This is a genomic window from Burkholderia sp. SJZ089 (assembly GCF_007828315.1).
GTDB lineage: Bacteria > Pseudomonadota > Gammaproteobacteria > Burkholderiales > Burkholderiaceae > Burkholderia > Burkholderia gladioli.
This window is the reverse complement of sequence record NZ_VIUM01000006.1, coordinates 1-112725: the sequence shown is the minus strand read 5'-3', so window position 1 is coordinate 112725 and position 112725 is coordinate 1. Positions and strand designations below refer to the sequence as shown.

Here is a 112725-nt window from a genome sequence, read left to right as displayed (position 1 = left end):
TTGGATCCCGTCGCGTCGCAAATGTGTCATTTTTAGGCAATACGATGCGTTTTGTTGCAATCGACCGAAACTCGCGATGACCGCCTCCCGCTCCGCCCTTCCCTCCCATGCCCGCGTCGTGATCATCGGCGGCGGGATCATCGGCTGCTCCACGGCCTACCACCTGGCGCGCGCCGGCATCACCGACGTGGTGCTGCTCGAACAGGGCCAGCTCTCCTGCGGCACCACCTGGCACGCCGCCGGCCTGGTCGGCCAGTTGCGCACGCAGCGCAGCCTGACCCAGCTGGTGCGCTATTCGACCGAACTCTATGCCTCGCTGGAAGCCGAGACAGGGCTGGCCACCGGCTGGAAGCGCTGCGGTTCGCTGTCGGTGGCGCGCACCGCCGAGCGACTCACCCAGCTCAAGCGCAGCGCCGCCACGGCGCGCGCCTACGGCGTGGAATGCGAGCTGATCGACGCGCAAGCGGCCGGCGAGCTGTGGCCCGCGATGCGCAGCGACGATCTCGCCGGCGCGGTCTGGCTGCCCGGCGACGGCAAGGCCAATCCGACCGACCTCACGCAGTCGCTGGCGCGCGGCGCCCGCCAGCGCGGCGTGCGCATCGTCGAGGGCGTGCGCGTCACCGAACTGCTGAGCGAGCGCACCGGCACGCGCCGCCGCGCGAGCGGCGTGAGTTGGCGCGACAAGGATGGCCAGGGCGGCACGCTGGCCGCCGAGATCGTGGTCAACTGCGCGGGCCAGTGGGCCAAGGGCCTGGGCAGGCTGGCCGGGGTCACGGTGCCGCTGCACTCGGCCGAGCACTACTACATCGTGACGGGCCGGATTCCCGGCGTGCATCCCGAGCTGCCGGTGATGCGCGACCCCGACGGCTACATCTACTTCAAGGAGGAAGTGGGCGGCCTGGTGATGGGCGGCTTCGAGCCCGACGCGAAACCCTGGGGCATGGACGGCATCCCCGAGGACTTCGAATTCCAGCTGCTGCCCGACGACTGGGACCAGTTCGAGATCCTGATGCGCAACGCGCTGCATCGCGTGCCCGAGCTGGAGACGGCCGAGGTCCGGCAGTTCTACAACGGCCCCGAATCGTTCACGCCCGACAATCACTTCATCCTCGGCGAGGCGCCCGAGCTGGCGAACTTCTTCGTCGGCGCCGGCTTCAACTCGATGGGGATCGCCTCGGCGGGCGGCGCGGGCCGCGCGCTGGCGGAATGGATCGTCGGCGGCGAGCCGGGCATGGACCTGTGGTCGGTCGACATCCGCCGCTTCGCGCGGCTGCACGGCAACGACGCCTGGCTGCACGACCGCGTCAAGGAAACGCTGGGGCTGCACTACGCGATGCCCTGGCCGAACCGCGAGCTCGACAGCGCGCGCGGCGTGCGGCGCTCGCCGATCCATGCGCGGCTGGAGGCGGCCGGCGCCTGCTTCGGCAGCCGCATGGGCTGGGAGATCGCCAACGTGTTCGCGCCGCCGGGCCAGGCGCCGCGCATCGACTACCGCTTCGGCCGGCAGAACTGGCACGACTGGAGCGCGGCCGAGCATCGCGCCGCGCGCGAGGGCGTGGCGCTGTTCGATCGCAGCGCGCAAGCCAAGCTGCTGGTGAAGGGGCGCGACGCCGAACGCGCGCTGCAATCGCTGGCGGCCGCCGACCTGGCGGTGGCGCCCGGCACCGTGCTGCGCGCGGCCATCCTCAACGCGCGCGGCGGCTACGAATCGGATCCGGACGTCGCGCGCCTGGCCGACGACCAATTCCTGCTCGTCACGGGCGTCGCGCAGGTCACGCGCGACCTCGACCTGCTGGAGCGGCATCTCGATGCCACCGGGCTGCACGGCGTCGCCGTCGACGTGACGGGCCAGTACGCGCTGTTCTCGCTGCTCGGGCCGCGCTCGCGCGCGCTGCTGCAAAGCGTGTCGAAGGCCGCGCTCGACGCGGTGGCCTTCCCGCTCGGCACGATGCGCGAGATCGACCTGGGCCATGCCACGGTGCGCGCGCTGCATCACCCGATCGTCGGCGAGCCGGGCTGGGACCTGCTGGTGCCGGTCGAATCGGCGCTGCCGGTGTTCGACACGCTGCAGGCGGCCGGCGCCGCCTTCGGCCTGGCCTGCGCGGGCGAGTACGCGCTCGAATCGCTGCGCATCGAGAACGGCCGCGCGAGCTGGGGCCGCGAACTGTCGCCGGGGCTCGATCCCTTCGAGGCGGGTCTAGCCGGGCTCTGCAAGCATGCCGCGCCGGGCGCCTTCCCGGGCGCGGCCGCGCTCGCGACCAAGGCGGGGCAGCCCTGCGCGCGGCGGGTGGTGGCGCTCAGTGTCGACGGCCGCCCCGACGTGACGCTATGGGGCGGCGAAGGGATCCTGCGCGACGGCCGCCCGGTCGGCACCCTCAGCTCGGCCGCCTTCGGCCACACGCTCGGCGCGCCGGTCGCGCTGGGCGTGGTCGCCTGCGATCCAGGGCAGCCCGACCCGAGCCTGGGCCGCTACGAAATCGAGCTGGCCGGCGAGCGGCTAGCGGCGAGCCCGCACCAGTTTCCCCCGACTGACACGAATTTCCTGGAAAAGCGAAAATAGCCCGGCTTTCAGGCGATTTTTATTTTGTTTTCTGCGTCGCAAACGTTATCGTCATTCACGCGAATGACACCATTTGCTCGCTATTCTCGCCACCATATCCGCGGCGCAAGGGCACGCCGCGGTGGTAGCGTTTTCCAGCGGCCGTACTGGCACGGCCGTCCCTCCCCGCCGCACAGGAAGAAACAAATGACGACGAAGCATCGCCGTGACTTTCTGCGTCTGGCCGCCGGCACCGCCGGCGCCGCCGCGCTCAGCGTATTTCCCCCCGTGATTCGCAACGCGCTCGCGATCCCCGCGAACCGCCGCACCGGCACCATCCGCGATATCGAACACATCGTGATCCTGATGCAGGAGAACCGTTCGTTCGACCATTACTTCGGCACGCTGCGCGGCGTGCGCGGCTTCGGCGATCCGCGCCCGCTGGCGCTGGCCAGCGGCAAGTCGGTGTTCCACCAGCCGGCCGGCACGGGCGAGCTGCTGCCCTTCCACCCGAGCGCCGCGAACCTCGGCATGCAGTTCATCCAGGATCTGCCGCACGGCTGGCAGGACATGCACGCGGCCTGGAACCACGGCCGCTACGACCAGTGGGTGCCCAACAAGGGCACCACCTCGATGGCCTACATGCAGCGCGGCGACATCCCGTTCCACTACGCGCTGGCCGACGCCTTCACGATCTGCGACGCCTACCACTGCTCGATCCCCAGCTCGACCGACCCGAACCGCTACTACATGTGGACCGGCTACGTCGGCAACGACGGCCAGGGCGGCGGCCCGGTGCTCGGCAACGAGGAAGCGGGCTACGGCTGGACCACCTATCCGGAAGTGCTGGAGAAGGCCGGCGTGTCGTGGAAGATCTACCAGGACATCGGCGAAGGCCTGAACGCGGCGGGCTCGTGGGGCTGGACCAGCGACAACCCCTACATCGGCAACTACGGCGACAACTCGCTGCTCTACTTCAACCAGTACCGCAACGCGCAGCCGGGCAACCCGCTGTACGACAAGGCCCGCACCGGCACCGACATCAGCGCGGGCGGCACGCTGTTCGACGTGCTGAAGGCGGATGTGGCGAACGGCACGCTGCCGCAGGTATCGTGGATCTGCTCGCCGGAAGCCTATTCGGAGCACCCGAACTGGCCGGCCAACTACGGCGCCTGGTACGTCGAGCAGGTGCTTGCCACGCTGACCTCGAACCCGGAGGTCTGGAGCAAGACTGCGCTGTTCGTCACCTACGACGAGAACGACGGCTTCTTCGACCACGTGCCGCCGCCGTTCGCGCCGCAATCGCGCGACAACGGCCTGTCGACGGTGGCGACCACCAACGAGGTGTTCCCCGGCGACGCCACCCACGTGGCCGGCGCCTACGGACTCGGGCCGCGCGTGCCGATGATCGTGGTCTCGCCCTGGACCAAGGGCGGCTGGCTGTGCTCGCAGACCTTCGATCACACCTCGCTGCTGCAGTTCATCGAGGCGCGTTTCGGCGAGCAGTACGACATCCCGGCCTCGAACGTGTCGCCGTGGCGTCGCACCGTGTGCGGCAACCTGACCAGCGCCTTCGATTTCCGCGATCCGGACGCGCGCCTGCCGCAACTGCCGGACACCAGCGGCTACGCGCCGCCCGATCGCAACACGCACCCGAGCTACACGCCGATCCCGCCGAGCACGCAGGCGGTGCCGAAGCAGGAGTCGGGGCTGCGTCCGGCGCGCGCCCTGCCCTACGAGCTGTTCGTCTTCGGTCGCGTCGACTCCACCACCGGCAAGTTCAAGCTGTGGTTCGCCAACACCGGCCGCGCCGGCGCGGCGTTCCAGGTGCAGGCCGCCAATCGCACCGACGGCCCCTGGGCCTACACGGTCGATGCCTATCGTCGCTTGTCGGACAGTTGGAGCACGGCCGCCACGCTCGGCCTCTACGACCTCTCGGTGCACGGCCCGAACGGCTTCTTCTGCCAGTTCCGCGGCACCACCTCGGCCGGCGAGGGGCGCACGCCGAACCCGGAAGCGCTGTACGGCTACGACGTGATCAACGGCAACCTCACGCTGCGCCTGTCGAACCGCGGCCGCACGGCGGTGCGCCTGACCGTGTCGAACGGCTATGGCGGACACACGCGCACCTACGAGCTGTTCCCGGGCCAGCGCATCGACGACTACTGGGACCTGCGCGGCAGCCACGGCTGGTACGACCTGACGGTCAGCGACTGCACCTCGGCGGGTTTCCTGCGCCGCTTCGCCGGCCACGTCGAGACCGGCCGCCCGAGCACCAGCGATCCGGCGATCGCCACGCTGTAAACGGCGACGGCGAGCGTCGCGTGATGCGACGCTCGCCGTCTGCCGGGTCTCTCGCGCCGCCGCGGCGATCGTGCTGCCGATCGAGCGCCGCGAACGTCGCCACGCTGCCCCGCCGGCCCATCGATGGCCGCCGGGGCGGCGGCTTTTCCGCGATCCTTACCGGGTGATCTTCGGCTCGCCCATCGGCTCGCCGACCACGAAGGCGCCGCCCTGGTAGCGCTGCGCCGGATCGTCGAGATTGCGGTCCGGGCCGCTGGCGGGGAACAGGTGCTCGAACGGCGCCGAGCTGTCCTGCGGGCGGAAGCCGAGGAATTGCGCCTTGCCGTTGTCGATCCACTTGGTGCGGTTGTCCGACACGCCGTAGACGATCGCATGGCCGACGCGGTTGGTCATCAGCGAGCAGCGCACCAGCTCGATGAAGTCGCGGAAACTCAGGAAGGTCACCAGCATGCGCGGGTTCTTCGGCACGTCGAACGAGGAGCCGATCCGCAGGCAGACTGTTTCCAGCCCGAAGCGGTCGTAGTAATAGCGCGACAGCGATTCGCCGAAGCACTTGGTGACGCCGTAGAGCGAGTCGGGGCGCATCGGCGAATCGATGTCGACCACCTCGGTGACGGGATGGAAACCGACCACGTGGTTCGAGCTGGCATACACCACGCGACGCACGCCGAACTGGTGGGCGGCGGCGTAGAGGTTGTAGACGCCGCGGATATTGGCTTCGATCAGCGCATCGAAGGGCGCGTCGACCGAGATGCCGCCGAGGTGGATGATCGCGTCGACGCCCTCGACCAGCGCGTTGACGGCCGCGCGATCGGCCAGGTCCGCCACCACCGCTTCCTCGTGCGGAGCCGCGTCGCCAAGCGGGGTGATGTCGCTGACGCGGACGATGTCGGCCCAGTCGCCGAGCGCGGCGCGCAGCTGGCGACCGAGATTGCCTGCCGCGCCGGTCAGCAGCAGGCGGCGGAACGGCTTGGCGGTCGTGGAAGTCGGCGAAGTCACGGCGGGATCCTCTCTGAAGGTCGGTGTCGATACGGTGGCAAGGCGGGCCGCGGACGCAGCCGAACGCCAGAACCGCGATCTTATACGATGACTGACGTTTTGGACACTGAGCGAGAACCCGTAGCCGGGACCGCGGCCGGCAATGGCCGCCCGCGATTCACCTCAGCAGCGGCTTGCGAGCGGCGCCGTGACGGCCAGGGCGCCGCCAGCCGGCTCACTCGTGGCCGTCGCGGCCGGCTTCCGCCGCTTCGTGCGCGCGTCGCAGGCGCTCGCGGCTGTTGGTCAGGTGGGTGCGCATCGCCGCGCGCGCCGCTTCCGGATCGCGTCGCGCGATCGCCTCGAAGATCGCCTCGTGCTCGTGGTTCAGACGTCCGACGTAGCGCTCCAGGTCGTCGCCGGCGAAGCGCGCCGAATTCACCCGCGCGCGCGGGATGATCGAGGTGCCGAGCTGGGTCATGATGTCGACGAAATAGCGGTTGCCGGTGGCTTGCGCGATCTGCAGGTGGAAGTGGAAATCGAGCTGGGCGGTGTCGCGCCCGCTCGAGGCGCTCTGCGCGATCGCGTCGAGCGCGCGGCGCAGCGCGACGAGATCGGCCTCGTTGGCGCGCTGGGCAGCCAGGCTGGCGCATTCGCTCTCCAGGCTGATGCGCAGCTCGAGCACGGCGAGCACGTCGCGCAGCGTAGTGATGGTGGCCGGGTCGATGCCGAGCGCGCGGCGGCGCTCCGGCGCCAGCACGAAGCTGCCGATGCCGTGGCGCGTCTCGATCAGGCCGCTGGCCTGCATCCGCGAGATCGCCTCGCGCACCACGGTGCGGCTCACGCCCTGGCTGGCCATCACCTCGGTCTCGGTCGGCAGCTTGTCGCCGGGCCGCAGGGTGCCGTTCTCGATCTGCGACGTCAGTGCGTCGACGACGTCTTGCGCGAGGCTGCGAGCGCGGCGACGCGGGGGCACGGGAAGCGCGGGCACGGACATGGGGCCTGTATCCTTAAAATGATGATCCGATCGTGAGCGGATGAGGTCGAATTGGCGCGGCCATTATACTGCCTCGCTAGTCGTCCGATGACTGATGTTTCCCCCAATCCTTTGTCGACGGGGATCTGGCGGGATCGCGCTGCACGCGGTCGGATGTCGAATCATCGCACTTCTGGAGCGGCCCATACAAGCCAGTCTCGGGAACGTGCCGTGCTCACTCCTGGGCTTGAACCACGGCGTGGCGGAGGCGAAAACAACGCCGCCGCGCAGCCCGAACGGAAAGCCCGTCGAAAGGATCGTCGACCTGCCCCGTCGCGGATCAGCCCGCGAACACGCCGCGCGCCATGCCGGCCGCCGCGAACACGATGACGATGATCAACGCAGCCTGCGCGTGGCAGATCCGCGAATAGCCATGGGCACGCGAAACGTCGGGCATGCCGCCGCGTGCCACCGCGCCGCGCCAGCGGATCAGCGCCAGCATCGGCCGGATCTCCAGCAGCAGGATGATCACCAGGGCCGTCATCTTCAGGTGGAACAGGGGCGCATGCAGATAGTAGGCGCTGCCCTTCTCGAAACCGCCGAAGGCGCGCATCAGGCCCGTGACGATCAGCACCAGGGCCGTCAGCCCCCAGCCCGTATCGGCCCGGAACAGCGCGCGCAGGTCGGCGACCTGCGGCGAGTCGGTCGCCGCGATGCGCTTGAAGGCACGATTGCGCGTGGCGATCGCGGCCAGGGCCAGGCCGAATGCGCTGAGATGGATCGCGGCCAGCAGCCAGTGGGTGATCATGCTCGTCTCCTCGGGGCCGGCGCGAACGCGTTCAGACGAACTGCCTGAGCGTGGCATCCAGCGCGCGGGCGGCCGCCCGATCGCCTTCGGTGGCGAGCGGCGCGCGCATCACGCTCTTGCGGTTGTGGCCGACCGCCGCCGGCGAATTCCACAGCAGCTCGACCTTGGGCCGCGAGAACGGCCGGCCGCGCGGGATATCGCCGGCCAGCGGCACGCCGGGGCGGCCATAGGCGGGCTGGGAGTTGGGCGGCGTCGCGGCAGTGTCGGCGGTAGGGGCCGAGGCGGAAACGTCGGTCGAAGCGGTATTGGTCGGAAGATCGGGCTGCGCCGAGGCGGTCTCGATGGTTGCGGCCGGCGCGGAGGTTTCGACATCGGCGGGCTTGTCGATCGGCAGCGCCTGCTCCGTCGTGGAAGAATCGATCGCGGGCGCGGCGGCGGCTTGCGGTGCGATAGCGCCCGGCTCCAGCGGCAGGGCAGTCGAAACCGTGGCCTGGGCTGCCGTTGCGGGCGGCGCGGCGGATTCCGCCCGTGCCCCGCCCTCGCTCATCGGCGACTCGGCCGGAAGCACCGCCTCGGCTGCCATCGCCGAATCAGCCACCGGCACGGCGGTACTGACCACCGCACCACGATCGCTTGCCCCCGCCGGCATGCCCGGCACGAATGGCTCGGCCGCGCCCGCCGGGGCCGGCACGAAGGCCGCCGCCGCCGGCAGCATCGTGCCGCGCGGCCAGCGCACCGCCAGCTCGCGCGCGTCGTACTGGCCGACCTTGCGGCTCTCCATCCAGACCACCACGGTGCGCGTCAGCACGTCGATCGAGATCGCGTAGCGGCCGATGGCGAAACGGCGCGCGGCGATATTGGTACGCCACAGCGGCTGCGGCCGGCAGATCCAGACCACCGCCGCATACAGCAGCGGGGCCGCGACCAGCCAGCCGTTGCTGGCCACCACGGCATGCATGCCGCGCCGCCAGCCGGCGAACCAGATGAAGGCGCCGACCGACCAGGCGGCGAACAGGAAACCGAGCAGGGCGAACAGGCGCAAGGCCTGGCGCAGCCATTGCGGCAGCGGATGGGCGGGCCGCTCGGCGCGCGCGACGGCGCCGGGCAGGGTCAGCAGCAGGAACAGGAATACCAGGTTGACGCAGGCCCAGGGCGAGGATGCCATGGTCGAGACCGTCGACCAGTCCATCTGGGCCATCGCGTGCAGCCAGCGAACGAGCAGCACGAGACCGATCGCGCGCAACGCGAAGATGACGCCGGCACCGGGGGCCGGACTTGCGCGCGTGGTTTTCGTTCTCGCCAAAACAACTCTCCTGTCGATCTGCCTGCGGGTGCCGGATTTTACGGCACGGCCATTATAGGGGCATGACCTGCCCGCTCACGCGGAAACCCCGCGGCTCGACGGCGTTTCGCCGGGTCGCGCGGCGCGGATACAACACCGCCCGCACCAGTGCGGGCGGGGTGCCCCGCTCGGCGCCGGCGTGGCACGAAGGCAGGCACCGGGCGAGCCTGGCGCCCGCTCCCGCCGCCGTGCGCGGGCCGCCCAAAAACACGACGCCCCGCAGGGCAAACCCTGCGGGGCGTCGAGACCGGCGTCGAAAAGCGCGCTTAGTTGGCGTTGACTTCGCGCAGCACCGTGCGACGGCTCTGGCGCAGCAGCTCTTCGTAGACCTTGATGTAGTTGGCGGCCATCACCTTCGACGAGAAGCGCGACTCGAACGCGCCGCGAACCTTCTCGCGCGGCAGCGTGTCCAGTCGCTTGACGGCGGCCACCGCCGAGATCTCGTCCTCGACCACGAAGCCCGACACGCCGTTGTCGATCACTTCCGGCACCGAACCGCGATTGAATGCGATCACCGGCGTGCCGCAGGCCATCGCCTCGATCATCACCAGGCCGAAGGGCTCCGGCCAGTCGATCGGGAACAGCAGCGCGTGCGCGTTGCCGAGGAACTCGGCCTTCTGCGATTCGTTGATCTCGCCGATGTACTCGACGTGCGGCAGCGCGAACAGCGGCTTGATCTTCTCTTCGTAATAGGCGCGGTCGGCCTTGTCCAGCTTGGCCGCGATCTTGATCGGCAGGCCGGCTTGCTCGGCGATGCGGATGGCCGTGTCGACGCGCTTTTCCGGCGAGATGCGACCCAGGAAGGCCAGGTAGCTCGGCTTGGCGTCCTTCGGCGGCGTCAGCAGGTTTTCCGGCAGGCCGTGATAGACGGTCGGCTGCCAGTTCGCCTGCGGCAGCGGGATGCGCTGGTTGTCCGAGATCGACACCACCGGCACGGTGTTGAAGGTATTGAAGATCGGCTGCAGTTCCGGCAGGTCCAGGCGGCCGTGCATGGTCGTGACATGCGGCACCGGCTGGCGCGAGAACAGCGAGAACGGGTAGTAGTCGATGTGGAAATGCAGCACGTCGAACTCGTCGGCGCGGCGGCGCACTTCTTCCAGCAGCAGCATGTGGGGCGCCATCACGTCGCGGATGGTCGGATCCAGGCGCAGCGCCTGCGGCCAGAAGGCTTCGAGCTTCGCCGAGGTCTGCGAATCGCCGCTCGCGAACAGCGTCACGTCATGGCCCATCTCGACCAGTGCCTCGGTCAGGTAGGACACCACGCGTTCGGTGCCGCCGTAGAGCTTGGGGGGAACCGCCTCGTGCAACGGAGCGATTTGAGCGATTCGCATCTGGGAAACTCCTAAAAAATCAGACTAAGTGGGCCGTAAGCCCTGCCGTCCGGCGAGCCGGACATGGTTCAAAAAGTGGGAAGACCCACCACCGGCTCGCGGCATCGAGGCACCATCGGCTGACGGCGCACTTGCATTCAACGGATCTCGACGTACTGCGTTGACAGCGTCCCGTAAAAATTCCTGCGTGATCCGGAACCGCTGCCGGCCCGCCCTGTAAAAATGACTCAGGGTTAGCCCGAGGCGCATTATCGGACCGAAAGCTGGGTCCGGCGCGGAACATTTCAAAGAATTTACCTTGTTACAAAGGCGCAACATTTTGCAACCCTTGGATTTTCAAGGCGGAATTAGAGTAGGACCATCACGGGCGGCGCTGCGGCACCATTAGGGTCGGCGTCGCCTTTCGTTTTGCCGACTGGCCGACGTCCGCGCAAGCCGCGCGGAAAGAGTGCGAGCCGCCGGATTTTATCCCAAAATGCAGCGCGGACTGCAGATCGGATGCGATCCGGTGCGGCACAAACGTCGGGCTTGTTTACAATGCCGGCTTTCGTCCGCATCGCGGACCATCGCGGCGCGCGACGCACCCACGCCCCGCTCAACCTCCGTTCGACCACACGCACACATTTTGGAAGCTCTCACACCTGCCCAGCGCAACGCCCACAACGCGAAGCTCTCGAGCTATGCGAGCCGTCCCCTTGCGTTTCTGTTCCGTTATATCCGCAAGCATCCCGTCGCCCACCTGATCGTGCTGGCCAGCGTGCTGGCCGCGGTCGGCTGCGCGCTCGGCTCGCAATACGCGATCAAGCACCTGATCGACGTGCTGGCCGGCGGCCGCCATCATCCGGGCCCGCTGTGGGGCGCGTTCGCGCTGCTGGTCGGCCTGATCGCGGCCGACAACCTGCTCTGGCGCGTCGGCGGCTGGTTCGCCGCGCATACCTTCGTGGCGGTCACCGGCGACCTGCGCCGCGACCTGTTCCAGTACCTGAGCGGCCACTCGCCCACCTACTACGCGGAGAAACAGCCGGGCACGCTCGCCAGCCGCATCACCGCCACCTCGAACGCGGTCTACACGTCCGAGAACACCATGGCCTGGAACGTGCTGCCGCCGTGCATCGCGGTGATGGGCGCGATCGTGATGATCATCGTGGTCAACCCGCTGATGGCGCTGGGCCTGTTCACCGCCTCGGCGATCCTGGCCGTGGTGCTGTTCAAGCTGGCCGGACGCGGCTCGGCACGCCACCACACGTTCGCCACCAAGGCCGCGGCGGTGGACGGCGAGCTGGTCGACGTGATCGGCAACATGGCCCTGGTGCGCGCCTTCGGCATGACGCTGCGCGAGCAGAAGCGCTTCGGCCAGACCGTCAAGGCCGAGATGGACGCGCGCCAGCAGAGCCTGCTCTACCTGGAGAAGCTGCGCCTGCTGCACGCGGTGATCACCGCCATGCTGTCGGCCGGCCTGCTGGGCTGGGCGCTGCTGCTCTGGGACCAGGGCAAGGCCACTTCCGGCGACATCGTGCTGGTCAGCTCGCTCGGCTTCACCATCCTGCACGGCACGCGCGACCTGGCGGTGGCACTGGTGGACGTGACCCAGCACATCGCGCGTCTGGCCGAGGCGGTGCAGACCATCCTCGAGCCGCACGGCATGCCGGACCGCTCGGATGCCGTCGAGCTGAAGTCGCGCGGCGGGCGTGTCGAATTCGACCGCGTCACCTTCGCCTACCCGCATCGCCGCCCGATCCTCGACCACTTCGACCTGCGCATCGAGGCCGGCCAGCGGGTCGGCCTGATCGGCAAGTCGGGCGCCGGCAAGTCGACCGTGCTGGCGCTGCTGCAGCGCTTCTACGACGTGCAGGACGGCGCGATCAAGATCGACGGCCAGGACATCGCCGCGATCACCCAGGACAGCCTGCGCCAGCAGATCGCCCTGGTGCCGCAGGACATCTCGCTGCTGCACCGCTCGATCTACGAGAACATCGCCTACGGCCGCCCCGAGGCGAGCCGCGAGCAGGTGCTGGCCGCGGCGCGCGACGCGCGCTGCAGCGAGTTCATCGAGGCCATGCCGGATGGTTACGACACCGTGGTCGGCGACCGCGGCGTGAAGCTCTCGGGCGGCCAGCGCCAACGCATCGCGATCGCGCGCGCGATCCTCAAGGACGCGCCGATCCTGCTGCTCGACGAAGCCACCTCGGCGCTCGACAGCGCCTCCGAGGAAGCGATCCAGGCCGCGCTCGACCGGTTGATGGTGGGCCGCACCGTGATCGCCATCGCGCACCGGCTCTCGACGCTGCGCAACTTCGACCGGATCATCGCGATGAGCACCGGCAAGGTGATCGACGACGGCTCGCCCGAGGAACTGCGCAACCGCCCGGGCCTCTATCGCGACCTGCTCGCCAAGCAGCACGGCCGCGACCTGATCGACGACGACGGCGACGACGAATCGCGCAGCGACGAGCGCGTGGCCTGAGCGGCCCTGCCCCTCGCCCCCAAAGAAAAACCGCCGGCTGGACCGGCGGTTTTTTCATGTCTGCCCGAGGCTCGCGGCAACGCGGGCCGATGTTTCAGTGCGCGCCGCCGCCCGCCTGCTGGAGATCGCGCAGGAAGTTGTCGCGCCACACCGAGACATTGTTCTCGCGCAGTTGCGCGATCATGTCCTCGTAGCGCGCGCGCCGCTCGGCCACCGGCATCGACAGCGCGCGGGCCAGCGCCTCGGCCATCCCGTCGATGTCCATCGGATTGACGATCAGCGCGCCGGTCAGCTCGCGCGCGGCGCCGGCGAAGCGCGACAGCACCAGCACGCCCGGATCCTCGGGATCCTGCGCCGACACGTATTCCTTGGCGACCAGGTTCATGCCGTCGCGCAGCGGCGTGACGAACCCGACCCGCGCGAGCCGGTACAGCGCGGCCAGCAGCGGACGCTCGTATTGCCGATGGATGTAGAGGATCGGCGCCCAGTCGAGTTCGGCGTAGCGGCCGTTGATGCGCCCCGACTCGCCCTCGAGCTGCAGGCGGATGTCCTGGTAGGCGCGCAGGTCGGCGCGCGTGGACGGCGCGATCTGCAGGAACGACACGCGGTTGCGATAGGCAGCCTCGTGTTCGAGCAGCTTCTCGAAGGCCCGGAAGCGCTCGACCAGCCCCTTCGAATAATCGAGCCGGTCGACGCTCATCACCAGTTGGCGGCCATGCAGCGAGGTGGCCAGCGTGCGCACCGCGCGGCCGTTGGCGCCGGCCTGCGCGAGCGAGGCGATCTCGTCGGGATAGATGCCGATCGGATAGGCATGCGCGCGCAGCCGGCGGCCGAAGGCCTCGATGGTGGCCGGGCCGCCGCCCTCGCGCCGCGCCGTGCCGCCCGCCTCGGCGTCGATGTAGTCGCAGAAGGCGCGCAGGTCGGGATCGGTCTGGAAGCCGAGCAGGTCGTAGGAACACAGCGCCTCGACCAGCTCGCGGTGCGGCGGCACGTTGACCAGCACCTGCGCGGCGGGAAACGGGATGTGCAGGAAGAAGCCGATGCGGTTCTTCACGCCGGCCGCGCGCAGGGCCTGCGCGAACGGGATCAGGTGGTAGTCGTGGACCCAGATCACGTCGTCGTCGCGCAGCAGCGGCACCAGTTGCTGCGCGAGCCAGACGTTGACGCGCGCGTAACCCTCGAATTCGTGGCGGTCGTACTGGATCAGGTCGGTGCGGTAGTGGAAGGCCGGCCACAGCGTGGCGTTCGAGAAGCCGCGGTAATACTGGTCGTAGTCGCGGCGCGCCAGGCCGATGGTGGCAAAGGTGACGGGCCCGCGCTCCTCGACGCGGATCTGCGGCGCACCCGAGGCCACCACCTCCCCGCTCCAGCCGAACCACATGCCGCCGGTTTCCTTCAGCGCGTCGTAGACGCCGATCGCGAGACCACCCGCCGCCGGTTCGCCCTCGGAAATCGGCGCGACCCGATTCGATACGATGATCAGTCGGCTCATGCCTGCGCGCGCCCCGCCGCGATCCATTGCGCGATCCGCGCGCGCATCGCCTCGACCGAATCGAGGCGCGTCTTCGCCGAGGTATCGCCGGCGCCGATCTTGATCGACAGCCCGCCCGCCGCGTCGACCACCGCGAACCCCTTCTCGTCGGTCAGGTCGTCGCCGGCGAACACCGGGCGGCGCCCCGCGAAGGGCGGCTCGCCGAGGAAGGCGGTGATCGCGCGCCCCTTGTCGACGCCCTTGGGCTTGATCTCGAACACCATCTTGCCGGGCTGCAGCACATAGGCATCGGGATACTCGGCCACCAGCCGCTCGGCCGCCTCGCGCGCCACGCCCTCGCGTTCGGGCGCATTGCGGAAATGCAGCGCGACGGCCGCGCCCTTGATCTCGAGCAGGGTGCCGGGATTGCGCTCGACCACCGCGGCCAGTTCGCGCTCGATGCGCAGCAGGCGTTCGTCGTTGAAGCCGACGCGCATCGTGTCGCCGTTGGCGTCGCGCCGTTCCGCGCCGTGCAGGCCCGCCACCGGCAGGTCGGCCAGGCCGAGGAAGCTGTCGATGCTGTCGATGCCGCGTCCCGAGACGATCGCCACCGCGCCGCGCGCGAGCGCGCGCAGCTCACCGAGCATGGCGGGCAGCGAATCGGGGACGTGGATGCCGTCGGGGGTGGGCGCGAGATCGACCAGCGTGCCGTCGAAGTCGAAGAAAAAGGCGGTGTCGGTCAGGGAGAGGGAAGCCGGGACAGGTTGCATCGGTTCTCTGATGAGGGTGGCGGCTGGCGGCAATCTTGCCGAAAGAATGTGCGCATCTTACCGCGCCCGCGCGGCCGAGCGCAAAAGGCGCCGGCCGGCTGCGCGTGCGTGGATAAAGGTTCGCATGGATGCGGACGATGCGGCCGGCATGGTTTTGTCGGCCAATCGCAAGCCCGCCGCGCGCGCGGCTATCGCCGGCATGCGGCGGTGCACATCCCTCGTATGAGGAATTGCGCTACAGTCGGCGCGTTCAGGTGCGGCCGCGGGATTGCCGGATCCGCCGCCGCGACACCGGATCGAACGCCATGCCGACGAGCCGATCGATGCCCTTCCCGCTCTCCTTCCCCTTGCCCGCCGCCGCGCGCCGCGCCTGGCCCCGGCCGCGCCTCACCGCGCCGCCAAGGCCGCTCGGCCGCCTGGCGAACCTGCTGGCCGCCGGCGCGGCCGTCCTCGCGCTGGCCGGCTGCGCGCCGCGTGGCGGTCCCTACACGCTGACCGACGTGAGCGGCCACCTGCCCGACCTGGCCTTCTCGCTGACCGGCGAGGACGGCCGGCCGATCGACGCCGCGGCGTTCCGCGGGCGCCTCGTGCTGGTCTATTTCGGCTACACGCATTGCCCCGACGTCTGCCCCGAGACCATGGCACGGCTGATGCAGGTGCTGGCCCGGCTCGGCCCCGAGGCCAGCCGGGTGCGCATCCTGTTCGTCTCGGTCGACCCGGCCCGCGATACGCCGACGCTGATGCGCGCCTATGTCAGCGCCTTCGATGCCGAGCACGCGATTGGCCTGACCGGCAGCCAGGGCGAGATCGAATCGCTGGCCAAGCGCTATCGCGTCGCCTACCAGATGGAGCAGCGCGATGCGAGCGGCGGCTACGAGGTCACCCACAGTTCGGCCGTCTATGTGTTCGACGCCGGCGGCCATGCCCGGCTGCTCGCCACCGAGCAGGACCGGCCCGAGGCGATCGCGGCCGACCTGCGCCGGCTGATCGAGGCCGGGCCCGCCTGAGCCCGCCGCCGCGCCCCCCTTCATTCGCCGATATCCGACCATGAACCCGCTCTACTGGCTCGATCCCTGGGAACCCTCGCCGACCGTGGTGATCGCGATCCTGGCCGCCGCCGTGCTGTTCCTGCGCGGTGCCCGCAAGGCGCGCGTCACGCCGCTGCGGCGCCTGTCGTTCTGGTTCGGGCTCGGCGCGCTCTACGTGGCGCTGCATACGCGGCTCGACTACTACTTCGAGCACGAATTCTTCATGCATCGCGCCCAGCACCTGGTGCTGCATCACCTGGGGCCCTTCTTCATCGCGCTGTCCTATCCCGGCGCGGCGCTACGCGCCGGCATCCCGTTCGCCTGGCGGCGGCGCTGGCTGCGCCCCCTGCTCGCCGCCGCGCCGACGCGCCTGGCGCTGCGCGTGCTGTTCCACCCGGTGGTGGCGGTGCTGCTGTTCGTCGGGCTGATCTATTTCTGGCTGCTCTCGCCGATCCACTTCGTCGCGATGCTCGACTGGCGGCTCTATCGCGTCATGAACTGGAGCATGGTGATCGACGGGCTGCTGTTCTGGTGGCTGGTGCTCGACCCGCGCCCCGCGCCGCCGGCGCGTCTCGCGCCGGGGCGCCGGATCCTGGTCGCGATCGCCGCGATCCCGCCGCAGATCCTGCTCGGCGCGCTGATCTTCTTCGCCTCGCACGAGCTCTATCCGATCTACTCGATCTGCGGGCGCGCCTTCACCTGGCTGAGCCCGATGCGCGACCAGCAGATCGGCGGGCTGCTGCTGTGGATTCCCGGTTCAATGATGAGCGTGATCGGCGCGCTGGTCGCGTTGCGTCACTGGATGCGGCTGTCGGCGCGCGGCCGACTGCGCGAGCGGGAACGGCCCGGGCCGCGGCGCGCGGCCTCGCCGGCCGATGTCGCGGCGCGCCAGGCCGCGCGGGGGGAAGGTGCGGGGAATTAAGCCGAGCGCATCCAGATGTGCGGGATGCCGTCGTCGTCGTGGACCTCGGAGCTCGGCGAGAAGCCGAAGGCACCGTAGTACTTCTGCAGGTGCGCCTGCGCATGCAGGCTGATCGGCGTACCCGGCCACTGGGCGCGGATCCGTTCGAGCGCCTGGGCCAGCAGCGCGTTGCCCAGGCCGATGCCGCGAAACGGCGCGGTGGTCAGCACGCGGCCGATGCGGATATCGGGCGAGCCGGCATCGGGCAGCAGCACGCGCAGATATCCGGCGAGCCGGCCATCGGCGTGATGCGCGCCGAGATGCCAGGCAGCCTGGTCGGCATCGTCGATGTCCTTGTAGATGCATTGCTGCTCGACCACGAACACGGCGCAGCGCGCCTCCAGGATCGCGTAGAGATCGCGCGCGGACAGCGCCTCGAAGGCGCGCCAGCGCCAGTCGAGTTCGGCGAGGGAAACCGGCGAGGACGCCGCAGAGGTGGAGGCAGAACCGGAGGCGGTGGAAGGCGTGACAGACATGCGGCGGGCCCGAATCAAACGCGCGCCCGGGCGGGCGCGCTCAATCCGGACATTATGCCCGCCGCGCGGCTGCCTGGGCAGGCCGCGCGGCGGGACCGGGCTCAGGCGGGCATGCCGCCGAAACGGCCGCTGTTGAAGTCGTCCACGGCCTGGCGGATCTCGTCCTCGCTGTTCATCACGAACGGGCCATAACCGACCACCGGCTCGTCGATCGGCTCGCCGCTGAGCACCAGCAGGGTGGCGTCGTTGTTCGCCTCGATCTCGACGCCGCTGCCCTCGCGCGCCAGGTGCACGACCTGCGCCTCGCGCGCCACCTCCTTGCCGTTCACCAGCACCGTGCCGTGCAGCACCGCCAGGGCCAGCGTGCGGCCTTCGGCGATCTCGAAGCGCGCCTGGCCGCCCGCCGCGAGGCGCACGTCCCACACGTCGATCGGCGTGAAGGTGCGCGCCGGGCCGCGATGGCCGTCGAACTCGCCCGCGATCACGCGCACCCGGCCGGCGCCATCCGGCAGCGGCACCGAGGGAATCTCGGCATCGCGCAGCGTCTGGTAGCCGGGCTCGGCGAGCTTGTCCTTGGCGGGCAGGTTCACCCACAGCTGGACCATCTCCAGCGCGCCGCCGCGCCGCGCGAACGCATCCGAGTGGAATTCCTCGTGCAGGATCCCGCTCGCGGCCGTCATCCACTGCACGTCGCCGGGGCCGATATGGCCGCCCGCGCCGGTCGAGTCGCGATGGTCGACCTCGCCGTCGTAGACGATCGTCACGGTCTCGAAGCCGCGATGCGGATGCTGGCCCACCCCGCGCCGCTGCGTGGTCGGCTCGAAACGGGCCGGACCGGCATAGTCGAGCAGCAAGAAGGGGCTCAGGTGCGAGCCGGTGCTGTGATAGCTGAACAGCGAGCGGACCGGGAAGCCGTCCCCGACCCAGTGGGAACGCGGTGCGCTGTAGGTGCCGACGATCTGCTTCATCTCGATTCTCCTGATCTGCTTGCCCGAACCGAAACGTCCGGGGCGACAGGAAGTAGCATAGTTGCGCAACGATAACGGCGGTAGTGTGTGAAAATTACACTCAGCGTTCTATCTGGTGAACGATAATGCGGGATCTGAACGACCTTTATTTCTTCGTGCAGGTGGTGGACCACGGCGGTTTCGCGCCGGCCGGGCGCGCCCTGAACCTGCCGAAATCGCGCCTGAGCCGGCGCGTCGCCGAGCTCGAGGAGCGGCTCGGGATGCGGTTGATCCAGCGCTCGACGCGCCGCTTCGCGCTGACCGAGATCGGCGCCACCTATTACGCGCACTGCCGCGCGATGCTGGTGGAGGCCGACGCGGCCGACGAGGCGGTCGCGCTGCTGCATGCCGAGCCGCGCGGGATCGTGCGCGTGACCTGCCCGATCGCCTTGCTCGACGCCGAGGTCGGCCAGATGCTGGCGGCCTTCATGGCGCAATGCCCGCATGTCGAGATCCACCTGGAGGAAACCAACCGGCGCGTGGACGTGGTCGGCGAAGGCGTCGACGTGGCGCTGCGCGTCAGGCCGCCGCCGCTCGAGGACAGCGACCTGGTGCTGCGACCGCTGGCCGAGCGCGGCCAGTGCCTGGTCGCGAGCCCCTCGCTGCTGGCCGGCCACGCGGCGCCGCGCGTGCCGGCCGACCTGGCCGCGCTGTCGAGCCTCGCGCTCGGCGCGCCGCAGGACGACCATGTCTGGAACCTGCGCGGCCCGGCGGGTGCCAAGGCGGTGATCCCGCATCGGCCGCGCCTGGTCACGCGCGGCATGTTCGCGCTGCGCGCGGCCGCGATCGCGGGGGTCGGCGTGGTGCAGTTGCCGACCATGATGGTCCGGGAGGCGATCGAGCGCGGCGCATTGCAGGTGGTGCTGGCCGACTGGGCGCCGCGCCGCGAGGTCGTGCATGCCGTGTATGCCTCGCGCCGGGGGCTGATGCCGGCGGTCCGCGCCCTGCTCGATTTTCTCGCGGCGCGCTTCGCCGAGCGAGAGGACGATTGAGGCTCGCGCCGCCCGGCCATGGCCGTTCCGGCCATTGAGACCGTTCGGACGACCGGATCGAGCACCGCGCGCCGATTTCTTTTAGACTGCCGGGACTCCTCGCGGCCCGCGCCGCTTCTTCGATTCCAGTGCAAGCGATCATGTTCGAATTCTCCACCTCTCCGGCCGCCACCAAATCCGAGCTTTACGAGACGCTGGTCGCGCAAGCGCGCTCGCTGATCGAATCGGAAACCGACCTGGTCGCCAACGCGGCGAATTTCTCCTCGCTCGTCTATCACTCGCTCGAAGCCCTGAACTGGGCCGGGTTCTACCTGTTCGACGGCACCGAGCTGGTGGTCGGCCCGTTCCAGGGCAAGCCGGCCTGCGTGCGGATTCCGCTCGGCAAGGGCGTGTGCGGCACGGCCGCCCGGACGCGCGAGACCCAGGTGGTGCGCGACGTGCACGAATTCCCGGGCCATATCGCCTGCGATTCGGCCTCGCAATCGGAAATCGTGGTGCCGCTGGTGGCGGACGACGGCGCGCTGATCGGCGTGTGGGACGTCGACAGCCCCGAACTCGCGCGCTTCGACGACGAGGACCGGCGCGGCATGGAAGCGCTCTGCCGCGTGTTCGTCGAGTTGGCCTGGGCGCGACGCGCGACACGCTGAATCGAGGGCCGGTTCGCCGGCCCTGGCTCCCTGCCGCCCCGAACAGCCCCGTCCACGACGGGGCTGTTTCGTTTCCGCCTTCCCTTCCCCGGCGCGATTTCCTCATATCAGAATGCCGCCCCGCTCGATCGACGCGACCGTTTTTCGTTGACGCGCCACAATATCCGCCCGCGCCGTTCGTCTTCAGGCGCATGGACTCGCCAACGAACCCGGACCCGATGACCGACCGAGACCGCGACATGAGCGCGACGATCTCGCGCGAACGCACCAAGCTCGGAAATTTCATCCGGCGCCGGGTGCGCGACCCGAGCGACGCCGAGGACATCCTGCAGGATGTCTTCCACGACTTCGTGCAGGCCTACCGGCTGCCCGCGCCGATCGAGCAGGCCAGCGCCTGGCTGTTCCGCGCCGCGCGCAACCGCATCATCGACCGCTTCCGCAAGAAGAAGGAACAGCCGCTGGCCGAGCTCGTCGACCAGGGCGAGGACGGCGACGACTATCGGCTCGACCTCGCCCTGCCCGCCCACGACGCCGGCCCGGAAGCGCTGTATGCGCGCGGCGTGGTGCTCAAGGCCCTGCAGCAAGCGCTCGACGAATTGCCGGCCAACCAGCGCGAGGTGTTCATCGCGCACGAACTCGAAGGACTCAGCTTCAAGGCCATGGCCGCCGACAGCGGCGTGGCCGTCAACACCTTGCTGGCGCGCAAGCGCTACGCGGTCCTGCATCTGCGCGCGCGGCTGCAGGCCACCTATGACGAACTCGATATCTAGGAGTGGAAGGATGAATTGTCGAATCAGATGGATTGCCAAGGCGGTGTTCGCGCTGGTGGCGATCGTCGTGCTCGGCTGGGCCGTGATGATGTTGTGGAACTGGGTGATGCCGGCGCTGTTCGTCGGCGCGCGCAGCATCGACCTTGCACATGCGCTCGGCCTGCTGGTGCTGAGCCGCATCCTGTTCGGCGGCTTTCGCGGCCATGGCGGCTGGCATCGCCGGCGCCACTGGCGCAAATGGGAAGCCATGACCCCCGAGGAACGCGAGCGCTTCCGCTCGGCCTGGCATGCGCGCCGCAGCCCGCGCGCGAACGAGGGAGAGTGAGCATGCGCGATACCTCGAAGGTCGTCTGCAAACAGGAGCCGGGCGTGATCGTGCCGGTGGTCGACCTGCGCCGCTGCGAGGGCAAGGGCGATTGCCTGGATGTCTGCCCCGAGGACGTGTTCGAGATCCGGCGCATCGACGAGGCCGATTATCGCGGGCTCGGCATGCTGAATCGCTTCAAGCTGCGCGTGCACGGCATGAAGGTGGCCTATACGCCCAATGCCGATGCCTGCCGCGCCTGCGGACGCTGCGTGGAGGCCTGCCCGGAACACGCGATCAAGCTGGCCCGGGCGCGCTGAGCGCCGGCTGCCCGGCGGCGTGCTATTTCGATACGAGGGATGGAGATGACGACATCGAGCCATGTGCTGCTGCAACGCCTGCACGAACAGAATCGCGCCGAGTTGATCGGCCGTGCCCGCGCCCGGTTTCTCGGCGACAGCGCCACGTTCCTGGATCTCGTCAGCCAGTACGAGGCGCTGGCGCCGCGGCTGAAGGGGCAGTTCCTCAGCGATCACGGTTTGTCGGGCGAGGACGACAGCGAGCGCTCGCGTGGCACCAGCCTGTCGCTGGCGATTTCCGCCGAACTGGGCAGCCTGCTGCGGAATCTGGTGCTCTCGCACCGGCCGATGCGGATCCTCGAGCTCGGCAGTTCCTACGGCGTGTCGACGCTGTATTTCGCCGATGCGCTGCGCACGCTCGGGCGCGGCACCGTGATCGCGACCGAGCGCGACGCGATGAAGTGCGCGCGCCTGCGCGATCATCTCGCGGCGGCCGAGGTCGAGCGATATGTCGAGTTGCGGGAGGGCGACGCGTTCGAGACCCTTGAACAGCTCGACGGCCCGTTCGACATCGTGTTCATCGACGTCTGGGCCGATCTCTATCTGCGCCTGTTCCAGCGCATCGAACCGCTGCTGCGGCCCGGCTCGATCGTGCTGGCCGACAATATGTACACGGCCGGCGAGGCGGTGCAGCCGTTCAAGCGCTATCTCGATGCGCATCCGCGCATCTCGAGCACCACGCTCGATTTCGAGTCGGGGCTGGAGTTCGCGGTGGTAACGGGGTGATGCGGCGCGGAGAAGGTGCCCGGGTTAAATGTCGATGAAGCGTGGCAGCAGATCCATGGAAATGAGCCGCACCTCGATATCGTGCGCCGCCACCAGGTGCGCTTCGTTGTCGATCGAGAACGGCTCGTCCTCGATGCTGACGATGATCGTGCCAAGGCGTCGCCCGCCATCGGCCGAGACGACCGGGATCAGTTCCCGTGCCTCCGGAATCTGTTGCGCGGTCAGTTCGACGGGGAGGTACAGCATCCAGCCCACGCCGGGACGATCGTCAAACGCCTGTTGTGCTTCGTAGTCGTCGGGCGCCGCAGTAATCGCCACCGCTGCAAACTCCTGCGCGCTCCGAGCCACGATGCTCGCGACGATGTTTTTTCGATCGAGAAATGCGCCCCGGGCATCGACCGAAACGGTGTCGGGGAAGGTGCCGCCGCACGCCATGATCTCGATCGACGCACCAAGGCCCTCGCGCCTGCCGTCCAACCATATTCCGATACTCGACACATCTTTTCCACGATACTCATCCTCCAGCTCCGCAAGCCTCGTCCGGTTGACGCCAGAGTCAACCGCGTAGACGGCACGTGCCTGGGCCTCTTCGAGCGTGTAACCCTTCATGCGCCAGTTAGGGCGTGCAAGCAATGGCTCGGCCATGGACATCACATCGATGATCGCCCCGATCCGGACGAATATCCCTGAGAAATCCGTCGGAGCGATTCCTCCACTCTTGATGATGCAATCAATTTTCATGGCGGCATGATCACGGAAAGTATTCGGATTCGATTCTCAAAAACGTAGGTGCCGAGCCATCTTTTTATACGTCAACCGCCCCTGGAAATAGTATCGAAGTCGAGTCGGCGGATTGTCGTTCACCACCTTTGAGCGGTTGATAGCCGACTCGATCATCGGCGCCCATCCCTGGAAGAAGTCCTGCGCCCGGGGAATCGACCCGTCCAGGAATTGATCATAGTTCCCCTTCGCCTCCTGCAGCAGGCACTCCCCCGGCCTGAAACCATCGTAGTCGTTCCCCAGCCACTTCCACTCGTCGCTCCAGCGGCAGGCTTCCGTGTCGAAGGCGAAGCCGGTCACTCGTGCCTGATATTCATAGGCCGGCCAATTCACACCGTGATTATTTCGGACCTTCGTGCCGCTCGTCGCGGGTGGACACGGTTTGCAGGATTCCCGAGAGTCGACGACCGTCCTAGACGCGGCTTGTGCATCGTCCTTCGTTCGCACCGTACTCCCCCCGATACTAGCCACGCCTGCCGCCACCGAACCGCCCAACAAGGCGCCGCCAATAGCCGACAAGACCGGGCCGGCCTCCACCGCTGCCGCTGCCAGCAAGGGGATCAGTGGAAGCGCCATGCGGGACTCCTTTCAGACTATCCGGATGTTTGGATCGCCAGGTGATTTCCTGGACGTAGACGTGGAAGCGCTCGTCGGCGCTTCGACCTGGCTTGGACAGCCAGGCCCGCGTTGCAGGTTTGTCGTAAAAGCCATCACGTGAATACGCCTCGATCACCAGAAACCGGACGAGATGTTCGCTGTCTTGAATGCCGAGTGTCCGGGCTGCTCGATACGCATGCCGAAGACGGCTATCGAGATCGATGTCCCGCTCCAAGGCAGGATCGTCCCTGGTCAGGTCTCGACGCACGCCATCGACGAAGTTGCGGGCTTCGCCTTCGGCCAGTGCCGATAGATGTGCCGGCGTGAGCTCAAGCGGCATGAGGATGCGCCCTGGACAACTTCCCGTCGATCTCGATCAACCAGTCGAACGTCGGGGAGAAGAACATCGTCCCTTCGCTCGAACCGAGCGCCGGCGCGAGATATCGCATGACGCGGGCGTCGTAGTAGCGGAGCATGGCGTGTCTGCCGTCAGGCAAGGTCGCGTCCAGGCGCTGGCGAAGCTCCGATGCAAGCTGTCGCACCTGATATGCGCTGACGATCCAGCTGACGCCATATTCGCTCCGCGCGAGCCTTGCCAACGCGGCTTGCGTATCGCTGTCGATCCGTTCGCAGTCGAACATCCACGGGCCGGCATCCGCAAGTGATGCATCAGGCGTTGCATCGAGCAAGGCCATGGTCGATTCCCCGGTGCGATTCGGGAATGCGCCTGACACTTCGGAATACAGCAGGCCGTCGGCGAGCCCGAAAAGACGTACCGGCAAACGCGCGCGCGCTCGCCATGCCTCGAAAACGATCCGAATGCTCACGGTCGATCACTGCCGCACGATCATCGACGCGGCACACCTGGCGGCGACAAGCATGCAGGAGAGGCAGATACCGCTGGAAGGCTGGGCAAGCTCGGGATCGAGCGCCCGTTGAAGGCCCGGTGAAGTGAAACCCATGCGGCGCAGTTGGTTCGACTCGAACGATTGAAACATCGAGCATTGCGACGCGACCATCGTCGGGCGCGGATCACATCCGCATGCGACCTCATCGCCTTCCAGCGCTGCCTGGCGGCCCATCAAGTCATCCGCCCAGCGCGGCCCCGCGGCGACGATGATGCCGGTCTGGCGGCACGCCGGGCAGCTGACCCCGGCGCCCACATAGGTCAGTTCGATACCGTCGCAAGTCATGGACGCAATGCCGTCGACAACCCTCCCGCCGCTGGTCGAACAATCGCCCACCCGAAGATAGTTTCGCTTCATTTGCTGGCCCCTCGGTTGCTGAGGATCCGATTAATAACCGAGGAAGAATGGAGCGTCGAGCGACACAAGGTTACGGGTGCCCGTTGTGGAGACGTGGCCGATTGCCCCTCTCGAAAAAGACCAGCGCGATCGGGCCGCGCGAATCAGGCGCGTCATCCCGACGCGGACGCTTCCTGCTGGTACTGGGTCCGATGGAGCCGCGCATAACGGCCCCCGGCCTGCAACAACACCGCATGACTGCCCTGCTCGACGATGCGCCCAGCTTCGAGCACCAGGATCCGGTCGGCACGTTCGATGGTCGAGAGCCGATGCGCGATCACGATCGTCGCGCGCCCTGCCATCAAGCGCTCGAGCGCGTCCTGCACAAGGCGCTCCGACTCGGAATCGAGCGCCGATGTGGCCTCGTCGAGAATCAGCACCGCCGCATCCTTGTAGATGGCCCGGGCAATCGCGAGGCGCTGTCGCTGGCCACCCGACAGGCGCATGCCGTCGCCGCCGATCATCGCGTCGAGTCCGTCTGGCATGGCCGCCACCGTGTCGGCCAGATTGGCGGCACGCAGCGCCGCCCAGACCCTCTCGGGATCGGGCGTGCTGCCATAGGCGACATTGGCCGCGATGCTGTCGTTGAACAGCACCACGTCCTGGCTCACCATCGCGATCTGGCCACGCAGATCGTGCATGTCCAGCTCCGTGATCGGCACGCCGTCGAGCAGTATCGCGCCGCCGGTCGGATCGAAGAAGCGCGGCAGCAGGTTGGCCAGCGTCGTCTTGCCGCCGCCGGAAGGTCCAACCAGCGCCACCATGTCGCCAGGCCGGATCGTGAAGGAGATGCGCTCCAGCGTCGGCCGCGCCGCGCCTTCGTAGGCGAACGACACCTCGCGATACTCGATCTCGCCACGCGCCTTCTCGATCCGGCGGCCGCCCTGGATCGCCTCGGGAGGTTCGTCGATCAGCCGGAAGATCAGTTCGGCCGCGGTCATCCCGCGTTGCAGCGGCTGGTTGACCGACATGAGCTGCTTGAGCGGCGAGATCGCCAGCAGGGTCGCCAGGATGTAGGTCATGAAATCGTTGCCGTTGCCGTGCCCGTGCAAGGCCTGGTAGATCGAGATGGCGATCACCACGGCGATCGCGATCGACGCCAGCAGTTGCGTCAGCGACTGGGCCAGGCCGCCCGAGGCGATGCCGCGGATCGCATACCCCTTGAGACGGCGGCTCATGGCCATGAAGCGATCGATTTCATACTGCTCGCCGCCATGGATCTTGACCACCTTGTAGCCGGACACGATCTCCTCGACGACGTAGGACAAGTCGTTCGTCATCGCCTGCTGTTCGCGGTTCAGGCGGCGCATGCGCCGGTTGATCTGGCCGGCCAGCCAGCCAATGCCGGGCAGCACCACCGCGATCACCAGCGTCAGGCGCCAGTTGAGATAGAACAGGTAGGCGAGGTAGCCGATCACGGTCAGCGCGCCCTGGACCGAGGTGACGAGCGCGCTGGTCACGATCAGCAGCACCTGGTTGGCTTCGGACACCACGGCATTGATGATCGTGCTGGCGGTCTCCCGCTGGAAGAACGGCGCGCCAGCGCGCACCACTCGCTCGATCATGGCCTCGCGAATCCGGATCACCACGTTGTTCGATACATAGCCGAGCAGGTAGCTGGAGGAGAACTGCGCGACCCCGCGCAGGCAGGCCAGCCCAAGGAAGGTAAGCGAAATGCTCCACCAGGCGGATTGCGGTGCGTGCGGGCTGAATCCCTCGTCGAGCAAGCGCCGCAGGAAAGCGGGCACATAGGCCTCGGTCGCCGCCACCAGGGCCGTGGCGAGGAAGCCAAGTCCGGTGATCCCCGCTACCGGACGCACATAAGGCCATAACCGTTGAAACGCGTTTCTTGCCGAGAGACTCATGATGACCTTGTCGATGCCGCGCAATCCGCGCCTGCCAGGCGGCATCGCGCGACGGGGCGTGCCCCTGCCGTGAACGGGCGCGTATTTTAGTACGGCGACTCGCGCGTCAAGGCGCCGGCTACAGGGCTGCAAGGGAGAAACAAGGACGGAAAAACGAAAAGCCCCGCGAAAGCGGGGCTTTTTCTGGAGGCGCGAGCCGGAGTCGAACCGGCCTACACGGCTTTGCAGGCCGCTGCATAACCGCTTTGCTATCGCGCCATAAGCGGACTGACGACCGTCGCGATACCGATGCAACGACCGCAGATTTTTATCTGGCGAACCCGGCAAGCCGGAAAATTCGCCAAACAAAAAGGGAAGCCTGGCTTCCCCTTGTTTTGGAGCGGGAGACGAGTCTCGAACTCGCGACCTCAACCTTGGCAAGGTTGCGCTCTACCAACTGAGCTACTCCCGCATGTCCTGCAAAATCCAGCCCTTGCCGAACCACTACTGCTTCAACAAAACGCTGCTTGAATCTGGAGCGGGAGACGAGTCTCGAACTCGCGACCTCAACCTTGGCAAGGTTGCGCTCTACCAACTGAGCTACTCCCGCGTTTTGCTTCCTGCTGCCATCGCCACATTACTTGCTGGCATCTCCGCGCTTCTGCTTCGTTAGCTGCTGCGTTCGTTTCAGTGCAGCGGAGAAATGAGATTATGTAGAAGCTGTTTCAGTGTGTCAAGCGTTTTTCGCACCCTTTTTCTCGACACCTGCAAATCTCACATCGCACCGCCTCGCTCGCGGATCTGCGGCCAGGCCAGCTTCATGTAGTACAGCATCGACCAGATCGTCAGCACCGTCGCAAGGTAGATGAGCCAGAGCCCCCACACGCGGGTGTCGATCGCGATACCGCCCCCAATCGGCAGCGCGCCATAGTACAGCAACATCGGGATCGCGACCATCTGGCAGGCGGTCTTGAACTTGCCGAGCGAATTCACCGCCACGCTCTTCGAGGCGCCGATCTGCGCCATCCATTCGCGCAGCGCCGAAATCGCGATCTCGCGACCGATGATCACCAGGGCAATCGCCGCGTCGATGCGCGCGAGCTGCACCAGGATCAGCAGCGCGGCCGTCACCATCAGCTTGTCCGCCACCGGGTCGAGGAAGGCGCCGAACGCCGAGGTCTGGTTCCACTTGCGCGCCAGGAAGCCGTCGAACCAATCGGTCAGCGCGGCCAGCACGAATACCAGCGCGGCCGCGAGGTTGCGGTGCTCGACGCTCATCATCACGTCCGGCAGGTAGAACAGGCCGACGACGAGCGGAATCAGCACGATTCGCACCCAAGTCAGGAAAATCGGGAAATTGAACGGCATGACGGGCTGGACGTGTAAAGGATGTGCAATTGTGCCGCGCCGCCCGGCCTGCCACAAGCCGAGCGGAATCCGCGGCCCGAAGGCCCCGCGCCGCCTCAGTGCAACTGGCGGTAGATCTGCTCGGCCAGCGCGTGCGAGATGCCCTCCACGCTGGCCAGCTCCTCCACGCTCGCGGCCACCACGCCGCGCAAGCCGCCGAAGCGCGCCAGCAGGCGCTGGCGCCGCTTCGCGCCAACCCCTTCGAGCTCCTCCAGCCGCGAGGTCTGGCGCGTCTTGGCACGCTTGGCGCGCATCCCGGTGATGGCGAAGCGATGTGCCTCGTCGCGAATCTGCGCGACCAGCATCAGGGCCGCGCTTTCCTTGCCGAGCTCGAGCGTGGGGCGGCCGTCGACGAACACCAGCGTCTCCAGGCCGACCTTGCGCCCCTCGCCCTTGGCCACGCCCACCAGCATCGACACGTCGAGCCCGAGTTCGGTGAACACCTGGCGCGCCACCTCCACCTGCCCCTTGCCGCCGTCGATCAACACGATGTTCGGCAGCAGCGCGGCGGTGGCGCTGGCGCGCGTCGCGTCGCCGTCGATGCCGGCGGCCGCATCGGCGGCTGCCGTCTCTGCCGCCTGCTCGACCATCTTCTCGTAGCGGCGCGTGAGCACCTGGCGCATCGCCGCGTAGTCGTCGCCGGGCGTGATGCCGGTGATGTTGTAGCGGCGATACTCGCCCGACTGCATCTTGTGGTGATGGAACACCACGCAGGAAGCCTGCGTCGCCTCGCCCATGGTGTGGCTGATATCGAAACACTCGATGCGCAACTGGGCCAGGTCCTCGGCCTCGAAACCGAGCACCTCGGCCAGCGCGCGCGTGCGCGCCTGCTGCGAACCCTGCTCGGACAACAGCCGCGCCAGCGCGAGCCGCGCATTCTGCTCGGCCATCGACAGCCAGGCGCGCTTCTGGCCTTGCGGCTGGCGCAGCACCGCCACCTTGTGCCCGGCCTGCTCGACCAGCAGGTCGATCAGCTCGCGATTGGCCGGCGCGTGGCTGACCACCAGCACGGGCGGCACGCGATTGCCGAGATAGTGCTGGGCGATGAAGGCCTCGAGCACCTCGGTCTCGATCGAGATGCCGGCCGAATCGGCTTCCGTTTCCGCTCCCGTTGCTTCGGCTGCCTCGGTCAATTCATCGGCCGGAACAGCGGCATCGTCATCGGCCGCCAAGGGCGCCGGCACCTCGACGGACGGCGCCGCGCCCGCCGCATCGGCTTCGGGCGCGGCCGCTTGCGCATCGACATCGCCGGGCAGGGTGCCGACCGCCGCCGCCAGATCCTCGACGATCGCCGCCTCCTCGCCGCCGGGCTCGCCGGCGCCTTCCGCCACCTCGTCGCGCCCCGCCGCCAGCGCGATCGCGCTGTCGGCATGCGCCGGGAAATAGGCCTTGTCGCCGAGATGCCGGCCGCCGCGCACCATCGCCAGGTTCACGCAGACACGCCCGCCATGCGCCACCACGGCCAGGATGTCGACGTCGCTCTCGCTGCCGACCTCGATGGCCTGCTGGTGCAGCACGGTCGACAGCGAGCTCATCTGGTTGCGCACCGCCGCGGCCTGCTCGAACTTCAGCTCGGCCGCGAAGGCGTGCATCTTCTGCTCGAGCTCCTTCATCACTTCGTTCTGCCGACCGAGCAGGAAGCGCGAGGCGTTCGAGACGTCGCGCGCGTAATCCTCCGCCTCGATCGCGCCGACGCAGGGCGCCGTGCAGCGGCCGATCTGGTGCAACAGGCAGGGCCGCGTGCGATTGTTGAACACCGAATCCTCGCAGGTGCGCAACTGGAACACGCGCTGCAGGATCTGGATACTCTCGCGCACCGCCCAGGCGCTCGGGAACGGCCCGAAATACTGGTTCTTGCGATCGACGGCACCGCGGTAATAGGCCATGCGCGGAAACGCATGGCCGGTCAGCTTCAGGTAGGGATAGGACTTGTCGTCGCGAAACAGGATGTTGTAGCGCGGCGCCAGGGCCTTGATGAGGTTGTTCTCGAGCAGCAGCGCCTCGGCTTCCGAGCGCGTCACGGTGGTCTCGATCTTGCGGATGCGCGTGACCATCATCGCGATGCGCGGCGACAACTGGGTCTTGTTGAAGTAGCTCGAGACGCGCTTCTTCAGGTTGCGCGCCTTGCCGACGTAGAGCACCGCGCCACCGGCGTCGTAGTAGCGATAGACGCCTGGCAGGTGCGGCAATTGCGCGAGGATCGGCTTCGGCTCGAACGGCACATCGGCCGGGGCGGGCACGGGCGGCGATTCGGACTGGCTGGGCGAGGAGGACGGGTCGGACTGATCGGGGGCTGTCATGCGTGATCCGGGCGCCGTGGCGCGCGAACAGGTCATTTAGAATCGCCAGTTTAGAGCATTCGCCCCGGTTTCTTCGATGCCCCCGATCCCTGACGCTGCCGCCCTTCCCGAGCCGATCGCCTGCGATATCTTCTGCACCGTGGTCGACAACTTCGGCGACATCGGCGTGTGCTGGCGCCTGGCCACCCAGCTCGCGCGCGAGCACGGCTGGCAGTTGCGCCTGATCGTCGACGACCTGCATACCTTCGCGCGCCTGGCGCCGGCGGTCGATCCCGCCGCCAGGCGCCAGCATGTCGAGGGCATCGCCATCGAACACTGGGGCGAGCCCGTCCATGCCGGCGACACGCTGGCGATCGCCGACGTGGTGATCGAGGCCTTCGGCTGCGAGCTGCCGGCCGAGTACGTGGCCGCGATGGCGCGCCGCGAACGCGCGCCTGTCTGGATCAACCTCGAATACCTGAGCGCCGAGGACTGGGTCGCCGATTTCCACCAGCGCCCCTCGCCGCATCCGCGCCACGCCTTGCTGAAGAGCTTCTTCTTCCCCGGGCTCGGCCCCGGCACCGGCGGCGTGCTCAAGGAAGCCGGCCTGGATGCGCGCCGCGAGGCCTTCGAGACCTCGACCGAGGCGCGCGAGGCCTGGTGGCGGCGCGCCACCGGCGCTCCGGCGCCGACGCGCGAGGCCTGCGTGATCTCGCTGTTCGCCTACGAGAATCCCGCCTTGGGTCCGCTGCTGGAACAATGGCGCGACGGCGAACTGCCGATCGTGCTGCTGGTGCCGGAGGGCCGGATCTGCCCGGAAATCGCCGCCTTCTTCGGCCTGGAGCGCTTCGGCGCCGGCAGCCGGGCCACGGCGGGCAGGCTCAGCGCCCACGGCCTGGCCTTCGTCGCCCAGCCCGACTACGACGCCCTGCTCTGGGCCAGCGACCTGAACTTCGTGCGCGGCGAGGATTCCTTCGTGCGCGCGCAATGGGCGCGCAAGCCATTTGTCTGGCATATCTATCCACAGGGCGACGACGCGCACCTGCCCAAGCTCGACGCCGCGCTCGCCCATCTCGCCGCCGGCCTGCCCGAGCCCGCGCGCGAGGCCGCCGCGCGCTTCTGGCACGCCTGGAACGGCGCGGGCACGCCGGATTGGGCCGATTTCATCGTCCATCGCGCCGCCTTCGAGGCGCGCGCCGGCGCCTGGGCGGAAGAACTGGCGGCGGTCGGCGATCTCGCTGGAAATCTGGCGGAATTCACAAAAACTCAGTTAAAATAAGCGGTTATCCAACGGCGGACCACGCAAGCGCGTTCCAGCCCCGGCGCCTCGGGCTACCCGGGCCGGATCGGTCAAGCCCGGGCCCCACCGCCCTCGCTTGCGTTGTCGGCCGTTGCGCAACGTCAGGACAAATTTTTTGCACAGGACAGTTTTGATATGAAAACCGCACAGGAACTCCGCGTAGGCAACGTCGTGATGGTCGGCAGTGACGCGTGGGTCGTCGCGAAGGCCGAATACAACAAGTCGGGCCGCAATTCCGCCGTCGTCAAGATGAAGCTGAAGAACCTGCTGACCAACGCAGGCCAGGAATCGGTCTACAAGGCAGACGACAAGTTCGACGTGGTGGTGCTCGACCGCAAGGAAGTGACCTACTCGTACTTCGCCGATCCGATGTACGTGTTCATGGACGCCGACTACAATCAGTACGAAGTCGAAGCGGAAATGATGGGCGACGCGCTGAACTACCTCGAAGACGGCATGGCTTGCGAAGTCGTGTTCTACAACGAGAAGGCCATCTCGGTCGACCTGCCGACCGTCATCGTGCGCGAGATCACCTACACGGAACCGGCCGTCAAGGGCGACACCTCGTCGGGCAAGGTGCTGAAGAACGCCAAGATCGCCACCGGCTACGAGCTGCAAGTGCCGCTCTTTTGCAACACCGGCGACAAGATCGAAATCGACACGCGCACCAACGAATACCGCAGCCGCGCATAAGTTCGCGCAAACGGCTTGGAAAAGCGCCCTTCGGGGCGCTTTTTCTTTTCCGGAGACAGATTATTGCGCCAAAGCCGCGATGCACAAAAGCCGATGCGTCGTCATACAGAAAAGGCATCAATTTGTATCTTCGGTAACTCTTTTGCTTTCAACCGCAAATACCGTACGCTAGCGGCGCCGAGGGACATAAAATTCCGACTCTAATCGAACAATAGGGCGCACACGCCCGTCACGTACGGCCGGCCCTTTGAACATTCCGCACACCATGCCACACGCCCTCATAGTCGAAGACGATCCCAACAGCTTGTCCGGCCTGACGGCGCTGCTCGCCGCGGACGGCTTCACGGTCGACACGGCCACCTCGCTCGCCGAGGCCCGCGCCGCGCTGGCGCGGACCATCCCCGACGTGGTGCTGGTCGACCTGAACCTGCCGGACGGCAGCGGCTTCGACCTGCTCCAGCACCTGCCCCAGCCGCAGCAGCCGAACGGCGGCCTGCCGGTGATCGTGCTGACCGGCAATGCCACGGTCGAGAGCGCGATCGAGGGGCTGCGGCATGGCATCTGGGATTACCTGCTCAAGCCCGTCAACATCCCGCGGCTGCGCAGCCTGCTGGCGCGGATCCCGCGCCCCTACGAGCTGATCGAGGAAGTGCAGTCGCTGCGCACCACGCTGCGCCGGCTCGGCCGCTTCGGCCCCCTGATCGGCCGCAGCGACGCGATCCAGCACACCTACGACATGATCGAGCGCAATGCGCGCAGCGAGGCCGCGGTGCTGCTGTGGGGCGAGGCCGGCACCGGCAAGGAAGCCGCCGCTCGCGCGCTGCACGACCTGAGCCGTCGCCGCAAGGGCCCGTTCATCAAGTTCGACTGTCGCGCCGCGCTGCAACTGCCGCGCGTGCTCGAACTCGGCAGCATCGTGATCGAGAGCATGCTGTTCGGCCGCGAACGCGGCACCTACGGCGGCGCCGAGCGGCGCGAGCCGGGCCTGTTCGAGCAGGCCAGCGGCGGCACCCTGCTGCTCAAGGACATCACCTCGCTGCCGCTGTCGATCCAGGAAGCGCTGCTGCGCGCGCTCGACTCGCAGTCCTTCATGCGCATCGGCGGCTCGGCCGAGATCGCGACCGACTTCCGGCTGATCGCGACCTCGCGCCGCCCGGCCCGCGAGGCGCTCGACAACGGCACGCTGCGCGAGGACCTGTGGCTGCGTCTGGACGCCGCCTCGATCGCGCTGCCGCCGCTGCGCGAACGCGACGACGACATGCTGCAGATCGCCGAATCCTTCGTCGACGATCTCAACCGCGAAGCGCGCCAGGCCGGCCTGGGCGCGGTCGACAAGCGCATCGCGCCCGACTTCGTGCGCGAATGCCTGGCCTACGAATGGCCCGGCAACGTGCGCGAGCTGCGCGAACGCGTGCGGCTGGCCTACGAGGCCTCGGGCGATTTCATCGAGACGCTGCGCGCCAACGACGGCGTGTTCGTGCCGGGCGCCGCACTCAACGGCAGCAGCGTGCAGGTGCGCGTCGGCACACCGCTGTCGGACGTCGAGGACCTGCTGATCCGCGCCACGCTCGACGCGGTCGGCGGCACGCGGCACCGCGCGGCCGCCCTGCTCGGCATCAGCCCGAAGACGCTCTATAACAAGCTGCAGCGCATGAAGATGAATTGAGTGAGCCGGGCGGGGACACTGCTCCGTGCCGCTGGTTAACGACAAAGGCCGCGCCCAGCGCGGCCTTTGTCGTTGATGACGCGAGGCGAGACCAATCAGCCGAGCGTCTCGCGCAGCAGGGCCGAGGCACGCTGGTACTCGGGCCGGCGCATCAGCTTGTCCCAGCTGGCGGGCTTGCCGCGCGGGCGCAGGCGGCGGATACGGCGCGCCGACTCGGCCGACACCTCCGCCTGCATCTCGTCGAGCACCTTCTCGGCCTGCTCGGGCTGGTTGCAGACCAACACCATGTCGCAGCCGGCCTCGAGCGCCGCATCGGCGGCCTGCGCGAGCGTGCCGCCGGCGCGCGCCGCCTCCATCGAGAGATCATCGCTGAACACGGCGCCGGTGAAGCCAAGCCGCTCGCGCAGCACGCGCTGCAGCCAGATCGACGAGAAACCGGCCGGGCGCGCATCGACCTGCGTGTAGATCACATGCGCCGGGATCACCGCCGACAACGACAGGCCGAGCCAGTCATAAGGCGCCGCGTCGAGCTTGAGGATCTGCTCGAGCGGGCGGTCGTCGGTCGGCAGCGCGACGTGGGAATCGGCCTCGGCGAAACCGTGGCCGGGGAAATGCTTGCCGCAGTTCGCCATGCCGGCCAGCGCGAGCCCGTGGTTGAGGCTCTTGGCCAGCAGCGTGACCACCCGCGGGTCGCGATGGAAGGCGCGATCGCCGATCACCTTCGAGCGGCCGTAGTCGAGATCGAGCACCGGCGTGAAGCTCAGGTCGATGCCGCAGGCGCGCAACTCGGCGGCCAGCACATAGCCCACCGCGGTGGCGAGCTTGGTGGCGTGCAGCACGTCCTTGTCCCACAGCTCGCCCAGGCGCCGCATCGCCGGCAGCACCGTGAAGCCGTCGGTGCGAAAGCGCTGCACGCGGCCGCCTTCGTGGTCGACCGCGATCAGGATGTCCTCGCGCACCGCGCGGATCGCGTCGGTCAGCGCGCAGAGCTGGGCGCGGTTCTCGAAGTGGCGCGCGAACAGGATCACGCCGCCCGTGCGCGGATGCGCGAGGCGGCGCGCGTCGTCGCGCGTGAGCGTGGTGCCCACCACATCGAGCATGACGGGGCCGGGAGTCGGTTTCATCGAATCGGGTCCGTGGAAAAAGGAAGTTCAGTTGCGGGCGGCGACGGCGGCAGGCGCGCCGTCGTCAGGCACCTCGGCGACCACGAAGGACACCGCGTAGTCGCGTTCGTCGCTGACCGTCACGCGGGCAGTGATGCGCCGCTCGGCCAGCCACGCGGCGAGTTCGCCGGAAGCCAGCACATAGGGTTGGCCGCTTGCTTCGTTGAGGGTCTGCAGGGCGCGCCAGGTCATCGGCCAGCGCATGCCGAGGCCGATCGCCTTCGAGAACGCCTCCTTCGCCGAGAAACGCGTGGCGAGGAAGGCGATGCCGCGCGCCTCGGAGCGCCTGCGGCGCGCCGCGAACACGCGCAGCTCGTCGGGGCCGAGCACCTTCTCGGCGAAGCGGCCGCCGGTGCGTTCGAGCACCGCCGCGATCCGGCTCACCTGGACGATGTCGGTGCCGATGCCGTAGATGGCCATGAGCGCGGCGCGGGCTCAGCGGCCGCCGTGACGCGCGGCCACGCGCGCGGCGACCATGATCGCCTTCATCTCGCGCACCGCGTTGTCCCAGCCGGTGAAGATCGACTGCGCGACGATCGCGTGGCCGATGTTCAGCTCGACGATGCCGTCGATCGCGGCGATCGCCTGCACGTTGGTGTAATGCAGGCCGTGACCCGCGTTGACCTTCAGGCCCAGCGCGACGCCGGCGTCCACGCCGGCCACCACGCGCTCGAATTCGCGCTGCTGGCCGGCCGCGTCGTGCGCTTCCGCGTAGGCGCCGGTATGCAGCTCGATCACCGGCGCGCCGGCCTCGTGCGCGGCACGGATCTGCTCGGCATCGGGATCGATGAACAGCGACACGCGCACGCCCGCCTCGGCGAGCTGCCGGCAGGCGGCACGCACGCTCTCGAAATGGCCGGCCACGTCGAGGCCGCCCTCGGTGGTCAGCTCCTCGCGCTTCTCGGGCACCAGGCAGGCGTCGTGCGGCCGGACCTCGCAGGTGATGTCGAGCATCTCCTGGGTGATCGCGCATTCGAGGTTCATGCGCGTGGTGAGCAGCGGGCGCAGCGCGCGCACGTCGGCGTCGCGAATGTGCCGGCGATCCTCGCGCAGGTGCAGCGTGATCGCGTCGGCGCCGGCCTGCTCGGCGGCCAGCGCGGCGCGGATCGGGTCGGGATAGGCGGTGCCGCGCACGTTGCGCAGCGTCGCGACGTGATCGATGTTGACGCCGAGATCGATGACGGTCGGCGCGGTCAGGAAGAAGCTCATAGGTTTTGCAGGTCGATCAGGATCTGGCGCGTGGCGAGCGGCGTGCCGCCCAGATAGGTGTTGAGCAGGAAGCGCATCAGCGTCTTGCTTTGCGCGACGGTCTGGGCACGATGGTAATCGTCCTCCTCCATGTCGAGCAATGTCTGGCCCGCGACCACCGGCCAGTGGGCCGGCAATTCGTCGCTGGCCTCGCGCACGCCTCGCTCGGGGTCGAACACGTAGCGCCCCTCGGGCTGCACCGCGCGGCGCGCCGTGGTGCGGTTCAGCGCGCGCGCATAACCGGTCTCGCGCAGCAGCACGCGCTCGAACGAGCGCAGCACCTGCACGGCCGGCTCGTCGTGCGCGAGCCGCGCCAGCGTCACGAGGTAATGCTGGAACAGCGGCGGGAACGGATCCTCGCGCGCGCAGAACTTCACCAGCAATTCGTTGACGTAGAAGCCGCAGAGCAGCGCGTCGCCGCCCAGCGGCAGCATGCCGCCGACCCACTCGGCGCCGGTCAGGGTGCGCATCTCGGACTTGCCGGACCAGGACAGCGAGAGCGGCTGGAAGGTCTGCAGCACGCCGCGCAGCGCCGAGTGCGGGCGCTTGGCGCCCTTCGCGACCAGCGCGACGCGGCCGTGGTCGCGCGTCAGCACGTCGATGATCAGGCTGGTTTCGCGATAGGGATAGCTGTGCAGCACGAAGCCGGGCTGCTCGGAGACGCGGAAGTCGGAAGCGCGCGCGGAAGGACGGCGCGGCTTGCGCGCCGGCGCCGGCTCGGCGGCCGGGGCGGGAGCAGCGGAAGCGGCCGGCGCGGAGGAAGCCGCCGACGCTAACGGCGGCGCCGGATCGACGACGGACACGGGAAGCTCGTCGGCGCCGTGCGTGTCCTCATTCGTACCCATAGGCACGGAGCCCTGCTTCGTTGTCGGCCCAGCCGCTCTTCACCTTGATGAAGGTTTCGAGATAGACCGGTCCATCGAACAGCTTCTCCATGTCGAGCCGCGCCTCGGTGCTGATCTGCTTGAGCTTGGCGCCCTTCTTGCCGATCACCATCGCCTTGTGCGAATCGCGCTCGACCAGGATGGTGGCGAACACGCGCGTCAGGCGCCCTTCCTCCTCGAACTTGTCGATGATCACGGTGCTGGTGTACGGCAGCTCGTCGCCGGTCCAGCGGAACACCTTCTCGCGCAGGATCTCGGCGGCGAGGAAGCGCGAGCTGCGATCGGTCAGGTCGTCCTCGCCGTAGATCGGCTCGCCTTCCGGCAGGTAGGGCTTGACCGTCTCCATCAGGCGGCTGATGTCGTCGACATGCTTGGCCGACAGGGGCACCACCTCGGCGAACTCGCGCAGCTCGCCCATCTGCTTCAGGAACGGGAACAGCGAGCTCTTGTCGGTGATCCGGTCGAGCTTGTTGAGGATCAGCAGGGTCGGCACGCTCTTCGGGATCAGGTCGAGCACCTTCTGGTCGTCGGGACCGAAGCGGCCCGCCTCGATCACGAACAGGATCGCGTCGACCGAAGTCAGCGTCGAGGTGACGGTGCGATTCAGCGAGCGGTTCAGCGCGGTGCTGTGACGGGTCTGGAAACCGGGCGTGTCGACGAAGATGTACTGCGCGTCGGGCAGCGTGTGGATGCCGGTGATGCGGTGGCGCGTGGTCTGCGCCTTGCGCGAGGTGATGCTGATCTTCTGGCCGACCAGCGCGTTCATCAGCGTCGACTTGCCGACGTTGGGCCGGCCGACGATGGCGATCATGCCGCAACGGAAACCGGCGGGAGTGGCGGGTGCGTTCATATCAGGCTGCTGCAATTCGGGGCGGGCCGCACGACGCGGCTCGCGGATGGATCAGGGATTCAATGGCCGGCATCGGCCACGCGCAGGGGCACGGCGGCGAGATCGGCGTCCGGCTCGCCGGACAGCGTCGCTGCGGTGTCGCGTGCACGCAACGTCCGATCCGGGGCGCCGGCGCCGCGCGAGGCGGCTTCGGGCTTGTCGGAGGCCGGCGCGGGCTTGTCGCCGGCAGGTTTTTCCGTGGATTTCTCGGCGGGCTTGTCAGCAGGCTTGTCGGCGGGTTTGTCGCTGGCGACCAGCTTCTCGGCCACGGCCGGCGCCGGCTTGTCGGCAGGTCTTACCGCACGTTCCGCGCGCTCGCCCTTGTCGGCGCCAGCTTCGGCATGCGCGCCGGCACGGATCACGGCCACCGGCGCGCCGCGCTCGGCAGCCGTTTCGGCCGGTGCCTTGGCGGCCTCGCCCGGCGCGGCGCTCGCCGCGGCAGCGGCGCGCTCCTTGCGTTCCGGCGTCGAGCGCAGGTCCAGCGCTTCCTGCACGCCCTTCACGCCCGGCACGATCTCCGGCTCGGCCTTGGAGGCCCGCGCGCTCTTCGAGCGCTTCGGCTTGGCGGCCGCCATCGGCCGCGCCATCACCTCGTCCAGCGCCTTCTTCGCGGCGGCCTGCTCGGCCGCGCGGCGGCTCGCGCCCGAACCCGACACCTTGATATCGAGCTTGGGTACCGTGCACTCGACCTCGAACTGCTGGTTGTGCGCTGCACCATGCGTGGCCACCACGGTATAGGTGGGCAGCGCGATCTTGTGGCCCTGCAGATACTCCTGCAGCAGCGTCTTGGCGTCCTTGCCCAGCGTGCGCGGATCGATGTGGTCGAGGATCGGGATATAGAGGCGCTTGATCACCCCCTGGGCGGCTTCGAAGCCGCCATCGAGGAAGACCGCCCCGATGATGGCTTCGAACGCGTCCGCGAGGATCGACGGGCGGCGGAAGCCGCCGCTGCGCAGCTCGCCCTCGCCGAGCCGCAGGCCTTCGGAGATATTGAGGGCCTGAGCGATCTCGTACAGCGACTGCTGCTTGACGAGATTGGCCCGCACGCGCGACAGGTCGCCTTCGTCCAGCTTGCTGAAGCGCTGGAACAAAAGGGCAGCCACCGCGCAATTGAGAACGGAATCGCCGAGAAACTCGAGCCGTTCGTTATGCGTGGCGCTGTGGCTACGATGGGTCAAAGCCTGACGCAGCAATTCCGCATTGCGAAATTCGTAGCGCAGCCGGCTTTCCAACTGGGACTGAGGCATGTGCAGGAGTATAACGCGGGCGCCGGTGCCGTCGAGTGACGGATGCCGGGCACGAAAAGGCGTGTGGCAGCGGTGTTACCGCCGGTTCTTGAAGTGATTTGCCAGCATTGCGCCCGGCCGTGGTGCAATGCTGGCGAGGATGGCGACGTTCAGTGGAACAAGCCGATGCGCTTGAGATCGCTGAAGTTCATCCAGATGAAGAAGGCGCGGCCGACCAGGTCCTTGTCGGGCACGAAGCCCCAGTAGCGGCTGTCCGCGCTGTTGTCGCGGTTGTCGCCCATCATGAAGTAGTGGCCCGGCGGCACCTTGCAGGTCACGCCGTGCTCGTTGTACTCGCAGTTGCTCTTGTAGGGGAAGTCGTCGGCGCCCATCACGAAGGGCGGCACGGCCGGGTTGTTGAGGATCGCGTTCTTGCGGCCGTCGATGCTCTCCTCGTACTGCTTCGCGTAGTTCATGCGCTCTTCGTCGAAGTAGTCGGCCAGCGGCGTTTCCGGCACGGGCTGGCCGTTGATGGTCAGCTTCTTGTCGTAGTACTGGACGGTGTCGCCGGGCAGGCCGATCACGCGCTTGATGTAGTCGACCGACTCATCCTTCGGATAGCGGAACACCACCACGTCGCCACGCTCCAGCGGCCGGCCGGCGGTGATCTTCTGGTTGGTGATCGGCAGGCGCAGGCCGTAGTCGAACTTGTTGACGAGGATGAAGTCGCCCACCAGCAGGGTGGGCACCATCGAGCCCGAGGGGATCTTGAACGGCTCGACCACGAAGGAACGCACCACGAACACCGCCAGGATCACCGGGAAGAAGCTCGCCGTGTACTCGAGCCACCACGGCTGGCGCAGCTTATCGTCGCGCAGCTTGGCGCGCGTCTCGGCGGCGTTCTCGTCGGCGAAGCGCTCGCCGACGCGCGCCTGCTGGCGGTCGAATTCGGCGGCGGCCTCGTCGGCGGCCTTGCGACGGCCCGGCAGGAACACCAGCTTGTCCAGCACCCACGCGATACCCGTCAAGACGACGAGCACAAAAAGAATCAATGCGAAATTCATAAAAGGATCAGTCCTGTTATTTGTCTTCGACGCGCAAGATCGCGAGGAACGCCTCCTGCGGGATCTCGACCGAACCCACCTGCTTCATGCGCTTCTTGCCGGCCTTCTGCTTTTCGAGCAGCTTCTTCTTTCGCGAGATGTCGCCGCCATAGCACTTGGCCAGCACGTTCTTGCGCAGCGCCTTGATGTTCTCGCGCGCCACGATGTTCGCACCGATCGCGGCCTGGATCGCCACGTCGTACATCTGGCGCGGGATGATCTCGCGCATCTTGGCCGCCACCTCGCGGCCGCGATACTGCGACTGCGAACGGTGCACGATGATCGACAGCGCATCGACCTTGTCGCCGTTGATCAGCATGTCGACCTTGACCACGTCCGAGGCGCGGTACTCCTTGAACTCGTAGTCCATCGAGGCATAACCGCGCGACACCGACTTCAGGCGATCGAAGAAGTCGAGCACGATTTCCGCCATCGGGATTTCGTAGGTCAGTTGAACCTGGCGGCCGTGGTACTGCATGTTGATCTGCGAGCCGCGTTTCTGCTCGCACAGCGTGATGACCGAGCCGACGTAGTCCTGCGGCATGTAGAGGTTGACCGTGACGATCGGCTCGCGGACTTCCTCGATGCGGCCCGGATCCGGCATCTTGGCCGGGTTCTCGACCACGAGGGTTTCGCCGTTGCTCTGCACCACCTGGTAGACCACGGTGGGTGCCGTGGTGATCAGGTCCATGTCGAACTCGCGCTCGAGACGCTCCTGCACGATCTCCATGTGCAGCAGGCCCAGGAAGCCGCAGCGGAAGCCGAAGCCAAGCGCCTGCGAGACTTCCGGCTCGTACTGCAGCGCGGCGTCGTTGAGCTTGAGCTTCTCGAGCGATTCGCGCAGCGCGTCGTACTGGTTCGCCTCGACCGGATAGAGGCCGGCGAACACCTGCGGCTTCACTTCCTTGAAGCCCGGCAGCGGCTCGGGCGCGGCCTTGGCCGCGTGCGTGACGGTGTCGCCCACCTTGGCGGCCGTCAGCTCCTTGATGCCGGCGATGATAAAACCCACCTGGCCGGCCGACAGCGATTCGAGATTGCGCGACTTCGGCGTGAACACGCCGATATGCTCGACCGGGTACTGCGCGCCGGTCGCCATCAGCTTGATCTTTTCCTTGGGACGCAGGGTGCCGTTGACGATGCGCACCAGCATCACCACGCCGACGTAGCTGTCGAACCAGGAATCGATGATGAGCGCCTGCAGCGGCGCGTCGACATCGCCCTTGGGCGCCGGCACCTTGGCGATCAGCGACTCCAGCACGTCCTCGACACCGAGGCCGGTCTTGGCGCTGCAGCGCGTCGCGTCGGTCGCGTCGATGCCGATCACGTCCTCGATTTCCTCGATCGCGTTTTCGGGGTTGGCTGCGGGCAGGTCGATCTTGTTCAGGACCGGCACCACCTCGACGCCGAGCTCGATCGCCATGTAGCAGTTCGCGACCGTCTGCGCCTCGACGCCCTGGCTGGCGTCGACCACCAGCAGCGCGCCCTCGCAGGCCGACAGCGAACGGCTGACTTCATAGGAAAAGTCGACGTGCCCCGGGGTATCGATCAGGTTCAGGTTGTAGAGCTTGCCGTCGCGCGCGCGGTACGACAGCGCGGCGGTCTGCGCCTTGATCGTGATGCCGCGCTCGCGCTCGAGATCCATCGAGTCGAGCACCTGGGCTTCCATCTCGCGGTCGGTCAAACCGCCGCATACCTGGATGATGCGATCCGCGAGCGTCGACTTGCCGTGGTCGATGTGCGCGATGATCGAGAAATTACGAATATGATCCATTCAGTGCCGATCAAGCGAAAAAGGCGCGCTCGACGACTGCGGAGCACGCCTTGTGTAAGTCGGTGAAAAAACAGCCTATTTTAGCCGAAAAGGCCTGGCCGGGGCGGCATTTTGGCTGGCCGGCCGCGCCGACGGCACGAAACCTGCTGGGCCGGCCGTGACGGCGTTGCTTTCCAGGCCCCGGCGCCCGGGGCCCGATCGGCCCGTGCCCAGCCGGCATCAAGCGTCCGAGCCGGCCGGCCGCCGCGACAGCGCGGCGCGCACCGCGCCTTCGTCGAAACGATGCCGGCATACTTCCACGCCATCCAGCAGCAGCACCGGCACGTCCTCGTCGTAACGCGCGACCAGCGCCGGATCGGTGTCGATGTCGATCACCGTCACCGGCAGACGGAACTCGGCCGCGACGGGCGCCAGCGCGACCTGCATCTCGTCGCACAGATGGCACCAGCCGCGGCCGTAGAGCGTGAAGGCCACGCGCGCCCTACTTCTGGGCCGCGCGCGGGCGCAGCGGGATGAACTGCGTGTTGTCGCCGCGCCGCACCAGCACCGCGACCATCTTCTGCGGGTCCAGCTTCGAGGTGACCTCGACGAATTGCTTGGCGCTGGTGATGTCGGTATCGCCGACGCGCACCACGATGTCGTCGCGCTTGAGGCCCGCGCGCGCGGCCGGGCCGTCGGCGGCGTCGACATGCACGCCGTTGGGTACCTTGGCCGCCTTCAACTGCTCGGCCGTCAGGTCGCTCACGGTCAGCCCCAGCGCATTGCTCTGGCGCGGCTTGGCCGGCTGGCTCGGCTTGCCGCCGTCGGCGCGGGCATTGCCCTTCTCGGCCGGCACCTCGGCGATCGTGATCGGCAGGTCGCGCGCCGCGCCCTTGCGCCAGATCGTAATGGTGGCCTTGCTGCCCGGCTTGGTGTCGCCCACCATGCGCGGCAAGTCGGTGGCCTCGTCCACGTCGCGGCCGTTGAACTTCAGGATGATGTCGCCCGGCTGCACGCCGGCCTTGTCCGCCGGCCCGCCCGCCTCGACGCTGCTGACCAGCGCGCCTTCCGCGCGCGGCAGCCCGATCGAGTCGGCGACGTCCTTGGTGACCTCGCCGATCGCCACCGCGATGCGCCCGCGCGTGACCTTGCCGCTGGCCTTGAGCTGCTCGGCCACGCGCATCGCCTCGTCGATCGGGATCGCGAACGAGATGCCCATGAAACCGCCGGTGCGGCTGTAGATCTGCGAATTGATGCCGATCACCTCGCCGTTCATGTTGATCAGCGGGCCACCGGAGTTGCCGGGGTTGACCGCCACATCGGTCTGGATGAACGGCAGGTAGTCGCCGGTGTTGCGCCCCTTGGCGCTGACGATGCCGGCCGTGACGGTGTTGTCGAGCCCGAACGGCGAGCCGATCGCGACCACCCACTCGCCCACCCGCACCTTGTTCGAATCGCCGATCGCCACGGTCGGCAGGTTGGTGGCGTTGATCTTGACGATCGCGATGTCGGTGCGCTCGTCGATACCGATCAGCCTGGCCTTGAACTCGCGCTTGTCGGTCAGCGTCACGTAGATCGTGTCGGCATCGTCGACCACGTGCGCATTGGTCATCACGTAGCCGTCCTGGGACAGGATGAAGCCCGAGCCGACGCCGCGGTTCTGTTCCGTGTCGGGCACATCGGGCTGCGCGTTCTTGGGCGCGCCCGGCGCCTGCGGCAGCGGGATGCCGAAGAAGCGGCGGAAGAATTCCGACATGTCGCCGTCGTCCGGGCCTTGCGGGAAGACGCCGCGCGGATCGGCCGGCACCGTCGCCGTGGTGCGGATGTTGACCACCGCCGGGCCGGCCTTCTCGACCAGGTCGGCGAAGTCGGGCAACGCGGCGCGAGCCGCCGGCGCCGAGGGCGGCGCCACGGGCACCGAGGCGGCGGCCGGCGCGGAGGCGCCCGGCACGATCGAAGCGGGTTGCGCGGCGAGCGACGCGAGCGGCAGGCAGGCCGTCAGCGCCACCGCGGCCATCCAGGTAGGCAGCGTGGTGGTGGTCATGTCGAGGAACCGGAGCTTACTTCGAAGGCTTGTATTCTATGGCAGCCGCGAACTGCTGCAAGGTGGCCGGCGGTACTTCGCCGAGCAGGGTGATCCAGAAATCGCCGCGGCGCTTCACCAGCACGTGGGTGGCGCCGGTGCTGCCCGCCCCTTCCTTGCGCGAGCCCTTCTCGACCGGCTCGAGGAACACCGAGACGGTGGCCAGCCCGTCGGTGAAGACGGCCTGGTCGACGGCGATCGGCGGCTCTCCCGGATCGCGCGCGGCCATCGGGCGGCGCACCTCGCGAATCTTGCGGAAGCCCGCCACGCTCGGCCCCAGCTTCCAGCCCTGCGCCTCGATGTCGACGCTCGCCACCGGCGGACGCACCACCGTGCAGTCGGCGGGATTGCGTACGCCATTGGCGATGGTGGTCTTCAGGTTGGGGTTCGCCGTGCCGATCTGCAACTGCGAGAAGGCAACCTGCTCGAGCACGTGATCGTCGGCATCGAGCGTCTGCGTGCGCAGCAGCAAGCCGGTCCTGGCATCGGTCCAGAGCTTGTAGGCGTAGCGGTAGCCATCCTTCGGCACCAGCTCGACCACTTGCGCGTCGATGCCGGCCACCCGGTCCTGCCCGAGCGGCTTGGCATCATAGACCGACAGCACCTGCTCGCCGCTCGCGCCGAGCAGCGACGGGAAGGCATCGCGGTTCTGGCGCCGCTCGACCACGCAGAGATGCCGCTCCGGCACCAGCGTGACGAGGTCGTCGTTGTGGCGCAGCAGCGTGCGAGGCTTGCCGTCGAGGCTCTCGATCTGTTCGAATTCGCCGCCCTTGGCGGCGATGTGGGTGATCCGCGAGGACTGCACGTAGGTGCCGCGCTGGAACACGAAAGTGCCGTCGTAGCTTTGCTGCTGGGCGGCCTGCTGGATCCGGTCGAGCCAGGCGGCCGCGGCCTGCGGGCCGGCGGCCGGATCGACCGGCTGCTGCGCGATCGCGCGCGATTGAACGGAAATCAGAGCGGCCGCGCAGAGCACAAGCGCAGGTAGCCGCGTCCAGCCGGAGGTGGCGCGATTCAACAGCAGTGTCCGCATCGAGTTTATTGGCCTTGCGTCGCGACGGCAGTGCGAATGAGCGGCATCGAGCCCGACACCACGGGCTGCTGCGCGAATTGCTGGTGAGCTTCGAGGTATTGATCGAGGCTCGCGTCGCGGATGATGTTGAGATCCTGGTGGGACGAGGCGGCCACGCGCTGCAGGTCCTGCGGCGCGACCGAGGCGACCTGCACCGGCGAGACGCCGGGCTGGCCGGCCGTGCCCTGCAGTTGCGGGACCACGATCCAGGTCAGGGTGGCCGCCGCGGCGGCCACCGCCAGTGCCGGCACGAAGCGGCGGCGCAGCGCGCGCTTGAGCGGCGAAGCCGGGCTGTTCGCCGCGACGGTGATCGCGGCCGGGGCGATCAGGTGGGGCTCGGCCGCGAAGGCGGCGGAAAACCGGGCCGTGAAGGCATGGCTGACGGTCGGTTCGATCGCGAGTTCATCGGAACGCAGCACGTCGCCGATCGCGTGAAATTCGGACCAGGCACGCCGTTCCGTGTCGCCGAAACCGGCCAGGATCTGAGCGAACGGCAGGCCGTCAGGCGACTCGCCGTCGATCAATGCGGACAGACGCTCGCGTTGCGAGCTCGGTTGCGATTGCGTAGAGACCGACCCCATGATGCTCCCCATCTTCGATACCCCGTCGTGACACACGACTCTATCTGTAACTGGACCCCGTGCCGTTTCCGCACACCGGCCAGGCTCACCAGCGCCTGCCTTCCGGCGTGTCCAGAAGCGGACGCAACTTGTTGGCAATCGCCTCGCGGGCCCGGAAAATACGGGAACGGACGGTGCCGATCGGGCAATCCATCATTTCCGCGATTTCCTCGTAGCTCAGACCCTCGATTTCCCGCAGTGTGATGGCCGTGCGCAACTCCTCGGGCAACAGCGCCATCGCCGCGTTCACCGTTTCGGCGATCTGCTTGCTCATCAACATCGACTCGGGCGTGTTGATATCCCTTAGTTGGTCCGCGTCGGAGAAAGTTTCAGCCTCTTCGGCATCCGCTTCAGTCGAGGTCGGCGCGCGGCGCCCCTGGGTCGCAAGGTAGTTCTTCGCCGTATTCACGGCAATCCGGTACAACCACGTGTAGAAGGCCGATTCGCCGCGAAACTGCGGCAGCGCGCGGTAGGCCTTGATGAAGGCGTCCTGGGCCACGTCCTCGACCTCGGCGGGATCCCGCACGAGGCGCGAGATCAGCCGGATGATCTTGCGGTGGTATTTGGAGACCAGGAGTTCGAACGCTGCCTTGTCGCCTTTCTGTACGCGCTCGACCAGGGCCTGATCGATTTCTTTTTCACTCACCTGACAAATCCGTTAACTAGGGATGCAACGCGGAGCGCCATTGTAGCAACGCCCTGCGACCTGCCGCGAAACCGCGCGGCGCGCGCCCTCAGCCTCGTCCGGCCCGCCCCGGGCGCCTGCCGAGCACCGACAGGGCGCGGAACGCCGCCATGTCGAGCGCATCGGCCGGTACCAGCAGCGCCACCGGGGCGCCGCGCTCGCGAGCGATCGCCAGCACCAGCAGCCGGTCCGCCCAATGCGTGCAGCGGACCACGGCACCGTGCGCCACCCGCCGGCCCGCGTGATCGTAGGCGGCGAGCGTGCCGGTGGCCGGCTCGATGCGCAGCGCGGCCGGGATCCGGCGCGCGCAGGTTTCACGCGCGACCGACACGAGACTCGCGGCGGTCAGCAACCCGACGAACACCGCTCCGATCTTCCCGGCGAACTGGCCGTCGGCCAGTTGCAGCGCGGTACCGCCGGCCGCCGCCGCGCATAGCGCGACGAAGGCCGCCAGCACGACGCGCAGCGTCGCCGAGGCACGCAGCGCGACAGGCTGCGTGCCGGAGGAAGATAGGAGGGAGGGACCCGTCAAGCGATCCCGCTTCAGGCGCGCTTGAAAACCAGCGTGCCGTTAGTCCCGCCAAAGCCGAAGGAGTTCTTCAGCGCGACGTCGATCTTCATGTCCCGCGCTTCGTTCGCGCAGTAATCGAGATCACATTCGGGGTCCTGATTGAAGATGTTGATGGTCGGCGGCGAGACCTGGTTGTGCACGGCCAGCACCGTGAACACCGACTCGAGGCCGCCCGCGCCACCGAGCAGGTGACCCGTCATAGACTTGGTCGAGTTGACCACCATCTGCTTGGCGCGATCGCCGAAGGCGCGCTTGATGCCGATCGTCTCGGCCAGGTCGCCGAGCGGCGTCGAGGTGCCGTGCGCGTTCAGGTAGTTGACCTCGTCGGGATTGACACCGGCGTTGCGCAGCGCGGCCAGCATGCAGCGGCGCGCACCGTCGCCATCCTCGACCGGGGCGGTCATGTGGTAGGCGTCGGCGCTCATGCCGTAGCCGGACACTTCGGCGTAGATCTTCGCGCCGCGCGCCTTGGCATGCTCGTATTCCTCGAGCACCATCACGCCGGCGCCCTCGCCCAGCACGAAACCGTCCCGGTCCTTGTCCCACGGACGGCTGGCGGTGGCCGGGTCGTCGTTGCGCTGCGACAGCGCGCGCGCGGCCGCGAAACCGCCGATGCCCAGCGGCGAGACGGTCGCCTCGGCGCCGCCCGCGATCATCATGTCGGCATCGCCGTATTCGATCAGACGCGAGGCCTCGCCGATGCAGTGCAGGCCGGTGGTGCAGGCCGTCACGATCGCGAGGTTCGGGCCCTTCAGGCCGAACTTGATCGACAGGTGACCGGAGATCATGTTGATGATCGAAGCCGGCACGAAGAACGGCGAAATGCGGCGCGGGCCGCGGTTCAGCAGCTCGGTCTGCGTGACCTCGATCATCGGCAGGCCACCGATGCCGGAGCCGACGATCACGCCAAAGCGCTCCGCGTTCTCCTCGGTGACCTCGATGCCCGAATCCTTCATGGCCTGCATGCCCGCAGCGATGCCGTAATGGATGAAGGTATCCATGTGGCGCGCTTCCTTCGCGGGCAGATATTCCTCGACATTGAAGCCCTTCACCTCGCCCGCGAAGCGGGTCGAATAGTTCGTTGCGTCGAACTTGGTGATGTTGGCGATGCCGGATCGACCGGCGACCAGATTGGCCCAACCGTCGGCAACATTATTGCCAACAGGCGAAATCAGCCCAAGGCCTGTAACGACAACTCGACGGCGGCTCACGGTACCCTCTTTTCCATTGGATGACAAAAACAAAAGCCACAGGGGCCGCAGGTACCAGCCCTGCGAGCCCTGTGGCTGTTAGCGCGGCCGGCAACGAGGCCGGCGGCGAGATCTGGCGCCCACGCAGCGTTCCGAAAAACGTTGCTGACGGCGTGCCGGGTCTTAGGCCTTGACGTTCGCGCGAGCGTAGTCGATCGCTTGCTGAACGGTCGTGATCTTCTCGGCCTCTTCGTCCGGGATTTCCATGCCGAACTCGTCTTCGAGCGCCATGACCAGCTCGACCGTGTCGAGCGAGTCGGCGCCGAGGTCGTTCACGAACGAGGCTTCGTTCTTGATTTCGCCTTCGGCGACGCCCAGTTGCTCGGCGACGATCTTCTTGACACGTTGTTCGATGTTGTCCATTACCCCTCCGAGGGAAAGTTCAGATTTACAAGTGCGCGCATTTTATCAGGTTTGATGCCGCCAAAAATGCGCGCCGGCGTTGCGGTTCGAGAGGCGCTCGAGGCGCCTCCATCCGACGTACGGCGCGGATGGTAAACGAATTCCGTTACGACATGTACATGCCGCCGTTCACATGCAGCGTCGTGCCAGTGATATACCCGGCAAGCGGCGAGGCGAGGAACGCGACGGCGTGAGCGATATCGTCGGTGCTGCCGAGGCGCCCGAGCGGAATCTGGGTTTTCAGCGCGGCCTGTTGTTCCTCGGGCAGCGACTTGGTCATGTCGGTGTCGATGAAGCCGGGGGCCACGCAGTTGACGGTGATGCCGCGGCTGCCGATCTCGCGCGCCAGCGCGCGGGTGAGGCCCGCCACGCCTGCCTTGGCGGCCGCGTAGTTGGCCTGGCCCGGATTGCCGAGCGAGCCGACCACCGAGGTGATGTTGATGATGCGCCCGCCGCGGGCCTTCATCATCGGGCGCAGCACGCCGCGCGAGAGACGGAACACCGACTTCAGGTTGGTGTCGATCACCGCGTCCCAGTCGTCGTCCTTCATGCGCATCGCGAGCTGATCCTGCGTGATGCCGGCGTTATTGACGAGGATGTCGAGACGGCCGAATTCCTTGACGGTCGAATCGATCAGCGCCTCGGCCGAGGCCGCGTCGTTGACGTCGAGCACCGCGCCGCGGCCGGCCAGGCCGGCTTCGGCCAGCGCCGCGCCGATGCCCTGGGCACCCACCTCGCTGGTCGCCGTGCCGATCACCGTGGCGCCCTGGCGCGCGAGTTCGAGCGCGATCGCCCGGCCGATGCCGCGCGAGGCGCCGGTCACGATCGCCACCTGTTTGTCGAGAGTCTTGTCCATGTTGGTCCGTGAGTCGGATGAATCGTGGCTCGCCGCGGCGCCGAGGCACCGCGCGGCCGCTCAGGCCGTGACGAGCTTGAGCACGTCGTCGAGCGTGGCCGGGTCGTACACGGCCGCGCCCGCCAGTTCGCCGTCGATGCGCTTGGTCAGGCCGGTGAGCACCTTGCCCGGGCCGCATTCGACCAGTTGCGTGACGCCGGTGCCGGCGATATGACGCACGCATTCGACCCAGCGCACCGGGCCGGCGGCCTGGCGAACCAGCGCGTCCTTGATCGCGGCGGGGTCCGACACGACCGCCACGTCGATGTTGTTGACCACCGGGATGCGCGGCGCGTCGATCGTGACCGTCGCCAGGTAGTCGCGCAGTTGATCGGAAGCCGGCTTGAGCAGAGAGGAATGGAACGGCGCCGACACCGGCAGCGGCAGCGCGCGCTTGGCACCCTTCGCTTTGGCGATCTCGCAGGCCTTCTCGACCGCGGCCTTGGCGCCGGCGATCACCACCTGCGCGGGCGCATTGAAGTTGACCGCCTCGACCACGCCGGCCGCCGCGGCTTCCGCGCAGACCGCGCGCACCGTGTCGTCGTCCAGGCCGAGGATCGCGGCCATGCCGCCCTCGCCGACCGGCACCGCGTTCTGCATCGCCTGGGCGCGGAATCGCACCAGCGGCACCGCATCGCGGAAGGCCAGCGCGCCGGCTGCCACCAGCGCCGTGTATTCGCCCAGGCTGTGGCCCGCGACGATCGACGGCGCCGGGCCGCCCGCCTCTTGCCAGGCGCGATAGCAGGCATAGGCGGCGGTCAGCATCACCGGCTGCGTGTTGGTGGTCAGGTTGAGTTCTTCGCCCGGACCCTCGGCGATCAGCTTGCCGAGATCCTGGCCCAGTGCATCGGACGCCTCCTGCACGGTCTCGCGCACCACGGCGAGCTCGGCGAATGCGTTGAGCATGCCGACCGCCTGCGAACCCTGCCCGGGGAAAACAAATGCGAATTTCATCTCGTCCTCTTGTGAAACGTTCAGACGGCGCGCCGATCGGGCGCGCCTGTCGGCAAGGCGCGGCCGCTCAGAAGCGGAATACCGCCGCACCCCACGTGAAGCCGCCGCCGACGCCTTCGATCAGCACGGTCTGGCCGCGCTGGATGCGGCCATCGCGCACCGCCACGTCGAGCGCGAGCGGGATCGAGGCGGCCGAGGTGTTGCCGTGCTCGCCGACGGTGACGACCATGCGCTCCTGCGGCAGCCCGAGCTTGCGGCAGGTGCTGGTCATGATACGGATATTGGCCTGGTGCGGAATCAGCCAATCGACCTGGTCGGCCGCGAGGCCGGCCTTCTCCAGCGCCTCGACAGCGACCTTCTCCAGCACGTTCACGGCGAGCTTGAACACCGCCTGGCCGTCCATGTGCAGGAAGGCGCTGCCCGCGATCACGCCGCCGTTGACATTGCCCGGCGTGCAGAGGATGTGCGAGTAGCTGCCGTCGGCATGCAGCGCGCTGCCCAGGATGCCGGGCGCCTCGGAGGCCGACAGCACCACCGCGCCGGCGCCGTCGCCGAACAGCACGCAAGTGGTCCGATCCTTGAAATCGAGGATGCGCGAGAAGGTTTCCGCCCCGATCACCAGCGCGTTGCGATGCTGGCCGCTGCGGATGAAGCTGTCGGCCGTGGCGATCGCGTAGGCGAAGCCCGAGCAGACCGCCTGCACGTCGAACGCGGCGCCGCCGTTGCGGATGCCGAGCTTATTCTGCAGCAGGCAGGCAGTGCTGGGGAAAACGAAATCAGGGGTGGACGTGGCGACAATGATCAGATCGATCGACTGCGGATCGATGTCGGCCGCCTCGATGGCGCGCTGCGCGGCGATCAGCGCGAGATCGCTGGTGGTCACGTCGGGATCGGCGAAATGGCGCGCATGGATGCCGGTGCGCGCCACGATCCATTCGTCGCTGGTTTCGATGCCGTCCTTCGCGAGACGCTCGGCGAGCGCCTGGTTCGTGACTCGGTTGGGCGGCAGGTAGCTGCCCGTGCCGAGCACGCGGGAATAGAGAGTCGATTGGGCCATTTAAGCTTTAGAGGATAAAGCGGCGGAAGGCTCGGCCTGCTGGCCTGCAGACGGACCTGCCTGACCGGCACCGCCCGCGTCGTGACCGCTTTCGCCAAGCGGCATCGCGTTTTCCGCCATGGCCCGGGAAAGGCGCTCCAGCACGCCATTTTTGACCGCATCATACCCGCGTTTGATAGCCCACTCAAACGCGTAGGCATCGGCCGAACCGTGGCTCTTGATCACCAGGCTGCGCAGGCCCAGCAAGGCCGCGCCGTTGTACTGGCGGTGATCGACGCGACGCTTGAAGCGCAGCAGCACCGGCAGCGCGAGCACGGCCATCAGCTTGCTCATCAGCGAGCGGCTGAACTCTTCCTTGATGATGTTGGCGAGCATCTGCGCCAGGCCTTCCGAGGTCTTGAGCGCGACATTGCCGACAAAGCCGTCGCAGACGATCACGTCCACGGTGCCCTTGTAGATGTCGTCGCCTTCGACGTTGCCGCGGAAGTTGAGCGTGCTGGCGCGCAGCAGCTCGCCGGCGCGCTTGATTGTTTCATTGCCCTTGATCATCTCCTCGCCGATGTTGAGCAGGCCGATCGTCGGACGATCCTTGCCCTCCAGGGCCGCGACCAGCGCATGCCCCATTTCGGCGAACTGCAGCAGATGCTGAGGCTCGCAATCGACGTTGGCGCCGAGGTCGAGCATCATCGTGTAGCCAGTCGGATTCGGCAGCGCGAACGCGATCGCCGGCCGCTCGATGCCGGGCAGCGTCTTGAGCACGTAGCGCGACACGGCCATCAGGGCGCCGGTGTTGCCGGCCGAGACGCAGGCCTGCGCCTCGCCGTCCTTGACGTGGTTCAGCGCGACGCGCATCGAGGAATCTTTCTTCCGGCGCAGCGCGACCTCGACGGAATCGTCCATCGCGACGACTTCCGTGGCCGGAACAATCGACAACGAGGGATCGTCGAGCGCCTTGAGTTTCTTGAGCTGGGCGCGGATCGCGGTATCGATGCCGACCAGCATCAGGTGCGCATCGGGATGCGCACGCACAAACTTGACTGCCGCGGGAACGGTCACGGACGGGCCGTGGTCGCCTCCCATGCAATCGATCGTGAGCTTTACTGTCATGGAGTGCGACGAATTTCAGGCACAAAAAAGCGGCAGTTGAATGCCGCCTTCTTGTTGAGCCAGGAAAGTGTCAAGCGAACCGGTCGTCACGCTGGATGAGCCCGAAAGCATGCGGGCGAGCGCGACGAAACGTGCTTAGTCGTTCTTCGTCTTGACGACTTTCTTGCCGCGATAGTAGCCGTTCGGGCTGATGTGGTGACGCATATGCACTTCACCCGTGCTCGGCTCGACGGCCAGCGGGGTGGTCGTCAGGAAATCGTGCGAACGGTGCATGCCGCGCTTGGACGGCGACTTCTTGTTTTGCTGAACTGCCATGACTAACTCCTAAAAATTTTCCGGATTCTAACACAGCCCGATCCGGCGCCATCCTACCCGGGCACTGCCGCCCGACGCCTTCCCGTGCTCCAACCTACCTCAGTGTTTCTTGTCGCCGTCCCGCTTGAGCGCCTCGAGCGCCGCGAACGGGTTGGGGCGCGCTTCGCCGCTTGCTTCACCGCCCGCCTCGTCGCCGGCCGACTCCTCGGCTTCATCGAAGGCCTCGGCATCGGCGGCGGGACCACTGACCCCCGATGTCAGGCTTTCGTGGACCGAGGGACAGACCTCGTGCTTCGGTACCAGCGGCAGCGAGAGCAACAACTCCTCTTCGATCAAGTCGACGAGATCGAACTGGCGCGAGCCCACGATCACATCGACTTCATCGTTCTCGTCGAGGGGAATCGCTTCCGCTTCCTCCTCGGTCGCGACGATCCGATACACCATGTCGATATCGAAGGCCTGCTGGTACGGCGTCATGCAGCGCTGGCATTCGAGCCACGCGGCGCCGTGCAGCGCGAGCCGCAGATACGGCTGCTGACCTTCGCTCCCGTCATCCTGCAATTCGGACTGGGTCGACCCTTCCGCCTGCCACGTGAACGTCGCGTCGCGATCTGGCGCGTCGGCCGGCACTTCGTTTAACATGCGCGGCAGTTGCGAGAGCCGCACCGCGCCTGCCGATTGCCGGGCACTGCGGGCGAATTCGAACAGGTCGACCAGATGCGGATCCAGCGATACCGCAGGTTTGCCAGAAGAAGGATTCATGTGCGCTCCTGCGTGTGATTCAGCACCCGGTTCCACTACCCGGCATTACCCGGTTTTCGCCGCGCCGGCCGCCAGTACCGGGCCGTCGAGCCCCGTGCGCCGGGATGAAGCCCCGGCCTGCCGGCCTTCAAGGGTCTTGCGGGCCTTTCGACGAACCATCGGCGTCGCTGCCGATGAAAAGCGCAAAACTATATCCGTTTTATCTTTTCGAGTCAATTACTTAACCGGCGGCGTCGCGCCGAGCCGCGACGCCCCTCCCGACATCCCGCCATGACCACGTTTTCCCGTCCGCCCAGGCTGATCCTGGCGTCCAGTTCCCGCTATCGGCGCGAGTTGCTCGAGCGCCTGCGGCTCGCCTTCGAGGTCGTCACGCCCGATCTCGACGAAACCCCGCTGGCCGGCGAATCGCCGGCCGACACCGCGCTGCGCCTGGCCGCAGCGAAGGCGCGCGCGGTCGCGGCCCGGTTCGAAGCCCCCGAGGGCGCCGTGGTGATCGGCTCCGACCAGGTCGCGACCTTCGACGGCCGCCAGGTCGGCAAGCCCGGCACCCACCAGCGCGCGCTCGAGCAGTTGCAGGCGATGCGCGGCCGCGAGGTCGAATTCCACAGCGCGCTGTGCGTCTACGACAGCCGCAGCGACCTTGCCCAGGTCGAGGACGTGGTCACGCGCGTGCGGTTCCGCTCCCTGTCCGACGCCGACCTGGAAGCCTACCTGCGCGCCGAAACGCCTTACGACGTGGCCGGCAGCGCGAAGTCCGAGGGGCTCGGCATCGCCCTGCTGGAGGCGATCGACTCGAACGATCCGACCGCGCTGGTCGGCCTGCCGCTGATCGCGCTCACCCGCATGCTGGCCGAGGCCGGCATCTCGCCGTTCGCCACGGAGGCACGCGCATGAAGGCCGGCACGCTCTACCTGATCCCCAATACGCTCGGCGAGGGCGAGGCCGCCATGCTGGCGGCCGTGCTGCCGGCCGCCGTGCAGGCCCGCGCCGCCTCGCTCGGCTACTACATCGGCGAAAACGCCAAGACCACGCGCGCCTTCCTGAAGAAGGTCGGCACCGAACGGCCGATCCAGGAGATCGAGATCCGCGAGCTGAACGTGAAGACGCCGTCGGGCGAGATCGACCGACTGCTGGCGCCGATCCTGGCCGGCGCCGACGGCGGACTGGTATCCGAGGCGGGCTGCCCGGCGGTGGCCGATCCGGGCGCCCTGCTGGTGCGCCGCGCCCACGAGCGCGGCGTGAAGGTGGTGCCGCTGGTGGGCCCGAGCTCGATCCTGCTGGCGCTGATGGCCTCCGGCCTGAACGGCCAGACCTTCGCCTTCCACGGCTACCTGCCGGTGGACCCGGCGGCCCGCGCCAAGCGCCTGCGTGAGCTGGAGCAGCAGTCGCGCAAGGCCCGCGAGACGGAAATCTTCATCGAGACGCCGTATCGCAACCAGGCCATGCTGGAGACGCTGGTGGCGACCTGCGCGCCGTCCACGCTGATCTGCGTGGCGGCCGACCTGACGCTCGAGACCGAGACCATCCTCAGTCGCAGCGCGGCCGACTGGAAAAAGGCGCCGGCGCCGAACCTGCAGAAGCGCCCGGCGATCTTCCTGTTGCTGGCCAACTGAGGCCGGCAACGCGGACCAGGGAGGGAAATGAAAAACGGGGCGCCGCTGGCGCCCCGCTCGCTCAGTGCAGCCTGACCCCGTTTTCCGACAAGGCCGACTTCACCGCGCCGCCGCCGATTGCCGCGCCGAAGCGCCGCGCCACGCGGTTGCTGAGGCTTTCCTTGACCGTGTAGTCGACGATGTCGGGCGCCTTCAGCACGTCGCGCGCCACCGTGTCGGTGGTGCCGAAACCGTCGGCCAGCCCCAGCTCGACGCTCTTCGCGCCGGTCCAGAACAGCCCCGAGAAGATCTCCGGCGACTCGTGCAGGCGCTTGCCGCGGCCGTCCTTGACGGCCTGGATGAACTGCGCGTGGATCTCGTCGAGCATGGCCTGCGCGTGCTCGTCCATCTTCGGCGTTTCCGGCGAGAAGGGATCGAAGAAACCCTTGTTCTCGCCCGAGGTATGCAGCCGACGCTGGACGCCGAGCTTGTCCATCAGCCCGGTGAAGCCGAAACCGTCCATCAGCACGCCGATCGAACCGACGATGCTGGCCTGGTTCACGTAGATCTTGTCGGCCGCCGAGGCGATGTAGTAGCCACCCGAGGCACACATGTCGCTGACCACCACGTAGAGCGGCTTGGACGGGTACTTCTTGCGCAGCCGGCGGATCTCGTCGTAGACGATACCGGCCTGCACCGGGCTGCCGCCCGGGCTGTTGATGCGCAGCACCACGCCCACCGTGCCGGAATCCTCGAAGGCATCGTCGAGCGCGGAGTTGATGTCCTCGGCATTGGCATTGGTGCCGGCCGCGATCTCGCCGTCGATCGTCACCAGCGCCGTGTGGCGGCTGCTCGAGAGCTTGCCGTCGCCGGAGAAATCGAAGATCGCGAACACCAGCACCACGAACACGATCAGCCAGAGGAAGCGGAAGGCGATCCGCCAGCGGCGCGCGGCGCGCTGCTCGACGATCGCCGCCATCGCGATCCGCTCGAGCGCGGCGCGCTCCCAGTTGGGTTCGCGGCCGGCTTGCGGCGCGGCCGGCGGGTTCGACTCGCGCTCGGCGCCGGTTGAATCGGGAGAAGTCGGTTGGTCGGACATGCGAAGGCCAGTGAGGAGGAGGAGAAACGGATCAGGCCGCCTGCGGGACCAGGTCCGCGTCGGGCAGCCAGTAGACGGCGCGGCCGTCCGGCGTGTCGCGCTCGTCCACCTCGACGGCGCGCAGGCGCGCGCCGCGGCACGGGCCGCCGACGCACTTGCCGGTATCGGGCGCGTAGATCGCGCCGTGCGTCGCGCACATCAGGTAGAGGCCGGAGGATTCGAAGAACTGGCCCTCGTTCCAGTCCAGTTCCATCGGCACGTGGGCGCAACGGTTCAGGTAGCCGTAGGCACGGCCGTCGTAGCGCACGAAGAACACCACCACATCCTCGCCGCGCAGCCTGGCCGCGCGGCGGATGCCGGCGCCGCCGTCGACCAGCGCCTCGGCGGCGCAGACGAACACCGGCTCGCTCATGCGTGCTCGCGCAGCCAGCCGGCCAGCGCCTCCACGTCGGCGGCGATGTAGCGCGGCTCCAGCGTGGCCAGCGATTCGGACGAATGCGCGCCGTAGGCCACGCCCACGCCGGCCGCGCCGGCGCTGGCCGCCATCTGCAGGTCGTGGGTGGTGTCGCCGATCATCACGGTGCGCGCCAGATTCTGCCCCAGTTCGCGGCTCAGCTCGTGGAGCATGGCCGGATGCGGCTTGGAGAAGGTTTCGTCGGCGCAGCGCGTGCCGTCGAAAAAGCGCGTCAGCTTGGTTTCGTCGAGCGCGCGATTCAGGCCGACGCGCCCCTTGCCGGTAGCCACCGCCAGCAGGTAGCCGGTATCGCGCAGCTCCTCGAGCATCTCGCGCACGCCGGCGAACAGCTCGATCAGTTGGTCTTTCACCAGGTAATGGAAGCGGTAGCGCTCGGCGAGCTTGGCGTAGTCGGCGGGATCGAGCGAGGGCGCGGCGATCGCCAGCGCGTCGCGCAAGCCCAGGCCGATCACGTAGCGCGAGGCCTCGTCGGAGGGCGTGGGCAGGCCGAGGTCGCGGCAGGCCGCCTGGATGCTGCGCGCGATGTGCGCGGTCGAATCCATCAGCGTGCCGTCCCAGTCGAAAACGATCAGGTCAAATTGCTGTCGGGCCATGCGGTTCACGCGCCGGACGCGCGCAGTTCGTTGAGTTGATCGAGGAAGCGCCGGCATTCGTCGGGCAGCGGCGCGTCGAACTGCAGCGTCTCGCCCGACAGCGGATGCGCGAGCTTCAGGCGATACGCGTGCAGGAACATCCGTTTCAGCGACGGGCGCGCGTTCGCGCGGGCCAGCGCCTTGTTCAGGGCGAAATCGCCGTACTTCGCGTCACCGACGATCGGCAGCCCGAGATGTGCCAAGTGTACGCGTATCTGATGGGTCCGACCCGTTTTGAGTTCCGCTTCCAGGAATGCGTAGTCGCTCCAGCGGTCGATCAGGTTGAAGACGGTATGCGAGGGCAGCCCGTCGTCCTGGACCCGCACACGGCGCTCGCCGTCGGGGGTCGAGTACTTGAACAGCGGCACCTTGACGGCGCGCCGGCGGCCCCAGTCGGCGGCCCACTCGCCATGCACGGCGGCGTAGTAGCGCTTGTCCATCCGGTTGTCGCGGATCTGCTCGTGCAGCCCGACCAGGGCCGAGCGCTTCTTGGCGATCATCAGGATGCCCGAGGTCTCGCGGTCGAGGCGGTGCACCAGTTCCAGGAAGCGCGCCTCGGGCCGGGCCTCGCGCAATTGCTCGATGACGCCGAACGACACTCCGCTGCCGCCGTGCACGGCCACGCCGGCGGGCTTGTTGATGACCAGCATCGCCTCGTCCTCGAACACCACCGCGAATTCGGCGGCCGGCACCGGCACGGACTCGCGCGAGGAATCCGCGGCGGCGATCCGGATCGGCGGGATGCGCACCACGTCGCCATAGGCGAGCCGGTACTGGGCATCGATCCGCCCCTTGTTCACACGGACTTCGCCGCTGCGCAGGATGCGATAGATGTGACTTTTTGGCACGCCCTTGCAGACGCGCAGGAGGAAATTGTCGATGCGTTGACCGGCGGCTTCCTCGCCGACCTCGACCATGGAAACCTGACCGCTTGCGACCGTTTTCTGAGAAATTTTGCCTAACTCATTCATACTGAATATAATTTTGCCCAGCATACCGCTGCGGGCGGCCGGATCGGCCAGGTTCGGGCGGATTGCATGAGGCGCAAGCGCAAACCGCTATTTTACTTGCGCCGGGGGGCTGCTGCTCACCCCTGCACAAAAGAGAGGCAGCAAGTTGCACGCACGGCACTCGCGCCGGCAAGGATCGCGCCCACAGGCGGATTCGGTCGGCGGCATGCCGCGGTAACGGAAAGTTGGACAAAAAGAATTCAATTGGCAGCGGCGGTACGGCACGAGGTGTGCCGCCCACGCTGTCGGTTGCGAATATGACGGCGTGCGCCCGGCACGGTTTCGCGAAACGTGCGAAGCCGGAGGCGACGTCAAACCAAGGTAGAACACCCCAGGCGGGAAAGTCGGGCTGGATTCGATACTCCCCGCTGCGGCCAGGCCGCAGCACATGCCACTCAGCGACGTCGCGCGCATCCTGCGCCGCGCGCTGCGGCATTGCCCGGTAACAGGCTTAGCGCGCCGCACGGCGCGCGGAGTGAACCATCCGTGCTTTGAAGCCGCGTTCGCAGGTGCCCATGGCAGCCGGCCGGTCGTATCGGTCCGCGCCTCTTCAGGCAATTCTCCCGCCAGCCTTCCCGCTCCAGCGTGCTTGTGACAACACAACAAGGCGCGGCCTGCCTTCGTCCGCGTTCCGCCTGACAAGCGGGACGCGCCGCCGGTAGGGCCGCCTGGAGTCGTTCAATGAAACGCATGCTGTTCAATGCGACACAGCAGGAAGAACTGCGTGTCGCCATCGTCGATGGGCAGAAACTCATCGACATCGATATCGAAACCGCCGGCCGCGAACAGCGCAAAGGCAATATCTACAAGGGCGTGGTCACCCGCATCGAGCCCTCGCTCGAAGCCTGCTTCGTCAACTACGGCGAAGACCGCCACGGCTTCCTGCCGTTCAAGGAAGTCGCCCGCCAATACTTCCGCGACGGCGTCGACATGCGCTCCGCGCGCATCCAGGATGCGCTGCGCGAGGGCCAGGAACTGATCGTCCAGGTCGAGAAGGAAGAGCGCGGCAACAAGGGCGCCGCCCTGACCACCTTCATCTCGCTGGCCGGCCGCTACCTGGTGCTGATGCCGAACAACCCGCGCGGCGGCGGCGTGTCGCGCCGTATCGAGGGCGACGAGCGCCAGGAACTGCGCGAGACCATGGCGCAGCTCGAGATCCCGGAAGGCATGAGCATGATCGCCCGCACTGCGGGCATCGGCCGCAGCGCCGAGGAACTCCAGTGGGACCTGAACTACCTGCTGCAGCTCTGGCACGCCATCGAGGCCGCCTCGAAGAGCGGCCACAACGGCCAGCCGATGCTGATCTACCTGGAATCGAGCCTGGTGATCCGCGCGATCCGGGACTATTTCCAGCCCGACATCGGCGAAATCCTCATCGACACCACCGAGATCCACGATCAGGCGCGAGCCTTCATGGACATCGTGATGCCCGACAATGTCGGCAAGGTGAAGCGCTACCACGACGACGTTCCCCTGTTCTCGCGTTTCCAGATCGAGCACCAGATCGAGACGGCCTACTCGCGCACGGTGCCGCTGCCCTCGGGCGGCGCGATCGTGATCGATCACACCGAGGCGCTGGTCGCGATCGACGTGAACTCGGCGCGCGCCACCAAGGGCGCCGACATCGAGGAAACCGCCACCCGCACCAACCTGGAAGCCGCCGACGAGGTGGCGCGCCAGTTGCGCCTGCGCGACCTGGGCGGCCTGATCGTGATCGATTTCATCGACATGGAATCGGCCAAGAGCCAGCGCGAGGTCGAGCAGCGCCTGAAGGACGCGCTCAAGCATGACCGCGCCCGCGTGCAGATGGGCAAGATCTCGCGCTTCGGCCTGATGGAGCTGTCGCGCCAGCGCCTGCGCCCGGCCCTCTCCGAAGGCAGCCACGTGACCTGCCCGCGCTGCAACGGCACCGGCCACATCCGCGATACGGAATCCTCGGCGCTGCAGGTGCTGCGGATCATCCAGGAAGAGGCGATGAAGGAGAACACCGCGGCGATCCATTGCCAGGTGCCGGTCGAAGTCACCGCATTCCTGCTGAACGAAAAGCGCCAGGAAATCAACAAGATCGAGTCGCGCTTCAAGGTCGGCATCGTGCTGATCCCGAACAAGCACCTCGATACGCCGCATTACAAGCTCGAGCGCCTGCGTCACGACGACGCCCGTCTCGACGATCCGCGCGCCTCCTGGAAGATGGCCGAGGAAGCCGCCCGCGAGCTCGAATCGGAAACCGGTTACAGCAAGCGCGCCGCCGACGCGAAGCCGAAGCAGGAGGCAGCCGTCAAGGGCATCACGCCGGCCAGCCCGGCACCGAGCGCGGCACCGCCGCGCGAGGCGGCACCCGCCCCGGTGGCCGCACCGGCTCCGGTGGCCGCGGCGCCTGCCGCCGGTGGCCTGTTCGGCTGGCTCAAGCGCCTGCTCGGCGGTGCGCCGGCCACGCCGGCTCCAGCGCCGGAACCGGTCAAGGAAGCCGCCTCGACGGCCCGCCCGGCCCGTGGCGAGAAGTCCGAGCGCGGTGAGCGCGGCGGCGATCGCAATCGCAACAACGGCAATCGCCGCGGCGGCCAGCAGGCCGGCGCGCGCGACGCGCAAGCCGCCGTCGCCGGCGCTCGCCAGCCGCAGCCGCCGCGTGGCGAGCGCGAAGGCAAGGAAGCGCGGGAGCCGCGTGAGAACCGCGAAGGACGTGGCAACCGCGAACCGCGCGAGGCACGCGAGGGTCGCGAAGGCCGCGAACTTCGGGAAGCCCGCGAGCCGCGCGAGAACCGCGAAGGCCGCGAGCCGCGCGAACGCGACAACCGCGAGCCGCGGGAAGCGCGGGAAGCGCGGGAAGGCCGCGAGGCACGTGAAGGTCGCGAGCCGCGCGAGCGCGCCGTGACGGCAGAAGGCACGGTGGAAGCGCCGCGCCAGGAACGTCGCGAACGCGGCGAGCGCGGTGAACGCCGCAAGGCCGTGCCGCACGCCGCCACGCTGGAAACCGTCAATCGTGGTGAAAACCATGCCGAAACGGCCGAGGACGCCGAACTGCTGGCGCCGGGCGCCGAGCAGGCCGGCACCGACGCGGAAGCCGGTGCGCGTGACGGCGAGGAACGCCGCCGTCGCCGCCGCGGCCGTCGTGGTGGCCGTCGCGATCGCGAGGAAGGCGCCGGCACCACGCCGGAAGGCGTGGAAGGTGCGGAAGGCGTCGACCATGAGGCCGCCGCAACGGCCGATCATGGCGCGGACGCCCCGGTCGTGGCAGCCGTCGCCACGGTGACCGCCGCTACCGCCGCGGTGGCCGTCGAAGCGGTCGCCGCGCATGCCGAGGCGTCGACGCAAGCCGTCGCCCCGAGCGCAGCGGAAACGGCGCCGGAAGCTCCGGCCGCCGAAGCGGCACCGGCAGCCCCGGTCGCCACGCCGGTGGTCGAGCCCGTGGCCCATGTCGCCCCGGCAGCCGAACCGGTCGTGATCGCCACGCCGGCTCCGGTCGAAGCGCCGCAGGCCGCCGAATCGGCACCGGTGGCAAGCGAACCGGCTCCGGTCGAAGCCGCCCCGGCAGTCGAGCCCGTGGCGTATGCCGCGCCGGTCCAGGTCGAGGCCAGCCCGGCCGAAGCCGAACCGGTGCCGATCCAGGAAGCCGCACCGGCGGTCGAACCCGCGCCGGCAGTCGAGCCGGCACCGGTCGCCGAAACGGCGCCTGCCGCCGCGGTGGAACCGGCCCCGGCTCCGGTCGTCGAACCCGCGCCGGTCGCGGTGGAAGCGACTCCGGCCGCGACCGCCGAGCCGCAAGCGGCAGTCGAGCCCGAGCAGGCCAAGCCGGTCCCGGTGCCGCAGGCACTGGCCGCAGCCCCGGCTCCGGCTGCGGCCGGCGTCGAAGCCGCACTCGATGCAGCCGGCCTGATCTGGGTGAACACGGATGCCGACAAGCTCCGCGCCGCCCAGGAAGCCGCCGCCCGGGTCGTGCCGCAGGCACGTGCCCCGCGTGAGCGCAAGGCCCTGCCGCCGGTCGATTCGACGCCGATGCAACAGGTCGAAACCCGCTCGCAGCACTGAGCGAGCGTCTCGCGCCAGGCAGCACCGGGCTTCGTCCCGCGCCGAAACCCGCCCTCCCGAGGGCGGGTTTTTTCATGGCGCGGGCTTTCCGGCACCCCATCCCTGCCGGTGGCGGCCGGTACAGCCTCGGCCGACCCTCCCGCACAGTGCGCGTCTGTGCTCTTTTTCTACGGGTTTCCGTGCGCCGGCCCGATCGGCGTCTTGTCGTTAAAATAGACGCCTGTCCGTCCCCATGAACCCGAACCGCCCCGCCATGTCCCGACGCATCATCCCGGTCACCGATGTCAGCGGCATCCCGGACCTGTCCGGCGCCCTGCTCGCGCCGAGCGGCACGCTGCGCGATACCTTCTCGCGCCCGCTGCGGGACCTGCGCATCTCGGTCACCGACCGCTGCAACTTCCGCTGCGTCTACTGCATGCCGCGCGAGGTATTCGACAAGGACTATCCGTTCCTGCCCCACAGCGCGCTGCTCTCGCTCGAGGAGCTCGAGCGCACGGCGCGCATCTTCGTCGCGCATGGCGTCGAGAAGATCCGCATCACCGGCGGCGAGCCGCTGCTGCGCAAGAACCTGGAATTCCTGATCGAGCGGCTGGCGCGGATGGAAACCGTCAACGGCCGCCCGCTCGACCTGACCCTGACCACCAACGGCTCGCTGCTGGCGCGCAAGGCGCGCAGCCTGCGCGATGCCGGCCTGACGCGCGTCACGGTCAGCCTCGACGCGCTCGACGACACCCTGTTCCGCCGCATGAACGATGCCGATTTCGCCAGCGCCGACGTGCTGGAAGGCATCTTCGCCGCGCAGGACGCCGGGCTCGCGCCGCTCAAGGTCAACATGGTGGTCAAGCGCGGCACCAACGACGCCGAGATCGTGCCGATGGCGCGCCGCTTCCGGAACACCGGCGTGGTGCTGCGCTTCATCGAATACATGGATGTCGGCACCTCGAACGGCTGGAACATGACCGACGTGCTGCCCTCGGCCGAGGTGCTGGCGCGAATCGACGCGCAGTTCCCGCTGCTGCCGCTCGAGGCCCACGCGCCGGGCGAGACCGCGCAGCGCTGGGCCTATGCCGACGGCGGCGGCGAGATCGGCCTGATTTCGAGCGTGACGCGCGCGTTCTGCGGCGAATGCACGCGCGCGCGCCTGTCGACCGAGGGCAAGCTCTACCTGTGCCTGTTCGGCAACCAGGGGCACGACCTGCGCGCCCTGCTGCGCAACGGCGCCTCCGACGCGCAGATCGCCAGCGCCGTGGCGCGGATCTGGCAGGCCCGCGACGACCGCTATTCGCAACTGCGCGGCACCGCGCAGGCCGAGGCGCAAGCCGCCGACGGCGCGCGCCGGGTCGAGATGTCCTACATCGGCGGCTGAGCCTCGCGCCGCTTCCACGCTCGAAAGCCCGCTCCCTTGAACCTCCCCGATCACGCCACGCCGCCCGCGCACGCGAGGCTGACCGGCCTGCTGCTGGCCGGCGGCCAGGGCTCGCGAATGGGCGGCGTCGACAAGGGCCTGCAGCCGCTGCACGGCGAGCCGCTCGCGCTGCACGTGCTGCGCCGGCTCGCGCCGCAGGTCGGCGCGATGGTGATCAGCGCGAACCGCCATCTCGATCGCTACGCCGAGCTCGGCCAGCCCTATCGCGCCCAGGTGGTGGCCGACGCCCGGCCCGGCTTCGAGGGCCCGCTGGCCGGGCTGCTGGCCGGCCTGCGCGCGGCACCCACGCCGCTGGTGCTGAGTTCGCCCTGCGACACGCCATTCCTGGCAGCGGATCTCGCCGAGCGCCTCCAGGCCGCGCGCGAGGCGCAGGCCGCCGAGATCGCGGTGGCGGTATCGGTCGACGCGCAGGGCCAGCGCCATCCACAGCCGACCTTCGCCCTGGTGCCTCGCGCCCTGGCCGAGGATCTGGAGGCCGCGCTGGCCGCCGGCGAACGGCGCGTGCGCGCGTGGTACGCACGCCACAAGACCGTCGAAGTGCCATTTCATGACGAGCGCGCGTTTTACAATGCCAATTCTTTGCAGGAATTGACCCGCCTAGAACGGGACTGAGGCCGGCGCGGCCAGACCGCCCGCCGCCCATCGCCGCCCAGGCCTTGCGCCGATGCGGCAGCCGTCGCACCGGCGCGACTCCGATCCGCCTAGCGGCGCCTCTTCAGCCATGACCACGCACTCGTCGCCAGCCCAAATCCATCCCGAAATCCTGTCCGTCGACGCCGCCCGCGCGCTCGCGCTGCGCGAACTCGTGCCGGTGACGGAAACGGAAACGGTCGCGCTCGGCGAGGCGCTCGGCCGCGTGCTGGCCGAGGCGGTCGCCTCGCCGCTCGACGTGCCGGCCTACGACAATTCGGCGATGGACGGTTATGCCTTCGACGGCGCCGCGCTGGCCGCCGCGAACGAGGGAGAACTGAGCCTGGCGGTGGCCGGCATCGCCCTGGCAGGTCATCCGCATCCGGGCGGCACGCCGGCCGGTGCCTGCGTGCGCATCATGACCGGTGCGCCGATGCCGCTCGGCTGCGACACGGTGATCCCGCAGGAACGCGTGAAGGTGATCCCGCGGGAACACACGAGCGACACGCTGGTGAAATTCGAGGCGCAAGCCGTCGCGCCAGGCGCCAATTGCCGCCGTGCCGGCGAGGATCTGGCGCGCGGCGCGACCGTGCTCGAGGCCGGCCGCGTCGTGCGGCCCGCCGATCTCGGCCTGCTGGCCTCGCTCGGCATCGGCCAGGTGACGGTGCGCCGCCGCTTGCGCGTGGCCTGCCTGTCGACCGGCGACGAACTGCGCGCGCCGGGCGAGCCGCTCGGCGCGGGCGGCCGCTACGACAGCAACCGCGCGACGCTGTTCGGCATGCTGGCGACGCTCGGCGTCGAGGCGATCGACGGCGGCATCGTGCGCGACGATCCGGCCGCGCTGGAAGCCGCGCTAAGCGAGGCGGCCGCGCGCGCCGACGTGGTGATCACCTCGGGCGGCGTCTCGGTCGGCGATGCCGACTTCACGCGCGCGCTGCTCGGCCGGCTCGGCCGCATCAGCTTCGCGAGCCTGGCGATGCGCCCGGGACGCCCGCTGGCCTGCGGGCACCTGGCGCCGGCCGCGCCGGGCACGCGCGCGGCGCTGTTCTTCGGCCTGCCCGGCAATCCGGTGGCGGTCGCGGCCACTTTCCAGGTGATCGTGCGCGACGCCTTGCTGACACTGATGGGCGCGCGCCCCGAACCGGCGCCGCGCTACCCGGCGCGCACCCTCGCGGCGATCGACACGCGCGCGGGCCGCACCGATTTCCTGCGCGGGATCGCCTCGCGCGACGCCGACGGCAACTGGCAGGTGAGCCCGGCGGACTCACAGAGCTCGGCATCGCTGAAGGGCCTCAGCGACGCGAACTGCTTCATCGTGATCGGCGCAGAGCTGGCCCGCGTCGAGGCCGGCGCGAGCGTGGAGATCCTCCCGTTCGCCGGCGCACTCTGAGATTCACCACTATCAGCACTTACGGGGCAACTCGATTATGAAAAAGCAAATTTCCTCGATCGCGGCAGGGCAGACGGCCAAGGCGCTGATCCTCGTCTACCTGACCTTCAGCGTGCCGATCGTGCTGCTGGGGATCGTGGTCGCCTTCGTGCGTTTCGGCTCGGTCGAGCTGAGCACCATCTTCAGCGCCCTGCTGCTGAACGCGATCCTCGGCTTCGTGCTGCTGTGGATCGCCTGCCACGCCTACAACTGGGTTGCCTCGCGCTTCGGCGGCATCGAGATCGTGCTGTCGGACGTGCAGGAGGAGGCATGAACTTCGAGATCCGCGACGCGCAGCCCGACGACGTCGCCGATCTCGTCGCGCTCACGCGCGAGCTGGCCCAGTTCGAATCGCTCACGCACCTGTTCGTCGCCACCGAGGCCGATCTCGCCGACGCGCTGTTCGGCCGGAACCCGGCGGCCGGCGCGCTGGTCGCGACGCTCGACAACGAGGTGGTGGGCTACGCGCTCTACTTCCAGAACTACTCGACCTTCGTCGGCAAGCGCGGCCTCTATCTGGAGGATCTCTACGTCAAGCCGGCCTGCCGCGGCACCGGCCTCGGCACGCGGCTGCTGCGCGCGGTGGCGGCGCTCGCGGTCGAGCGCAAGTGCGGCCGTTTCGAGTGGACCGTGCTCGACTGGAACCGCCAGGCGATCGATTTCTACGAACGGATGGGCGCCACCGTGCTGTCCGACTGGCGCGTGGTGCGCGTCACGGGCGAGGCGCTCGATGCGCTCGCCCAGCCGGCGCCCGGCGACGAATAAGCCGCGCCGGGTGCGCCGTCCCTGGGCGGGCGGCTTCCCGGCGACGACACCTCAGGCCTCGTCGGGATCGGCCTCGCCCGAGGCCGCGCCGAGCAGCCCCGCGGCCTGATCGCCGGGCAGCGCCTCGACATCCTTGAGCTTGCGATTCATCACCCGCGTGCGCTGCTCGGCCGATTCGATCGAGCGCGTGACGGTCTCCAGTTGCGCCTTGGTGCGTGCCAGCACCTCGCCGAACTTGCCGAACTCGGTCTTCACCGCGCCCAGCACCTGCCACACCTCGCTCGAACGCCGCTCGATGGCGAGCGTGCGGAAACCCATCTGCAGGCTGTTGAGCAGGGCCGTCAGCGTGGTCGGCCCCGCCACCGTGACGCGATAGTCGCGCTGCAGCTGGTCGGTCAGCCCGGGTCGCCGCAGGATCTCGGCATACAGGCCCTCGGTCGGCAGGAACAGCAAGGCGAAATCGGTGGTGTGCGGCGGCGACACGTATTTCTCCGCGATGCTCTTCGCCTCCGCGCGGATGCGCAGCTCCAGCGCGCGCGCCGCCTCCTCCACCGCCGCCACGTCGGCACGCTCCTGCGCATCGATCAGGCGCTCGTAGTCCTCGCGCGGGAATTTCGCGTCGACCGGCAGCCAGACCGGCTGCGCATCGTGCTCGCGGCCCGGCAGCCGGATCGCGAACTCGACGCGCTCGCTGCGCCGCGGCACCGTGGCGACGTTCTTCGCGTATTGATCCGGCGTCAGCATCTGTTCGAGCAGGGCCTCGAGCTGGACCTCGCCCCAGGTGCCGCGCGTCTTCACATTGGTCAGCACCTTCTTCAGGTCGCCCACGCCGGCGGCCAGCGTCTGCATCTCGCCGAGCCCGCGATGGACCTGCTCGAGCCGTTCGGAAACCAGCCGGAACGATTCGCCGAGCCGCTGCTCGAGCGTGGCATGCAGCTTCTCGTCGACGGTGCGGCGCATCTCCTCGAGCTTCACGGCATTGTTGGCCTCGATCTCCTTGAGGCGCTGCTCGAGCGTGGCGCGCACCTCGCCCAGCCGCCGGTCGTTGGCCTCGCTCAGTTGCGCGAGCTGCTGGTTCAGCAGCGTGCCGAAATGGCGAAGCGAGGTGCCCTGCTCGTCGCGCGCGAGCTGCGCCTGCTGTTGCAGGCCCTCGCGCACCGCCTCGAACTGCTGCGTGTTCGCGGCGACCAGCTTGGCGAGCTGCTGCGCGAAGCCGTCGATCTGCTGGTTCTGCACGGTGGCCACGCTCGTCATCTGCGCGGCCAGGGTCTGCTGCAACTGGGCGAAGCTGCCCGACAATTCGCCGCGCGAGGCCCGCGCGCCGTCGGCGAGCTCGCCGCGCAGCGCGCGCTCGAGCCGCTCCATCGCATGCGCCTGGGCATCCTGCACGTCGTCGAGCCGCTCGCCGAGCCAGCCCTCGCCCTCGGCGCCGCGGCCCGCGCCGCGCCAGATCACCAGCAGCGCGACCACCAGCGCCACCGCCAGTACCACCAGCGCGCCCAGCAGAAGCGGCATCGTCATGCGCGCGCCTTGCCGATCACGTCGGGGTTGATCGGATTGGGCGGACGTCCGGCGCGCGGCCCGACGCCGAGCGCCGCGATCAGGTTGTCGGCCGCGAGGTTCGCCATCGCGCGGCGGGTTGCCTCGGTGGCGCTGGCGATATGCGGCGTGAGCACCACGTTGGGCACCGCCAGCAGCGCCGGATGCACGCTCGGCTCGCCCTCGAACACGTCGAGGCCGGCCGCCGCGATACGCCGCTCGCGCAGCGCCTCGGCCAGCGCCGCATCGTCGACGATGCCGCCGCGCGCGATATTGGTCAGCGTCGCGCTCGGCTTCATCAGCGCGAGTTCGGCCGCGCCGATGGTGTGATGGTTGTCCTTCGTGTAGGGCAGCACCAGCACCACGTGATCGGCCTGCCGCAGCAGCGCCTCCTTGCCCAGGTACTCGGCGTTCAGCTCGGCCTCGATGTCGGGCGCGACGCGCGAGCGGTTGTGATAGACCACCCGCATGTTGAAGCCGCGCGCGCGCCGCGCCAGCGCCTGGCCGATGCGGCCCATGCCGATCACGCCGAGCGTGGCGCCGTGGATGTCGCCGCCGAGGAAGCTGTCGAACGACCATTTGCGCCACTGGCCGGCCCGCAGCCAGTGCTCGGATTCGGCGATGCGCCGCGCGGTCGCCATCATCAGCGCCCAGCCGAAATCGGCGGTGGTCTCGTTGAGCACGTCCGGCGTATTGGTGCCGAGCACGTTCGCCGCATTGAAGGCGGCCATATCGAAGTTGTTGTAGCCGACCGCCATGTTGGCCACCACCCGCAGCTTCGGCGCAGCCGCCAGCGTGGCCGCGCCGATCGGGTCGCCCGCGGTCAGCGCGCCGTCCTTGTCGGCCAGGCGCGCCGTCAGCGCCTCGGGCGCGAGCGCGTCGCCGTCGTTCCAGTCCACCTCGAAATGCTGTTCGAGCCGCTCGATCACGTCCGGAAAGATCGAACGCGCCACCAGGATTTTCTGCATTGCCTGCCTCCGTCAAGCGCGCGCGACCGGCGCGCTACCTGTATTGAAACCCTTCCCGACACCCTCGCTCAGCCGGCGAAGAACAGCCACGTCGCCAGCGCGAACACCGGCACCAGGATGCCGAACGACCAGCCCAGATAGGCGAAGAAGCTCGGCATGCGGATCCCGCGCGATTCGGCGATCGCCTTCACCATGAAGTTCGGCGCGTTGCCGATATAGCTGTTCGCGCCCATGAACACCGCGCCGGCCGAGATCGCCGCGAGCGCGGCCGCGCCGCTCGTCATCAGGGTCGGCGCGTCGCCGCCGGCGAGGTTGAAGAATACGAGGTAGGTCGGCGCGTTGTCGAGGAAGGACGACAGCAGCCCGGTGGCCCAGAACAGCATCGGCACCACCGGCTCGCCGTTGTCCGCCGTGACCAGGTGGACGATCGGCGCGAAAGCGCCGTCGGCACCCGCGCGCAGGATCACGATCACCGGCGCGATGGTCACGAAGATGCCGGCGAACAGCTTGGCGACCTCCTCGATCGGCGCCCAGTCGAAGGCATTGCCCTCGCGCGCCGAGCGCGGCGTGATCGCCAGCGAGAGCAGCGCGAGCGCGGCCAGGGCCAGGTCGCGCACGGCGTTCTGCAGGGCCACCTCGGTGCCGAACACGTCGAAGCGGATGCCGGGTTTCCAGATGCCGCTCATCAGCACCAGCGCGACGATCGCGCCGAGCAGCGCGAAGTTGCGCTTGCCGTCGATGCGAATCGGCTCGGCCGCGGCGGTCAGTGCCGGGTCGCGCGGCAGCGTGACGGCACCGCCGCCGTCGCGGCGAAAGCGCCAGGCGTCCAGCGCGTAGAACAGCGCCAGCAGCACGCCGCAGACGAACAGCGTGGGCAGCGCGAGATGCACCGTGGTCCAGAAAAAATCGACGCCGTTCAGGAAACCGAGAAACAGCGGCGGATCGCCGAGCGGCGAGAGCGCGCCGCCCGCGTTCGCGACCAGGAAGATGAAGAACACCACCACGTGCACCACGCGCGGCCGTGCCGCGTTGGCGCGCAGCAGCGGCCGGATCAGCAGCATCGCCGCGCCGGTGGTGCCCATCAGGCTCGCCAGCACGGTGCCCAGCGCGAGCAGCGCGGTGTTGCGCGCCGGCGAGGCGCGCAGCTCGCCATGCACGCAGATGCCGCCCGCCACGGTGTAGAGCGCGGCCAGCAGCACGATGAAGGGGATGTATTCCTCGAGCAGCGCATGGACCAGGGTGGCGCCGGCGGTGGCCGCGCCGAACACGGCCGCGAACGGCAGCAGGAACAGCAGCGCCCAGGCCGCCGCGATCTTGCCGTAGTGGTGATGCCAGAACGAGGCCGCCACCAGCGGGAACAGCGCGATCGACAGCAGCATTCCGGCGAACGGCAGGCCCCAGAGCGCGGACAAGGTGGCGCCGTCGAGCGTGGCCGCCGAGGCCGGCGCGGACGCCGCCGTCAGCAGCAGCATGAACAGCGCGAGCCACGGCGCGACGCGGCGCGGTGCGCCCCGGACGGCGAAGGAATCAGGTCGGTGGAAAGTCATCGGATCGGGAAGGCGCCCACTCGCTGCCGCCAGCGGCAGGTTCGAGGCACCGGGAAAGGAATGGGAAACGCGCGCGGCAAGCCTCATGCGCCGCGCACGATGATCGCGTGCACGCGATACGGGCCATGCGCGCCGAGGACGATGGTCTGCTCGATATCGCCGGTGCGCGACGGCCCCGACACGATATTGACCGCACGCGGCAGCTCGCCACGTTCGGCGCGGATCAGCGCGAAGGCATCCTCGTGACCGGCGACGATGCGCGAGGCCGGTACCACCACGAGATGGGTTTCCGGCAGCAGCGCCGCGGAGGCATAGGTATCCGGGCCCGACAGCAGCACCAGCGAGCCGGTCTCGGCGCTCGCGCAGAAGCAGCCGGTAATGCCGACCAGGTCGCCCTCGACGGGCTTGCGCAAGTCGACCTCGAGGCCGGCCGAGGCCCAGTCGATATCGGCCAGGGTGCGCCAGGCGATCGCCCGCGCGGCCAGCGAGCGCGCCTGCAGGTAGCGCGCCGCGGCGGCCGGTACCTCGGCGAGCGTGTCGACGGCCTCGACCGTGGTCGACATCCGCTCGGCTTCCTCGGTGAAGCGCGCGAGCAATCCGGCAGCATCGTCCGGCATCGGCGGGCGCGGGCCGGCCGGATGACGCGCGAGGTAGTCGGCGGCCTGCTCGCGCTCGAGCGCGTCGGGCTCGGCCGGGCGTCCCTGGGCGGCGCGGATGCGCGCGAAGATGTTGCGGCGGGCGGCCGACGTGTCCATGGGCGATCCTCGTGAGCGTGGCGGTGGCAAGGGCCAATTATAGCGGCGCCCTGTCGCGCCGAATCATGCCGGGCCGCCCGGCCCGGCATCGCCCGACCTGCCGCGCGCCTACTTGCCGGCCTCTTCCTCGGCCGGCTGGGCGATCCCGAACACCTGGCGCAGATAGGCCAGGTAGGCCTTGTCGTCGCACATGCTCTTGCCCGGCGAATCGGACAGCTTGGCGACCGGCTGGCCGTTGCAGCGGACCATCTTGATGACGATCTGCAGCGGCCGGTAGCCGAGGTCGTTGGTCAGGTTGGTGCCGACGCCGAAGGCGAGCCGGCAGCGATCGCGGAACCGCTCGTAGAGCTGCAGCACCTTCGGGATGTCGAGCGCGTCCGAGAACACCAGCACCTTGGTGCGCGGGTCGCAGCGGTTCGCCTCGTAGTGGCTCAGCATGCGCTCGCCCCATTCGAAGGGGTCGCCCGAATCGTGGCGCGCGCCGTCGAACAGCTTGCAGAAGTACATGTCGAAGTCGCGCAGGAAGGCGTCCATGCCGTAGACGTCAGACAGCGCGATGCCGAGGTCGCCGCGATATTCCTTGGCCCACATCTCCAGGCCGTAGATCTGCGAATCGCGCAGCCGCGGGCCGAGCGCCTGGCAGGCCTGCAGGTACTCGTGCGCCATGGTGCCGAGCGGCGTGATGCCGTGCTTCATCGCGTAATAGACGTTGCTGGTGCCGGCGAACTGTGCACCCAGCCCGTCGCGCAGCGTCAGCGCCACCTCCTCGTGCCAGACCTTCGAGAAGCGGCGGCGCGTGCCGTAGTCGGCGATCTTGCAGTCGGCGAACTCGGGCTTCGCGCCGAGCAGTTTCATCTTCTCGCGCAGCCGCTCGCGGCCCTCGCCGTAGTCGGGCTCGCTCTGCGTGTTGCGGAAATAGACCTCGTTGACGATCGCCAGCACCGGGATCTCGAACAGGATCGTATGCAGCCAGGGGCCGCGGATCGCGATGTCGATCTCGCCGTTGCCCTTGGGCGAGGGCGAGATCTCGATGTACTTCTCGTTGAGATGGAACAGCGCCAGGAATTCGACGAAGTCGCCCTTGATGAAGCGCATCTGGCGCAGGTAGTCGAGTTCGGCCTCGGTGAAGCGCAGATGGCACAGGCCACGCACCTCGTCGCGGATCTCGTCGATATAGGGAACCAGGTCGACGCCGGGAGTCCGGCAGCGGAACCGGTATTCCACGTTGGCGGCCGGGAAGTGATGCAGCACCACCTGCATCATCGTGAACTTGTACAGGTCGGTGTCGAGCAGCGAAGTAATGATCATGATTCGGTGCCGCCGGGGGCAGCTTCAGCAAAATCGCGGGATCGGACGAGACCGAGCCGGCTACCTGCGTCGGCGCGCCGCCCCGTCTGCCTGCCGCATGTTACCCGAATGCGGGACCGACCATGCTCGCCGCCGCCTGCCATCCCGGGCCTCGGGGACGTGTCGCGTCATCGACATAAACTAATCACGAAACAATATAAGACCGGCCGCGGGCTGCTGGATGCGGGTTTTCCTCATCAGTTACAATGCCGCATTTGGCGCAAAGCCTACCCCACACAGATAATCGCCAAGCAGGAGCGTTTTGAATGACTCACGTTGTGACCGAAGGCTGCATCAAGTGCAAGTACACCGATTGCGTCGATGTGTGCCCGGTGGATTGCTTCCGTGAAGGTCCCAATTTTCTCGCGATCGACCCGGACGAATGCATCGACTGCGCCGTGTGCGTGGCCGAGTGCCCGACCAATGCGATCTACGCCGAGGAAGACGTTCCCGGCGACCAGCAGCAATTCACGCCGCTCAATGCCGAGTTGGCCAAGCTGTGGCCGTCGATCACCAAGACCAAGCCCGCTCCCGGCGACGCCGACGAATGGAAGGACGTGCAGGACAAGCTGCACCTGCTCGAGCGCTGATCGCACCCGGCGGGCCCGCTGCTGCCGGCTCGCCGTTTCCGCAGAAAATTCGCGCAAAGGCTTGACACCCTCGTCATAGCCCCATAGAATCTCGTTTCTCTGCTGTTTGTTCCCCGATAGCTCAGTCGGTAGAGCGCCGGACTGTTAATCCGTAGGTCCCTGGTTCGAGCCCAGGTCGGGGAGCCAAGAATGCTGGCACGTCGTTCGAGGCGCGTCGGCAACGAACAAACGCAGTACCGATTTATTCCCCGATAGCTCAGTCGGTAGAGCGCCGGACTGTTAATCCGTAGGTCCCTGGTTCGAGCCCAGGTCGGGGAGCCAGACAGCGAAAGGCCCGTCATGCGACGGGCCTTTTTGCTTTTCGGCGCCGGCTCACTTCCCCCCTCGTCGCAACCTCACCCTCCCCGCGCGATTCAGCCCCCGGCGCCCGAATCGCGAGGCACGATTGGCCCATGCCGGCCGTGCTAGAGTCGTCTTCCTCGCTCCTGCCCTGGCCATCGCCCATGAATCGTCTCGCCCTTGCCGTCGCCGCCTGCCTGGCCGCACCGCTGCTTCCCGTGTCCGCGCACGCCGAGGAAGTCGCCAGCGTCAACACCAACTTCCGCCTGACCGGGTCCGATCGCGTGGTGGTCGAAGCCTACGATGACCCGCTGGTACAGGGCGTGACCTGCTATGTCTCGCGCGCCCGCACCGGCGGCATCAAGGGCAACCTGGGCCTGGCCGAGGATCCGACCGAGGCCTCGATCGCCTGCCGACAGGTGGGCACGATCAGCTTCACGCAGCCGCTCAAGCAGCAGACCGACGTGTTCAGCGAGCGCCTGTCCTTCGTGTTCAAGACCCTGCACGTGGTGCGGGTGGTCGACAAGAAGCGCAATACCCTGGTCTACCTGACCTACAGCGACCGGATCGCCACCGGCAGCGCGAAGAACAGCGTCACGGCCGTGCCGGTGCCCGCAGGCACGCCGATCCCGCTCAAGTAAGGCCGCGCGCCCGATCCTCACGCCCGCCTCGCGATGCGCTCCGCCCGCCTCCCCGACGCCGCCCGCTACTGGCGCACGCCCCTGCTGCCGGATGCCGATCTCGTCACGGCCAGCTACCGCGAGCACCGCTTCGCGCCGCACTGGCACGAGGCCTACACCGTGCCGGTGATCGAGAGCGGCGCCGAGCGTTATGCCTATCGCGGCGGCCGGCGCCTGGCCGATACCGGCAGCGTGCCGATCATCAATCCCGGCGAGGTGCACACCGGCTCGCGCGCGACCGAGGACGGCTGGCGCTATCGCGTCTCCTACGTGCCGGTCGCGTTCCTGCACGCGCTGGCCGACGAGATCGCCGGCTCGCCGCAGCCCGAGCCCTGGTTTCCCGACGACGCGATCCACGACGCCGACTGCGCGCGGCGCCTGGTGATCGCGCACCGGCTGCTCGAGGCCGGCGGCGTCGCCGTCGAAGCTCACGACCATGACGGCGAACCGGCCATCACCGCGCCGCCGCTCGCGCTCGGCGGCGCCGATCCGCTGGCCGCCGAAACGGCCCTGCTCGACGCGCTCTCGACCCTGCTGGTACGCCATGCGCTGAGCCGGCCCCGCGCCGGTGCGCCGGCCGCGGACGAACCGCGCGTGGCACGCATGCGCGAGCGGCTCGCCGCCGACCTGCTGGGCCCAGCCACGCTCGCCGAGGTGGCGCAGGCAGCCGGCCTGTCGCCGTTCCACGCGGCGCGCCTGTTCACGCGCTGCACCGGCATGGCGCCGCATGCCTGGCGCAACCAGCTACGGTTGCAGCGCGCACTCGCGCCGCTGCGCGCGGGTGTGGCCGTCGCGCAGGTCGCGGCCGCCAGCGGCTTCGTCGACCAGAGCCATTTCACGCGCCACTTCAAGCGGATGTTCGGCGTGCCGCCGGGCCGCTGGCAGGGCGAGCGCAGCTAGCCGGGGCCGGGGCTCCGCCCTTTCGTCGCGCAAGAACGTACAAGACCCGCCTGCGGCGCCCCGTTATGCTCGGCGCTCCAGGAGGATTTCCCGTTGAACCCGTCCCATCCCAGCCCGCTCGATTCCCCCGCCACGCGGCGCCCGCTGCGCGAATTCGCCGATGGCGCGCGCGACACCTTTCCGATGATGGTCGGCGCCGCGCCCTTCGGCGTGATCTTCGGCACGCTCGTGACGGCCGGGCCGCTGGCCTGGTGGCATGGCGAGCTGATGTCGCTGGTGGTGTTCGCCGGCTCCGCGCAGTTCATCGCGGCCGGCTTGCTGGCGGGCGGCGCCGGCGCGCTGGTGGTGATCGCCACCACCCTGGTGGTGAACCTGCGCCACCTGCTCTATTCGGCCACGCTCGCGCCCTATGTCGCCCATCTGCCGCTACGCTGGCGCGCCACGCTCGGCGCGCTGATGACCGACGAGGTGTTCGCGGTGGCCTACGCGCGCTACCGCCACACGCGCCCCGGCGAACTCGGCCCGCATTACTTCTTCGGCTCGGGCCTGGCGATGTACCTGAACTGGCAGGCCTGGACCCTGGTCGGATTGCTGTTCGGCGCGGCCTTCCCGGGCCTGCAGGCGCTCGGGCTCGATTTCGCGATGGCCGCGACCTTCATCGCGATCGTGGTGCCGCAGTTGGCCGCCTTGCGCTACCTGGCCGCAGCCGTCACCGCCGGCGTGGTGGCCCAGCTCTGCCATGCGCTGCCCTACAAGCTCGGCCTGCTGGCCGCCGTGGTGGCCGGCGTGGCGGTGGGCGTCGCGCTCTCGCTGCACGACCACGGACGTGCGCGTCGCCGCGTGGAGGCCGCCTCGTGAACTACCTGCTGATCCTGCTCGGCATGGCCGCCGTCACCTACGCGATCCGCACCACGCTGTTCCTGTTCGGCGAACGGCTGGTGTTTCCGCCGCTGGTGCGCACCGCGCTCGGCTTCGTGCCGGTCACGGTGCTGACCGCGATCGTGGTGCCGATGACCGTCGCGCCGCACGGCGGCGGCCTGGAACTCTCGCTGCGCAATCCGCAGCTGGTCGGCGGCGTCGCCGCCGTGATCGTCTCGGCCGCCACGCGCCGGCCCTTGCTGACGATCGCGGTCGGGCTCGCGGTGTTCTTCGCCTGGCAGGGGCTGGTGATCCCCCGCTGGCTGCCGGCCTGAGCGTGCCGCGCCGTCGCCTGCCCCGCCAGCTGGCGCGGCCTCAAGTTTCCCCGCCCGCTGCCGATATAGGAGGAAAACCCTCCTGGCGCCGATCGCGACGCAGCCGGGGCAGCCGCACGCGCGAACGCCCCGCCGGCACGAACGGCGCATGCCGGCGCCCACTCGGCGCCGGCAGCCACCGCGTACCGAGAGATTCATGGGCCACATCACGCTGTCGATCAAGGACGACACCATTGCGTCGCTACGCAAGGACTTCGACGCGTTCGTGCGTGTCTCGCTGAAACTCGATCCGCAGTTCGCGACCCCGTCCTTCGAGGACTTCCTGCGCGCCAAGCTGCTCGACAACATGGTGCCGCTGACCGAGCACGCCGTGCAGCGCATGCTGCAGGGCGGCCAGTACGCCTGGGCCAAGCGCACGCTGGACAAGGAATTCCCGAACGTCGTCGAGATCCTGATGCGCCAGGCCGAAACCTTCGGCTTCGGCTTCGCCTCGCGCAGCGAATGGACCCCCGAAGAACTGGCCAAGGCCTGCCACGACTGGGCCGCCGCGATCGTCTCGGAGGCCCAGGGCGACGCCGCCCTGGTCGACCCGCTCGCAGGCCAGATCAAGTCGGCGGTGCACGACATCCAGACCCTCGAGGAGCGCATGCAGACGCCCGCCTGGCGGCTCGCGGAATCGCTGCGCCAGCGCGTCTACGAGGCCAAGCTGGCCTGCGAGACGAGCGTGGGCAGCACCGCGCGCGAGAAGCTCGGCGAGCTGCGCGGCCTGCTGCGGCTCGGGCTCGCGCATGGATCGTTCCAGAAGCAGGAAGCCCAGCAGATCATGGAATACCTGCGGCTGCTCAAGCCGGAGATCTTCGTCGAGGAGCCCTACGACGTGTTCTCGCGGCTGGCCGCCTGGCTGCGCGGCATCTTCATGGTGGCCACACCGCCGAAGGCGCCGGCCACGCAGAATCCGCCGCGCCAGCCGCAGCAGCGGCCATAGACGAGAGCGGGCGCGCGGCGCCCGTAGCCACGACAACGGGCCGGAACCCGTTCCAGACGGCTCCCGGCCCGCGCCGCGCAAGCGGCCTCATCGGCCGGACTTACTGCCCGCCCGAGCCCGGGCTGCCGTTGCCGGCCGGCGACATGCCGTTGGTATTGCCGTTCACGGCGTCGCCCGCCTTCGAATTGGCACCGTGCGCGGAACTGTTGGCGCGCGTCTTCGAGTGCGACTTCGTCGAGTGATGCATGCCGGTGCTGCCCTTGCCGCTCATGCCGCTCATGCCGTTGGTCGAGCCGTTACCCGGCGCGGTCGGCGCCGCGTCGGTACCGCCCGTCTGGCCGCCGGAATTGGCGCCTTGCGAGCCGCCACCCATTCCACCACCGCCCGCCGCACCGCCGCCGGCACCACCAGCGGCCGCGCCACCGCCGCCCCCCGCTCCGCCGGCCGCGCCACCGCCGCCGGCCTGGGCCATCGCGGAAGTCGCCGCGAACACGGTGGTCGTCACCAGTGCGGCACCCATCAGCATCTTGCGAATCCTGGACATGAGATTTCTCCTCGGGGAAAGTGTTCGACGCGGCTTCGAACCCGGCCGCGCCGCCTTGCCGCGACATGCGGCAGGCTTCAGGAAAGACCGGCCCTCACGACAGCCGGTTCGCCGCGAGCCCCGACTGTTACCCACCGTTTCATTTGCTTGCGGCTCGTCCACATCTGCTTACAGTGGCGGGCGCGAAAGCGGAAACGGCAGGTCGCGCCGGGGTTTGCGCGATCCGTATGACGCAGCGAACGTGCCCGTCGCGCGCGCACCGCCGCGCAAGGCGCTCGCCGCCGCCGGCGCGCTGGCTTATGATGCGAGCCTTGCTTTTTTACATGGGCGCGTCATCGGCGCCCCGAACGATGCCCAACCTCGATTTCACCCTGACCGGCGATTACGTCGAACTGCACAACCTGCTCAAGATCACCGGCGTGGCCGACAGCGGCGGCTCCGCCAAGGTGCTGGTCGCCTCGGGCGCGGTGCGCGTGGACGGCGCCGTCGAGCTGCGCAAGACCTGCAAGATCCGCGCGGGCCAGGTGGTGCTGTTCCAGGACACGCGCATCGCCGTGCACGGCGCCTAGGCCCCGCGCGCGAAGCCACGCCGCCGCCAAGCCCCCACGCGCGACGCGCCCTCTGGCGCCGATTCGACAGTCGCGCAGGAAAAACGTAAGCTGCTCGCTTCACTACAACAACAGAGCGCGGGCACGTACCCGCGGTCCGCCCATGTCGCTTCCCGGCTTCTCGCGCGCGGCCAGCGCGCCGCCCTCCTTCTCTCGCCACGCCGCCGACACCGCCCGTCTCGCCGCGCCGCTCGCGATCGCGCAGCTCTCGCAGATGGCGATGAGCGTCACCGACACGGTGCTGCTCGGCTCGCTCGGCCCCGACTCGCTCGCCGCCGGCGGGCTCGGCGCGACGCTGTTCTTCGTGGTGGTCACGGTGCTGCAGGGCGTGCTGACCTCGGTGAGCGTCAGCGTCGCGCATGCGCGCGGCGCGCAGGCCGACGAGCGCATCCCGCACATCTACTGGACCGGCGTCGCGCTGGCCCTGCTGCTGGCGCTGCCGGCGATCCTGGTGCTGCTGTTCGTCGAGCCGCTGCTGCTGATGTTCCACGAACCCGCCGAACTGGCCCGCCATATCGGCGAATACTGCCGGGTGCTGTGCCTGGCCGCGCCGGGCAGCCTGATCGGGGTGGGCCTGATGCGCTCCTTCCTGCCGGCGATCGGCGCCGCGCGCCGGCTGCTGTGGGTCTCGATCGCGGGCGTGGGCGTCAACGCGGTGCTCAACTACGGGCTGATCCACGGCGCCTTCGGCCTGCCGCGGCTCGGTTTCCTCGGCTCGGCGGTGGCCACCACCATCACCATCTGGCTCACCGCGATCGCGCTGGTGCTGCTGCTGCACGGCCGCCCGGCGTTCCGTCACTTCGTGGCCGCCTCGCGGCCCAAGCTGCCGATGATGGGCGAGCTGGTCGGCATCGGCTGGCCGGTCGCCATCACCTACGGGGTCGAATCGACGCTGTTCCTGGCCACCGGCCTGACCATCGGCGTGCTCGGCGAATCCTCGCTGGCGGCGCACCAGATCGCGCTGAACGTGGCCTCGGTCGCCTTCATGGTGCCGCTGGCGATCGGCCAGGCCGCCAACGTGCGGGTCGGCTACTGGATGGGCGCCGGCCAGCCGCTGGCGGCGCGTCACGCGGGGTTCGCCGCGATCGGGCTGGGCGTGGCCTTCATGTCGCTGTCGGGGCTGCTGCTGATCGTTGCGCCGCATGCGATCGTCGGCCTCTACCTGCACCTGGACGACCCGAAGAACGCCGGCACCATCGCGCTGGCCACCAGCCTGCTCGGCATCGCGGCGATCTTCCAGATCGTCGACGGCATGCAGACGGTGGGCTCGGGCTGCCTGCGCGGCCTGAAGGACACGCGCGTGCCGATGATCGTCGCCACGCTCGGCTACTGGGGCGTCGGCTTCCCGGTCGGCTACTGGTTCGCGTTCCACGTCGGGCTGGGCGCGCGCGGGCTCTGGTGGGGGCTCGCCGCGGGCCTGGCCAGCGTGGCCGTGCTGATGACCTGGCGTTTCCACAAGAAGACCCGGGCCGTGATCGACGCGCATCACCGCACCGCCCGCTGAGGCGAACCACCGGCGGGCGCGCCCGGCATTGCCCTGCCTTCTTCCCGCCGCGCCGCCAGCCGACGTAAAATCGCGCGCGGCGCTATGCTTGTCGCCTCTGGACGCCGTCGACAGAACGGCGCCCGTCCCTACCTACGCTTTCGTGCCGCGCCCGATGCGCGCGGCGTGGCTGTTTTCTTGTGACGGAGTCAAAGATGAGCGAAGCAGTACGGATGGAACGCGACACCTTCGGTGAGATCGCGGTGCCGGACGCCCGCCTGTGGGGCGCGCAGACGCAGCGATCGCTGCAGAACTTCAAGATCTCGACGGAAAAGCAGTCGCCCGAGCTGATCCACGCGCTCGCGCTGATCAAGCGCGCGGCCGCCACGGTCAACCGCGAGCTCGGCGTACTGGCCGAGGACAAGGCCAACGCGATCGTCGCGGCCGCCGACGAGATCATCGCCGGGCGCCATCCCGAGGAGTTCCCGCTGGCGGTCTGGCAGACGGGTTCGGGCACGCAGACCAACATGAACCTCAACGAGGTGATCGCGAACCGCGCCAGCGAGCTGCTCGGCGGCGTGCGCGGCGAGTCGCGCAAGGTCCACCCGAACGACGACGTGAACCGCGGCCAATCCTCGAACGACGTGTTCCCGACCGCGATGCACATCGCTGCCGCGTTCGCCATCCATACCCAGTTGCTGCCCGCGCTGAAGCGCCTGCGCAGCACGCTCGACGAGAAGTCGAAGGCCTTCGCCGGGATCGTCAAGATCGGCCGCACCCACCTGCAGGACGCCACGCCGCTCACGCTCGGCCAGGAGTTCTCGGGCTACGTGGCCCAGCTCGACCAGGGCATCCGCCATCTCGAATCGACCCTGCCGCACCTGTACGAGCTGGCGCAGGGCGGCACCGCGGTGGGCACCGGCCTGAACGCGCATCCGAAGTTCGCGGTGGCGGTGGCCGACGAGATCGGCCGGCTCACCAAGCTGCCCTTCGTGAGCGCGCCCAACAAGTTCGAGGTGATGGCCGCGGCCGACGCGCTGGTGTTCGCGCACGGCGGGCTGAAGACGGTCGCCGCCAGCCTGATGAAGATCGCCAACGACGTGCGCTGGCTGGCCAGCGGCCCGCGCTGCGGCCTGGGCGAGCTGTCGATCCCCGAGAACGAGCCGGGCAGCTCGATCATGCCGGGCAAGGTCAACCCGACGCAGTCGGAAGCCGTCACGATGCTGTGCTGCCAGGTGTTCGGCAACGACGTGGCCGTCAACTTCGGCGGCGCGAGCGGCAACTTCGAGCTGAACGTGTTCCGCCCGATGATCGCGCACAACGTGCTGCAGTCGGTGCGCCTGCTGGCCGACGGCGCGCTGAGCTTCAACGATCACTGCGCGGTCGGCATCGAGCCGAATCATTCGCGCATCGACACGCTGCTCAACGAATCGCTGATGCTGGTGACGGCGCTCAATCCGCATATCGGCTACGACAAGGCCGCGCAGATCGCCAAGAAGGCGCACAAGGAAGGCACCACGCTGAAGGCCTCGGCGCTCGCGCTGGGCTACGTCACCGACGCGCAGTTCGACGAATGGGTGAAGCCCGCCGAGATGATCGGCAAGCAATAAGCGCATGGGCCGGCGCCGCCGGCCCTCGATGCCAACGACAAGGCCGGCAGGACGTCTCTCGCGTCCTGCCGGCCTCGTTCATCATGGCTGGCGCCGGCAGGCAGCCGGCGCGCGGCTCAGACCACGCCCTTGGCCACCTCTTCCGGCTTCAGCTCGACGATCTTGTCGAGCGCCTCGCGCACGTCCAGCGCGTATTGCTGCAGGCGCTTGTCCTCGTCCGTGACGGGCACCAGCGGCGGCACCGGCAGCGGGTTGCCGTTCTCGTCGACGGCCACGAACACCACCATGCAGTCGGTGGTCTGGCGCAGCACGCCGCCCTTCGGGTCGCCCGCGTGCACGGTCACGTGGATGTGCATGCTGGTGCGGCCGGTGGCCACCACCCGCGCCTTCAGCTCGACCAGGTTGCCGACCAGGATCGGCCGCTTGAAGCGGATATTGCCGACGCTGACGGTCACGCAGTAGCGGCTCGACCAGATCGCCGCGCAGGCGTAGGCGGTCTCGTCGATCCATTTCATCAGCGCACCGCCGTGGACCTTGCCGCCAAAATTCACCGAGGTCGGCTCGGCGAGGAAACGGAACACGGTCTCGGTGCGATCGAGGGGCGCGGTGGGCGTGGGGTTCGACATCTTGGCTCCGTTTCGGGCGGTATCGTGTGGGTGAGGCCGATTATACGGTTCGCCATCGCGATCCTGCGTCGCTGCCGCCCCGGGCTCAGTTATGGACCGTGATGCCCTGGTCGAGCGTGCCGTACATCTCGATGCTGCCCTGGCCGCCGCCGGCCGATCCCGCGCTGCCGTTCGCGCAGCCGGCGCACAGGCAGGCCGCCGCGAACACGGCCAGCAGCAGTTTGCTCAATTCCCGCATGATCGCCCGTCCTCGAAATCCGATCCGCGCATTCTACGCGGCGCGGCACCGGGCACGCGGCCGCGCGATCGACAGCCCCGCATTCGATACTTCGCGCTGCCCTGAACCATCGAATGCAGGCGGCGCCTACACTAGCCTGACCCGTTTCCCACCGAGGCCCGACCATGATCGCCACCGACCCGCACTTTCCCGGCTTGAGCCGGCTCGGCGCCCTGCTCGCCGATCCGGGCCGCGCGGCCATGCTGTGGGCGCTGATGGACGGCAGCGCGCGCCCGGCCGGCGAGCTGACGCTGCTGGCCGGGCTCTCGCCCTCGGCCGGCAGCGCACACCTGGCGCGCCTGACCGACGGCGGCCTGCTCTCGCTCGAGGTGCGCGGGCGGCATCGCTATTACCGGATCGCCTCGCCCGAGGTGGCCGCCTCGATCGAGACGCTCGCCAACCTCGCGCAGGCCACCGCGCCGCTGCGGCCGGTGCCGGCCGTGGCGCGCACCGTGCCGCTCGAGATGCGCCATGCGCGCACCTGCTACGACCACATGGCGGGCGAGCTGGCGGTGCTCGTCTACGACCGCATGCGCGAGCGCGGCTGGCTGGCCGCCGCCGATGGCGAGGCCGACGGCCCGCACGACCTGGTGGTCACGCCGCTGGGCGCCGACGAGCTGGCGAACCGCTGGCGGATCGACATCGGCGCCCAGCGGCGGCGCCGCCGCCGCTTCGCCTGCACCTGCCTGGACTGGAGCGAGCGGCGCGCCCACCTGGCCGGCGCGCTCGGCGCCGCGCTGCTCGATGCCTGGCTCGCGCAGCGCTGGATCGAGCCGGCCGGCAAGCCGCGCGTGCTGCGCATCACGCCCGACGGGCAGCGCCGCTTCGAGGCCTTGCTTACCGGCGCTTGACGCCTCGATTGCAAATGCTTGACGAAAACGGGGACAGCGACATGCTTTGTTACAGCCGCGCATGAGCCCATTACAAAAGCGTCGGCCCGGAAACACGGCGCGCGGGTAGAGTGAATTCAAACGGCGCTGGCATGCGCCGCGCCATCGAATCACGAGTTCGCCATGACCCCGCTTCGCGTTCCGTTGTCCCTCACCGCGCTGGCCGCTTCGGCCTTGCTGGCGCTCGCCACGCTGGCCCCGGCCGCGTCGTTCGCGCAGACCGAACCGGCGCCGCCGCCCGACGTCACGCCCTCCGCGCCCACCACGCAGCAGGCCGGCGGCGATCCGCCCTCGCGCGTGGCGCGGCTCGACTACCTGTCGGGACCGGTGACCACCGAGCCGGCCGGCGCGAGCGACTGGTCCTACGCGGCCGTCAACCGGCCGCTGACCAGCGGCGACCAACTCTGGAACGACCAGGGCGCGCGCTCGGAACTCCACATCGGCTCGACGGCGGTGCGGCTCGACCAGTCCACCGCGCTGGCGATCCTCGCGCTCGACGACCGCAACACGCAGTTGAAGGTAGGCCTGGGCAGCCTGTCCACCCATGTGCGCGCGCTGCCGGCGGGCAGCACCTACGAGATCGACACGCCCAACCTCGCGCTGGCCGTCGACGGTGCCGGCGACTATCGCGTCGACGTGGCCCCGGACGGCACCTCGACCACCGTCACGGTGCGACGCGGCAGCGCCACCGCCTTCGGCGACAACGGCCAGATCCCGATCGCGGCGGGCCAGCAGCTCAGCTTCACGGGCACCAACCTGCAGCTGAGCGCCAACAACGCCGCGCCGGGCCCCGATCCGTTCGACCAGTGGAGCGCCTCGCGCGACGCGGCCGAGGACCGCTCCATCTCGGCGCGCTACGTGTCGCGCGAGATTCCCGGCTACCAGGACCTCGATGCGAACGGCAGCTGGCGCGATTCGCCCGACTACGGGGCGATCTGGATCCCGAACGACGTGCCGGCCGGCTGGGCGCCCTATCACACCGGCCACTGGATCTGGCAGGCGCCCTGGGGCTGGACCTGGGTCGACGACGCGCCCTGGGGCTTCGCGCCGTATCACTACGGCCGCTGGGCCTATGTCGACGACAGCTGGGCCTGGGTGCCCGGCCCGATCGTGCCGGCCGAGCCACCCTGCTACGCGCCGGCGCTGGTGGCCTTCGTCGGCGGCGGGGGCGGCGGCTTCGACTGGAGCGTCGGGCTGGCCGTGGGCGGCGCGGTGGCCGCCGGCGTGGCCTGGTTCCCGCTCGCTCCGCACGAGGCCTGGCATCCCGGCTGGGGCGGCTGGAGCCCGCGCTATTACGATCGCGTGAATCGCACGGTGATTGTCAACAACACCCGCATCACGAACATCACCAATATCCACAACACCTACGTCAACTACCACGTGCGCAACGCGGTGACGGCGGTGCCGGCACAGGCCTTCGTGCATGGCCAGCCGGTCGCGCGCTTCGCGCAGCACGTCGATCCGCGGCAATGGCACGACGCGCGGATCGGCGCGGGCGCGCCCGGCATCGCACCGGTCCGCCAGAGCTTCTCGGGCGGCCTGCGCAACGCCAGCTATCGGCCGCCACAGCCGGCGCTCTCCCACCCGATCGTCGCCACCCGCAACCCGGCGGTGCCGGCCGCGTTCCACGACCGGCAGGCGCAGCAGTTCGCGCAGCACGGCGGCCGGGTGCCCGGCGCAGGCGCGCCGGTGGTGCGCAGCGCGACTCCGCCGAACTATGCGCCACGGCCGACCCATCTGGCCGGCACCAGCCCGGGCGCGCCGAACCAGTGGGCGATGCGCAACGTGCAGCTCGTTAATCCGCGCGGACCGGTATTGCAGCCGGGCCGGCCGGTGCCCGCCGTGAGCGCCACCGCCGGCGGCCAGCGGATGCCGCGTGAAGAGCCCGGCCGGATGCAGCAGGAGCCCGGCCAGCGTGCGGTGCCGGGTGCGCCGGGCGCAGCGGCATTCGCCGCGCATCCGGGCATGGCCGTGCCGGGCAACCGGGCGGCGGGCGCCGTGGCACCGGGCAATGGCGTGCCGCGGCCACCCGCCGAAATCGGCCGGGAAGGCGTGTCCGGGGGACGTCCCGGCGCGGGCGCGCAGCCGGCCTGGACGCAGCCGCACGCGCCGATCGAACCGCAGCGCGCGGCCGGCCAGTTCCGGCTAAACGAAGCACCTGGAGCGCGAGAGAATGCGCAGCAACATGCCGCGACACCAGGCGCGCCCGCCATCTTCGGCGGCGGACGCGCGGCCGCTCAGCAGGCAGAGCCCTCACGTGCGCCGGGCTTCGTTCCGCAGCCGCATGCGCAGCCCGAGCCACCGCGAGTGGAAGGAGCACGCGCCGAACCGGCCCAGCCGCGCGTCGAACCTCGTGCCGAACCGCGCGTGCCGACGCCCCAGCCGGCGTTCGCCCGACCGCCCGAGCGCCAGCCAGCACCGCAGGTCGAGCGGCCGCAACCGCACTTCGAAGCCCCGCAAGCCCCGCGTATCGAGGCACCTCGCATCGAACGGCCCCAGCCGCATTTCGAACCGCAGCAGCAACCGCATTTCGAGCGACCCGCCGCACCGCCACCGGCACCGCATTTCGAGCGCCCGGCGGCACCGCCACCGCACGTCGAGGCGCCGCACCAGGCACCGGTGCAGCACGCGTCGCCAGCACCGGGGCGACAGGAGCCGCGTCATTGACCGCCACGCGTCTCGCTCATGCACCGACGGATACAAAAAAGCCCGCGCCTCCGAGGCGCGGGCTTTCCAACTTCACGAGCGCTGCCGCGATCGCGGCAGCCGCGTTCAGACCGCCATCGGCGCGGTCAACGGCGCGTGGTGCCGATAGCCTTCCAGCGAAAAATCGGCGGGCTCGATGCGCTCCAGCCACTCCGGCTCGTAGACGCCCGTCTTCGCGTATTCCGGCACGCGATCGGCGATCGCCAGGCGCGGGCTGTCATAGGGTTCGCGCCCGAGCTGCTGGTTCAGCATCTCGAGCTGGTTCTCGTAGATGTGCGCGTCGCCGATGAAGTAGGTGAACCAGCGCGGCGTGTAGCCGGTCAGCCGGCCGACCAGCGACAGCAGCGCGGCGCCCTCGGTGAGGTTGAACGGCGTACCGAGGCCGACGTCGTTGCTGCGGATGTACAGGCACAGCGAGATCTCGCGCGTGACCGGGTTGGGCAGGAACTGGTAAAGCAGATGGCAGGCCGGCAGCGCGATCTCGTCGAGCTTCACGGGATTCCAGCCATGGAACAGGATGCGGCGGCTCGACGGGTCGCGCATGATGGTGTCGAGACAGTCGCGCAGCTGGTCGATCGCCTTGTACAGCAGCACCTGCTGCACGCCCTCTTCCTCGAAGCGCGTGACGATGCGATAACCGCGCGCCAGCGCATCCTCGAGCTGCCCGGTGGCCTGCGCGTCGAGCACCTTGTAGCCGGGCCAGCGCCGCCATTGCACGCCATAGACGTCGCCGAGATCGTCGAGGCCGGTGCGATAGGGATTGGCCAGCCAGGCGGCATTGTCGTTGGCGTTGGCATCCCAGACCTTGCAGCCGAGCGCGCGGAACTCGGCCGCGCTGCGCGAGGCGCGCAGGAAGCCGACCAGCTCGCCGATCGCCGACTTGAACGCCAGCTTCTTGGTCGTGACGGCCGGAAAGCCTTGCTGGAGGTCGAAGCGCAGCATCGCGCCGGGCATGCTGATGGTGCGGATGCCGGTACGATTTTCCTGCCAGGTGCCGGTGTCGAGGATGGAGCGGACGAGATCGAGATACTGTTTCATGCGGGTTCCTTCGGCCGCGAGCGCGGCCGCATCCCGCAATTCTAGCAAGCCTCTGGCCGCCGGGTCGGCGGCCGGCTCAGCCGGCGGCGGCCGGCACCGCCAGCCCGACCAGGTCCTGCTCGCGCTCGCGCATGCCGTGCGCGACCATCAGCCGGTACAGCGTGACGCGCGACACGCCCAACTCGCGCGCCGCATCGGCGAAGCGCCCGCGATGACGCAGCAGCGCGATCTCGATGGCGCGCCGTTCGGCGGCCTCGCGCGCGGCCAGCAGGGACACCGGCTCGGAGGCCACGAACTCGCCCAGCTCGAGATCGGCCGCCGTGATGGTGCGCCCTTCGGCCATCACCACCGCGCGCCGCACCCGGTTGATCAGCTCGCGCACGTTGCCGGGCCAGCCGTAGTTGTGCAGGGCGGCGATCGCGTCGGGCGCGAAGCCGCGCAGGCGCCGGCTCGCATCGCCGCGAAAGCGCTCGAGCATATGGCGCGCCAGCACCTCGATGTCCTTGCCGCGCTCGCGCAACGGCGGCTCGACCACCTTCAGCACGCACAGCCGATGAAAGAGATCCTCGCGGAAGCGCCCGGAACGCAGCGCGGCTTCCATGTCGACATGGGTCGCGCAGATCACCCTTACGTCGACGGGAATCGAGGCATGGCCGCCCAGCCGCTCGATCCGACCTTCCTGCAGGAAGCGCAGCAGGCTGGCCTGGCTCTCCAGGGGAAGATCGCCGATCTCGTCGAGGAACAGCGTGCCGCCATGCGCGGCCTCGACCCGGCCGATCTTGCGCTGGGTCGCGCCGGTGAAGGCGCCGCGTTCGTAGCCGAACAGTTCGGACTGCAGCAGATGATGCGGGATCGCGCCGCAGTTGATCGCGACGAAGGGCGCCTCGGCACGCGCGGAACGCTCGTGGATCGCCACCGCGGTGAGCTCCTTGCCGGTGCCCGATTCGCCCGCGATGAACACCGGCGCATTGGTGGAGGCGACCTTGCGGATGGTGCGGAACAGCGCCAGCATCGCGTCGCAGGCGCCCACCATCTCGCCCTCGCCGCGCGCCGGCGAATGCGGCGGCTCGGTGAGCCGGATCATGCCGTAGGCGTGCCCGACCGATTCGACGATGCGCTCGCGATCGCAGGGCATCGTCACGTAGTCGAAGCAGTAGTCGCGCACCAGCCGGCGCAGCGCCAGGTCCTGCATCTGGCCGGGGCCGGTGGCCGCGATCCAGCCGACGTTCGGCGTGGTCAGGCAGGTCTCGACGTCGCCCAGGTCGTTGGCCGCGACACCGCCCGAGACATCGAGCAGCCCCCCGGCCGTGCCGCCGCGCGCCGCCGCTCGCCGCAGTTCGCGAGCCGAGTCGACCACGTCGACGCGCCAGCCGCGCGCATCGAAGCAGCGTTGCAGTTCAGCGCTCGGGTCGCGCGAAAAATAGATCAAATGCCTAGTGCCGATTTCCATCGCACCATCCTTCGTCCGATTCCGGCACGCGTGGCGACGCGTGCATCCACGGGATCGAACGAAACCTCACGGGATGGGGGGTCGTACGATCCACGCGTCCTGTTGCAGACATTGAAGTCTCCCCGGCAATAAGGCGCATATCTTCTGTCGGCCGCGACCCGTCGGCCTTGATGGGTCCTGCATTGTTCTTGTGCTACTGCCCTGCCGGTGCGAGTCAATCTACGCCGACTCCATCCGCCACAGCTTTAATTTTTGTCAACGACTCCCGCGGTTTTTTTGGTGTGCACGCTGGCGATTCGTCTATCGAAATCTCGCTCTTCGCGACAAGGCCGCGAACGCGTCCGAATCAGTGTCAGCGCTTTCGCATCCCTTGAGTATCCGAAGTAATCCGTACGAACCGTGTTTCAGAACTGAAACACTTTCGCGAATCCGCCGGCACTCCACGCCTGCCTTTCGCGACGGGAGCCTTGCGCGGCGCTCCTCGCGCGAAGGTGGCACGCATTTCGCTCCATCAGCGGCATGCCAGGACACGAGTTCCGCTCCATGAGACGACATCCCCGAACCCAGGCCGGCCTTGCGGTGTTGATGGCGCTGCTGTCGTTCGCGGCGCTGGCCGAGACGGACGGCGACGCCGATCCGGCCGCGCAGTTGGTCCGGGTCTGGTCCGCGGCGATGCCGTTGCGGTTCGGCCAGGCGCTCGACGATACGACGCTGGCCGCGCAGCACGGCCGCGCGGCCGGAACGTCGATGCTGGCGGCGGTGACCGCCACCCTGCGCACGGGCGGCGGCGCGGTCACGCTGTGGGACGAGATCGCGCCGCCCAGGCCGCCGGTGCCGTTGCCCGCCGGCGCACCGCGCCCGATGCAGGGCAGCCGCATCAGCTACCTGCGCCGCTGAACCCGGCGCGCGATCGCAGTTCGATATCGAGGGAGTCGAGATGAAGTGTGCCGCAACCTGGCCGAGCCGCATCGATCATTTCGCCATCCGAATTGTTTTATCGGGCGCCGGCCGACTGCCCGTCGCGGTTCGTATCGTCGATCGCAGCTCGGCGATACCGCTTTTCGTGTCTTGTCCCCCGGCAGGCACGCTTTTTATTCCGCAGTCCCTTCCAACCTGGAGATCCGCATGAAGCGTACCGTCATCGCAGCAGCCATCCTCGCATCCACGGCCGGCTCGGCCTACGCTGCCGACGCCCACCTGTACGACCTGACTGCCGTGACCGAGGCGGTCGGCGTGTTCGGCGTGGTCGGCCTGTACGGCGCCGTCCATGTCACGAGCAGCGCCGGTGCGGTCATCAACAACAACCAGGCGGTGGTGCTGAACCACGTCTCGCTCGAACCGCTCGCGCAAAGCTATACCAAGGGCGCGGTGACCACCAGCGTCGACAACGTGTCGGTCAGCACCAGCGTGCAAGGCTCGTCCTATCGCGCCTCGGCGCGGAGCGCCTCGTTCGATGCCTCGATCCAGACGGCCTCCTCGCAATCGAGCTCGCGCAGCGGCAGCAGTTGGATCGCGGGCGGCGCGTACAACACCGCGTCGGCCCAGCAAAGCACGACGCTCGACCAGTCGTCGAGCCTGCATCAATCGGGCAACAGCGGCGGCTCGGCCTTCATCGCCGGTGGGGCGGCCGGCGCGGCCGGTACCAGCCAGTCGGCACAGCTCAGCGGCTACTTCCTGCCGGGCCTGTTCGGCTTCGCGGCGGGCGGCAGCGCCTCGCAGAACGAAAGCGGCTACATCGTCGGCGGCGCCGGCGCGATCTGGGGCGGCACGTCCTACGCGAATGCCTCCGGATCGGCGCAGCAGCATGCCGACGCGAGCAACAGCAGCACGCAGGCCCGCTTCGGCACGGCCTGGAGCGCGGGCGCGACGCGCAGCGAGGCACATGACAGATCGAGCGCCTCGATCTCGCGGCAACAAGGCTCGGAGTCGGTACGCGCCGCGGCCTGGGGCTACAGCAACACCTACGACTCGACGCGCCTGGCCACCACCGGCAGCGTCACCCAGGTCGTCGACACGGAACAGCCCGGCACGCTGACGGCCACCACCGGCAACAACGCCGCCGCCGGCGTGAAGGGCAACCTCGGCATCAACCTCGCCGAAGGCATCGACAACGTGCAGAGCAACGACGTGTCGCTCGCCTCGGTCGACATCGGCAACGTGTTCGGCAATGCGCAGATCTTCAGCAACCAGTCCTCGGCCGGCCATGCGCGCATCGACAACTTCGTGCTCAATGCCTCGCTCGGCGACGGTTCGCTCGCGCAGGCCTCGGGCAACGTGGGCGTGAACGTGACGGTCGGCGTCGGCAACGTGCAGAACAACAGCCTGGCCGGCTCGATGACCACCGCCAACGCGGCCCAGGCCAGCACGGTCGCGATGCTCGCCACCGACGACAACACCCAGGTGGCGGGTGCCGCCATCAACGGCCGCTTCGTCGGCACCGCGATGCTCGGCGCCAACACGCTCACCGGCGCGACCGGCAACATCGGCCTGAACATCGCCGGCGGCGCGGGCAACCTGCAGCACAACGGCCTGGCGATCGCCGCGCTCAACAGCGGCCACTGAGCGCCGCCACGGCGTCGCGCACCGCGTGACGCCGCTGCATCGAAACCGGCCCGGGTCGCGCGCAGGCGCGTCACGGGCCGCCTCGTCGCGACGGCTCCCGGGCCGCGCGCGGCGAGGCATTCCATAACGGGAGCACCGCCATGGCCATGGCACGCCGCAAGGCATTCGCGCGTATCGAGCCCCGCTCTCGCGGACGGGCCACGCCGCACCCGCACCCTGGCCGCCGGACCCGATGATGCTCGACTCCGACACCTCGCTGTCGGCCGGCCCGTTCATCGCGCCGCCGCCGATCGTTCCCGCGGAGTCCGTGATGCGTCCGCTCGTCTATCTGTCGCGCACGCCCGATGCCGCGCTGGTCGCCCACCTGCGCGCGCGCGGCTGGCAGGTCCAGGTCTGCCGCTCCGCGCAGGACACCGTCCGGCGCCCGGGGCAGGACGCCACCAGCGCCGGCATCGTCGATCTCGATGCCTTCGCGCCGCGCGAACTGGCCGCGCTCGAACGTGGGCTGCGCCAGCCGCGGATCGGCTGGATCGCCCTGACCGGCGAGGCCCGCCTGGACGAGCCGGCCGTCAGGCAGCTGATCCGTCAGTACTGCTTCGATTACGTCAGGCACCCGGCGCCGCCCGCCACGCTCGACTACCTGGTCGGCCATGCCTACGGCATGACCGCGCTGGGCGAATCCGAGCCGCCGACGGCCGCGGCGGCGGGCGGCGACGAGCAGATGGTGGGCAGTTGCGAAGCCATGCAGCAGTTGTTCCGCACCATCCGCAAGGTCGCCTCGACCGACGCGCCCGTGTTCATCGCCGGCGAATCGGGCACCGGCAAGGAGCTCACCGCGGTGGCGATCCACGAGCGCTCGGCGCGCCGCAAGGCTCCGTTCGTCGCCATCAACTGCGGCGCGATCCCCCACACGCTGCTGCAATCGGAACTGTTCGGCTATGAGCGCGGCGCCTTCACCGGCGCGACCCAGCGCAAGATCGGCCGGGTCGAGGCCGCGCATGGCGGCACGCTGTTCCTCGACGAGATCGGCGACATGCCGGTCGACAGCCAGGCCGGCCTGCTGCGCTTCCTGCAGGAAGGCCGCATCGAGCGCCTCGGCGCGCGCGAGTCGATCGCCGTCGACGTGCGCGTGCTGTGCGCCACCCATGTCGATCTCGAGGCGGCGGTGCGCGACGGACGCTTCCGCGCCGACCTCTATCATCGGCTGTGCGTGCTGCGCGTCGACGAACCGCCGCTGCGCGAGCGTGGCGGCGATATCGACCTGCTGGCGCGCCATGTGCTGCGCAAGTTCGGCGGCGACGGGGTGCGGCGCATCCACGGCTTCACCGAATGCGCGCTCGACGCGATGCGCCGCTATCCCTGGCCCGGCAACGTGCGCGAGCTGATCAACCGGGTGCGGCGCGCGATCGTGATGGCCGACGGGCGGCTGCTGTCGGCGATGGACCTCGATCTCGGCGACTACGCCTCGCAGCAGGCCGTCACGCTCGCCGACGCGCGCGAGAGCGCCGAGCGCCGCGCGATCGAGGCCGCCCTGCTGCGCCATCGCCATCGACTGACCGACGCGGCGCTCGAACTCGGCATCTCGCGCGCCACGCTGTACCGGCTGATGGACGCCCATGGCCTGCGCGAGATGGCCCATGGCGACCTGCCGCGCGGCGCGAACGACGACGGCCATGAGGCGCCGGGGCCGGGCGAGACGATGGGCGGCGGGAAGGCCGATGGGATAGCCGACGACGCAACGGCTTCCGGCCAGGGAGGCCCCGACGCGTCTCGCGAAGACGACGGCGGGGACGACGGCCCAGGGCAGCCGCCTCGTCGCTGAATGAACCCAGCGGTCGATGAAGCCCGAACAGGCCGCGCGAGCCTTGCCGCGGCAGGCGATCCGGTAGAATCGCTCGCTTTGCAGCCTGCTCCGGATATCGTCATGACCACCCTGACCCTGATCGTCGCGCGCGCCCGCAATGGCGTGATCGGCCGTGACAACCAGCTCCCCTGGAAGCTTCCCGAGGACCTGGCCTTCTTCAAGCGCACCACCATGGGCGCGCCGATCGTGATGGGCCGCAAGACCCACGAATCGATCGGCCGCCCCCTGCCGGGGCGCCGCAACATCGTGGTCACGCGTGATGCGGCACGCCGTTTCGAGGGCTGCGACACGGTCGGCTCGCTGGCCGAGGCGCTGGCCGTGGCCGCGCGCGACGGCGCGGCCGAGGCTTTCCTGATCGGCGGCGCGCAACTCTATGCCGAAGGGCTCGGCCAGGCCGACAAGCTGATCGTCACCGAGATCGACGCCGATTTCGAGGGCGACGCCGCCTTCCCGGCACCGGATCCGGCCCGCTGGCGCGAAGTCTCGCGCGAGGCGCATCATGCCGGCGCGCCCAACGATTTCGACTACGCCTTCGTCAGCTACACGCGCCTGGCCCCGGCCTGAGGCCGCGCCGCGCCCACAAAAAACGGCGCCGCATCGAGCGGCGCCGTTTTCGTTCAAGGCTGGCGGGCGGCTGCCCGCCGCGGGCTCACTGCCCCGCGATCGTCATCTGCTCGATCAGCACCGAACCGATTTCCTTGGTGCCGCGCACGATGGTGTCGGCGCCGATCGCGACGATGTGGCGGAACATCTCCTGCAGCGTGCTCGCCACCGTGATCTCCTCCACCGGGTACTGGATCACGCCGTTCTCGACCCAGAAGCCGGCCGCGCCGCGCGAGTAGTCGCCCGTCACGTAGTTCACGCCCTGCCCCATCAACTCGGTCAGCAGCAGGCCGGTGCCGAGCTTCTTGAGCATCGCGTCGAAATCGTCGCCGGCACGCGTGTTCGTGCTGCGCAGCGCGAGGTTGTGCGAGCCGCCGGCGTTGCCGGTGGTCTGCGTGCCGAGCTTGCGAGCCGAGTAGGTCGACAGGAAGTAGCCTTCCACCACGCCGTCCTTGACCACGCTGCGCGCGCGCGTGCGCACGCCTTCCTCGTCGAACGGCGCGCTGCCCATCGCGCGCGGCAAATGCGGATCCTCGACCACCTGCACGTGCGGGGCGAACACCGGCTTGCCGAGGCAGTCGACCAGGAAGCTGGTCTTGCGGTACAGCGCGCCGCCGCTGGTGGCCTGCACGAAGGCGCCGAGCAGCCCGGCCGCGAGCGGCGCCTCGAACAGCACCGGCACCTTGCGCGTATCGAGCCGGCGCGAGCCCATGCGGGCCAGCGCGCGCTCGGCGGCGTAACGGCCGACCGCCTCGGGCGCGGCGAGGTCGTCGGCGTTGCGCTTGGAGCTGTACCAGTCGTCGCGCTGCATGTGGCGGCCGCTGCCGGCGATCGGCGCGCAGGCCACGTAGTGGCGTGAATAGGGATAACCGGCGAGGAAACCGCGCGAGGTGGCCAGCACGAACTGCGAATGCTGGGCCGAGACGCTCGCGCCCTCGGAATTGCGGATCTGCGGGCTCACCGCGAAGGCGGCGTCCTCCGAGCGGCGCGCGATCTCGACGGCCTCGTCGGCCGACAGCGCCCAGGGATGGTAGAGATCGAGGTCGCGCGGCTCGGTCTCGAGCAGTTCGGCCTCGGCCAGGCCCGCCGCCTCGTCCTCGGCCGTGAAGCGCGCGATGTTGTAGGCGGCCGCCACGGTGTCCTTCAGCGCGGCCGGGGAGAAGTCCGAGGTGCTGGCATTGCCGCGCTTCTTGCCGATGAACACCGTGACGCCGACCATCTTGTCGCGATTGTGTTCGATGGTCTCGACTTCGCCACGCCGCACCGACACCGACAGGCCATCGCCTTCCGAGATTTCGGTCGCCGCGTCGGACGCGCCGAGCGCCTTCGCGTGCCGCAGGATGTCCGAGGCGATTTCTTTCAGTTGCTCCTGGGTGTGCGGAAAATGGCGCGCGGGTGCGTCGGTGTGAGCAGGCATCGTCGTGTTGTCCGGTGGCGGGCGGGTCGCCCGCGTGGTTCGAAATAGGCGTATCCCGCGATCATAGCAAGGTCCGGCGCCGGCTACCTATCCAGGCCCCGCCCCTGCCCGGAACGATCGCGCGACCGGCCGGGGCCCGCGCCGCGATACAATCTCGCCCATGAACCGCAAAACCCGTATCCAATCGATCGAGCATGGCGACGACGACGCCGACCATGGCTACGATCGCCCCAGCAAATCCCAGCTGAAACGCGAGATGCACGCGCTGCAGCAGCTCGGGCGCGACCTGGTCGAACTGCCCAAGGACGCCCTCAAGCGCATGCCGATGCCGGAAGATCTCAATGATGCCGTGCGCGAGGCACGCCGCATCACCGACCACGAAGGCAAGCGCCGCCAGATGCAGTACATCGGCAAGGTCATGCGCTCGCTGACCGAGCCCGAGATCGAGGCGCTGCGCACCGCGCTCGACACGCAGCGCGGCGTGAACAAGGCCGCCACCGCGCGCCTGCACTGGATCGAGCGCACCCGCGACCAGTTGCTCGCCGACGACGAGGCGCTCACGCGCTTCATCCGCGACTACCCGGCCGCCGACGCCCAGGAAGGCCGCACCCTGATCCGCAACACTCGCAAGGAAGCCCAGCTCGGCAAGCCGCCGCGCTATTTCCGCGAGCTGTTCCAGTGGATCAAGACCGTCAGCGGCAAGCCCGGCGAGGATGCCGAGGGCGAAGGCGAGCATGACGACGAAGCCGAGCACGATGACGACGAATCGTAAGCACCCCGACGAACTGATCGTCGGCCTGGTCTCGATCAGCGACCGCGCCAGCCGCGGCGACTACCAGGACCAGGGCATCCCGGCGCTGGAGGCCTGGCTCGGCGGCGCGCTGGTCTCGCCCTGGCGGGCCGAGACGCGATTGATCGCCGACGAGGCGCCGCTGATCTCGGCCACCCTGGTCGAGCTGGTCGACGTGGCCGGCTGTGACCTGGTGCTGACCACCGGCGGCACCGGCCCGGCGCGCCGCGACGTGACGCCGGAAGCCACGCTGGCGGTGGCGACCCGCGAAATGCCGGGTTTCGGCGAACAGATGCGCCAGATCAGCCTGCGCTTCGTGCCGACCGCGATCCTGTCGCGGCAGGTGGCGGTGATCCGCGAGACGGCCGATCATGCCGCGCTCGTGATCAACCTGCCGGGGCAGCCGAAATCGATCAAGGAAACGCTGGAAGGCTTGCGCGACGAGGCCGGCAAGGTAGTGGTGCCGGGCATCTTCGCCGCCGTGCCCTATTGCATCGACCTGATCGGCGGCCCCTACATCGAGACGCGCGCGGACGTGACGGCCGCGTTCCGGCCCAAGAGCGCGCAGCGACCGCCGCGCGAAGCCTGAAGGCCGTCAAAGCGGCCATTCGGCCGCCCCGCCCGGCTCAGGCGTCCGCGGTACCGGCGCTGGCCGCCGGAATCAGGAAATGCTCGCGGTAGTACTTGAGCTCGTCGATCGACTCGTGGATGTCGGCCAGCGCGGTATGCATCGCGCGCTTCTGGAACCCCTTGTAGATCGCCGGTTGCCAGCGGCGGCACAGCTCCTTGAGGGTGCTGACGTCGAGGTTGCGGTAGTGGAAGAAGCTTTCCAGCTCGGGCATCCAGCGCGCCATGAAGCGGCGGTCCTGGCAGATCGAGTTGCCGCACATCGGCGACTTGCCCGGCGACACGTATTGCGCGAGGAAAGCCTGGATCTGCGCGGCCGCCTCGGCCTCGCTCACGGTGGAGGCACGCACGCGGTCGATCAGGCCCGAACGGCCGTGCGTCGACTGGTTCCAGGCATCCATCCTGGCGAGCGTCTCGTCGCTCTGGTGGATCGCCAGCACCGGGCCTTCCACGACCTTGTCGAGCGTCGAGTTGGTGACGACAACGGCGATCTCGATGATGCGGTCGCTATCCGGGTTCAAACCCGTCATTTCCATGTCGAGCCAGACGAGATTGAGCTCGTTGCGCACGAGCGTGGCCTGGCCGGCGGATTCGGGGAGTTCGGTCATACGGTTTTCCTGGAAGATCGGCAGCGGCGAGCGCCCTGCCATGGCGGCCGAAGCCTGTTCGAGGTCCGATGAGCGGGCCCCGACCGCAAGAACATATAATTCTCGCATAGATACCACTGGCCACTGGCCTCCCCCGATGTCCGCCTACCCGTTCACCCTGCTGTTCGCCGCCGCCATCCTCGCGATGGTCGGCACCAAGCTCTGGCTCGCCACGCGCCAGATCCGCTTCGTGGCCGCCCATCGCGGCGCGGTGCCCGCCCAGTTCCGCGACACCATCCCGCTCACCGCGCACCAACGCGCCGCCGACTACACGGTCGCGCGCACCCGGCTGACCATGCTGCAGATCGTCGCCGGCGCGGTGCTGCTGATCGCGCTGACGCTGTTCGGCGGCGTCGGCGCGATCGACCACGCGCTGCGCGGCTGGCTCGGCGGCGGCTACGGTCAGCAGATCCTGCTGATCGCGGCCGTGCTGCTGATCACCAGCGCCGTCGAGATCCCCTTCGACTACGTGCGCCAGTTCGGCATCGAGGGCCGCTTCGGCTTCAACCGCATGACGCGCAAGCTGTTCTTCGCCGACCTGGCCCGCAATACCGCGGTCGGCGCCCTGCTCGGCCTGCCGCTGCTGTTCGTGGTGCTGTGGCTGATGAACCGCGCCGGCCCGCTCTGGTGGCTGTGGACCTGGATCGTCTGGGTCGCCTTCCAGATGCTGGTGCTGGTGCTGTACCCGAGCTTCATCGCGCCGCTGTTCAACAAGTTCGAGCCGCTCGGCGACGAGGCGCTGCGCGCGCGCATCGAGGGCCTGATGAAGCGCTGCGGCTTCGCGGCCAAGGGCCTGTTCGTGATGGACGGCAGCCGCCGCTCCGCGCACGGCAACGCCTACTTCACCGGCTTCGGCGCCGCCAAGCGCATCGTGTTCTTCGACACGCTGCTGGCGCGCCTGTCGGGCAGCGAGATCGAGGCGGTGCTGGCCCATGAGCTGGGCCACTTCAAGCGCCGCCACATCGTCAAGCGCATGCTGGTCACCTTCGTGCTGAGCCTCGCGCTGCTGGCCCTGCTGGGCTGGCTCGCCGGGCGCACCTGGTTCTATACCGGGCTGGGGGCCCTGCCTTCGATGGCGGGCAGCAACGCCGGCCTCGCGCTGACGCTGTTCTTCCTGGCGGTGCCGGTGTTCCTGTTCTTCGTCACGCCGCTGAGCAGCATGAGCTCGCGCAAGCACGAGTTCGAGGCCGATGCCTTCGCGGCCAGCCAGACCGACCGGCAGGACCTCGTCAACGCGCTCGTGAAGCTCTACGAGGACAACGCCTCGACGCTGACGCCCGACCCCGTCTATACCGCCTTCTACTACTCGCATCCGCCCGCCTCGCAGCGGATCGATCGACTGCTGCGCCCGGCATGACGCGCGGCCGTCAGCAAACGCCGGCTCGTCCGGCCAAGGGCGGCGCCGAGCGCCTCGGCGGCCGCGTGATCGCCGCGCACGGGCGCCATTACCTGGTCGCGCCGGCCGACGGCGGGCCGATGCTGCAGTGCTTCCCGCGGGGCAAGAAGAGCGAGGTGGCGGTGGGCGACCGGGTCGTCTACGAGCGCAGCTCGGCCGACCAGGGCGTGATCGTCGAGATCGAGACGCGCCGCAACCTGCTCTATCGCTCCGATCAGTTCAAGTCCAAGCTGTTCGCGGCCAATCTCGACCAGTTGCTGATCGTGCTGGCCACCGAGCCGTATTTCAGCGAGGACCTGCTCGGCCGCGCGCTGATCGCGGCCGAGGCGAACCAGCTCAAACCGATCGTGGTGCTCAACAAGATCGACGTCGAGGCCGCGCTGCCGGTGGCGCGCGAGCGGCTCGCGCCGTATCGCGAGCTCGGCTACGACGTGGTCGAGCTGTCGGTGAAGGGCGCGCCCGAGGCAACGCTCGAACAATTGATGCCGCGCCTGGCCGGCCATTCGACGATCCTGCTGGGCCAGTCGGGGATGGGCAAGTCGACCCTGGTGAACCTGATCGTGCCCGAGGCCGAGGCCGCCACGCGCGAGATCTCGGCGGCGCTGAACAGCGGCCGCCATACCACCACCTTCACGCGGCTCTATCCGCTCGCCGACGGCGGCGCCCTGATCGATTCACCGGGTTTCCAGGAGTTCGGGCTCTACCACCTGACCGAAGGCCAGTTCGAGCGCGCCTTCCCGGAATTCCGGCCGCTGCTGGCCGATTGCCGCTTCTACAACTGCCATCACCTGCACGAGCCGGGCTGCGCGATCCTGGCGGCCGTCGAGGATGGGCGGATCGCGAAATCGCGTCATGCGCTGTACGCGCAACTGGTCCACGAGGCCAGCCAGATCGTGCGCTGAAGGCACACGCTGCCCGCCCCGCCCGCCTCGCGTCGATGCGCTTCACCGCCCCCGACCTCGCCACCGCCCACCACTGGGTCAATGTGCTGGACGCGGCCGGGATCGGCTGCGAGTTGCACAATCGCTTCGCCACCGGCGCGCTGGGCGGGCTGCCGCCCGATCAGTGCGCGCCCGAGATCTGGCTGCACGACGAGCGCGACACGGCGCTGGCGCGGCGCATCCTCGAGGCAGCGCGCTCGGGACCGCCGGCGGGCGCGACGCGCTGGCGCTGCGGCGGCTGCGGCGAGGTGCTCGACGCGCAGTTCACGGCCTGCTGGCATTGCGGGCGAACCCGCGATCCGCGTGACGAGGAAGCCGGGCCGGCGGATTGAGGGCCGGCTCGACCGGCGGCCCGGAAACGAAAAAGCCGGCTTCGCGTGAGCCGGCTTTTTCGTTGGGGAGGCGCTGCCGCCTCCCGGCCATCGTCGTCCTGGTGCTCAGGACACCCAGACGGCGAGCGTGAGCATCAGCAGCAGGATCATCCAAAGGATCACGGCGCGCCAGACCAGGCCGACCGCCGATTGCAGGGTGCGCGGCGTGCAGTCGTCGCCGACCGACAGCGGGCCGCTGTCGCCCACCGACAGGGCATCGACGCTGGAAGGCTCGGCCAGCGGACCGGCCAGCCGCGCGCCCAGCGCACCGCTGCCGGAGGCCAGCAGCACGCCGTCGTTCGAATCGGGCCATTGGCGCGTATGGTTGCGCCAGGCGTAGATCGCATCCTCGAAATTGCCGACGATGGCGAAACCCAGCGCGGTCAGCCGCGAGGGAATCCAGTCGATCACGAAGAAGGCGCGCTGCGCGAAATTCGAGAACGCCTCGGTGCGATCGTCGGTCGGCACCGACCAGCTGCGCGACAGGTATTCGGCGATCCGGTACAGCACCGCGCCGGCCGGGCCGAACGGCAGCACGAACCAGAAGAACACGCCGAACACGTGCCGGTGCGAGGCCACCACGGCGTGGATCAGCGTATGACGGACGATCTCGCCGACCGGCATGTCGACCGTGTCCAGGCCGGTCCATTCAGCCAGCACCTCACGCGCGCGCGGCACGTCGTCGTTGTTGAGGGCGAGATGGATGTCGGTGAAGTAATGGCTGAACTGGCGAAAGCCGAGCGTGAAATAGACCACCACCACGTTCCAGACGAAGGCAAACGCGAAGCTGAGCTTGAACAGCAGGTAGTAGACCAGCGCGACCGCCAGCACCCAGGGCACCACCACCACCAGCCAGGCCAGCACGCCATGCTTCTTCTTGCCGGCGTCGAAACCATGCGCCGCGGTTTCCGCATGGAACTGGAACAGCGCGAAGACCGGGTTACCCGGCGACAGCGCGCGCACCTGCTCGATGATGAGGGCGAGGAGAACCGAAAAGAAAGTCATGCGAAAGGCCGTGCCGTTCTGGGTTATACGATTTTTCGCATAACGATAGCACAGCGGACCCGCGCGAGGGTTCGGGTCCGCCTCGTCGGTTCGGCTCGTGCGGCCATCGGTTCAGGGCTGCGCGGCAAGGAAACGGTACAGATTGCGCAACATGCCGGCGGTTGCCCCCCAGATGAAGTAATGGCCGTCGTCGCGCCCGTTCGGATAGGGCATCGCAAAAAAACGACGCTCGCCGCCTTCCCACTTGAACAAGCGCACTTCATGACGCTCGGGTGCCATCAGGAAGGCCAGCGGCACCTCGAAGATCTCGGCGACCTCGAGCGTGTCGGCTTGCACGGTGAAGGGCGGATGCACGATGCCGACTACCGGCGTCACGCGATAGCCGGTGCCCGTCAGGTAGTCGGGCAGCGCGCCCAGCACCTCGACGTGCTCGCGGTCGAGCGCGATTTCCTCGCGGGCCTCGCGCAGCGCGGTGGCGGTCGAATCGGCGTCGCCGGGTTCATGGCGCCCGCCCGGGAAACTGATCTGCCCAGGATGGTCGGTCAGGTGATCGGCGCGCTGTGTCAGCAACACGGTAAGGCCGTCGGCACGCGCCACCAGCGGCACCAGCACGGCGGCGATGCGCGGATCGCCCTGCTCGCCCAGGCGCGCCTCGGCCGGCTCCTGCGTCCACGCGTGATGTTGCGCGAAACGCTCGCGCAAACCCGCCGGCGTCAGCACCGAATCGGGAACGCGCGGCAGGCCGGCGCCCGTCGATTCGACGGGCAGCACTTCGGGGTCGATGATCGGGCGACGTATCACGGGGTGCTCGCGGAAAAGTCTGACGGAAACCGTATTGTCGCGCCGGAATAAAAAAAGCACCCGGGTGGGTGCTTTTTCCTTACAGCATTTACGCCTGCTCTTGCTGGGTAGCTGCCGTGCGATCCTTCGACACCAGCTTTTCCTTGATTCGAGCCGACTTGCCCGAACGCTGACGCAGGTAGTACAGCTTGGCACGGCGGACATCGCCGCGACGCTTGACGACGATGCTCGCGAGCAGCGGCGAGTACGTCTGGAACGTACGCTCGACGCCTTCGCCCGACGAAATCTTGCGGACGATGAAAGCCGAGTTGAGGCCACGGTTGCGCTTCGCGATCACGACGCCTTCGTAAGCCTGAACGCGCTTGCGGTTACCTTCCACCACGTTCACGTTCACGATCACCGTATCGCCGGGGGCGAATTCGGGGATCGTCTTGCCTGCGAGCGCGCGCTCGATCTCTTCCTGCTCAAGTTTTGCGATCAGATTCATTACTGACTCCCAATGCCATCTTGTCGGCGTTTGCGCCCGTCCGTTCCCGGACTCGGCCCCGATAGAGGATGGATTCACAACTGGCGCCGCACACGCGTGCGCGACACCGCCTTGGTTCCCGGAGCGCCGCCGGAACGCCTCAGGTCGAGGCCTTCCTCGCGGCCTTCGCGAGACTTGCGAGCCAGGCCTCGTCGGCCCGACTCAACAACTGCTGGCTGCGCGCCCGTTCGATCAGGTCGGGGCGCTTCAACCACGTATTGCGCAACGCTTCCTGGCGCCGCCACTTCTCGATTTCCGCGTGATGGCCGCCGAGCAGCACATCGGGCACGCGCACGCCGTCGTATTCCTCGGGACGCGTGTAATGCGGGCAATCGAGCAGGCCGTCGACGAAGCTGTCCTGCACGGCCGATTGCGCGTCGTTCAGCACACCGGGCAAGAGACGCACCACCGCGTCCATCAAGGCCATCGCCGGCAGTTCACCGCCCGACAGCACGAAATCGCCGAGGCTGATTTCCTCGTCGACGCAACGATCGAGCAGACGCTGGTCGATCGCCTCGTAGCGGCCGCAAAGCAGCACCACGCCGGGCTCGTCGGCCATCCGCACCACCCGTTCATGGGTAAGCGGCGCGCCTTGCGGCGACATCATCACGATCCGCGTGGACGCGATCCCCTGCTCCGCCTGCGCGGCCTTCGCCGCGCCGATCGCCGCTTCCAGCGGCTTGGCCAGCATCACCATGCCGGGGCCGCCGCCGTAGGGACGATCGTCGACCGTGCGGTAATTGTCGGTCGTGAAATCGCGCGGGTTCCACGTGCGCAAGCCGAAACGCCCCTGCTTGACGGCCCGGCTGGTGATACCCCAGTCGGTCAGCGCATGGAACATCTCGGGAAAGAGCGTGACGACATCGAACTGCATCGCGCGCTCCTTTGCGTCGTTCATTTCAGTAATCGGCTTCCCAATCGACGACGATACGCTTCGCCGCCTGATCGACCGTCTTCACGTACACGCCAACGAACGGGATCAGCCGCTCGCCGCGCACGGGCTTGCCATCCTTGCCGCTGGCCGGATAGTCGACCCGCATGATCGAGTGCACGCCGTTGTCGATCATGTCGCCGACGCGGCCGAGTTCGACACCCGCCTCGTTGACGACATCCAAGCCGATCAGGTCGACCCAGTAGAATTCGTCCGCGTCGAGCGCCGGGAAATCCTCGCGACGCACGTAGACGCGGCAGCCACGCAAGGCCAGCGCCTGATCGCGATCGGCCAGGCCGGCCAGATGCGCGACGACGGTATCGCTGTGGAACTTGGATTGCGTGATGCCGACTGCCAGGCGCTCGGGGCCCTTCTCGAACCACCAGGTACGGGCCTTCAGCAGCGCATCGCCGCCGCGACCGGCACCGGCATGCGGTGCGATCTTGACCCAGCCCTTCAGGCCGTAGGCATCGACGATCGCGCCGACCTCGACCGCATCGTCGGGCCAGGACTGCGCCGCGGCGAGGCTTTCCGAGCTCGGGACCGGCTTGCCACCTGCTGCCTCCGGTTTCGCGCCACCCTTGGCGGGTGCGCGCTCTGCCGGCTTGCGGACGAACACGCCAAACGTGGAGGCTTCGCGTGTGCCGCGCTTTGCATCACCGGATGAATCGTGACCGGACATTCAGACCACCTCGCGGCCGCGACCACCGGAAAACGGCGCCATATGACTTAGGCGGCCGGTTGTGCCTTTGCCGCTTCCTTCACGAGGCGGGCGACGGTCGGCGACAGTTGTGCGCCAACGCCTTGCCAGTACGTCAGGCGATCCTGGGCGATACGCAGCGATTCGCCCTTGGTGGCGACCGGGTTGTAGAAGCCGACGCGCTCGATGAAACGGCCGTCACGACGGTTGCGCGAATCGGTAGCGACGATGTTGTAGAACGGGCGCTTCTTCGAGCCGCCGCGAGCCAGACGGATGATAACCATATGAAGTCCTTCGGAAAACCGGGTTCGAAACTGCTGAAACACGCGATTATAGCTGGAAACCGACGGCATAACAAACACTTACCGTACAAAAAAGCGCGGGGCCCCGAAAACCCGGCCCGCTGCCGATTCCCGCCCGAGCGCCTACACTTGCTGGACCGTGCCGCCGCGCACGCTCTTCCCGGATCGTCCATGCGCGCTCCAGCCCCCCGCCTCGTCCCACCTCTCACCTCACGCCTCTCGCCTACCAGCCGCCGCGTCGCCGTCGCGCGGCGGCGCCTGCGGGCCGCCGGTGCCGCCTGCCTGGCCGCCTGTCTCGTCCTGGCAACAAGCCTTGCCGAAGCCGCGCCGCCGCCCGTCGAACGGCTCAAGCTGCCGCCGGGCTTCCACGCCGAGGTGTTCGCGGCTGATGTCGCCAATGCCCGAGAAATGGCCTGGTCGCCGCGCGGCATCCTGTACGTGGGCTCCACCGAAGGCAGCGTGCATGCGTTGACGGTTCGCGACGGCCGCGTGGTCGCGCGCCACGTGGTGGCCAGCGGGCTGGAGATGCCGGTCGGCGTGGCCTGGCGCGACGGCGCCCTCTATATTTCCGCGATCTCGCGGATCCTGCGGCTTGACGGCGTCGACGAGCGGCTCGACCAGCCGCCCAAGCCCGTGGTCGTCACCGACAAGTTGCCGAGCGAGCGGCAGCATGGCTGGAAATTCATCGCCTTCGGGCCGGACGGCAAGCTCTACGTTCCGGTTGGCGCGCCCTGCAACATCTGCGAACCGGATCGCGACCGCTACGCGATGATCGGGCGCATGAACGCCGACGGCAGCGACTACCAGCGCTTCGCGCGCGGCGTGCGCAATACGGTGGGCTTCGACTGGCACCCCGTCACGCACGAACTCTGGTTCACCGACAACGGCCGCGACATACTCGGCGACGACGTTCCCGACGATGAACTGAACCGCGCTCCGCGCGCCGGCCTCGACTTCGGCTATCCTTATTGCCACGCCGGCGACGTAGCCGACCCGCAATACGGCAAGGGCCACCCCTGCAGCGGCTTCACGCCGCCGGCGCTGAAGCTGGGCGCGCACGTCGCCGCGCTCGGCATGCGTTTCTATACCGGCTCGATGTTCCCGGCGGACTATCGCAACGCAATCTTCATCGCCGAGCACGGCTCCTGGAACCGCAGCAGCAAGTCCGGCTACCGCGTGGTGCGCGTGAGCACCGGCCTGGACGGCGGCAAGCCACGCATGGAGGTGTTCGCGCAGGGCTGGCTGCAGCCGGGCGAGCAGGTCTGGGGACGCCCGGCCGACGTGCTGCCGCTGCCCGACGGCTCGCTGCTGATCAGCGACGACTACGCCAACGCGATCTACCGGATCACTTATACCGGACACTGAGCGCGGCCGGGTGACCGACCCTCCATCGCATCGTAGAATGGCTGACGGCATCGCCCCGGTGGCGATGCCGCCCTGAACCTCGAAAGCCCCATTCGCGCCGCCCCTGCCCCGGTCCGCCATGCCATCCCAGTCGCCGCGTTTCCGCTCGAAGACCCTCGCCGCCGCCCTTGCCTTCCTGTTCGGCTCGCTCGGCGCGCATCGCTTCTATCTATATGGACAGCGCGACCCGGTCGGCTGGGCGCACCTGCTCGGCATCGTGCTGGGCGTGCCGGGCCTGCTGCTGCTCGTCGCCACCGCGCGCGCCTCGCTGCTCGGCTGGTGCCTGGCGGTGCCCGGCGCGATCTCGCTGTTCGCCGCCTTCCTGACCGCGATCGTCTACGGGCTGCGCGCCGACGAGAAGTGGGATGCGCAATTCAATGCGCAAAGCGAGCAAAGCAGTCGCTCGGGCTGGACCGTGATCTTCGTGGTGATCTTCTCGCTGCTGATCGGCGCCTTCCTGCTGATGACGGCGCTGGCGCTGTCGTTCCAGACCTACTTCGAATCGCAGGTACATGCCGCCAGGGAGCTATCGCAATAAGCGGCCGAGACAAGCAACCGAGACAAGCTGCCTAGAACAGGCTCAGTTGCGGCGTGGCCGGTGCCTTCGGCCGCTCGGGCGCGCGGAACTGCGTGAAATCGAGGATGCCGCGCGTGCGCTCGTTGAGCCCGAGACGCTTGACCGCCTTCTGGAAGCGCTGCTTCAGCAGGTCGGCCCACAATCCTTCCCCCTTCATCCGGCTGGCGAAATCGAACTCGTAGTCCTTGCCGCCGCGCATGTCGCGCACCCGCGCCATCACACGCTCGGCCCGGTCGGGGAAATGCGCGCCCAGCCACTCGCGGAACAGCGGCGCCACCTCCCAGGGCAGGCGCAGCACGATGTAGCTCGCATGGGTGGCGCCGGCCTCGAAGCAGGCCTCCAGCACGCGCTCCATGTCGGGCTCGGTGACGAACGGGATCACCGGCGCGATGCTGACCCCGACCGGCACGCCCGCCTCGGCCAGCGCGCGGATCGTGCGCAACCGACGCGAAGGCGTGGCCGCGCGCGGCTCCAGCGCGCGCGCCAGATCGGCGTCGAGCGTGGTGATCGTGACGGCCGCCATCACCTGGCCGCGTTCTGCCATCGGCGCGAGCAGGTCGAGATCCCGCTCGATCAGCGAGGACTTGGTGATCGCCGCGAAGGGCTGGCCGTGATCGTGCATCACCTGGATCACCTCGCGCGTGATGCGACGCTCGCGTTCGCAGGGCTGGTAGGCGTCGGTATTGACGCCGAGCGCGATCGGCTCGGGCACGTAGCCGCGCTTGCCGAGCTCGCGCTCCAGCAATTCCGCCGCATTGACCTTGGCGTAGATCCGACTCTCGAAATCGAGGCCCGGCGACAGGCCGAGGTAGCTGTGGGTCGGCCGCGCGAAACAGTAGATACAACCGTGCTCGCAGCCGCGATACGGATTCAGCGAGACATTGAAGGGGATGTCGGGTGAGGCGTTGCGCGTCAGGATGCTCTTGGCACGCTCGTCGAACACCTGGGTGCGCAGCGCGGGACGCGCCTCGTCGTCTTCGCCGAGCCAGCCGTCGTCGACACCTTCACGCTGGTCGGTCTCGTAGCGGCCCTGCAGGTTGCCCACGGCGCCACGCCCCTTGCGCGGCACGGGCGGCGCCACCGGATATTCGGTATCGGATCGATCGCTCATCACGCCTCTTCGTCACGGCAGGCGCAAGCGAAATATTGCCGCGCCAGATACTGTGTATTTATACAGTACTCGGACGCGCACTGACAAGCCGGATTCCGGCCGTTCGACGATTCGGGCGCGGGCCGGCCGCGATCAGTCGTCGACGGCGATGCTCAGCGTTTCCTTGATCTCCTCCATCACCACATAACTCTTCGACTGCACGGCCCCAGGCAGTTGCAGCAGAATGTCGCCGAGCAGCTTGCGGTAATCGGCCATCTCGCCGATGCGGGCCTTGATCAGGTAGTCGAAATCACCCGACACCAGGTGGCACTCGAGCACTTCGTCGATCTTCATCACCTCGCGACGGAACTGCTCGAACATGTTGCCGCTCTTGTGGTCGAGCGTGATCTCGACGAACACCAGCAGCGCCGCGCCAAGCTGTGCCGGGTCGACGCGCGCGTGATAGCCGGTGATCACGCCGTCTCGCTCCATGCGGCGCACGCGCTCGATGCAGGGCGTGACGGTCAGGCCGACCTGCTCGGCCAGGTCCTTCATCGCCATGCGGCCGTCCTGTTGCAGCAGGCGCAGGATCCGGCGGTCCAGCTTGTCCAGCGCGCGTACCGGTTGACGTTGAGTTCTCATGCTGTTTTTTCTGAAAATCGAAAAAATACAATAACAAAAACTGGTACGTCGACAATACCATAGCGAAAAAAACCAGGTCGGAACGTGCAGGCAGTGGCGTGGCAACGCCCCCGGCGGGTTCCGCTTTTTTTCGTCTGGAGCAGCTATGCGTGTGGTGATTCTGGGAAGCGGCGTGGTGGGCGTGACGAGCGCCTATTATCTGGCACGCGCCGGCCATGAGGTAACGGTGATCGACCGCGAGGCGGGCCCCGCGCTCGAGACGAGCTTTGCCAACGCGGGCCAGATCTCGCCCGGCTACGCCGCCCCCTGGGCCGCGCCCGGCGTGCCACTGAAAGCCGTCAAGTGGATGTTCGAGAAGCATGCGCCGCTGGCGATCCGTCTGGACGGCACGCGCTTCCAGTTGCAGTGGATGTGGCAGATGCTGCGCAACTGCACCGCCGAGCGTTATGCGGTCAACAAGGGCCGCATGGTGCGCCTGGCCGAATACAGCCGCGACTGCTTCCAGGCGCTGCGCGCCGACACCGGCATCGCCTACGAAGGACGCACCGGCGGCACGCTGCAGCTGTTCCGCACCCAGGCGCAATTCGACGGTGCCGCGAAGGACATCGCGGTGCTGCGCGACGCGAACGTGCCGTTCGAACTGCTGACGGCCGACCAGTTGAAGCATGCCGAGCCGGCGCTCGCCGCGGTCTCGCACAAGCTGACCGGCGGCCTGCGCCTGCCCGGCGACGAAACCGGCGACTGCCAGTTGTTCACCACGCGCCTGGCGGCGATGGCCGAGGAGCTCGGCGTGCAGTTCCGCTACAACACGCCGATCGACGCACTGGCGATCGCCGGCGGCCGGATCGCCGGCGTGCAATGCGGCGGCGAACTGGTGCGCGGCGATGCCTACGTGGTCGCGCTCGGCTCGTATTCGACGCGCTTCCTGTCGAACATCGTCAAGATCCCGGTCTACCCGCTCAAGGGTTATTCGATCACGGCGCCGATCGTCGACGCGGCCGCCGCGCCGGTATCGACCGTGCTCGACGAGACCTACAAGATCGCGATCACGCGTTTCGACTCGCGCATCCGCGTGGGCGGCATGGCCGAGATCGCCGGCTTCGACAAGCGCCTGAACCAGGCCCGTCGCGAGACGCTCGAAATGTGCGTCAACGACCTGTTCCCGGGCGGCGGCGATACCTCGAAGGCCAGCTTCTGGACCGGCCTGCGCCCGATGACGCCGGACGGCACGCCGATCGTCGGCCGCACCCCCGTGCCGAACCTGTTCCTGAACACCGGCCACGGCACGCTGGGCTGGACCATGTCCTGCGGCTCGGGCCAGTTGCTGGCCGACCTGATGTCGGGCAAGAAGCCGGCGATCCAGGCCGACGACCTGTCGGTCCACCGCTATCTCGACGAGACCGTCGGCAAGCCGCGCCCCGCCTACGCCTGAGCACGGCATAGCACCGGCTCGATGCAAGAAGGGCACCCGCAAGGGTGCCCTTCTTCATTTTTGCGTCCCGCCGAGCCGCCGGCCCCGGCAGGACGAAACAGCCTTCCTCAGAACTGGTCCTCGGTCAGCGCCAGCACGCTGTCCTGGCCGGTCGCGCTGACGATCGACGCGGCGATCGCCGGCGCCTGCACCAGCACGTGCTGGGCATAGAACTGCGCGATCGCGATCTTCGCGTCGTGGAAGGCCGGATCGTCCGCGCGCCGTGCCTGCGCGGCGAGCAACGCGCGTCCCATCTGCCAGCCGCACAGCACGATGCCGGCCAGCTTCAGGTAGGGAACGCTGCCGAGGAACACCGCGTTCGGATCGCCCTTGGTGTTGGCGACCACGAACTCGACCGCGGCCGCCAGCGACTTCGCGCCGTCGGCGAGATGGCGGCGCATCGCGGCGAAGGCCGGCGTGTCCTGCGCGCCGAGCGCCTCGACGGTCTCGTAGATCCCGGCGAGCAGCGACTTCGCGACGGCGCCGCCGTCGCGCACGGTCTTGCGGCCCACCAGGTCATTGGCCTGGATCGCCGTGGTGCCTTCGTAGATCGCCAGGATGCGCGCGTCGCGATAGTACTGCGCCGCGCCCGTCTCCTCGATGAAGCCCATGCCGCCGTGCACCTGCACGCCGAGGCTGGCGACCTCGTTGACCATCTCGGTGCTCCAGCCCTTCACGACCGGCACCAGATATTCGTAGATGGCCTGGTGACGCGCGCGCTCGGCCGCGTCGGGATGCGCGTGCGCCTGGTCGCTATGCGCGGCGGCGACATAGGCCAGCGCGCGGGCGCCTTCGGTCAGCGCGCGCATGGTGCCGAGCATGCGGCGCACGTCGGGATGATGGATGATGGTGACCGACTGCTTGGCCGAGCCGTCCACCGGGCGGCTCTGCACACGCTCCTTGGCGAACGCGGCGGCCTTCTGGTAGGCGCGGTCGGCCACGCCGATGCCCTGCATGCCGACGCCGAAGCGCGCGGCGTTCATCATGATGAACATGTATTCGAGGCCGCGGTTCTCCTCGCCGACCAGGTAGCCGATCGCACCGCCGTGGTCGCCGTATTGCAGCACCGCAGTCGGGCTCGCCTTGATGCCGAGCTTGTGCTCGATCGACACGCAATGGACGTCGTTACGCTCGCCGAGGCTGCCGTCTTCCTTGACCAGGAACTTCGGCACGATGAACAGCGAGATGCCCTTCACGCCCTCGGGTGCGCTCGGCGTGCGTGCCAGCACCAGGTGGACGATGTTGTCCGCCATGTCGTGCTCGCCCCAGGTGATGAAGATCTTGGTGCCGAACACCTTGTAGCTGCCGTCGCCCTGCGGCTCGGCGCGCGAACGCACCAGCGCGAGGTCGGAGCCGGCCTGCGGCTCGGTCAGGTTCATGGTGCCGGTCCACTCGCCCGAGATCAGCTTCGGCACGTAGCGCGTCTTCTGCTCGTCGGTGCCGGCCGTCAGCAGTGCCTCGATCGCGCCGTCGGTCAGCAGCGGGCACAGCGCGAAGGACAGGTTCGAGGCGTTCAGCATCTCGATGCAGGGCGTGGCGATCAGCTTGGGCAGCCCCTGGCCGTCGTACTCGGTGGGATGCTGCAGCCCCTGCCAGCCGCCCGCCACGAACTGGCGGAAGGCCTCGCCGAAACCGGCCGTCGCCGTCACGGCGCCCTGGCTCCATGAGCTCGGCTGCTTGTCGCCTTCGACGTTCAGCGGCGCCAGAACCTCGCCGCAGAACTTCGCCGACTCGTCGAGCACGGCCTGCGCCGTGTCGAAGCCGGCATCCTCGAAGCCGGGCAGCTTCGCGACGTCGTCGATGCCGGCCAGCTCCTTCATCACGAACAGCATGTCCTTGACGGGCGCGATATAGCTCATGGTGCTCCTCTCCTCTGTCTGCTTATGGGTAAAAAAAGGGGCGCTTGCCGCGCCCCTTGGTCGTGGTGCTCAGCGCCTCGTCACCGATGCGCGATGCCGCTCGCGGCTCAGCCGAGCGCGGACACCAGCTCCGGCACCACCGTGAACAGGTCGCCGACGATGCCGTAGTCGGCCACGCTGAAGATCGGCGCTTCCTCGTCCTTGTTGATCGCCACGATCACCTTCGAGTCCTTCATCCCGGCCAGATGCTGGATCGCACCCGAGATGCCCACCGCGATGTACAACTGCGGCGCCACGATCTTGCCCGTCTGGCCCACTTGATAATCGTTCGGCACGTAGCCCGCGTCGACCGCCGCGCGCGAGGCGCCCAGCGCCGCCGACAGCTTGTCGGCCAGCGGTTCCAGCACCTTCGTGTAGTTCTCGCCGCTGCCCAGGCCCCGGCCGCCCGACACGATGATGTTCGCGCTGGTCAGCTCCGGACGATCGAGCTTGGTCACTTCACGGTTCACGAACTGCGACTTGCCACTGTCGGCCGCCGCCTCGATCTTCTCCACCGATGCGCTGCCGCCTTCGGCCGCCACCGGATCGAAGCCCGTCGAACGCACCGTGATCACCTTGATCGCATCGCTCGACTGCACCGTCGCGATCGCGTTGCCGGCGTAGATCGGACGCTCGAAGGTATCGGTGCTGTCCACTGCCGTGATGTCCGAGATCTGCGCCACGTCCAGCTTCGCCGCGATGCGCGGCGCCACGTTCTTGCCGTAGGCCGTGGCCGGCGCCAGGATGTGCGAATAGTCCTTCGCGATGTTCAGCACCGTGGCTTCCACGTTCTCCGCCAGGCCCTCGGCCAGTTGCGGCGCATCGGCCAGCAGCACCTTCGCCACGCC

General features: G+C 68.5%; 109 protein-coding genes, 5 tRNA genes and 1 pseudogene. 47 read left to right on the top strand and 68 right to left on the bottom strand.

What is annotated here, in order from left to right:
* Window positions 1-76: 76 nt before the first annotated feature.
* Both FB600_RS13020 and FB600_RS13015 read left to right on the top strand, forming a co-directional pair.
* Window positions 77-2560 (top strand): FAD-dependent oxidoreductase, encoded by a 2484-nt coding sequence (locus tag FB600_RS13020; protein ID WP_098181208.1) that lies wholly within the window; start codon window positions 77-79, stop codon window positions 2558-2560.
* Window positions 2561-2746: 186 nt separating this feature from the next.
* Window positions 2747-4843, top strand: a complete 2097-nt coding sequence (locus FB600_RS13015; RefSeq protein ID WP_145756934.1) for a phosphocholine-specific phospholipase C — start codon at window positions 2747-2749, stop codon at window positions 4841-4843.
* Between the two features lie 156 nt (window positions 4844-4999).
* Here FB600_RS13015 and FB600_RS13010 read toward each other — a convergent pair whose 3' ends face one another.
* From FB600_RS13010 to FB600_RS12990, 5 genes and pseudogenes are all read right to left on the bottom strand, one after another.
* Entirely contained in the window at window positions 5000-5842 is an 843-nt protein-coding gene (locus FB600_RS13010; RefSeq protein WP_098154390.1) for an NAD-dependent epimerase/dehydratase family protein, read from the bottom strand.
* 214 nt (window positions 5843-6056) lie between these two features.
* Window positions 6057-6815 carry a FadR/GntR family transcriptional regulator gene (locus tag FB600_RS13005; protein WP_013697162.1) on the bottom strand — a complete coding sequence of 253 codons (759 nt, stop codon included), beginning with the start codon at window positions 6813-6815 and terminating at the stop codon, window positions 6057-6059.
* 319 nt (window positions 6816-7134) lie between these two features.
* On the bottom strand, window positions 7135-7602 hold the full coding sequence (locus tag FB600_RS13000; RefSeq protein ID WP_036052259.1) for a DUF2214 family protein: 468 nt from the start codon (window positions 7600-7602) through the stop codon (window positions 7135-7137).
* Between the two features lie 469 nt (window positions 7603-8071).
* Window positions 8072-8905, bottom strand: a pseudogene (locus FB600_RS12995) (hypothetical protein); the annotation flags it as partial.
* A gap of 305 nt (window positions 8906-9210) precedes the next feature.
* Window positions 9211-10275 (bottom strand): glycosyltransferase family 4 protein, encoded by a 1065-nt coding sequence (locus FB600_RS12990; RefSeq protein ID WP_036030205.1) that lies wholly within the window; start codon window positions 10273-10275, stop codon window positions 9211-9213.
* A gap of 625 nt (window positions 10276-10900) precedes the next feature.
* Between FB600_RS12990 and FB600_RS12985 the strand changes: the two genes are divergently transcribed.
* Window positions 10901-12739 carry an ABC transporter ATP-binding protein gene (locus tag FB600_RS12985; protein ID WP_036030206.1) on the top strand — a complete coding sequence of 613 codons (1839 nt, stop codon included), beginning with the start codon at window positions 10901-10903 and terminating at the stop codon, window positions 12737-12739.
* A gap of 94 nt (window positions 12740-12833) precedes the next feature.
* On the opposite strand, the gene otsA is transcribed toward FB600_RS12985, so the two are convergent.
* Complete coding sequence (otsA, locus tag FB600_RS12980; RefSeq protein ID WP_013697157.1) at window positions 12834-14231, bottom strand: alpha,alpha-trehalose-phosphate synthase (UDP-forming); 1398 nt, start codon at window positions 14229-14231, stop codon at window positions 12834-12836.
* Window positions 14228-14980, bottom strand: coding sequence for a trehalose-phosphatase (gene otsB, locus FB600_RS12975; RefSeq protein ID WP_096749472.1), 753 nt, complete (start codon window positions 14978-14980; stop codon window positions 14228-14230). Before otsB ends, otsA begins: the two co-directional genes overlap by 4 nt.
* Before the next feature lie 323 nt (window positions 14981-15303).
* Between otsB and FB600_RS12970 the strand changes: the two genes are divergently transcribed.
* The gene (locus FB600_RS12970) at window positions 15304-15987 is read left to right on the top strand and encodes an SCO family protein (protein WP_145756936.1); all 684 of its coding nucleotides are present in this window, start codon (window positions 15304-15306) and stop codon (window positions 15985-15987) included.
* Window positions 15988-16027: 40 nt separating this feature from the next.
* The gene (locus FB600_RS12965; protein WP_145756937.1) at window positions 16028-16930 is read left to right on the top strand and encodes a cytochrome c oxidase assembly protein; all 903 of its coding nucleotides are present in this window, start codon (window positions 16028-16030) and stop codon (window positions 16928-16930) included.
* Here the strand turns inward: FB600_RS12965 and FB600_RS12960 are convergent.
* Both FB600_RS12960 and FB600_RS12955 read right to left on the bottom strand, forming a co-directional pair.
* Entirely contained in the window at window positions 16927-17445 is a 519-nt protein-coding gene (locus tag FB600_RS12960; RefSeq protein ID WP_036030216.1) for a GNAT family N-acetyltransferase, read from the bottom strand. The genes FB600_RS12965 and FB600_RS12960 overlap by 4 nt on opposite strands.
* Window positions 17446-17546: 101 nt before the next feature.
* Window positions 17547-18413 carry a pirin family protein gene (locus FB600_RS12955; protein WP_013697153.1) on the bottom strand — a complete coding sequence of 289 codons (867 nt, stop codon included), beginning with the start codon at window positions 18411-18413 and terminating at the stop codon, window positions 17547-17549.
* A gap of 125 nt (window positions 18414-18538) precedes the next feature.
* Between FB600_RS12955 and FB600_RS12950 the strand changes: the two genes are divergently transcribed.
* The 6 genes from FB600_RS12950 (at window position 18539) to FB600_RS12925 (ending at window position 22250) form a co-directional block, all read left to right on the top strand.
* Window positions 18539-19444, top strand: a complete 906-nt coding sequence (locus FB600_RS12950; protein ID WP_145756938.1) for a LysR family transcriptional regulator — start codon at window positions 18539-18541, stop codon at window positions 19442-19444.
* Window positions 19445-19584: 140 nt separating this feature from the next.
* A complete protein-coding gene (locus FB600_RS12945; RefSeq protein ID WP_096750645.1) occupies window positions 19585-20091 on the top strand; it encodes a GAF domain-containing protein in 507 nt (168 codons plus the stop codon).
* A gap of 218 nt (window positions 20092-20309) precedes the next feature.
* A complete protein-coding gene (locus tag FB600_RS12940; RefSeq protein ID WP_085963591.1) occupies window positions 20310-20861 on the top strand; it encodes an RNA polymerase sigma factor in 552 nt (183 codons plus the stop codon).
* Between the two features lie 10 nt (window positions 20862-20871).
* Window positions 20872-21186 carry a hypothetical protein gene (locus FB600_RS12935; protein ID WP_013697149.1) on the top strand — a complete coding sequence of 105 codons (315 nt, stop codon included), beginning with the start codon at window positions 20872-20874 and terminating at the stop codon, window positions 21184-21186.
* A gap of 2 nt (window positions 21187-21188) precedes the next feature.
* Window positions 21189-21485 carry a 4Fe-4S dicluster domain-containing protein gene (locus tag FB600_RS12930; protein WP_096749475.1) on the top strand — a complete coding sequence of 99 codons (297 nt, stop codon included), beginning with the start codon at window positions 21189-21191 and terminating at the stop codon, window positions 21483-21485.
* A gap of 45 nt (window positions 21486-21530) precedes the next feature.
* On the top strand, window positions 21531-22250 hold the full coding sequence (locus FB600_RS12925) for an O-methyltransferase (RefSeq protein WP_145756939.1): 720 nt from the start codon (window positions 21531-21533) through the stop codon (window positions 22248-22250).
* Window positions 22251-22274: 24 nt separating this feature from the next.
* On the opposite strand, the gene FB600_RS12920 is transcribed toward FB600_RS12925, so the two are convergent.
* The 11 genes from FB600_RS12920 to uvrC form a co-directional block, all read right to left on the bottom strand.
* Entirely contained in the window at window positions 22275-22991 is a 717-nt protein-coding gene (locus FB600_RS12920) for an Imm52 family immunity protein (RefSeq protein ID WP_098181211.1), read from the bottom strand.
* A gap of 36 nt (window positions 22992-23027) precedes the next feature.
* Window positions 23028-23363 carry a restriction endonuclease fold toxin 5 domain-containing protein gene (locus FB600_RS38075; RefSeq protein ID WP_315898307.1) on the bottom strand — a complete coding sequence of 112 codons (336 nt, stop codon included), beginning with the start codon at window positions 23361-23363 and terminating at the stop codon, window positions 23028-23030.
* A 130-nt stretch (window positions 23364-23493) separates the two neighbouring features.
* Window positions 23494-23967 carry a hypothetical protein gene (locus FB600_RS12910; protein WP_145756941.1) on the bottom strand — a complete coding sequence of 158 codons (474 nt, stop codon included), beginning with the start codon at window positions 23965-23967 and terminating at the stop codon, window positions 23494-23496.
* On the bottom strand, window positions 23957-24454 hold the full coding sequence (locus FB600_RS12905; RefSeq protein ID WP_096749478.1) for a DUF4123 domain-containing protein: 498 nt from the start codon (window positions 24452-24454) through the stop codon (window positions 23957-23959). The genes FB600_RS12910 and FB600_RS12905 overlap by 11 nt, the downstream gene beginning before the upstream one ends.
* Before the next feature lie 6 nt (window positions 24455-24460).
* Window positions 24461-24892 carry a PAAR domain-containing protein gene (locus FB600_RS12900; RefSeq protein ID WP_105829399.1) on the bottom strand — a complete coding sequence of 144 codons (432 nt, stop codon included), beginning with the start codon at window positions 24890-24892 and terminating at the stop codon, window positions 24461-24463.
* A 152-nt stretch (window positions 24893-25044) separates the two neighbouring features.
* Window positions 25045-26796: a lipid A export permease/ATP-binding protein MsbA gene (msbA, locus tag FB600_RS12895; protein WP_145756942.1), complete on the bottom strand. Its 1752-nt coding sequence runs from the start codon at window positions 26794-26796 to the stop codon at window positions 25045-25047.
* A 184-nt stretch (window positions 26797-26980) separates the two neighbouring features.
* Window positions 26981-27054, bottom strand: a tRNA-Cys gene (locus FB600_RS12890).
* Between the two features lie 117 nt (window positions 27055-27171).
* Window positions 27172-27247: transfer RNA gene (locus FB600_RS12885), tRNA-Gly, on the bottom strand.
* Between the two features lie 62 nt (window positions 27248-27309).
* Window positions 27310-27385, bottom strand: a tRNA-Gly gene (locus tag FB600_RS12880).
* A 164-nt stretch (window positions 27386-27549) separates the two neighbouring features.
* Entirely contained in the window at window positions 27550-28143 is a 594-nt protein-coding gene (pgsA, locus tag FB600_RS12875; RefSeq protein ID WP_013697096.1) for a CDP-diacylglycerol--glycerol-3-phosphate 3-phosphatidyltransferase, read from the bottom strand.
* Between the two features lie 95 nt (window positions 28144-28238).
* On the bottom strand, window positions 28239-30422 hold the full coding sequence (gene uvrC, locus FB600_RS12870) for an excinuclease ABC subunit UvrC (RefSeq protein ID WP_145756954.1): 2184 nt from the start codon (window positions 30420-30422) through the stop codon (window positions 28239-28241).
* 136 nt (window positions 30423-30558) lie between these two features.
* Between uvrC and earP the strand changes: the two genes are divergently transcribed.
* The 3 genes from earP (at window position 30559) to FB600_RS12855 (ending at window position 34120) form a co-directional block, all read left to right on the top strand.
* Window positions 30559-31740 carry an elongation factor P maturation arginine rhamnosyltransferase EarP gene (gene earP / locus FB600_RS12865; protein ID WP_096749480.1) on the top strand — a complete coding sequence of 394 codons (1182 nt, stop codon included), beginning with the start codon at window positions 30559-30561 and terminating at the stop codon, window positions 31738-31740.
* Window positions 31741-31896: 156 nt separating this feature from the next.
* Window positions 31897-32454 (top strand): elongation factor P, encoded by a 558-nt coding sequence (gene efp, locus FB600_RS12860; protein ID WP_013697093.1) that lies wholly within the window; start codon window positions 31897-31899, stop codon window positions 32452-32454.
* Window positions 32455-32719: 265 nt separating this feature from the next.
* Complete coding sequence (locus FB600_RS12855) at window positions 32720-34120, top strand: sigma-54-dependent transcriptional regulator (protein ID WP_013697092.1); 1401 nt, start codon at window positions 32720-32722, stop codon at window positions 34118-34120.
* 95 nt (window positions 34121-34215) lie between these two features.
* Here FB600_RS12855 and nagZ read toward each other — a convergent pair whose 3' ends face one another.
* The 22 genes from nagZ to FB600_RS12745 form a co-directional block, all read right to left on the bottom strand.
* Window positions 34216-35244, bottom strand: coding sequence for a beta-N-acetylhexosaminidase (gene nagZ / locus FB600_RS12850; RefSeq protein WP_013697091.1), 1029 nt, complete (start codon window positions 35242-35244; stop codon window positions 34216-34218).
* Between the two features lie 27 nt (window positions 35245-35271).
* On the bottom strand, window positions 35272-35703 hold the full coding sequence (gene acpS, locus FB600_RS12845; RefSeq protein WP_096749483.1) for a holo-ACP synthase: 432 nt from the start codon (window positions 35701-35703) through the stop codon (window positions 35272-35274).
* A 15-nt stretch (window positions 35704-35718) separates the two neighbouring features.
* Entirely contained in the window at window positions 35719-36492 is a 774-nt protein-coding gene (pdxJ, locus tag FB600_RS12840; RefSeq protein WP_047838403.1) for a pyridoxine 5'-phosphate synthase, read from the bottom strand.
* Window positions 36489-37376, bottom strand: a complete 888-nt coding sequence (recO, locus tag FB600_RS12835; protein WP_025098846.1) for a DNA repair protein RecO — start codon at window positions 37374-37376, stop codon at window positions 36489-36491. Before recO ends, pdxJ begins: the two co-directional genes overlap by 4 nt.
* On the bottom strand, window positions 37363-38265 hold the full coding sequence (gene era, locus FB600_RS12830) for a GTPase Era (protein ID WP_013697087.1): 903 nt from the start codon (window positions 38263-38265) through the stop codon (window positions 37363-37365). Before era ends, recO begins: the two co-directional genes overlap by 14 nt.
* A gap of 59 nt (window positions 38266-38324) precedes the next feature.
* Window positions 38325-39551 (bottom strand): ribonuclease III, encoded by a 1227-nt coding sequence (gene rnc / locus FB600_RS12825; protein ID WP_096749484.1) that lies wholly within the window; start codon window positions 39549-39551, stop codon window positions 38325-38327.
* 149 nt (window positions 39552-39700) lie between these two features.
* A complete protein-coding gene (gene lepB / locus FB600_RS12820; RefSeq protein ID WP_096749485.1) occupies window positions 39701-40594 on the bottom strand; it encodes a signal peptidase I in 894 nt (297 codons plus the stop codon).
* A gap of 16 nt (window positions 40595-40610) precedes the next feature.
* Window positions 40611-42404 carry a translation elongation factor 4 gene (gene lepA, locus FB600_RS12815; RefSeq protein WP_098154393.1) on the bottom strand — a complete coding sequence of 598 codons (1794 nt, stop codon included), beginning with the start codon at window positions 42402-42404 and terminating at the stop codon, window positions 40611-40613.
* Between the two features lie 219 nt (window positions 42405-42623).
* Complete coding sequence (locus FB600_RS12810; protein WP_096749487.1) at window positions 42624-42878, bottom strand: glutaredoxin family protein; 255 nt, start codon at window positions 42876-42878, stop codon at window positions 42624-42626.
* A gap of 7 nt (window positions 42879-42885) precedes the next feature.
* Window positions 42886-44427, bottom strand: coding sequence for a DegQ family serine endoprotease (locus FB600_RS12805; protein ID WP_096749488.1), 1542 nt, complete (start codon window positions 44425-44427; stop codon window positions 42886-42888).
* A gap of 16 nt (window positions 44428-44443) precedes the next feature.
* Entirely contained in the window at window positions 44444-45496 is a 1053-nt protein-coding gene (locus FB600_RS12800; RefSeq protein ID WP_096749489.1) for a MucB/RseB C-terminal domain-containing protein, read from the bottom strand.
* A gap of 5 nt (window positions 45497-45501) precedes the next feature.
* Window positions 45502-46116: a sigma-E factor negative regulatory protein gene (locus tag FB600_RS12795; RefSeq protein WP_096749490.1), complete on the bottom strand. Its 615-nt coding sequence runs from the start codon at window positions 46114-46116 to the stop codon at window positions 45502-45504.
* An 85-nt stretch (window positions 46117-46201) separates the two neighbouring features.
* Window positions 46202-46801 (bottom strand): RNA polymerase sigma factor RpoE, encoded by a 600-nt coding sequence (gene rpoE / locus FB600_RS12790; protein WP_013697079.1) that lies wholly within the window; start codon window positions 46799-46801, stop codon window positions 46202-46204.
* Window positions 46802-46889: 88 nt separating this feature from the next.
* Window positions 46890-47372 (bottom strand): RNA polymerase subunit sigma, encoded by a 483-nt coding sequence (locus FB600_RS12785; RefSeq protein WP_098154396.1) that lies wholly within the window; start codon window positions 47370-47372, stop codon window positions 46890-46892.
* 11 nt (window positions 47373-47383) lie between these two features.
* The gene (gene fabF / locus FB600_RS12780) at window positions 47384-48622 is read right to left on the bottom strand and encodes a beta-ketoacyl-ACP synthase II (protein ID WP_096749492.1); all 1239 of its coding nucleotides are present in this window, start codon (window positions 48620-48622) and stop codon (window positions 47384-47386) included.
* A 162-nt stretch (window positions 48623-48784) separates the two neighbouring features.
* Window positions 48785-49024 carry an acyl carrier protein gene (acpP, locus tag FB600_RS12775; RefSeq protein ID WP_012735022.1) on the bottom strand — a complete coding sequence of 80 codons (240 nt, stop codon included), beginning with the start codon at window positions 49022-49024 and terminating at the stop codon, window positions 48785-48787.
* 145 nt (window positions 49025-49169) lie between these two features.
* Window positions 49170-49919 (bottom strand): 3-oxoacyl-ACP reductase FabG, encoded by a 750-nt coding sequence (gene fabG, locus FB600_RS12770; protein WP_096749493.1) that lies wholly within the window; start codon window positions 49917-49919, stop codon window positions 49170-49172.
* 60 nt (window positions 49920-49979) lie between these two features.
* Window positions 49980-50912 (bottom strand): ACP S-malonyltransferase, encoded by a 933-nt coding sequence (gene fabD / locus FB600_RS12765; RefSeq protein WP_096749494.1) that lies wholly within the window; start codon window positions 50910-50912, stop codon window positions 49980-49982.
* A gap of 67 nt (window positions 50913-50979) precedes the next feature.
* On the bottom strand, window positions 50980-51969 hold the full coding sequence (locus FB600_RS12760) for a beta-ketoacyl-ACP synthase III (RefSeq protein ID WP_096749495.1): 990 nt from the start codon (window positions 51967-51969) through the stop codon (window positions 50980-50982).
* Window positions 51970-53076, bottom strand: coding sequence for a phosphate acyltransferase PlsX (gene plsX / locus FB600_RS12755; protein ID WP_096749496.1), 1107 nt, complete (start codon window positions 53074-53076; stop codon window positions 51970-51972).
* A gap of 135 nt (window positions 53077-53211) precedes the next feature.
* Entirely contained in the window at window positions 53212-53391 is a 180-nt protein-coding gene (gene rpmF / locus FB600_RS12750; protein WP_010105341.1) for a 50S ribosomal protein L32, read from the bottom strand.
* A 99-nt stretch (window positions 53392-53490) separates the two neighbouring features.
* A complete protein-coding gene (locus FB600_RS12745; protein WP_105819861.1) occupies window positions 53491-54153 on the bottom strand; it encodes a DUF177 domain-containing protein in 663 nt (220 codons plus the stop codon).
* Window positions 54154-54423: 270 nt separating this feature from the next.
* Here FB600_RS12745 and FB600_RS12740 point away from each other — a divergent pair, with 270 nt between their 5' ends.
* Both FB600_RS12740 and FB600_RS12735 read left to right on the top strand, forming a co-directional pair.
* The gene (locus tag FB600_RS12740) at window positions 54424-55047 is read left to right on the top strand and encodes a Maf-like protein (protein WP_096749498.1); all 624 of its coding nucleotides are present in this window, start codon (window positions 54424-54426) and stop codon (window positions 55045-55047) included.
* Window positions 55044-55766, top strand: a complete 723-nt coding sequence (locus FB600_RS12735; RefSeq protein WP_013697070.1) for an SAM-dependent methyltransferase — start codon at window positions 55044-55046, stop codon at window positions 55764-55766. The genes FB600_RS12740 and FB600_RS12735 overlap by 4 nt, the downstream gene beginning before the upstream one ends.
* A gap of 61 nt (window positions 55767-55827) precedes the next feature.
* Here the strand turns inward: FB600_RS12735 and FB600_RS12730 are convergent, their stop codons facing one another.
* From FB600_RS12730 to FB600_RS12715, 4 genes are read right to left on the bottom strand one after another with little or no spacing between them, the layout of a single operon-like run.
* On the bottom strand, window positions 55828-56844 hold the full coding sequence (locus FB600_RS12730) for a S49 family peptidase (RefSeq protein WP_096749499.1): 1017 nt from the start codon (window positions 56842-56844) through the stop codon (window positions 55828-55830).
* Between the two features lie 31 nt (window positions 56845-56875).
* On the bottom strand, window positions 56876-57256 hold the full coding sequence (locus FB600_RS12725; RefSeq protein ID WP_096749500.1) for a Rieske (2Fe-2S) protein: 381 nt from the start codon (window positions 57254-57256) through the stop codon (window positions 56876-56878).
* Window positions 57253-57912, bottom strand: a complete 660-nt coding sequence (locus FB600_RS12720) for an HAD-IA family hydrolase (RefSeq protein WP_096749501.1) — start codon at window positions 57910-57912, stop codon at window positions 57253-57255. The genes FB600_RS12725 and FB600_RS12720 overlap by 4 nt, the downstream gene beginning before the upstream one ends.
* Before the next feature lie 5 nt (window positions 57913-57917).
* On the bottom strand, window positions 57918-58922 hold the full coding sequence (locus FB600_RS12715; protein WP_096749502.1) for an RluA family pseudouridine synthase: 1005 nt from the start codon (window positions 58920-58922) through the stop codon (window positions 57918-57920).
* A gap of 720 nt (window positions 58923-59642) precedes the next feature.
* Here FB600_RS12715 and FB600_RS12705 point away from each other — a divergent pair.
* From FB600_RS12705 to FB600_RS12680, 6 genes are all read left to right on the top strand, one after another.
* Complete coding sequence (locus FB600_RS12705) at window positions 59643-62987, top strand: Rne/Rng family ribonuclease (protein WP_145756943.1); 3345 nt, start codon at window positions 59643-59645, stop codon at window positions 62985-62987.
* Window positions 62988-63240: 253 nt separating this feature from the next.
* Window positions 63241-64353, top strand: coding sequence for a GTP 3',8-cyclase MoaA (gene moaA / locus FB600_RS12700; protein ID WP_145756944.1), 1113 nt, complete (start codon window positions 63241-63243; stop codon window positions 64351-64353).
* Window positions 64354-64389: 36 nt separating this feature from the next.
* Window positions 64390-65025: a molybdenum cofactor guanylyltransferase MobA gene (gene mobA, locus FB600_RS12695; protein ID WP_096749504.1), complete on the top strand. Its 636-nt coding sequence runs from the start codon at window positions 64390-64392 to the stop codon at window positions 65023-65025.
* Window positions 65026-65134: 109 nt separating this feature from the next.
* Entirely contained in the window at window positions 65135-66433 is a 1299-nt protein-coding gene (glp, locus tag FB600_RS12690) for a gephyrin-like molybdotransferase Glp (RefSeq protein ID WP_096749505.1), read from the top strand.
* Between the two features lie 37 nt (window positions 66434-66470).
* Window positions 66471-66746 carry a hypothetical protein gene (locus FB600_RS12685; RefSeq protein ID WP_013697061.1) on the top strand — a complete coding sequence of 92 codons (276 nt, stop codon included), beginning with the start codon at window positions 66471-66473 and terminating at the stop codon, window positions 66744-66746.
* On the top strand, window positions 66743-67237 hold the full coding sequence (locus tag FB600_RS12680; RefSeq protein ID WP_036031788.1) for a GNAT family N-acetyltransferase: 495 nt from the start codon (window positions 66743-66745) through the stop codon (window positions 67235-67237). The genes FB600_RS12685 and FB600_RS12680 overlap by 4 nt, the downstream gene beginning before the upstream one ends.
* Before the next feature lie 51 nt (window positions 67238-67288).
* Here FB600_RS12680 and rmuC read toward each other — a convergent pair whose 3' ends face one another.
* The 5 genes from rmuC to pncB all read right to left on the bottom strand — a co-directional run bounded on the left by rmuC (window position 67289) and on the right by pncB (window position 73354).
* Complete coding sequence (gene rmuC, locus FB600_RS12675; protein WP_096749506.1) at window positions 67289-68758, bottom strand: DNA recombination protein RmuC; 1470 nt, start codon at window positions 68756-68758, stop codon at window positions 67289-67291.
* Window positions 68755-69744, bottom strand: a complete 990-nt coding sequence (locus FB600_RS12670; RefSeq protein ID WP_036052328.1) for a 2-hydroxyacid dehydrogenase — start codon at window positions 69742-69744, stop codon at window positions 68755-68757. Before FB600_RS12670 ends, rmuC begins: the two co-directional genes overlap by 4 nt.
* A 68-nt stretch (window positions 69745-69812) precedes the next feature.
* The gene (locus tag FB600_RS12665; RefSeq protein ID WP_145756955.1) at window positions 69813-71216 is read right to left on the bottom strand and encodes a sodium:proton antiporter; all 1404 of its coding nucleotides are present in this window, start codon (window positions 71214-71216) and stop codon (window positions 69813-69815) included.
* Between the two features lie 158 nt (window positions 71217-71374).
* Window positions 71375-72046, bottom strand: coding sequence for a lactate utilization protein C (locus FB600_RS12660; RefSeq protein WP_096749507.1), 672 nt, complete (start codon window positions 72044-72046; stop codon window positions 71375-71377).
* A gap of 108 nt (window positions 72047-72154) precedes the next feature.
* The gene (gene pncB, locus FB600_RS12655; RefSeq protein WP_096749508.1) at window positions 72155-73354 is read right to left on the bottom strand and encodes a nicotinate phosphoribosyltransferase; all 1200 of its coding nucleotides are present in this window, start codon (window positions 73352-73354) and stop codon (window positions 72155-72157) included.
* A 305-nt stretch (window positions 73355-73659) separates the two neighbouring features.
* Between pncB and fdxA the strand changes: the two genes are divergently transcribed.
* The 8 genes from fdxA to FB600_RS12610 all read left to right on the top strand — a co-directional run bounded on the left by fdxA (window position 73660) and on the right by FB600_RS12610 (window position 78080).
* On the top strand, window positions 73660-73983 hold the full coding sequence (gene fdxA, locus FB600_RS12645) for a ferredoxin FdxA (RefSeq protein ID WP_012734998.1): 324 nt from the start codon (window positions 73660-73662) through the stop codon (window positions 73981-73983).
* 110 nt (window positions 73984-74093) lie between these two features.
* Window positions 74094-74169: transfer RNA gene (locus FB600_RS12640), tRNA-Asn, on the top strand.
* Between the two features lie 59 nt (window positions 74170-74228).
* Window positions 74229-74304 (top strand) — tRNA-Asn (locus FB600_RS12635).
* Between the two features lie 182 nt (window positions 74305-74486).
* Window positions 74487-74963, top strand: a complete 477-nt coding sequence (locus FB600_RS12630; protein ID WP_013697053.1) for a CreA family protein — start codon at window positions 74487-74489, stop codon at window positions 74961-74963.
* A gap of 33 nt (window positions 74964-74996) precedes the next feature.
* On the top strand, window positions 74997-75902 hold the full coding sequence (locus tag FB600_RS12625) for an AraC family transcriptional regulator (protein ID WP_096749509.1): 906 nt from the start codon (window positions 74997-74999) through the stop codon (window positions 75900-75902).
* Between the two features lie 93 nt (window positions 75903-75995).
* Window positions 75996-76760, top strand: a complete 765-nt coding sequence (locus FB600_RS12620; protein WP_098181222.1) for an AzlC family ABC transporter permease — start codon at window positions 75996-75998, stop codon at window positions 76758-76760.
* 23 nt (window positions 76761-76783) lie between these two features.
* On the top strand, window positions 76784-77095 hold the full coding sequence (locus FB600_RS12615) for an AzlD domain-containing protein (RefSeq protein WP_233630365.1): 312 nt from the start codon (window positions 76784-76786) through the stop codon (window positions 77093-77095).
* Between the two features lie 196 nt (window positions 77096-77291).
* A complete protein-coding gene (locus tag FB600_RS12610) occupies window positions 77292-78080 on the top strand; it encodes a DUF4088 family protein (protein WP_047838431.1) in 789 nt (262 codons plus the stop codon).
* A gap of 100 nt (window positions 78081-78180) precedes the next feature.
* Here FB600_RS12610 and FB600_RS37185 read toward each other — a convergent pair whose 3' ends face one another.
* Window positions 78181-78624, bottom strand: coding sequence for a hypothetical protein (locus FB600_RS37185; RefSeq protein ID WP_146128089.1), 444 nt, complete (start codon window positions 78622-78624; stop codon window positions 78181-78183).
* 350 nt (window positions 78625-78974) lie between these two features.
* Between FB600_RS37185 and FB600_RS12595 the strand changes: the two genes are divergently transcribed.
* The 3 genes from FB600_RS12595 (at window position 78975) to fumC (ending at window position 82325) form a co-directional block, all read left to right on the top strand.
* Window positions 78975-79193 carry an RNA-binding S4 domain-containing protein gene (locus FB600_RS12595; protein ID WP_013697047.1) on the top strand — a complete coding sequence of 73 codons (219 nt, stop codon included), beginning with the start codon at window positions 78975-78977 and terminating at the stop codon, window positions 79191-79193.
* Window positions 79194-79335: 142 nt separating this feature from the next.
* Complete coding sequence (locus FB600_RS12590; protein ID WP_036052349.1) at window positions 79336-80736, top strand: MATE family efflux transporter; 1401 nt, start codon at window positions 79336-79338, stop codon at window positions 80734-80736.
* Between the two features lie 194 nt (window positions 80737-80930).
* Window positions 80931-82325 (top strand): class II fumarate hydratase, encoded by a 1395-nt coding sequence (gene fumC / locus FB600_RS12585; RefSeq protein ID WP_098154406.1) that lies wholly within the window; start codon window positions 80931-80933, stop codon window positions 82323-82325.
* A gap of 116 nt (window positions 82326-82441) precedes the next feature.
* Here the strand turns inward: fumC and FB600_RS12580 are convergent, their stop codons facing one another.
* Together FB600_RS12580 and FB600_RS37180 are read right to left on the bottom strand one after the other, a co-directional pair.
* A complete protein-coding gene (locus FB600_RS12580; protein ID WP_013697044.1) occupies window positions 82442-82951 on the bottom strand; it encodes an acyl-CoA thioesterase in 510 nt (169 codons plus the stop codon).
* Window positions 82952-83036: 85 nt separating this feature from the next.
* Window positions 83037-83189 (bottom strand): hypothetical protein, encoded by a 153-nt coding sequence (locus tag FB600_RS37180; protein ID WP_164467517.1) that lies wholly within the window; start codon window positions 83187-83189, stop codon window positions 83037-83039.
* A 164-nt stretch (window positions 83190-83353) separates the two neighbouring features.
* Here FB600_RS37180 and FB600_RS12575 point away from each other — a divergent pair, with 164 nt between their 5' ends.
* Both FB600_RS12575 and FB600_RS12570 read left to right on the top strand, forming a co-directional pair.
* Window positions 83354-84079 (top strand): ArsR/SmtB family transcription factor, encoded by a 726-nt coding sequence (locus FB600_RS12575; RefSeq protein WP_098154407.1) that lies wholly within the window; start codon window positions 83354-83356, stop codon window positions 84077-84079.
* A gap of 162 nt (window positions 84080-84241) precedes the next feature.
* The gene (locus FB600_RS12570) at window positions 84242-86785 is read left to right on the top strand and encodes a DUF6600 domain-containing protein (protein ID WP_096749514.1); all 2544 of its coding nucleotides are present in this window, start codon (window positions 84242-84244) and stop codon (window positions 86783-86785) included.
* A 105-nt stretch (window positions 86786-86890) separates the two neighbouring features.
* Here the strand turns inward: FB600_RS12570 and FB600_RS12565 are convergent, their stop codons facing one another.
* Window positions 86891-87862 (bottom strand): thymidylate synthase, encoded by a 972-nt coding sequence (locus tag FB600_RS12565; RefSeq protein WP_096749515.1) that lies wholly within the window; start codon window positions 87860-87862, stop codon window positions 86891-86893.
* A 76-nt stretch (window positions 87863-87938) separates the two neighbouring features.
* On the bottom strand, window positions 87939-89312 hold the full coding sequence (locus tag FB600_RS12560; protein WP_098181224.1) for a sigma-54 dependent transcriptional regulator: 1374 nt from the start codon (window positions 89310-89312) through the stop codon (window positions 87939-87941).
* 543 nt (window positions 89313-89855) lie between these two features.
* On the opposite strand from FB600_RS12560, the gene FB600_RS12555 reads away from it, so the two are divergent.
* The 4 genes from FB600_RS12555 to FB600_RS12540 all read left to right on the top strand — a co-directional run bounded on the left by FB600_RS12555 (window position 89856) and on the right by FB600_RS12540 (window position 94302).
* Complete coding sequence (locus FB600_RS12555) at window positions 89856-90209, top strand: hypothetical protein (protein ID WP_124076078.1); 354 nt, start codon at window positions 89856-89858, stop codon at window positions 90207-90209.
* Between the two features lie 228 nt (window positions 90210-90437).
* Window positions 90438-91874, top strand: a complete 1437-nt coding sequence (locus FB600_RS12550; RefSeq protein WP_145756945.1) for a cell wall anchor protein — start codon at window positions 90438-90440, stop codon at window positions 91872-91874.
* 235 nt (window positions 91875-92109) lie between these two features.
* On the top strand, window positions 92110-93696 hold the full coding sequence (locus FB600_RS12545) for a sigma-54 dependent transcriptional regulator (protein ID WP_261383379.1): 1587 nt from the start codon (window positions 92110-92112) through the stop codon (window positions 93694-93696).
* Window positions 93697-93798: 102 nt separating this feature from the next.
* Window positions 93799-94302: a dihydrofolate reductase gene (locus tag FB600_RS12540; RefSeq protein ID WP_013697035.1), complete on the top strand. Its 504-nt coding sequence runs from the start codon at window positions 93799-93801 to the stop codon at window positions 94300-94302.
* 85 nt (window positions 94303-94387) lie between these two features.
* Here the strand turns inward: FB600_RS12540 and pmbA are convergent, their stop codons facing one another.
* Window positions 94388-95758 carry a metalloprotease PmbA gene (gene pmbA, locus FB600_RS12535; RefSeq protein ID WP_096749520.1) on the bottom strand — a complete coding sequence of 457 codons (1371 nt, stop codon included), beginning with the start codon at window positions 95756-95758 and terminating at the stop codon, window positions 94388-94390.
* A gap of 160 nt (window positions 95759-95918) precedes the next feature.
* On the opposite strand from pmbA, the gene yjgA reads away from it, so the two are divergent.
* Window positions 95919-96530, top strand: coding sequence for a ribosome biogenesis factor YjgA (gene yjgA, locus FB600_RS12530; RefSeq protein ID WP_013697033.1), 612 nt, complete (start codon window positions 95919-95921; stop codon window positions 96528-96530).
* Complete coding sequence (mog, locus tag FB600_RS12525) at window positions 96514-97137, top strand: molybdopterin adenylyltransferase (protein ID WP_013697032.1); 624 nt, start codon at window positions 96514-96516, stop codon at window positions 97135-97137. The genes yjgA and mog overlap by 17 nt, the downstream gene beginning before the upstream one ends.
* Before the next feature lie 37 nt (window positions 97138-97174).
* Here mog and orn read toward each other — a convergent pair whose 3' ends face one another.
* The gene (orn, locus tag FB600_RS12520) at window positions 97175-97783 is read right to left on the bottom strand and encodes an oligoribonuclease (RefSeq protein WP_096750649.1); all 609 of its coding nucleotides are present in this window, start codon (window positions 97781-97783) and stop codon (window positions 97175-97177) included.
* A gap of 136 nt (window positions 97784-97919) precedes the next feature.
* Between orn and FB600_RS12515 the strand changes: the two genes are divergently transcribed.
* The 3 genes from FB600_RS12515 to FB600_RS12505 are packed head-to-tail and all read left to right on the top strand — an operon-like array spanning window position 97920 to window position 100491.
* Complete coding sequence (locus tag FB600_RS12515; protein ID WP_025099003.1) at window positions 97920-99179, top strand: M48 family metallopeptidase; 1260 nt, start codon at window positions 97920-97922, stop codon at window positions 99177-99179.
* Window positions 99176-100120, top strand: a complete 945-nt coding sequence (gene rsgA, locus FB600_RS12510; protein WP_013697029.1) for a ribosome small subunit-dependent GTPase A — start codon at window positions 99176-99178, stop codon at window positions 100118-100120. Before FB600_RS12515 ends, rsgA begins: the two co-directional genes overlap by 4 nt.
* Before the next feature lie 35 nt (window positions 100121-100155).
* Window positions 100156-100491 (top strand): DUF2007 domain-containing protein, encoded by a 336-nt coding sequence (locus tag FB600_RS12505; RefSeq protein ID WP_013697028.1) that lies wholly within the window; start codon window positions 100156-100158, stop codon window positions 100489-100491.
* Window positions 100492-100596: 105 nt separating this feature from the next.
* Here FB600_RS12505 and FB600_RS12500 read toward each other — a convergent pair whose 3' ends face one another.
* The 6 genes from FB600_RS12500 to rpsP form a co-directional block, all read right to left on the bottom strand.
* Entirely contained in the window at window positions 100597-101535 is a 939-nt protein-coding gene (locus tag FB600_RS12500) for a CobD/CbiB family protein (protein ID WP_013697027.1), read from the bottom strand.
* A 111-nt stretch (window positions 101536-101646) separates the two neighbouring features.
* Window positions 101647-102336 carry a CoA pyrophosphatase gene (locus FB600_RS12495; RefSeq protein WP_046576571.1) on the bottom strand — a complete coding sequence of 230 codons (690 nt, stop codon included), beginning with the start codon at window positions 102334-102336 and terminating at the stop codon, window positions 101647-101649.
* Between the two features lie 88 nt (window positions 102337-102424).
* Window positions 102425-102823 (bottom strand): 50S ribosomal protein L19, encoded by a 399-nt coding sequence (gene rplS, locus FB600_RS12490; RefSeq protein WP_013697025.1) that lies wholly within the window; start codon window positions 102821-102823, stop codon window positions 102425-102427.
* Between the two features lie 139 nt (window positions 102824-102962).
* Window positions 102963-103760, bottom strand: a complete 798-nt coding sequence (gene trmD, locus FB600_RS12485; protein WP_098154414.1) for a tRNA (guanosine(37)-N1)-methyltransferase TrmD — start codon at window positions 103758-103760, stop codon at window positions 102963-102965.
* A gap of 1 nt (window position 103761) precedes the next feature.
* Complete coding sequence (rimM, locus tag FB600_RS12480; RefSeq protein ID WP_145756947.1) at window positions 103762-104475, bottom strand: ribosome maturation factor RimM; 714 nt, start codon at window positions 104473-104475, stop codon at window positions 103762-103764.
* A gap of 47 nt (window positions 104476-104522) precedes the next feature.
* Entirely contained in the window at window positions 104523-104777 is a 255-nt protein-coding gene (gene rpsP, locus FB600_RS12475; protein WP_013697022.1) for a 30S ribosomal protein S16, read from the bottom strand.
* A gap of 189 nt (window positions 104778-104966) precedes the next feature.
* On the opposite strand from rpsP, the gene FB600_RS12470 reads away from it, so the two are divergent.
* Both FB600_RS12470 and FB600_RS12465 read left to right on the top strand, forming a co-directional pair.
* Complete coding sequence (locus tag FB600_RS12470) at window positions 104967-106160, top strand: PQQ-dependent sugar dehydrogenase (RefSeq protein ID WP_145756948.1); 1194 nt, start codon at window positions 104967-104969, stop codon at window positions 106158-106160.
* 118 nt (window positions 106161-106278) lie between these two features.
* Window positions 106279-106737: an NINE protein gene (locus FB600_RS12465; RefSeq protein WP_098154418.1), complete on the top strand. Its 459-nt coding sequence runs from the start codon at window positions 106279-106281 to the stop codon at window positions 106735-106737.
* A gap of 31 nt (window positions 106738-106768) precedes the next feature.
* Here FB600_RS12465 and FB600_RS12460 read toward each other — a convergent pair whose 3' ends face one another.
* Entirely contained in the window at window positions 106769-107887 is a 1119-nt protein-coding gene (locus tag FB600_RS12460) for a PA0069 family radical SAM protein (RefSeq protein ID WP_145756949.1), read from the bottom strand.
* Window positions 107888-108019: 132 nt separating this feature from the next.
* Window positions 108020-108508: an Lrp/AsnC ligand binding domain-containing protein gene (locus FB600_RS12455; RefSeq protein ID WP_013697018.1), complete on the bottom strand. Its 489-nt coding sequence runs from the start codon at window positions 108506-108508 to the stop codon at window positions 108020-108022.
* 145 nt (window positions 108509-108653) lie between these two features.
* Between FB600_RS12455 and FB600_RS12450 the strand changes: the two genes are divergently transcribed.
* A complete protein-coding gene (locus FB600_RS12450) occupies window positions 108654-109940 on the top strand; it encodes a D-amino acid dehydrogenase (RefSeq protein WP_098181231.1) in 1287 nt (428 codons plus the stop codon).
* A gap of 107 nt (window positions 109941-110047) precedes the next feature.
* Here FB600_RS12450 and FB600_RS12445 read toward each other — a convergent pair whose 3' ends face one another.
* Both FB600_RS12445 and FB600_RS12440 read right to left on the bottom strand, forming a co-directional pair.
* Complete coding sequence (locus tag FB600_RS12445; protein ID WP_145756950.1) at window positions 110048-111838, bottom strand: acyl-CoA dehydrogenase; 1791 nt, start codon at window positions 111836-111838, stop codon at window positions 110048-110050.
* 107 nt (window positions 111839-111945) lie between these two features.
* On the bottom strand, window positions 111946-112725 hold a 780-nt coding region (locus tag FB600_RS12440; protein ID WP_145756951.1), incomplete at its 5' end, for an electron transfer flavoprotein subunit alpha/FixB family protein.

Coding starts and splice junctions, on each gene's coding strand:
- FB600_RS13020 (WP_098181208.1), top strand. CDS start 77: ATGACCGCCTCCCGCTCCGCCCTTCCCTCCCATGCCCGCGTCGTGATC.
- FB600_RS13015 (WP_145756934.1), top strand. CDS start 2,747: ATGACGACGAAGCATCGCCGTGACTTTCTGCGTCTGGCCGCCGGCACC.
- FB600_RS13005 (WP_013697162.1), bottom strand. CDS start 6,815: ATGTCCGTGCCCGCGCTTCCCGTGCCCCCGCGTCGCCGCGCTCGCAGC.
- FB600_RS13000 (WP_036052259.1), bottom strand. CDS start 7,602: ATGATCACCCACTGGCTGCTGGCCGCGATCCATCTCAGCGCATTCGGC.
- FB600_RS12990 (WP_036030205.1), bottom strand. CDS start 10,275: ATGCGAATCGCTCAAATCGCTCCGTTGCACGAGGCGGTTCCCCCCAAG.
- otsA (WP_013697157.1), bottom strand. CDS start 14,231: ATGAGCCGACTGATCATCGTATCGAATCGGGTCGCGCCGATTTCCGAG.
- otsB (WP_096749472.1), bottom strand. CDS start 14,980: ATGCAACCTGTCCCGGCTTCCCTCTCCCTGACCGACACCGCCTTTTTC.
- FB600_RS12970 (WP_145756936.1), top strand. CDS start 15,304: ATGCCCTTCCCGCTCTCCTTCCCCTTGCCCGCCGCCGCGCGCCGCGCC.
- FB600_RS12965 (WP_145756937.1), top strand. CDS start 16,028: ATGAACCCGCTCTACTGGCTCGATCCCTGGGAACCCTCGCCGACCGTG.
- FB600_RS12960 (WP_036030216.1), bottom strand. CDS start 17,445: ATGTCTGTCACGCCTTCCACCGCCTCCGGTTCTGCCTCCACCTCTGCG.
- FB600_RS12955 (WP_013697153.1), bottom strand. CDS start 18,413: ATGAAGCAGATCGTCGGCACCTACAGCGCACCGCGTTCCCACTGGGTC.
- FB600_RS12950 (WP_145756938.1), top strand. CDS start 18,539: ATGCGGGATCTGAACGACCTTTATTTCTTCGTGCAGGTGGTGGACCAC.
- FB600_RS12945 (WP_096750645.1), top strand. CDS start 19,585: ATGTTCGAATTCTCCACCTCTCCGGCCGCCACCAAATCCGAGCTTTAC.
- FB600_RS12940 (WP_085963591.1), top strand. CDS start 20,310: ATGACCGACCGAGACCGCGACATGAGCGCGACGATCTCGCGCGAACGC.
- FB600_RS12935 (WP_013697149.1), top strand. CDS start 20,872: ATGAATTGTCGAATCAGATGGATTGCCAAGGCGGTGTTCGCGCTGGTG.
- FB600_RS12930 (WP_096749475.1), top strand. CDS start 21,189: ATGCGCGATACCTCGAAGGTCGTCTGCAAACAGGAGCCGGGCGTGATC.
- FB600_RS12925 (WP_145756939.1), top strand. CDS start 21,531: ATGACGACATCGAGCCATGTGCTGCTGCAACGCCTGCACGAACAGAAT.
- FB600_RS12920 (WP_098181211.1), bottom strand. CDS start 22,991: ATGAAAATTGATTGCATCATCAAGAGTGGAGGAATCGCTCCGACGGAT.
- FB600_RS12910 (WP_145756941.1), bottom strand. CDS start 23,967: ATGCCGCTTGAGCTCACGCCGGCACATCTATCGGCACTGGCCGAAGGC.
- FB600_RS12900 (WP_105829399.1), bottom strand. CDS start 24,892: ATGAAGCGAAACTATCTTCGGGTGGGCGATTGTTCGACCAGCGGCGGG.
- msbA (WP_145756942.1), bottom strand. CDS start 26,796: ATGAGTCTCTCGGCAAGAAACGCGTTTCAACGGTTATGGCCTTATGTG.
- pgsA (WP_013697096.1), bottom strand. CDS start 28,143: ATGCCGTTCAATTTCCCGATTTTCCTGACTTGGGTGCGAATCGTGCTG.
- earP (WP_096749480.1), top strand. CDS start 30,559: ATGCCCCCGATCCCTGACGCTGCCGCCCTTCCCGAGCCGATCGCCTGC.
- efp (WP_013697093.1), top strand. CDS start 31,897: ATGAAAACCGCACAGGAACTCCGCGTAGGCAACGTCGTGATGGTCGGC.
- FB600_RS12855 (WP_013697092.1), top strand. CDS start 32,720: ATGCCACACGCCCTCATAGTCGAAGACGATCCCAACAGCTTGTCCGGC.
- nagZ (WP_013697091.1), bottom strand. CDS start 35,244: ATGAAACCGACTCCCGGCCCCGTCATGCTCGATGTGGTGGGCACCACG.
- acpS (WP_096749483.1), bottom strand. CDS start 35,703: ATGGCCATCTACGGCATCGGCACCGACATCGTCCAGGTGAGCCGGATC.
- pdxJ (WP_047838403.1), bottom strand. CDS start 36,492: ATGAGCTTCTTCCTGACCGCGCCGACCGTCATCGATCTCGGCGTCAAC.
- recO (WP_025098846.1), bottom strand. CDS start 37,376: ATGGGTACGAATGAGGACACGCACGGCGCCGACGAGCTTCCCGTGTCC.
- era (WP_013697087.1), bottom strand. CDS start 38,265: ATGAACGCACCCGCCACTCCCGCCGGTTTCCGTTGCGGCATGATCGCC.
- rnc (WP_096749484.1), bottom strand. CDS start 39,551: ATGCCTCAGTCCCAGTTGGAAAGCCGGCTGCGCTACGAATTTCGCAAT.
- lepB (WP_096749485.1), bottom strand. CDS start 40,594: ATGAATTTCGCATTGATTCTTTTTGTGCTCGTCGTCTTGACGGGTATC.
- lepA (WP_098154393.1), bottom strand. CDS start 42,404: ATGGATCATATTCGTAATTTCTCGATCATCGCGCACATCGACCACGGC.
- FB600_RS12805 (WP_096749488.1), bottom strand. CDS start 44,427: ATGACCACCACCACGCTGCCTACCTGGATGGCCGCGGTGGCGCTGACG.
- FB600_RS12800 (WP_096749489.1), bottom strand. CDS start 45,496: ATGCGGACACTGCTGTTGAATCGCGCCACCTCCGGCTGGACGCGGCTA.
- FB600_RS12795 (WP_096749490.1), bottom strand. CDS start 46,116: ATGGGGTCGGTCTCTACGCAATCGCAACCGAGCTCGCAACGCGAGCGT.
- acpP (WP_012735022.1), bottom strand. CDS start 49,024: ATGGACAACATCGAACAACGTGTCAAGAAGATCGTCGCCGAGCAACTG.
- fabG (WP_096749493.1), bottom strand. CDS start 49,919: ATGGACAAGACTCTCGACAAACAGGTGGCGATCGTGACCGGCGCCTCG.
- fabD (WP_096749494.1), bottom strand. CDS start 50,912: ATGAAATTCGCATTTGTTTTCCCCGGGCAGGGTTCGCAGGCGGTCGGC.
- FB600_RS12760 (WP_096749495.1), bottom strand. CDS start 51,969: ATGGCCCAATCGACTCTCTATTCCCGCGTGCTCGGCACGGGCAGCTAC.
- plsX (WP_096749496.1), bottom strand. CDS start 53,076: ATGACAGTAAAGCTCACGATCGATTGCATGGGAGGCGACCACGGCCCG.
- rpmF (WP_010105341.1), bottom strand. CDS start 53,391: ATGGCAGTTCAGCAAAACAAGAAGTCGCCGTCCAAGCGCGGCATGCAC.
- FB600_RS12745 (WP_105819861.1), bottom strand. CDS start 54,153: ATGAATCCTTCTTCTGGCAAACCTGCGGTATCGCTGGATCCGCATCTG.
- FB600_RS12740 (WP_096749498.1), top strand. CDS start 54,424: ATGACCACGTTTTCCCGTCCGCCCAGGCTGATCCTGGCGTCCAGTTCC.
- FB600_RS12735 (WP_013697070.1), top strand. CDS start 55,044: ATGAAGGCCGGCACGCTCTACCTGATCCCCAATACGCTCGGCGAGGGC.
- FB600_RS12730 (WP_096749499.1), bottom strand. CDS start 56,844: ATGTCCGACCAACCGACTTCTCCCGATTCAACCGGCGCCGAGCGCGAG.
- FB600_RS12725 (WP_096749500.1), bottom strand. CDS start 57,256: ATGAGCGAGCCGGTGTTCGTCTGCGCCGCCGAGGCGCTGGTCGACGGC.
- FB600_RS12720 (WP_096749501.1), bottom strand. CDS start 57,912: ATGGCCCGACAGCAATTTGACCTGATCGTTTTCGACTGGGACGGCACG.
- FB600_RS12715 (WP_096749502.1), bottom strand. CDS start 58,922: ATGAATGAGTTAGGCAAAATTTCTCAGAAAACGGTCGCAAGCGGTCAG.
- FB600_RS12705 (WP_145756943.1), top strand. CDS start 59,643: ATGAAACGCATGCTGTTCAATGCGACACAGCAGGAAGAACTGCGTGTC.
- moaA (WP_145756944.1), top strand. CDS start 63,241: ATGTCCCGACGCATCATCCCGGTCACCGATGTCAGCGGCATCCCGGAC.
- glp (WP_096749505.1), top strand. CDS start 65,135: ATGACCACGCACTCGTCGCCAGCCCAAATCCATCCCGAAATCCTGTCC.
- FB600_RS12685 (WP_013697061.1), top strand. CDS start 66,471: ATGAAAAAGCAAATTTCCTCGATCGCGGCAGGGCAGACGGCCAAGGCG.
- FB600_RS12680 (WP_036031788.1), top strand. CDS start 66,743: ATGAACTTCGAGATCCGCGACGCGCAGCCCGACGACGTCGCCGATCTC.
- rmuC (WP_096749506.1), bottom strand. CDS start 68,758: ATGACGATGCCGCTTCTGCTGGGCGCGCTGGTGGTACTGGCGGTGGCG.
- FB600_RS12670 (WP_036052328.1), bottom strand. CDS start 69,744: ATGCAGAAAATCCTGGTGGCGCGTTCGATCTTTCCGGACGTGATCGAG.
- FB600_RS12665 (WP_145756955.1), bottom strand. CDS start 71,216: ATGCTGCTGCTGACGGCGGCGTCCGCGCCGGCCTCGGCGGCCACGCTC.
- FB600_RS12660 (WP_096749507.1), bottom strand. CDS start 72,046: ATGGACACGTCGGCCGCCCGCCGCAACATCTTCGCGCGCATCCGCGCC.
- pncB (WP_096749508.1), bottom strand. CDS start 73,354: ATGATCATTACTTCGCTGCTCGACACCGACCTGTACAAGTTCACGATG.
- fdxA (WP_012734998.1), top strand. CDS start 73,660: ATGACTCACGTTGTGACCGAAGGCTGCATCAAGTGCAAGTACACCGAT.
- FB600_RS12630 (WP_013697053.1), top strand. CDS start 74,487: ATGAATCGTCTCGCCCTTGCCGTCGCCGCCTGCCTGGCCGCACCGCTG.
- FB600_RS12625 (WP_096749509.1), top strand. CDS start 74,997: ATGCGCTCCGCCCGCCTCCCCGACGCCGCCCGCTACTGGCGCACGCCC.
- FB600_RS12615 (WP_233630365.1), top strand. CDS start 76,784: ATGGCCGCCGTCACCTACGCGATCCGCACCACGCTGTTCCTGTTCGGC.
- FB600_RS12610 (WP_047838431.1), top strand. CDS start 77,292: ATGGGCCACATCACGCTGTCGATCAAGGACGACACCATTGCGTCGCTA.
- FB600_RS37185 (WP_146128089.1), bottom strand. CDS start 78,624: ATGTCCAGGATTCGCAAGATGCTGATGGGTGCCGCACTGGTGACGACC.
- FB600_RS12595 (WP_013697047.1), top strand. CDS start 78,975: ATGCCCAACCTCGATTTCACCCTGACCGGCGATTACGTCGAACTGCAC.
- FB600_RS12590 (WP_036052349.1), top strand. CDS start 79,336: ATGTCGCTTCCCGGCTTCTCGCGCGCGGCCAGCGCGCCGCCCTCCTTC.
- fumC (WP_098154406.1), top strand. CDS start 80,931: ATGAGCGAAGCAGTACGGATGGAACGCGACACCTTCGGTGAGATCGCG.
- FB600_RS12580 (WP_013697044.1), bottom strand. CDS start 82,951: ATGTCGAACCCCACGCCCACCGCGCCCCTCGATCGCACCGAGACCGTG.
- FB600_RS37180 (WP_164467517.1), bottom strand. CDS start 83,189: ATGCGGGAATTGAGCAAACTGCTGCTGGCCGTGTTCGCGGCGGCCTGC.
- FB600_RS12575 (WP_098154407.1), top strand. CDS start 83,354: ATGATCGCCACCGACCCGCACTTTCCCGGCTTGAGCCGGCTCGGCGCC.
- FB600_RS12570 (WP_096749514.1), top strand. CDS start 84,242: ATGACCCCGCTTCGCGTTCCGTTGTCCCTCACCGCGCTGGCCGCTTCG.
- FB600_RS12565 (WP_096749515.1), bottom strand. CDS start 87,862: ATGAAACAGTATCTCGATCTCGTCCGCTCCATCCTCGACACCGGCACC.
- FB600_RS12560 (WP_098181224.1), bottom strand. CDS start 89,312: ATGGAAATCGGCACTAGGCATTTGATCTATTTTTCGCGCGACCCGAGC.
- FB600_RS12555 (WP_124076078.1), top strand. CDS start 89,856: ATGAGACGACATCCCCGAACCCAGGCCGGCCTTGCGGTGTTGATGGCG.
- FB600_RS12550 (WP_145756945.1), top strand. CDS start 90,438: ATGAAGCGTACCGTCATCGCAGCAGCCATCCTCGCATCCACGGCCGGC.
- FB600_RS12545 (WP_261383379.1), top strand. CDS start 92,110: ATGCTCGACTCCGACACCTCGCTGTCGGCCGGCCCGTTCATCGCGCCG.
- FB600_RS12540 (WP_013697035.1), top strand. CDS start 93,799: ATGACCACCCTGACCCTGATCGTCGCGCGCGCCCGCAATGGCGTGATC.
- pmbA (WP_096749520.1), bottom strand. CDS start 95,758: ATGCCTGCTCACACCGACGCACCCGCGCGCCATTTTCCGCACACCCAG.
- yjgA (WP_013697033.1), top strand. CDS start 95,919: ATGAACCGCAAAACCCGTATCCAATCGATCGAGCATGGCGACGACGAC.
- mog (WP_013697032.1), top strand. CDS start 96,514: ATGACGACGAATCGTAAGCACCCCGACGAACTGATCGTCGGCCTGGTC.
- orn (WP_096750649.1), bottom strand. CDS start 97,783: ATGACCGAACTCCCCGAATCCGCCGGCCAGGCCACGCTCGTGCGCAAC.
- FB600_RS12515 (WP_025099003.1), top strand. CDS start 97,920: ATGTCCGCCTACCCGTTCACCCTGCTGTTCGCCGCCGCCATCCTCGCG.
- rsgA (WP_013697029.1), top strand. CDS start 99,176: ATGACGCGCGGCCGTCAGCAAACGCCGGCTCGTCCGGCCAAGGGCGGC.
- FB600_RS12505 (WP_013697028.1), top strand. CDS start 100,156: ATGCGCTTCACCGCCCCCGACCTCGCCACCGCCCACCACTGGGTCAAT.
- FB600_RS12500 (WP_013697027.1), bottom strand. CDS start 101,535: ATGACTTTCTTTTCGGTTCTCCTCGCCCTCATCATCGAGCAGGTGCGC.
- rplS (WP_013697025.1), bottom strand. CDS start 102,823: ATGAATCTGATCGCAAAACTTGAGCAGGAAGAGATCGAGCGCGCGCTC.
- trmD (WP_098154414.1), bottom strand. CDS start 103,760: ATGAACGACGCAAAGGAGCGCGCGATGCAGTTCGATGTCGTCACGCTC.
- rimM (WP_145756947.1), bottom strand. CDS start 104,475: ATGTCCGGTCACGATTCATCCGGTGATGCAAAGCGCGGCACACGCGAA.
- rpsP (WP_013697022.1), bottom strand. CDS start 104,777: ATGGTTATCATCCGTCTGGCTCGCGGCGGCTCGAAGAAGCGCCCGTTC.
- FB600_RS12470 (WP_145756948.1), top strand. CDS start 104,967: ATGCGCGCTCCAGCCCCCCGCCTCGTCCCACCTCTCACCTCACGCCTC.
- FB600_RS12465 (WP_098154418.1), top strand. CDS start 106,279: ATGCCATCCCAGTCGCCGCGTTTCCGCTCGAAGACCCTCGCCGCCGCC.
- FB600_RS12460 (WP_145756949.1), bottom strand. CDS start 107,887: ATGAGCGATCGATCCGATACCGAATATCCGGTGGCGCCGCCCGTGCCG.
- FB600_RS12455 (WP_013697018.1), bottom strand. CDS start 108,508: ATGAGAACTCAACGTCAACCGGTACGCGCGCTGGACAAGCTGGACCGC.
- FB600_RS12450 (WP_098181231.1), top strand. CDS start 108,654: ATGCGTGTGGTGATTCTGGGAAGCGGCGTGGTGGGCGTGACGAGCGCC.
- FB600_RS12445 (WP_145756950.1), bottom strand. CDS start 111,838: ATGAGCTATATCGCGCCCGTCAAGGACATGCTGTTCGTGATGAAGGAG.